Source organism: Gordonia sp. 852002-51296_SCH5728562-b, assembly GCF_001665475.1.
GTDB lineage: Bacteria > Actinomycetota > Actinomycetes > Mycobacteriales > Mycobacteriaceae > Gordonia > Gordonia sputi.
This window is the reverse complement of record NZ_LZMI01000132.1, coordinates 57,672-170,677: the sequence shown is the minus strand read 5'-3', so window position 1 is coordinate 170,677 and position 113,006 is coordinate 57,672. Positions and strand designations below refer to the sequence as shown.

The 113,006-nt window shown below is 64.4% G+C and carries 111 protein-coding genes and 1 other annotated feature (1 of these 112 only partly in view); of the genes, 42 read left to right on the top strand and 69 right to left on the bottom strand.

Annotation, left to right across the window (positions count from 1 at the left end; all coding sequences use genetic code 11):
* The first annotated feature begins 148 nt into the window (after positions 1-148).
* Together A5766_RS22710 and menE are read left to right on the top strand one after the other, a co-directional pair.
* Entirely contained in the window at positions 149-511 is a 363-nt protein-coding gene (locus A5766_RS22710) for a DUF3349 domain-containing protein (RefSeq protein ID WP_005208586.1), read from the top strand.
* 10 nt (positions 512-521) lie between these two features.
* Complete coding sequence (gene menE, locus A5766_RS22705) at positions 522-1,817, top strand: o-succinylbenzoate--CoA ligase (protein ID WP_231894786.1); 1,296 nt, start codon at positions 522-524, stop codon at positions 1,815-1,817.
* Here menE and A5766_RS22700 read toward each other — a convergent pair.
* The 3 genes from A5766_RS22700 to A5766_RS25395 all read right to left on the bottom strand — a co-directional run bounded on the left by A5766_RS22700 (position 1,810) and on the right by A5766_RS25395 (position 4,019).
* Complete coding sequence (locus A5766_RS22700; protein ID WP_082965616.1) at positions 1,810-3,372, bottom strand: alpha/beta hydrolase; 1,563 nt, start codon at positions 3,370-3,372, stop codon at positions 1,810-1,812. The two genes, menE and A5766_RS22700, sit on opposite strands and share 8 nt — an antisense overlap.
* 204 nt (positions 3,373-3,576) lie before the next feature.
* Entirely contained in the window at positions 3,577-3,879 is a 303-nt protein-coding gene (locus A5766_RS22695; protein WP_269449464.1) for an arsenate reductase/protein-tyrosine-phosphatase family protein, read from the bottom strand.
* Positions 3,852-4,019 (bottom strand): arsenate reductase/protein-tyrosine-phosphatase family protein, encoded by a 168-nt coding sequence (locus A5766_RS25395; protein WP_269449463.1) that lies wholly within the window; start codon positions 4,017-4,019, stop codon positions 3,852-3,854. The genes A5766_RS22695 and A5766_RS25395 overlap by 28 nt, the downstream gene beginning before the upstream one ends.
* 162 nt (positions 4,020-4,181) lie before the next feature.
* On the opposite strand from A5766_RS25395, the gene A5766_RS22690 reads away from it, so the two are divergent.
* Positions 4,182-4,550 (top strand): histone-like nucleoid-structuring protein Lsr2, encoded by a 369-nt coding sequence (locus A5766_RS22690; protein WP_064906553.1) that lies wholly within the window; start codon positions 4,182-4,184, stop codon positions 4,548-4,550.
* Between the two features lie 23 nt (positions 4,551-4,573).
* Here the strand turns inward: A5766_RS22690 and A5766_RS22685 are convergent, their stop codons facing one another.
* The 3 genes from A5766_RS22685 to A5766_RS22675 form a co-directional block, all read right to left on the bottom strand.
* Positions 4,574-4,993, bottom strand: coding sequence for a hypothetical protein (locus A5766_RS22685; RefSeq protein ID WP_064906584.1), 420 nt, complete (start codon positions 4,991-4,993; stop codon positions 4,574-4,576).
* 191 nt (positions 4,994-5,184) lie between these two features.
* Complete coding sequence (locus A5766_RS22680; protein ID WP_082965615.1) at positions 5,185-5,958, bottom strand: hypothetical protein; 774 nt, start codon at positions 5,956-5,958, stop codon at positions 5,185-5,187.
* A 145-nt stretch (positions 5,959-6,103) separates the two neighbouring features.
* Positions 6,104-6,637, bottom strand: a complete 534-nt coding sequence (locus A5766_RS22675) for a hypothetical protein (RefSeq protein WP_064906552.1) — start codon at positions 6,635-6,637, stop codon at positions 6,104-6,106.
* A 644-nt stretch (positions 6,638-7,281) separates the two neighbouring features.
* On the opposite strand from A5766_RS22675, the gene A5766_RS22665 reads away from it, so the two are divergent.
* Positions 7,282-7,668: a hypothetical protein gene (locus tag A5766_RS22665; protein ID WP_197501597.1), complete on the top strand. Its 387-nt coding sequence runs from the start codon at positions 7,282-7,284 to the stop codon at positions 7,666-7,668.
* Between the two features lie 45 nt (positions 7,669-7,713).
* Here the strand turns inward: A5766_RS22665 and A5766_RS22660 are convergent, their stop codons facing one another.
* Both A5766_RS22660 and A5766_RS24545 read right to left on the bottom strand, forming a co-directional pair.
* A complete protein-coding gene (locus A5766_RS22660; protein ID WP_064906545.1) occupies positions 7,714-8,280 on the bottom strand; it encodes a hypothetical protein in 567 nt (188 codons plus the stop codon).
* A 48-nt stretch (positions 8,281-8,328) separates the two neighbouring features.
* Complete coding sequence (locus A5766_RS24545) at positions 8,329-9,552, bottom strand: hypothetical protein (protein WP_156527556.1); 1,224 nt, start codon at positions 9,550-9,552, stop codon at positions 8,329-8,331.
* Positions 9,553-10,137: 585 nt separating this feature from the next.
* On the opposite strand from A5766_RS24545, the gene A5766_RS22655 reads away from it, so the two are divergent.
* The 7 genes from A5766_RS22655 to A5766_RS22615 all read left to right on the top strand — a co-directional run bounded on the left by A5766_RS22655 (position 10,138) and on the right by A5766_RS22615 (position 17,736).
* Entirely contained in the window at positions 10,138-11,562 is a 1,425-nt protein-coding gene (locus A5766_RS22655) for a hypothetical protein (protein ID WP_064906543.1), read from the top strand.
* A gap of 67 nt (positions 11,563-11,629) precedes the next feature.
* Entirely contained in the window at positions 11,630-13,378 is a 1,749-nt protein-coding gene (locus A5766_RS22650; protein WP_156527555.1) for a hypothetical protein, read from the top strand.
* Between the two features lie 202 nt (positions 13,379-13,580).
* Entirely contained in the window at positions 13,581-13,808 is a 228-nt protein-coding gene (locus A5766_RS22645; protein WP_197501594.1) for a TetR/AcrR family transcriptional regulator, read from the top strand.
* 49 nt (positions 13,809-13,857) lie between these two features.
* Positions 13,858-15,107, top strand: a protein-coding gene (locus tag A5766_RS22635; protein WP_156527554.1) for an IS3 family transposase whose coding sequence is annotated in 2 segments (ribosomal slippage) — positions 13,858-14,152 and positions 14,152-15,107 — 1,251 coding nt in all. Because the reading frame shifts where the segments join, the coding sequence is not laid out codon by codon here.
* Positions 14,142-14,273 (top strand) — a sequence feature (AL1L pseudoknot). Its footprint overlaps the gene before it by 132 nt.
* Positions 15,108-15,731: 624 nt before the next feature.
* The gene (locus A5766_RS25240) at positions 15,732-16,052 is read left to right on the top strand and encodes a hypothetical protein (RefSeq protein WP_231894784.1); all 321 of its coding nucleotides are present in this window, start codon (positions 15,732-15,734) and stop codon (positions 16,050-16,052) included.
* Between the two features lie 199 nt (positions 16,053-16,251).
* The gene (locus A5766_RS25235; RefSeq protein WP_231894783.1) at positions 16,252-16,554 is read left to right on the top strand and encodes a hypothetical protein; all 303 of its coding nucleotides are present in this window, start codon (positions 16,252-16,254) and stop codon (positions 16,552-16,554) included.
* Positions 16,555-16,668: 114 nt separating this feature from the next.
* Complete coding sequence (locus A5766_RS22615) at positions 16,669-17,736, top strand: FRG domain-containing protein (RefSeq protein ID WP_064906525.1); 1,068 nt, start codon at positions 16,669-16,671, stop codon at positions 17,734-17,736.
* Positions 17,737-17,748: 12 nt separating this feature from the next.
* On the opposite strand, the gene A5766_RS24540 is transcribed toward A5766_RS22615, so the two are convergent.
* Positions 17,749-17,907, bottom strand: coding sequence for a hypothetical protein (locus tag A5766_RS24540; RefSeq protein ID WP_156527553.1), 159 nt, complete (start codon positions 17,905-17,907; stop codon positions 17,749-17,751).
* Positions 17,908-18,076: 169 nt separating this feature from the next.
* Here A5766_RS24540 and A5766_RS22610 point away from each other — a divergent pair, with 169 nt between their 5' ends.
* From A5766_RS22610 to A5766_RS22585, 6 genes are all read left to right on the top strand, one after another.
* Complete coding sequence (locus tag A5766_RS22610) at positions 18,077-18,673, top strand: thymidine kinase (RefSeq protein ID WP_064906524.1); 597 nt, start codon at positions 18,077-18,079, stop codon at positions 18,671-18,673.
* A 300-nt stretch (positions 18,674-18,973) separates the two neighbouring features.
* A complete protein-coding gene (locus A5766_RS22605) occupies positions 18,974-19,630 on the top strand; it encodes a response regulator (protein WP_064906521.1) in 657 nt (218 codons plus the stop codon).
* Positions 19,597-20,802: an ATP-binding protein gene (locus tag A5766_RS22600; RefSeq protein ID WP_082965612.1), complete on the top strand. Its 1,206-nt coding sequence runs from the start codon at positions 19,597-19,599 to the stop codon at positions 20,800-20,802. The genes A5766_RS22605 and A5766_RS22600 overlap by 34 nt, the downstream gene beginning before the upstream one ends.
* A complete protein-coding gene (locus tag A5766_RS22595) occupies positions 20,784-21,815 on the top strand; it encodes a hypothetical protein (RefSeq protein WP_064906520.1) in 1,032 nt (343 codons plus the stop codon). The genes A5766_RS22600 and A5766_RS22595 overlap by 19 nt, the downstream gene beginning before the upstream one ends.
* A 110-nt stretch (positions 21,816-21,925) precedes the next feature.
* Positions 21,926-22,315, top strand: coding sequence for a DUF5313 domain-containing protein (locus A5766_RS22590; protein WP_064906518.1), 390 nt, complete (start codon positions 21,926-21,928; stop codon positions 22,313-22,315).
* A gap of 130 nt (positions 22,316-22,445) precedes the next feature.
* Positions 22,446-22,724: an acyl carrier protein gene (locus A5766_RS22585; protein ID WP_064906516.1), complete on the top strand. Its 279-nt coding sequence runs from the start codon at positions 22,446-22,448 to the stop codon at positions 22,722-22,724.
* Positions 22,725-22,748: 24 nt separating this feature from the next.
* On the opposite strand, the gene A5766_RS22580 is transcribed toward A5766_RS22585, so the two are convergent.
* The 6 genes from A5766_RS22580 to A5766_RS24535 form a co-directional block, all read right to left on the bottom strand.
* A complete protein-coding gene (locus tag A5766_RS22580) occupies positions 22,749-24,119 on the bottom strand; it encodes a sugar transferase (protein WP_269449465.1) in 1,371 nt (456 codons plus the stop codon).
* Between the two features lie 641 nt (positions 24,120-24,760).
* Positions 24,761-25,402: a DapH/DapD/GlmU-related protein gene (locus A5766_RS22575; RefSeq protein ID WP_082965610.1), complete on the bottom strand. Its 642-nt coding sequence runs from the start codon at positions 25,400-25,402 to the stop codon at positions 24,761-24,763.
* Positions 25,399-26,379, bottom strand: coding sequence for a GDP-L-fucose synthase family protein (locus A5766_RS22570; RefSeq protein WP_064906512.1), 981 nt, complete (start codon positions 26,377-26,379; stop codon positions 25,399-25,401). Before A5766_RS22570 ends, A5766_RS22575 begins: the two co-directional genes overlap by 4 nt.
* 5 nt (positions 26,380-26,384) lie before the next feature.
* Entirely contained in the window at positions 26,385-27,407 is a 1,023-nt protein-coding gene (gene gmd / locus A5766_RS22565; protein WP_064906510.1) for a GDP-mannose 4,6-dehydratase, read from the bottom strand.
* A 67-nt stretch (positions 27,408-27,474) separates the two neighbouring features.
* The gene (locus A5766_RS22560; RefSeq protein WP_064906508.1) at positions 27,475-28,758 is read right to left on the bottom strand and encodes a glycosyltransferase family 4 protein; all 1,284 of its coding nucleotides are present in this window, start codon (positions 28,756-28,758) and stop codon (positions 27,475-27,477) included.
* A 465-nt stretch (positions 28,759-29,223) separates the two neighbouring features.
* On the bottom strand, positions 29,224-29,394 hold the full coding sequence (locus A5766_RS24535; RefSeq protein WP_156527552.1) for a hypothetical protein: 171 nt from the start codon (positions 29,392-29,394) through the stop codon (positions 29,224-29,226).
* Between the two features lie 2 nt (positions 29,395-29,396).
* Between A5766_RS24535 and A5766_RS22555 the strand changes: the two genes are divergently transcribed.
* Complete coding sequence (locus A5766_RS22555) at positions 29,397-30,710, top strand: hypothetical protein (protein WP_064906506.1); 1,314 nt, start codon at positions 29,397-29,399, stop codon at positions 30,708-30,710.
* Between the two features lie 31 nt (positions 30,711-30,741).
* Here A5766_RS22555 and A5766_RS22550 read toward each other — a convergent pair whose 3' ends face one another.
* Both A5766_RS22550 and A5766_RS22545 read right to left on the bottom strand, forming a co-directional pair.
* Entirely contained in the window at positions 30,742-31,248 is a 507-nt protein-coding gene (locus tag A5766_RS22550; protein ID WP_231894782.1) for an excalibur calcium-binding domain-containing protein, read from the bottom strand.
* 214 nt (positions 31,249-31,462) lie between these two features.
* Positions 31,463-32,845: a DUF1731 domain-containing protein gene (locus tag A5766_RS22545; RefSeq protein WP_082933506.1), complete on the bottom strand. Its 1,383-nt coding sequence runs from the start codon at positions 32,843-32,845 to the stop codon at positions 31,463-31,465.
* 87 nt (positions 32,846-32,932) lie between these two features.
* Between A5766_RS22545 and A5766_RS22540 the strand changes: the two genes are divergently transcribed.
* Positions 32,933-35,167, top strand: a complete 2,235-nt coding sequence (locus tag A5766_RS22540; RefSeq protein ID WP_064861442.1) for a hypothetical protein — start codon at positions 32,933-32,935, stop codon at positions 35,165-35,167.
* On the opposite strand, the gene A5766_RS24170 is transcribed toward A5766_RS22540, so the two are convergent.
* The 3 genes from A5766_RS24170 to A5766_RS22530 are packed head-to-tail and all read right to left on the bottom strand — an operon-like array spanning position 35,095 to position 36,481.
* Positions 35,095-35,565 (bottom strand): hypothetical protein, encoded by a 471-nt coding sequence (locus A5766_RS24170; RefSeq protein ID WP_082933505.1) that lies wholly within the window; start codon positions 35,563-35,565, stop codon positions 35,095-35,097. The genes A5766_RS22540 and A5766_RS24170 overlap by 73 nt on opposite strands.
* Positions 35,553-35,750, bottom strand: coding sequence for a hypothetical protein (locus A5766_RS22535; RefSeq protein WP_064861441.1), 198 nt, complete (start codon positions 35,748-35,750; stop codon positions 35,553-35,555). The genes A5766_RS24170 and A5766_RS22535 overlap by 13 nt, the downstream gene beginning before the upstream one ends.
* The gene (locus tag A5766_RS22530) at positions 35,747-36,481 is read right to left on the bottom strand and encodes a hypothetical protein (RefSeq protein WP_442902988.1); all 735 of its coding nucleotides are present in this window, start codon (positions 36,479-36,481) and stop codon (positions 35,747-35,749) included. The genes A5766_RS22535 and A5766_RS22530 overlap by 4 nt, the downstream gene beginning before the upstream one ends.
* A 337-nt stretch (positions 36,482-36,818) precedes the next feature.
* On the opposite strand from A5766_RS22530, the gene A5766_RS24785 reads away from it, so the two are divergent.
* Together A5766_RS24785 and A5766_RS22525 are read left to right on the top strand one after the other, a co-directional pair.
* Positions 36,819-36,980, top strand: coding sequence for a hypothetical protein (locus A5766_RS24785; RefSeq protein WP_197501592.1), 162 nt, complete (start codon positions 36,819-36,821; stop codon positions 36,978-36,980).
* A gap of 13 nt (positions 36,981-36,993) precedes the next feature.
* Positions 36,994-37,863, top strand: a complete 870-nt coding sequence (locus A5766_RS22525) for a 1,4-dihydroxy-2-naphthoate polyprenyltransferase (RefSeq protein ID WP_064861440.1) — start codon at positions 36,994-36,996, stop codon at positions 37,861-37,863.
* A gap of 107 nt (positions 37,864-37,970) precedes the next feature.
* Here A5766_RS22525 and A5766_RS22520 read toward each other — a convergent pair whose 3' ends face one another.
* From A5766_RS22520 to A5766_RS22475, 10 genes are all read right to left on the bottom strand, one after another.
* Positions 37,971-38,948 (bottom strand): type IV toxin-antitoxin system AbiEi family antitoxin domain-containing protein, encoded by a 978-nt coding sequence (locus A5766_RS22520; RefSeq protein WP_064906504.1) that lies wholly within the window; start codon positions 38,946-38,948, stop codon positions 37,971-37,973.
* 187 nt (positions 38,949-39,135) lie between these two features.
* On the bottom strand, positions 39,136-40,047 hold the full coding sequence (locus tag A5766_RS22515) for a Clp protease N-terminal domain-containing protein (protein ID WP_064906498.1): 912 nt from the start codon (positions 40,045-40,047) through the stop codon (positions 39,136-39,138).
* A 22-nt stretch (positions 40,048-40,069) separates the two neighbouring features.
* A complete protein-coding gene (locus A5766_RS22510) occupies positions 40,070-40,300 on the bottom strand; it encodes a hypothetical protein (protein WP_005208515.1) in 231 nt (76 codons plus the stop codon).
* A 92-nt stretch (positions 40,301-40,392) separates the two neighbouring features.
* Complete coding sequence (locus A5766_RS22505) at positions 40,393-41,112, bottom strand: glycoside hydrolase family 16 protein (protein WP_231894781.1); 720 nt, start codon at positions 41,110-41,112, stop codon at positions 40,393-40,395.
* 195 nt (positions 41,113-41,307) lie between these two features.
* A complete protein-coding gene (locus A5766_RS22500; RefSeq protein ID WP_064906493.1) occupies positions 41,308-42,147 on the bottom strand; it encodes a glycoside hydrolase family 16 protein in 840 nt (279 codons plus the stop codon).
* Positions 42,148-42,235: 88 nt separating this feature from the next.
* On the bottom strand, positions 42,236-43,117 hold the full coding sequence (locus tag A5766_RS22495; RefSeq protein ID WP_082965609.1) for a glycoside hydrolase family 16 protein: 882 nt from the start codon (positions 43,115-43,117) through the stop codon (positions 42,236-42,238).
* A 3-nt stretch (positions 43,118-43,120) separates the two neighbouring features.
* Complete coding sequence (locus A5766_RS22490) at positions 43,121-43,387, bottom strand: hypothetical protein (protein WP_064906491.1); 267 nt, start codon at positions 43,385-43,387, stop codon at positions 43,121-43,123.
* Positions 43,388-43,425: 38 nt separating this feature from the next.
* Entirely contained in the window at positions 43,426-45,849 is a 2,424-nt protein-coding gene (locus A5766_RS22485) for a hypothetical protein (protein ID WP_064906490.1), read from the bottom strand.
* A complete protein-coding gene (locus A5766_RS22480) occupies positions 45,846-47,855 on the bottom strand; it encodes a glycosyltransferase (protein ID WP_442902987.1) in 2,010 nt (669 codons plus the stop codon). Before A5766_RS22480 ends, A5766_RS22485 begins: the two co-directional genes overlap by 4 nt.
* A gap of 47 nt (positions 47,856-47,902) precedes the next feature.
* Positions 47,903-49,141: a glycosyltransferase family 4 protein gene (locus tag A5766_RS22475; RefSeq protein ID WP_082965608.1), complete on the bottom strand. Its 1,239-nt coding sequence runs from the start codon at positions 49,139-49,141 to the stop codon at positions 47,903-47,905.
* Positions 49,142-49,317: 176 nt separating this feature from the next.
* Between A5766_RS22475 and A5766_RS22470 the strand changes: the two genes are divergently transcribed.
* The 4 genes from A5766_RS22470 to A5766_RS22455 all read left to right on the top strand — a co-directional run bounded on the left by A5766_RS22470 (position 49,318) and on the right by A5766_RS22455 (position 53,690).
* Complete coding sequence (locus tag A5766_RS22470; RefSeq protein ID WP_064906484.1) at positions 49,318-50,556, top strand: hypothetical protein; 1,239 nt, start codon at positions 49,318-49,320, stop codon at positions 50,554-50,556.
* 122 nt (positions 50,557-50,678) lie between these two features.
* On the top strand, positions 50,679-51,215 hold the full coding sequence (locus tag A5766_RS22465) for a DUF998 domain-containing protein (RefSeq protein WP_064906482.1): 537 nt from the start codon (positions 50,679-50,681) through the stop codon (positions 51,213-51,215).
* A gap of 298 nt (positions 51,216-51,513) precedes the next feature.
* Positions 51,514-52,383 (top strand): glycosyltransferase family 2 protein, encoded by an 870-nt coding sequence (locus A5766_RS22460; protein WP_082965606.1) that lies wholly within the window; start codon positions 51,514-51,516, stop codon positions 52,381-52,383.
* An 11-nt stretch (positions 52,384-52,394) separates the two neighbouring features.
* A complete protein-coding gene (locus A5766_RS22455; RefSeq protein WP_064906480.1) occupies positions 52,395-53,690 on the top strand; it encodes a hypothetical protein in 1,296 nt (431 codons plus the stop codon).
* A gap of 2 nt (positions 53,691-53,692) precedes the next feature.
* Here A5766_RS22455 and A5766_RS22450 read toward each other — a convergent pair whose 3' ends face one another.
* The 4 genes from A5766_RS22450 to A5766_RS22435 form a co-directional block, all read right to left on the bottom strand.
* On the bottom strand, positions 53,693-56,206 hold the full coding sequence (locus A5766_RS22450; RefSeq protein WP_064906478.1) for an ABC transporter permease: 2,514 nt from the start codon (positions 56,204-56,206) through the stop codon (positions 53,693-53,695).
* Between the two features lie 8 nt (positions 56,207-56,214).
* On the bottom strand, positions 56,215-56,910 hold the full coding sequence (locus A5766_RS22445) for an ABC transporter ATP-binding protein (RefSeq protein ID WP_231894779.1): 696 nt from the start codon (positions 56,908-56,910) through the stop codon (positions 56,215-56,217).
* 61 nt (positions 56,911-56,971) lie between these two features.
* Positions 56,972-57,346, bottom strand: a complete 375-nt coding sequence (locus tag A5766_RS22440; RefSeq protein WP_064906474.1) for a holo-ACP synthase — start codon at positions 57,344-57,346, stop codon at positions 56,972-56,974.
* On the bottom strand, positions 57,343-57,597 hold the full coding sequence (locus tag A5766_RS22435) for an acyl carrier protein (protein ID WP_082965605.1): 255 nt from the start codon (positions 57,595-57,597) through the stop codon (positions 57,343-57,345). Before A5766_RS22435 ends, A5766_RS22440 begins: the two co-directional genes overlap by 4 nt.
* 190 nt (positions 57,598-57,787) lie before the next feature.
* On the opposite strand from A5766_RS22435, the gene A5766_RS22430 reads away from it, so the two are divergent.
* The 3 genes from A5766_RS22430 to A5766_RS22420 are packed head-to-tail and all read left to right on the top strand — an operon-like array spanning position 57,788 to position 61,667.
* Positions 57,788-58,939: an acyl-CoA dehydrogenase family protein gene (locus A5766_RS22430; protein WP_064906472.1), complete on the top strand. Its 1,152-nt coding sequence runs from the start codon at positions 57,788-57,790 to the stop codon at positions 58,937-58,939.
* 5 nt (positions 58,940-58,944) lie between these two features.
* A complete protein-coding gene (locus A5766_RS22425; RefSeq protein ID WP_064906471.1) occupies positions 58,945-59,895 on the top strand; it encodes an amino acid--[acyl-carrier-protein] ligase in 951 nt (316 codons plus the stop codon).
* On the top strand, positions 59,892-61,667 hold the full coding sequence (locus A5766_RS22420; protein ID WP_064906470.1) for an alpha/beta hydrolase: 1,776 nt from the start codon (positions 59,892-59,894) through the stop codon (positions 61,665-61,667). The genes A5766_RS22425 and A5766_RS22420 overlap by 4 nt, the downstream gene beginning before the upstream one ends.
* Here the strand turns inward: A5766_RS22420 and A5766_RS22415 are convergent.
* Positions 61,640-62,791 (bottom strand): PLP-dependent cysteine synthase family protein, encoded by a 1,152-nt coding sequence (locus A5766_RS22415; RefSeq protein WP_064906566.1) that lies wholly within the window; start codon positions 62,789-62,791, stop codon positions 61,640-61,642. The two genes, A5766_RS22420 and A5766_RS22415, sit on opposite strands and share 28 nt — an antisense overlap.
* A gap of 29 nt (positions 62,792-62,820) precedes the next feature.
* Positions 62,821-63,213, bottom strand: a complete 393-nt coding sequence (locus tag A5766_RS22410) for a DUF4229 domain-containing protein (protein WP_082933650.1) — start codon at positions 63,211-63,213, stop codon at positions 62,821-62,823.
* Between the two features lie 165 nt (positions 63,214-63,378).
* On the opposite strand from A5766_RS22410, the gene A5766_RS22405 reads away from it, so the two are divergent.
* The 3 genes from A5766_RS22405 (at position 63,379) to A5766_RS22395 (ending at position 64,482) form a co-directional block, all read left to right on the top strand.
* Complete coding sequence (locus A5766_RS22405; RefSeq protein ID WP_005208496.1) at positions 63,379-63,600, top strand: BldC family transcriptional regulator; 222 nt, start codon at positions 63,379-63,381, stop codon at positions 63,598-63,600.
* 70 nt (positions 63,601-63,670) lie between these two features.
* A complete protein-coding gene (locus tag A5766_RS25230) occupies positions 63,671-63,874 on the top strand; it encodes a hypothetical protein (RefSeq protein ID WP_064862883.1) in 204 nt (67 codons plus the stop codon).
* Positions 63,875-64,014: 140 nt separating this feature from the next.
* Positions 64,015-64,482, top strand: coding sequence for a helix-turn-helix domain-containing protein (locus A5766_RS22395; RefSeq protein ID WP_064862882.1), 468 nt, complete (start codon positions 64,015-64,017; stop codon positions 64,480-64,482).
* Between the two features lie 39 nt (positions 64,483-64,521).
* On the opposite strand, the gene ccsB is transcribed toward A5766_RS22395, so the two are convergent.
* From ccsB to A5766_RS22350, 9 genes are all read right to left on the bottom strand, one after another.
* The gene (gene ccsB, locus A5766_RS22390) at positions 64,522-65,529 is read right to left on the bottom strand and encodes a c-type cytochrome biogenesis protein CcsB (RefSeq protein ID WP_064862881.1); all 1,008 of its coding nucleotides are present in this window, start codon (positions 65,527-65,529) and stop codon (positions 64,522-64,524) included.
* 66 nt (positions 65,530-65,595) lie between these two features.
* A complete protein-coding gene (resB, locus tag A5766_RS22385) occupies positions 65,596-67,257 on the bottom strand; it encodes a cytochrome c biogenesis protein ResB (protein WP_064862880.1) in 1,662 nt (553 codons plus the stop codon).
* A 12-nt stretch (positions 67,258-67,269) separates the two neighbouring features.
* Complete coding sequence (locus A5766_RS22380; protein ID WP_064862879.1) at positions 67,270-68,049, bottom strand: cytochrome c biogenesis CcdA family protein; 780 nt, start codon at positions 68,047-68,049, stop codon at positions 67,270-67,272.
* A 5-nt stretch (positions 68,050-68,054) separates the two neighbouring features.
* The gene (locus tag A5766_RS22375; RefSeq protein WP_064862878.1) at positions 68,055-68,660 is read right to left on the bottom strand and encodes a TlpA disulfide reductase family protein; all 606 of its coding nucleotides are present in this window, start codon (positions 68,658-68,660) and stop codon (positions 68,055-68,057) included.
* A 14-nt stretch (positions 68,661-68,674) separates the two neighbouring features.
* A complete protein-coding gene (locus A5766_RS22370; RefSeq protein ID WP_005208480.1) occupies positions 68,675-69,301 on the bottom strand; it encodes a histidine phosphatase family protein in 627 nt (208 codons plus the stop codon).
* Positions 69,301-70,635, bottom strand: coding sequence for a glutamate-1-semialdehyde 2,1-aminomutase (hemL, locus tag A5766_RS22365; RefSeq protein WP_005208478.1), 1,335 nt, complete (start codon positions 70,633-70,635; stop codon positions 69,301-69,303). The genes A5766_RS22370 and hemL overlap by 1 nt, the downstream gene beginning before the upstream one ends.
* 245 nt (positions 70,636-70,880) lie before the next feature.
* On the bottom strand, positions 70,881-71,816 hold the full coding sequence (locus A5766_RS22360; RefSeq protein WP_064906468.1) for a type IV toxin-antitoxin system AbiEi family antitoxin domain-containing protein: 936 nt from the start codon (positions 71,814-71,816) through the stop codon (positions 70,881-70,883).
* 116 nt (positions 71,817-71,932) lie between these two features.
* Positions 71,933-72,859 (bottom strand): SGNH/GDSL hydrolase family protein, encoded by a 927-nt coding sequence (locus tag A5766_RS22355; protein ID WP_064906466.1) that lies wholly within the window; start codon positions 72,857-72,859, stop codon positions 71,933-71,935.
* Positions 72,856-74,358, bottom strand: coding sequence for a PucR family transcriptional regulator (locus A5766_RS22350; protein WP_197501589.1), 1,503 nt, complete (start codon positions 74,356-74,358; stop codon positions 72,856-72,858). The genes A5766_RS22355 and A5766_RS22350 overlap by 4 nt, the downstream gene beginning before the upstream one ends.
* Before the next feature lie 104 nt (positions 74,359-74,462).
* On the opposite strand from A5766_RS22350, the gene gabT reads away from it, so the two are divergent.
* From gabT to A5766_RS22335, 3 genes are read left to right on the top strand one after another with little or no spacing between them, the layout of a single operon-like run.
* The gene (gabT, locus tag A5766_RS22345; RefSeq protein ID WP_064862873.1) at positions 74,463-75,842 is read left to right on the top strand and encodes a 4-aminobutyrate--2-oxoglutarate transaminase; all 1,380 of its coding nucleotides are present in this window, start codon (positions 74,463-74,465) and stop codon (positions 75,840-75,842) included.
* Between the two features lie 39 nt (positions 75,843-75,881).
* On the top strand, positions 75,882-77,852 hold the full coding sequence (locus tag A5766_RS22340; RefSeq protein WP_197501587.1) for a primary-amine oxidase: 1,971 nt from the start codon (positions 75,882-75,884) through the stop codon (positions 77,850-77,852).
* The gene (locus tag A5766_RS22335; RefSeq protein ID WP_064906462.1) at positions 77,830-79,296 is read left to right on the top strand and encodes an NAD-dependent succinate-semialdehyde dehydrogenase; all 1,467 of its coding nucleotides are present in this window, start codon (positions 77,830-77,832) and stop codon (positions 79,294-79,296) included. Before A5766_RS22340 ends, A5766_RS22335 begins: the two co-directional genes overlap by 23 nt.
* An 83-nt stretch (positions 79,297-79,379) precedes the next feature.
* Here the strand turns inward: A5766_RS22335 and A5766_RS22330 are convergent, their stop codons facing one another.
* Positions 79,380-80,276, bottom strand: a complete 897-nt coding sequence (locus A5766_RS22330) for an endonuclease domain-containing protein (protein ID WP_005204630.1) — start codon at positions 80,274-80,276, stop codon at positions 79,380-79,382.
* Between the two features lie 258 nt (positions 80,277-80,534).
* On the opposite strand from A5766_RS22330, the gene A5766_RS22325 reads away from it, so the two are divergent.
* Entirely contained in the window at positions 80,535-81,125 is a 591-nt protein-coding gene (locus tag A5766_RS22325; protein ID WP_005204632.1) for a YdcF family protein, read from the top strand.
* 84 nt (positions 81,126-81,209) lie between these two features.
* Here A5766_RS22325 and A5766_RS22320 read toward each other — a convergent pair whose 3' ends face one another.
* From A5766_RS22320 to A5766_RS22315, 3 genes are all read right to left on the bottom strand, one after another.
* Entirely contained in the window at positions 81,210-82,373 is a 1,164-nt protein-coding gene (locus A5766_RS22320; RefSeq protein WP_064906459.1) for an acyl-CoA dehydrogenase, read from the bottom strand.
* 119 nt (positions 82,374-82,492) lie between these two features.
* Positions 82,493-82,621, bottom strand: coding sequence for a hypothetical protein (locus tag A5766_RS25390; RefSeq protein ID WP_269449461.1), 129 nt, complete (start codon positions 82,619-82,621; stop codon positions 82,493-82,495).
* A gap of 48 nt (positions 82,622-82,669) precedes the next feature.
* Entirely contained in the window at positions 82,670-83,359 is a 690-nt protein-coding gene (locus tag A5766_RS22315) for a TetR/AcrR family transcriptional regulator (protein ID WP_039855107.1), read from the bottom strand.
* A gap of 254 nt (positions 83,360-83,613) precedes the next feature.
* Between A5766_RS22315 and A5766_RS22310 the strand changes: the two genes are divergently transcribed.
* From A5766_RS22310 to A5766_RS22295, 4 genes are all read left to right on the top strand, one after another.
* Positions 83,614-85,329, top strand: a complete 1,716-nt coding sequence (locus A5766_RS22310) for an FAD-dependent oxidoreductase (protein ID WP_005204635.1) — start codon at positions 83,614-83,616, stop codon at positions 85,327-85,329.
* A gap of 23 nt (positions 85,330-85,352) precedes the next feature.
* The gene (locus tag A5766_RS22305; RefSeq protein ID WP_005204636.1) at positions 85,353-85,805 is read left to right on the top strand and encodes a nuclear transport factor 2 family protein; all 453 of its coding nucleotides are present in this window, start codon (positions 85,353-85,355) and stop codon (positions 85,803-85,805) included.
* A 28-nt stretch (positions 85,806-85,833) separates the two neighbouring features.
* Positions 85,834-86,652 (top strand): mycofactocin-coupled SDR family oxidoreductase, encoded by an 819-nt coding sequence (locus tag A5766_RS22300; RefSeq protein WP_005204637.1) that lies wholly within the window; start codon positions 85,834-85,836, stop codon positions 86,650-86,652.
* A gap of 220 nt (positions 86,653-86,872) precedes the next feature.
* Positions 86,873-87,349 (top strand): hypothetical protein, encoded by a 477-nt coding sequence (locus A5766_RS22295; RefSeq protein WP_005204638.1) that lies wholly within the window; start codon positions 86,873-86,875, stop codon positions 87,347-87,349.
* Between the two features lie 13 nt (positions 87,350-87,362).
* On the opposite strand, the gene A5766_RS22290 is transcribed toward A5766_RS22295, so the two are convergent.
* Positions 87,363-89,048 carry an AMP-binding protein gene (locus A5766_RS22290; RefSeq protein WP_442902986.1) on the bottom strand — a complete coding sequence of 562 codons (1,686 nt, stop codon included), beginning with the start codon at positions 89,046-89,048 and terminating at the stop codon, positions 87,363-87,365.
* A 203-nt stretch (positions 89,049-89,251) separates the two neighbouring features.
* Between A5766_RS22290 and A5766_RS22285 the strand changes: the two genes are divergently transcribed.
* Positions 89,252-91,303: an acyl-CoA dehydrogenase family protein gene (locus A5766_RS22285; protein WP_064906565.1), complete on the top strand. Its 2,052-nt coding sequence runs from the start codon at positions 89,252-89,254 to the stop codon at positions 91,301-91,303.
* A 10-nt stretch (positions 91,304-91,313) separates the two neighbouring features.
* Here A5766_RS22285 and A5766_RS22280 read toward each other — a convergent pair whose 3' ends face one another.
* The 9 genes from A5766_RS22280 to A5766_RS22240 all read right to left on the bottom strand — a co-directional run bounded on the left by A5766_RS22280 (position 91,314) and on the right by A5766_RS22240 (position 100,570).
* The gene (locus A5766_RS22280) at positions 91,314-92,150 is read right to left on the bottom strand and encodes a hypothetical protein (protein ID WP_005204658.1); all 837 of its coding nucleotides are present in this window, start codon (positions 92,148-92,150) and stop codon (positions 91,314-91,316) included.
* A complete protein-coding gene (locus A5766_RS22275; protein WP_005204660.1) occupies positions 92,147-92,683 on the bottom strand; it encodes a hypothetical protein in 537 nt (178 codons plus the stop codon). The genes A5766_RS22280 and A5766_RS22275 overlap by 4 nt, the downstream gene beginning before the upstream one ends.
* 19 nt (positions 92,684-92,702) lie before the next feature.
* Positions 92,703-93,701 carry a hypothetical protein gene (locus A5766_RS22270; protein ID WP_005204662.1) on the bottom strand — a complete coding sequence of 333 codons (999 nt, stop codon included), beginning with the start codon at positions 93,699-93,701 and terminating at the stop codon, positions 92,703-92,705.
* 599 nt (positions 93,702-94,300) lie between these two features.
* Complete coding sequence (hemB, locus tag A5766_RS22265; protein ID WP_064906457.1) at positions 94,301-95,278, bottom strand: porphobilinogen synthase; 978 nt, start codon at positions 95,276-95,278, stop codon at positions 94,301-94,303.
* Between the two features lie 11 nt (positions 95,279-95,289).
* Positions 95,290-96,960, bottom strand: coding sequence for a uroporphyrinogen-III synthase (locus tag A5766_RS22260; protein WP_005204664.1), 1,671 nt, complete (start codon positions 96,958-96,960; stop codon positions 95,290-95,292).
* A 52-nt stretch (positions 96,961-97,012) separates the two neighbouring features.
* On the bottom strand, positions 97,013-97,939 hold the full coding sequence (gene hemC / locus A5766_RS22255) for a hydroxymethylbilane synthase (RefSeq protein ID WP_064863868.1): 927 nt from the start codon (positions 97,937-97,939) through the stop codon (positions 97,013-97,015).
* Entirely contained in the window at positions 97,936-99,330 is a 1,395-nt protein-coding gene (locus A5766_RS22250; protein WP_064863871.1) for a glutamyl-tRNA reductase, read from the bottom strand. Before A5766_RS22250 ends, hemC begins: the two co-directional genes overlap by 4 nt.
* 34 nt (positions 99,331-99,364) lie before the next feature.
* Positions 99,365-100,177, bottom strand: a complete 813-nt coding sequence (locus A5766_RS22245; protein ID WP_064906455.1) for a redox-sensing transcriptional repressor Rex — start codon at positions 100,175-100,177, stop codon at positions 99,365-99,367.
* Between the two features lie 135 nt (positions 100,178-100,312).
* Entirely contained in the window at positions 100,313-100,570 is a 258-nt protein-coding gene (locus A5766_RS22240; protein WP_005204670.1) for a glutaredoxin family protein, read from the bottom strand.
* Positions 100,571-100,851: 281 nt separating this feature from the next.
* Between A5766_RS22240 and A5766_RS22235 the strand changes: the two genes are divergently transcribed.
* Entirely contained in the window at positions 100,852-101,910 is a 1,059-nt protein-coding gene (locus tag A5766_RS22235) for an HAD family hydrolase (RefSeq protein WP_085941919.1), read from the top strand.
* A gap of 466 nt (positions 101,911-102,376) precedes the next feature.
* Here A5766_RS22235 and A5766_RS22230 read toward each other — a convergent pair whose 3' ends face one another.
* The 10 genes from A5766_RS22230 to A5766_RS22190 form a co-directional block, all read right to left on the bottom strand.
* Positions 102,377-103,540 carry a zinc-binding dehydrogenase gene (locus A5766_RS22230; protein ID WP_064906450.1) on the bottom strand — a complete coding sequence of 388 codons (1,164 nt, stop codon included), beginning with the start codon at positions 103,538-103,540 and terminating at the stop codon, positions 102,377-102,379.
* 102 nt (positions 103,541-103,642) lie between these two features.
* Positions 103,643-104,815, bottom strand: coding sequence for a lysophospholipid acyltransferase family protein (locus A5766_RS22225; protein ID WP_064906448.1), 1,173 nt, complete (start codon positions 104,813-104,815; stop codon positions 103,643-103,645).
* A gap of 213 nt (positions 104,816-105,028) precedes the next feature.
* On the bottom strand, positions 105,029-106,093 hold the full coding sequence (locus A5766_RS22220; protein ID WP_064863862.1) for an NAD-dependent epimerase/dehydratase family protein: 1,065 nt from the start codon (positions 106,091-106,093) through the stop codon (positions 105,029-105,031).
* Between the two features lie 122 nt (positions 106,094-106,215).
* Positions 106,216-106,317: a 30S ribosomal protein bS22 gene (locus A5766_RS24160; RefSeq protein WP_003402602.1), complete on the bottom strand. Its 102-nt coding sequence runs from the start codon at positions 106,315-106,317 to the stop codon at positions 106,216-106,218.
* Positions 106,318-106,559: 242 nt separating this feature from the next.
* The gene (locus A5766_RS22215; protein WP_005204681.1) at positions 106,560-106,790 is read right to left on the bottom strand and encodes a helix-turn-helix domain-containing protein; all 231 of its coding nucleotides are present in this window, start codon (positions 106,788-106,790) and stop codon (positions 106,560-106,562) included.
* A gap of 221 nt (positions 106,791-107,011) precedes the next feature.
* The gene (gene proC, locus A5766_RS22210) at positions 107,012-107,848 is read right to left on the bottom strand and encodes a pyrroline-5-carboxylate reductase (protein WP_064863861.1); all 837 of its coding nucleotides are present in this window, start codon (positions 107,846-107,848) and stop codon (positions 107,012-107,014) included.
* Positions 107,849-107,918: 70 nt separating this feature from the next.
* Positions 107,919-108,770 carry a thioesterase family protein gene (locus A5766_RS22205; RefSeq protein ID WP_064906446.1) on the bottom strand — a complete coding sequence of 284 codons (852 nt, stop codon included), beginning with the start codon at positions 108,768-108,770 and terminating at the stop codon, positions 107,919-107,921.
* Positions 108,767-109,663, bottom strand: coding sequence for a sugar phosphate isomerase/epimerase family protein (locus tag A5766_RS22200; protein WP_064863859.1), 897 nt, complete (start codon positions 109,661-109,663; stop codon positions 108,767-108,769). The genes A5766_RS22205 and A5766_RS22200 overlap by 4 nt, the downstream gene beginning before the upstream one ends.
* A gap of 7 nt (positions 109,664-109,670) precedes the next feature.
* Complete coding sequence (locus A5766_RS22195; RefSeq protein WP_064906444.1) at positions 109,671-111,353, bottom strand: hypothetical protein; 1,683 nt, start codon at positions 111,351-111,353, stop codon at positions 109,671-109,673.
* A gap of 27 nt (positions 111,354-111,380) precedes the next feature.
* Positions 111,381-112,406 (bottom strand): Ppx/GppA phosphatase family protein, encoded by a 1,026-nt coding sequence (locus A5766_RS22190; RefSeq protein ID WP_064906442.1) that lies wholly within the window; start codon positions 112,404-112,406, stop codon positions 111,381-111,383.
* A gap of 127 nt (positions 112,407-112,533) precedes the next feature.
* Here A5766_RS22190 and A5766_RS22185 point away from each other — a divergent pair, with 127 nt between their 5' ends.
* Positions 112,534-113,006 carry the 5' portion of a hypothetical protein gene (locus A5766_RS22185; RefSeq protein WP_372495563.1) on the top strand. The gene runs 352 nt beyond the window's last position, so only the first 473 of its 825 coding nucleotides appear in the window; the start codon lies at positions 112,534-112,536; its stop codon lies off the right edge, out of view.

The window sequence follows — 113,006 nt, the reverse complement described above, 5'->3', positions numbered from 1 at the left end:
GCCGCCCCCCCCCCCCCCCCCCCCCCCCCCCCCCCCCCCCCCCCCCCCCCCCCCACCCCCCACCCCCCCCCTGTCCCGGCCCCCCCCCCCCCCCCCCCCGCCCCGGACCGCTTAGAATCGCAGACCAGAACGCGTAAGGCGTCTGTGTGTGCGAGAGGGGGACGGCGTGGCCGATCGGCCGCAATTTCTGAAGAAGATCATCGACTGGTTGCGCGCCGGGTATCCCGACGGCGTACCCACCGATGACTACATCCCCCTCGTCGCACTCCTGCGTCGACAACTCAGTGAGGACGAAGTCGACGAGGTCTCTGGCGAGCTCATCCGCGAGTCGGCGCCGCCGCCCGAGCCGATCTCCAAGATCGACGCCGGGGTGAAGATCTCCAAGGTCACCCATGAGCTCCCCCACGAGGCCGACATCGAACGCGTCCGCACCTACCTCGAGTCACGCGGCTGGCCGTTCGACGACCACCCCCTCGACCCGCCACCGTCCGACGGCGCCGAGCCGGAGTAGTTTTGCTGCGGTGACCCGCATCCTGCGACCACTCCCCCTGCCTGCCGACTCGACGGTCCTCGACCTCCGCGACACCCTGCTCGCGATGGTCACTCCCCAACCGCCGCTCAGGCCCGCCTCGCTGGTCGAGCCCCAACCGCTGGTCGAGCCCCAACCGCTGGTCGAGCTTGTCGAGACCACGCCCCCCATTCCGCTGGTCGAGCCCCAACCGCTGGTCGAGCTTGTCGAGACCACCCCGGCCGCCCTGCCCACCCCGGCCGCCGACCCCGCGCACGCGGCGCGCCTCGCCGACGCCCTGGCCGCCGACGCCCCCATCGACGACGTCATCTCGCTCGTCATCTCCACCTCGGGCACCACCGGCACCCCCAAGGGCGCGCAACACACGCCCCACACCCTCACCGCGTCAGCGGCCGCGACGCACAAATACCTTGGCGGACCGGGCAATTGGCTCCTCGCGCTCGCCCCGCACCACATCGCCGGACTCCAGGTTCTCCTCCGCGCACTGGCTGCCGGGTTCACGCCAGGCGTCCTCGACGTCTCGTCCGGCTTCAATCCCGACGCCTTCGCCGACGCCCTCGACACCCTCGACGGTCCGCGCCGCTACACCTCGCTGGTTCCCACACAGCTCATCAAAGTCCTCGACTCCCCGCGTGCCACCGCAGCTCTCCGCAGCACCGACGCCCTCCTCGTCGGTGGCGCCGCAACCCCCGCCCCGCTCCTGCGCCGGGCACTCGACGCCGGCCTGCCCATCATCCGGACTTACGGCATGAGTGAGACCGGCGGCGGCTGCGTCTACGACGGCATCCCGCTCGAAGGCGTCACCATCACCATCCTCGACCCCTACCCCGAAGGCGTTGGGCGCGTGGCACTCTCGGGCCCGATGGTCGCGCACGGCTACCGTAATCTGCCCGAGCACCCCGCGTTCGCGACCCCCGGGACCTTCGTCACCGACGACCTCGGCCGCCTCGACGACGGCATCCTGAGCATCATCGGCCGCGCCGACGAAGCCATCACCACGGGCGGACTCACCGTGGTACCCCAGGTGGTCGAGGCCGTCATCCTCGATGACGACTCCGTGCGCGAGTGCGCCGTCGTCGGACTACCCGACGCCCGACTCGGCGAGAAGGTCGTGGCCTTCGTAGTTCCCTCCAACACAAGCACATTCGACGCCGAGCGCATCCGTGGCGCCGTCGTCGAACGACTCGATCGCTATGCCGCGCCCCGCGACGTCATCGAGATCGACAAACTCCCGCTGCGCGGGCCAGGCAAGGTCGACCGCCGCGCTCTGCGCGAGCGTTTCAGCTGACCTTGCGCGCTCCGGCATCAGCCGCGGATTCGCCACTCGTCGACCCTGCCCCGGGGTCCGCAGATGTGGCCGACGTGGATCTACTTGAAGGAGATGTGCCCACATCCGGTGTACCCGTCGGCGTTGTGGGTCCTGTTGTCGTGTCGGGTGTGGTCGGGTCGTCGGTGTGACCGGGGAGGTCGACAACCGGCGCCGCACCGTCAGAATGATGCGTAGGGCGTTCGTCGACGGGGCCCGTGGGACCCACGCTCGGTGGAGTCGAATCGGCGACCACCGGCTTGGTCGCCGAAGTCGACGTCGCGCCGTCGGTAGGCGACGTCGTGTCACCACCGGGTGCAACTACCGGAGCCTCCATCGAATCCGCTTGCACCGCAGTGAGAGTCGCCCCGGGAACACCCTCCGTGGCACGGACCTCCTGCACAGACGCGCCCGCAGACTTCCGACTCAACGCGGCAAGCGCATCCTCGATCGCCTGTGCGTCGCTGCCCGCACTGGCAGCCCACGCGTACCAGTTGTGAGTGCCGTTGCTGAAGTGGTAGTCGATCGGCAGCCCCTCGAGAACCGTCTGCACCTGCAGCAAGCGGGTCGAGATGAACGAGCCGGCCTCCAACCCTATGCCCAGCGCCAGTCCGGTCAGCGCGCCCGGCAAAAGCGCCGGAAGCTGCTCGGGCGTCTCCCTCCACGTCTTCTCGATCAGCGCCCAGGCCACCGAGAGCTCGTACTGCGTGGGAATGCCGTCTCCGGAGGAGATGATCACCGTCTGCCCGTTGGCCTGCGCCTCGGCGATGCGCTTGGCGACGTCGTTGTCGGCCCACGTGCTACCTGCCGTCAGCGGCAGCCCCCACATGGCCCACAGGCCGTTGTCGATGTTGGCGCGCGCTATCTGGATGAGCGGGATCGCCAACCACCCCAGTGGCGAATCCGTTTGGTAGTAGCCGGAGTACGAGCGGATCACCGAGAAGACCCCGGGATGATTCAGCCCGATGATCACCGCGGGCGCCCCGGACATCGAGACGCCGACGATGGCGTTGTCAGTGGTGCCGACGTCGAAGTTCTCCGCGAGGTACGCGGGCAATTCCTCACCGACGAAGGTGTCCCACTGCGGTGCAGTCTTACTGCCGGTCGGGGCCTGCTGCCAATTGGTCATCCACTGACCCGCGCCACCGGCAGGCATTACCAGGTTGTAGCTCGAATCGTACGAGCTCACCGCTCCCGCCTCGGGCAGCGACCACGTGCTGTACTCCGGATTCGATCCGAGTCCGTCCAGAAAATAGACGCCCTGCTCTTTGCTGCCCTCGGGGTTGTCCGACGGTCGCACCTGCACCACGACGTCCTGCCCCAGCGACGTCGAATAGAACGTGCACGTCTGGATGTGCTCGGCCTCTTCGTCGGGCGTGCGCCACACACATCCGTCGCGCAGTCGATCAGGGTCGACGGCCAGCGCGGGACCAGCAAGCCCGAGTCCGACCGACGCCGCAGTGCAGGCTGCCACGGCCGCCACGAGCGCGGCGCGTCGTCGACGACGAACACCGCTGAATTCTTTGTTGACCCGCACCCGAACTCCATCTCTCCCGACGCGAGTAATGAAACCACGCCGCGCACCCCGGTGTACGACCAGTGCGCAATTCGACGCCGCCCTCGCTACACGTCGTGTGTTTGGGCGCGTCGGGCCCACTCGACGACCGCAGCGACCTGCGGTGCGACCTCGCCGAATACCCGCTCGAAATCGGCTTTCGGCCGTCCCATCGGGTCGAGGATGTCAAGGTGTACGGAGTTGGTGTCGATACGGCCGCGACGCCATGATCGTCTCGATACCCGGCGCGGGGCCGGCTTCTCCCTGTGCGTCTCGGTTCAGGATCGAGACCAATTCGACGAATTCGATGAGCGTGAACATCCGCTTCCACCGCACCGGGAGCATTCGCTGACATGCTGCCCGATGTTCCCGGGTCATGCAGAGCACGAGATCGGCGGCCTGCAATACCCTGGGTTGGCGATATCGGGACTCGAAATCCGTTGCGTCAAAACCGTTCTCACTCAGCACCTCCACTGCATACGGATGCATCGATTGACCGTTGAGCGCTCCAACGCCAGCGCCCGATGCCCCCCCAGTCCGACACCATTCGTGGCGGCGATACCCCGGCAGATCCGCTCGGCCATCGGCGATCGGCAGATGTTGCCGGTACATACGAAAAGCGCGTCCATGCGATCACCCTATCGTCCACCCGAAAACGGCCCACTCCGAACGACGCACGGTGCCGAATATCCGATATCCACGTTGCTGAATTCCGCACAATAAACCGGTCGTCGCGCCGACATTCCGTGTCTGTCCCCCGTCTGACCCACAGCATCAGTTAACCTCGACGCATGGCAACCATCCGCTCAGTCGCATTTGTTGATGATCTGGACGGTCGGGAGATCGATCTCGACGACGTCCACTCCGTTTTGTGGTCATGGCTTGGCGTCGAGTACCAACTCGACATTTCCAGCGCGAATCTCGACAAGGTCGAAAACGGTCGCGTCACCGTCGCGAAACTCCTCGAGGCATCCACACGAGTCGGGGGTCGCAAGCAGTCGACGGCGCCTCGTGTGACCACAAAGAAGCCACCCAGCCCGACAAAGTCGGCGGCGTCGACGAGCGACATTCGGGAGTGGGCAATCGAAGAAGGGTACGAGGTCGGCCCCCGTGGCCGTCTGCCCAAGGAGATCGTCGAGGCGTACGAAGCCGCTCACTGACGCGCTTCGGCTCGGGGATCGGCTCAGATCCCCGAGCACGAACTTCCGAGATCCAACCGCCGACCGACGTCGGCTCCGCGCAACTTCCAGTGCGAATCCCCCTGCCGCGCGCCAAGAACAAAACGCCCTTCGACGACTGGGCTCCAATGGAAGATCGCGACGTGTCTATGCGGCACGACGTCGAAGGTGAATCGCAGAAGCTTTCCGTTGGCCAACCGCGTCGGTTGGCGCACAGAGAATGTCACGGGGTCGTCGTTCGTCACGCGCGCGGTGAGCGTATAAGTGCAGCCGGCGCCGTACTTTCCGGTGCCGCCCGGTTGCGCGATGGTCAAAGTACTCACCGCAGCATCCGCGTCTGCGGGGATCGCACCGATGGCCGTGCCGACGGTTATGGCCGCAGCCACCGCCGCCCGCCGAACCCGTGACTGTGCTTTGCGCGTCATCCACATCTCCCCGTGCGATCGACAGTGCGACGCGCTTCAGACTATCGATCACCTGAGACACACACCACCCGCTGGTTGAGCCCCTTATCCGCCGGTCGAGCCCCACCCGCCGGTCGAGCCCTTTCCCCCGCTGGTTGAGCCGGCCGCGAGCGCAGCGAGCAGCCGAGTCGAAACCACCCATCCCGACCCGCTCACACATCCCCGCGCGCCGACCACCCCGGGCTCGGCGTCATCGGAGCCCACGGCTGCTCCCCGCGCGCCGCGGCCCGCTTCGGCACCGCCGCAGGCACATTCGACGCGCACGCCTGCTGATCTGCAGTAGGGGTCGGGTACACCGCGGCGAAGTCATACCGCGACGCGTACCACCCACCAAAAACGTCAGCTCCAGGAGTCCGTTCCGAACCGCGCACCTTTACCGGCGGTGCGACGGCCTGCTGACGGAAGTCGATCTCGACGGGTCGCGGAGTATCGACCCGAGAATCCCACGCCGACGTTCCGCTCCCATCCCGAATCGAAGAATACCCGTAGCGGCACAACACGATTCGCGTCCCATAAGCACTATCCTCGCGACGCAGCGCTCTGAAGAACACAGTCCCCACCGACGGCTTGGCCTCCGACACCTTCGACGGATACACCGTGATCATCTGATCGATATTCGACGGCGCGGCGTCGGAAAATCCGGGATATCCCCAACTCGTCGACTGCGCCGCATTCGCGATCTCGAACGATTCGGCAAACGCGCGGACAAACGTCCCCTCGGGTGCCGAGAGATCGAGGACGTCGCTTGGTATCCACCGGAACGTGGTGTTGAAATCCGCAGGAATGTGGTCACTGGGAGCTGGCGGCGCCGAGACCGGGGTACCCGATTCGGTCTGTACCCCGCACCCGGCGATGCCGAACAGCAGGCAGAGGGCGGCCGACATTGTTGCGATCACTCCGCGATGCCTATGCGCCACGACGATCACCCCTTCGGCTACGGACCGGCCCTGGGTTGTCGGCTTAGTTGCAGGGTAGGCACCACGGCCGCGTCGCACGGCCAGTGCCGCGCGTCAGAAAGGCGAAGATAGTGCAACAGAATGGATAAGACGCCCCCCACCCGCCGGTCGAGCGTCACCCGCCGGTCGAGCTTGTCGAGACCCCCGCTGGTTGAGCCGGTTGCGAGCGAAGCGAGCAGGCGATTCGAAACCCCGACCGCGACAACCCAGACAAACCCCCACCGCGTGCTATGACCAGATCAACAACGGCAATTTCACGAAAACCCAGGCCGCAAGCGGTTTTCCGTGTTGACATGCGCGAGATGCTGTGACTGCGCCACACCCACCACGTGAGCAGCAGGCTCAACGTTCCGGCGGGCAGCGCCACCAGGAGAAAGCCTCGGGCGATGTTCAGTCGGAACATGAGGTCGAGCATCGCCAGCAGGCCGAACACCGACAGGCAGGCGGTGATGACGCGGCTGTACTCCTGCGGTCCCGACCCGACGATCCTCCGGTCCAGCGACTGTGACGCACGCAGCGCGAGTGGCCAACAGACAACCAGGCCGATCGACACGAAGATCGCCGGCAGCGCCCAACCGCCGTTCGGCCGCAGCGGGTCGTCGGACCCGAAGCGGAAGATCTGTGCGGCGAGCACGGCGATCGCTACCACCAGGGCATCGCTCCAGGTGACGCGCGTGACGTACGCGCTGACCCATGCTCAGGGCGACTCAGCTGACGCAGGCGTCGAGATAGTGAACGCGCTCTGGTCGCCACCGACGGCGAGTTCCCGTTCGGCAGTCATGACACGCCACCGAGTCGGAAGGTCGATAGCGACGCATGCTGCCCACCGCAGCCAGCATCGATCTCGGCGCAACGAAGGAACACGACCCTCTCCTTCTTCACGCGTGAGGTACTCACGACAGAACCAACCCCGACGGCGGAACGCATACGGACGGACGGTTTCGAACGCGTACGAGAAAGATTCACTATTTCGCATCATTACTACCGCTAACTATTGATAGTATGTGAACCTGGATTCAACGACTGTCACACCGCAACAACGCCGAGCGAGCATCGTCGACGCCGCCATCCGCATCCTGGATCGCGACGGCGCCGGCGCTCTCAACATGCGTTCTCTGGCCGAAGAGATGGACCTGCGGCCGATGGCGATCTGCCACTACGTGAGCGGTAAGCCCGAGTTGCTGTCGATGGTCATCGCGGAGGCGACGGGTCGAGTGAAGTGGCGCAAGCCGCGCAGTGGGAAGTCGCGCAAGCCGCGCAGTGGCCCCCGTGATCGGCTCCTGGCTCAGCTCAATGACACGTATGCGGGCCTGGGCTGCCATCTCCTGGCTACCCGAGCTACTGCACCAGGGAGCAAGCACAGGACCACCGCCCTTCGAGATGATCGACGCCTTCATCACCTCATGCAACGAGGTCGGCCTCACTGATGAGCAGGCGTACGACCTGTGGCGGGCGGTGTGGTCGCTCATCGGGTTCGAGTTGCAGTGGCATGAGGTCAACCGCGCCCACGACCAGAAGAAGCCCTGGATGGAGACTGTCGAGCCGAGCAGCATCGAAGATCAGTACCCGGCCCTGGCCCGGGTGCTACCGGTGTGGAACACCTACGCGGCCAAATACGACGTCCGGACTCACATCGCCGCGCTGGTGGACGGGACCATCGCGCGGTATTTGGGCGGGTGAGACCGCGGGGGCACGAGGAGCGGCCGAGGCGGCTGCAACGCTCAATCACTGCCAGAATAGGACCGGGACGTTGAGGAACGGGATCGAGACAGGCCGCGCCTTCATTCCTTGCGCGTCGTCCAAAGCCTGAGACGTCCATGCATAGAGATCCGCCACATTTGTCGACGTCCAATTGACCGACGTCGATGCTGGCGACACTGACCACGGCGGATCATCGGGATGGAAGAACGAGAAGTTCCTGCAGAGGATATAGGTCGAGTCCTTCGCATTCTGGGCCGCTATTCTCGCTTCAGACGGATGCTCTGGAACTGAAGCTGTGGCAGCCACCTTATCTTGGATTACATCGAATTGATCGACAGGCAGGACGTACATCCCACTTAACGACTCACGAAAACCTAGTACCGTATCGACGCAAGACTTTATTGCCTGCTGTTCGCGGTCACGCACGTCGATTTGATTAGGAATTATCACAGCACAAAACAACGCGACGACAGCCACTAGTTCTCGCACTAATCCTTTGCGGACGGCGGCGACCAACAGCCATGCTAGGGCAATATAGAATGCAAAATAGATGAAGTAGTTTAGCCAACCCATGCGCTCATTCAATTGCATCCGCCCTCACGCGCGTAGAACTCTGATCGAGGTCGTATTGTCTAGCTTTCACTTACAATCACTATTGTCCACGAATATCTGAGCACTTGCTTTGGACGCGACGAAGTCCTTGGAGTTGACCTGACCGGTAATTGGTATACTGCCCCGGCTGCACAATACTCCGGAAATATCTGACTTAATAATTGCCCTCACGCTTAGGGTGGCCTTCTTTCCAGGATCAATATCTCCCACCTGAACAGATCCTTTGTCGTCCGCATTGACCGCATACCACGGTTGATCATCCCGTTTCAATTGAACGGTACTCATATCAAGTACTACTGGAGATCCCTCATTGAACTGTGGAATCGTCAAGATGACCCCTCGAAGAGTTTGATGGCCGGAGTTCTCAACGCTAAGACCAACAGAAATTCTGGACTCTCCACGAGAGTAGGTAATCGAGTTCGAATATCTCGTATCTTGATCGTGCGCCACATACATTGTGTAGTAGTACGACATTTTTACAGCTTTGAAGGTGAAAATCACTGCTCCCCAGCAATCATCGCCTGACGGAAGGTTGCCATCTGAGTTTTTGCATCCAATATCCGCGCCCCTTGCCGATGTCAATTGCGTTGGATCGACCTCGTACGTGCGGCCCTTCCCTTGAATTGACACCCATGCGGACTCCATGGTGAGGAAGACCGCTGGATCACCGATGTTGGTAGTAAGCACGCCCTGAGACCCAACTTCGGCGGGCCGCGAATTTGCGGATGCGAGTCGTGCCACGATTGGAGTTCGCCGAAGCACGTGAGTCGGAAGCGAAATGGACATCCGTGTCTGCACGCTTTCATTCTCGCTTGAACCGTTGCGGAAGTATGCCACCCCCCGGTACTCTTTTCCTGGCCTCACCGTGACGATCCGCTTGTAATCTTGCGGCGAGTTACCCGAAATCTCCGCGATCGAGAGAAATTGCCGCTCGTCACCACCCAAAACACTACTGTTTCGGCTGTTTCGGTTGAACGCAACACTGGTCTTATCAGCATTCAAAACTCCGTCGTCAGCCTTTGGCCACCAGTCGACCTGAACATCGTCCAGACTTCTCTCGTAGGTAGCGGCGTCTTCGGAAAATGTCCCAAATACGCTACTTTGGCCTCTCTCGTCGGAACAGCCGAAGAGAGAGGCGCAACTTACGGCCAATATAACGAGGAGCGCCAGGATGTGCTGCGATTCTCCTCGAGATCTACGCGAGCGCACAGTTCGCAGATTCAGCCCCATCCATCGCCCTTCAGGATACATTTTGCATATTTTCCGTCACCCAGTCGCCAGCTGAGCGATAGCCTTGGTGATCTGCAGTCCGTGACGCGAGACAGCATAGGTCGATCGCAGTATCGCTATCCAGCATTTGAATGCGACACGACCTTTTGTGACTTTTTTGACAGTTTCCCAGACTCACTTCTCGATCTATCATCGATATGATAGGTGCCTAGCCTCGATCTTTCGTGGGGTAGTGGCCTTCCGTTGGGTGGGGCCCGGTCGGTGGTCTGAGGACCAAATCGCGGGCTGAGGCCGTGGAGGTATGAGCCGAAGCGTCTGTGGGCGTCGTGGTTCACGGCCCCGAGGGGTTGTTGAGCCGTCCTGACTGGTTGACGTTGACTGTCGACATGTTCACGGCTCGGATCTCGACCATGATGTCGCCGGCGAACACCCAGTCGATTGCCGGGCGATTCCGCTGATCCAGCCAACGCCTGGCTTCGAATTCTTGGCTGCGCACTGCTGGGCACACGCAGCGCAACGCGAAGCCTCCTCCGCGGTTTGTCAGTCTGCATCACATCTAGCTGGATAGGATCAGTTGTTCGTGCCTCAGCCTTCGAAGGAGCCCTCTTGCCCGATGTTCATCTGGACTCACTACGGCACGCGCTCGAGAACACCGTCGTCAACAACCTTGATGTCGCCGAAGCGTGTTTGGTCTATGCGACCCGCAGTTACGCGGATGGGCATACATTCAATACCGCCTCTCTGCGCAGTCTCGACGTATTCGCTGAGATCATCAAGCTGATTGGCGTGAACATCGTTTCGACCATCAGGGTTCCAGTGCTTGCTGAGCTCTCCGAAGTGATTGCCAAGTCATCTGACAGCCCGTTGGCTGCATGGCACGCGGCCAACGTCATCGCAATTGGCCTCGACGGCACGTTTGACGCCAACGAATTCAGCCCCGACGGCGCCGACATCTACGACCTCGTCGATATGTGCGCATTTCCTACCCACGCTCAGGGTTGCCTGTCACTTTATAGACCCCACGGCCTGTCCGAGAGTCCCAACCCGGAGCGGGTCGACCAGTGGAATCCTTCAACAGTGACGGGCCTGTCACTGTGGCGAAGTGAAAATACCCGCCCATTTCGCGTAACGCTCGACCGAACGCGCGGAAGGCATTTCGACATGGCTGTCGGAGAAAACGGACTGCGAATAGCCATACTGCAACCCAACAGGAACTTCAGCGAGATAAACATCGGGGATTGGTATATTACTGGAGGTACCCCCTTGTTCTTTGGTATACGACCAGCCCATCGTGCCAAACAGTATTCCGTTATCAGATCGGGCATCGAAAAAGCCTTCGCAGCGGGCGCTGGCATAGTCGTCCTACCTGAGTTGGTTTCTGATCGACATATCGTTCGGCGCCTCAGTACCTACTTGATCGGTAAGAACATCAAACTACGTGCACAGCTCAGGACATCGATGAATCATCACCCGTACTGTTCACAACTTCGCGTTGTCATATCAGGGAGCTATCACCATACTGACAACGACGGAAGGAACCGCAACTCGGTCAAGATTCACTTTTCGCACGGCCCTGATCGACCCGGCGATGGCTCACACAGCAAATCCGGCGTATTTCGGCTGCCTTTGGGTCCTATTGACTACACCGAAGACATCGAAGCCTCACATCAGATCACTCTCTATAGGGGGCGCGACTACAGTGTCGCGGTACTCATCTGCGCCGACCTATCGAACTTGACCGTCCAGGAAGTTCTGCGCCGAATTCAACCAACACTCCTCATAGTCTGCAACATGACCGGCAAGACGAGTGGCTTTGTGTCGATCGCGCATGGCTTGGTGGCAGCTGCGCAGACAACCACGGTATTCGCCAATAACCCGTCCCACTGGATTACAGGCGACCTTCACGAGCCGGGGGCGATAGTCGTCGTACCCGCGCGAGAGTTCGCCGAGCGAACCGTTCACCACACCTTCACCTCCCCGGCGGAGGTTGCTGTCTTCGACAGCGCGTCGAAACGTATTACAACCGTGTGATTTTCGTTGTACACAAGCGCGATCACGTTGCACGCGTGCATAGTACTTGACATGTACTATACGTGACATGACTGCAAACGACTCTACGTCACCCACACCTGCGACAGTCTTCGCCGAAGCACTACCTCGGCTACTCGCCCGCAGCGCTGATTCGAGAACAGCTTCCGCTCTCGGGCAAGCGATTTCGGACTTGATGGATGCACCCGAAACAGACCAAAAGAGCATTCAGGACGCCGTCGACACCTTAGAGTCCGCGCGCCGCTCCGCGAAGCGCGAGGGCACCCCCATTGCCTACGAGTGGGCCGTACCGATCACGACACTCATCGGACTGCTTCGGCAGCACCTGCACAGCCTGGCGTCGGCCGTGGCTAAACGGACGCCGTCGAGCACACCGCTACGCCAAAAGGTGCTCGCGGCGATCGACGCTGACATCAGTACCCCTACGTCCATCAGTGCCTTCGTTGGCTCACCGGTTACGGTTGTTTCCCGCACACTCCGTGAACTCACCGAATCCGGACGGTTGACGTGGGTCCCCGACGACAACGATAAGCGGGTTCGACGGTACACGCGAAGCGTCGAACTTGTTGATTCGATTCCCTCGGACGTTAAGACAATTGACGTCACACTGATCGACCGGCCCGCACTTCTGGTGCAATTTATCTACCAACAATCGAAGCTGAACATTCGCGAAACCACGCTGTTTGTCAATGACCTCGCATCGATTGGGAGCTCGCCAAAATCGGCACCCAGCGTTCGCGTCGACGCGCTGTGTTTGGCAAGCATGATCATCCGACGCACAGGCGGTAGCGCTGATGGCACGGAGTCGCTCGACCTGGCACAGAGCGCGCTCGAGCTTTCGCAAACAACTTTGGACGCGCGCTCGCTGGCGCGGGCATACTACGAGCGGGCGCGCGCTTCGCTGTTCGCTTATCCGTACGACACAGGTGCGGTATTAAACGATCTCGATCGCACAGATAAGGCAGCAACTTCCATCGAAGGACCCGAGCGCGATATCCGACATGGATGGTGCGCATACACCCGTGCCCTGATCCTTGACCGTCAAGGCGATGAAAGGGCAATTCAAAAGATAGCCGAAGCACGTGACTGCTTTGACAGCGCGGATGACACTTACGGAATTGCAGCTTCAGATGTGACAAAGATTCGCCTGCACTACCTCTTCAACGCGCCGAACTCACCCAACATCGCAACCAGCATGAGTTTTGCGATCAGCCACGGATACACTCGAGTGGCAGCCGAATGTTCCTTCTGGGCAGGAGAATTGATCGTCCACTCCGAACCGGTGCGAGCTCGCGAGCACTTCACGTACGCGCGCGATGCATTTACAGCAGTTGGCAGCGTCTCGTGGGGCGCGCTCGCGGCAGCGTCGATCATCACCACCGAACTAGATTGCGGAGCAAGGACCCTCGACACTGGCGCGGCCCGGCGATTGGCCGTTGAATTGAGCGCACTCGGCCAAACCTTTCTTCATGATTCGACGGATCAGTCGCTTCAACGCTCCTGGGCAGCTGCGGTGTTCCGCCGATACATCGGAGTATGTGAGCGATACGCAGGTGATTTTATCGCAGCACAAGAAGCCTTCGACGAATCCAGAAGGATCTATCGCAGCACTGCGAACACCGTGGGCGAACTCGCAGCGACAGCGGGCCTTCTGGCGGCGCGCCGTGAGAGCATTGCAGTAGAGGACTCGGATATAGCGAGCGCGAAAGCTCAAGTTCTCGCAGGGTCAGATCGCGCGCCCGACGAGTCGATCCTCGACGAGGTGGCAACGCCGTGCGGTGAGCTGAGCGCAGTCTGAATCGCGTACGCGCGCGAATCGTGGTGCGCCGAGCCACACCGTGTGGCCGCCAACCGTTCAATCCGACAACGAGGGCCGACGCCCGCCGGACACCACCCCTAGACCAGTTGTTCTATAAATAGACCGTACGGTCAGATGAGGGTTTAACCGAACGTTCGCCGATCAGGCTCGGCGAGAGCAGATCGTCGGGTGAGCGATCGAGTTGATTACCGAGGTGGGCTACCCGCAGGCGTCGTTGGCGAAGATCGGCGAGGGGGCGCAGATCGCGAAAAGTGCGCTGCTGTATCACTTCACCAACAAGGACGAGATTGTTGCCGCGGTGGTCGAGTCGGTGTTCACGGCGTCGGCGACAGTGATCATTCCGGCGGTGTCGGCCGCGACGACCGCGCGCGATCAATTGGCTGCATACATCAGCGCCAACGGCGGGTGAGCCGTCCTGGGTCTGGTGGAGACAGTGATCCCACCAGGAGAATGTCGATATGGCTGCACCACGCAAGTTCGATCAGGAGACCCGTGAGCGGGCGGTACGGATGTATCACGACCGTCTGAAGGAAGCGGGTGAGTCCAAATCCAGCGCCCGCAAGCACGTCGGCGGGCTACTCGACATCAACCCCGCAACGCTGCGCAACTGGATCGAGAAGGACGCGCCTATCGACTCGACAGAAGGCGCGAAGACGGTCGCTGAACATGAGGCAGAGATGCGTCGACTCCGGCGTGAAGTTGCCGAATTACGAAGAGCCAACGAGATTTTGAAGACCGCGTCCGCGTTTTTCGCAGCGGCGGAGGTCGACCGCCGACTCCGGTGATCGTCGACTACGTCGACGCACACAAGGACAGGTTTGGGGTCGACCCAATCTGCCGTGTGCTCACCGAGCACGGGATGGCGATTGCCCCGTCCACCTATTACGCACGCAAACAAGCAGGCCAGATACCCGAATCTGTGCTGGCAGAGGCCTACGACGCGCACGCTGTTCACCTGGTCTGGGAACGCAATCGCAGTGTCTACGGGGTCCGCACGATGTGGCGCGCGATGGATCGTGCCGGGTATCGGATGGGCCGTGACAAGGTAGGCCGTTTGATGGGCATCTGCGGTGCGGCCGGCGCGGTCCGCGGACACCACCGCACCACGACGACCAACCGCGATGATCGGGCACCTCGTTTCCCCGATCATGATGGGCGACAAAGGAATAGGTCCAATGCGCCCGACCGAGTATGGGTCGCAGATTTTACATATGTGTGGACGTTGGCGGGGTTCGTGTACGTCGCGTTCCTCGTCGATGTGTACTCGCGGCGCATTCTCGGCTGGCGGATGATGTCGACCAAGCACACACCGTTGGTGACCAGTGTCGTCGAGCAAGCCATGTCGACACCACGAACGGGCGTATTCGGTTTCACCACAACAGGATTGGTACATCACTCCGATGCGGGCAGTCAGTACACATCGTTGGCGTTCACTCAAGCATTGCGCGACGCCGAGATCACTGGATCGATCGGATCCGTCGGTGACGCCCTCGATAATGCCCTGATGGAATCGGCGATCGCGCTGTACAAGACCGAGTTGATCGACACCCACCCGATCGCCGGGTGCGGCGAGGTCGAACGCGAGACCGCCGCCTACGTGTCCTGGTTCAACGCAGAGCGTCTGCACTCGTCACTGGGCTACCAGACGCCGATCGACTACGAAACCAGCTACCGTGAGCGTGTCACCTCCGAAACGGAGGTGGCGTAGCCAAAGGTCTCCGCTCGACCCAGCATGGAAAAGACTTACAGACGATTCAACTTGACCCGCAGATCATCATCGAGCGATGCATCCGGTCGGGCGAGTTCACTACCACCGTCGACGCCGCACTGGTCAAAAATGCGCTGCGGGCCGCACTCGATGACGCAGTCAGCAACCTCGCCCGCGACGCCACCTACCCGTGGGCCGCTACGTCGAGGGCGTCGGCGAACTATTCCTCCACGCGTTGGGAGCATCTAAGTAGCCACCATTGTCGTTCTTGCCTTCGGTACCCGCGGCGACGTCGCCCCGCTGACAGGGCTCGCGACCCGGTTACGCGACAAACTCGGGGTGGATGTGGCGATCGCCGCCCAACAGCCCTACGAACAGCTGGTCGTCGACGCCGGGCTGGACTTCGCCAGTTGCCTGGCGATACCGAGCAGTCCACTCGCGACTCGACCTACGGCCAAGCGATGGTCGAAGGCGAGAAACTCCGGCCGCCGAAAGACGCGGCGGCGGGCATGCGCGACGACCTCGCCAGCGTCGGCGAAGCCATGGCGACCGCAGCAGCCGATGCCGATCTGCTGCTGCGCGAAGGGCCGATCGGGTCGCTGCTGGGCTGGCACGTTGCCCGCGTTGGGAACACGATCGTTCGGGCGATGGGGCAATCGCGCCGCCTGGACGATGACCGCCGCTGGGGAGAAGTTGTTCACCCCACTCATCGTCGAGCTGCGTGCGAATCTCGGGCTAGCGAAGCAATCACGTCGCGCCTACCAACGGCAGCGCGCTGATACGTGGCTGCAGTTGCACGGCATCAGCAGCCACGTCATCCCGCGCCCCGCGGACTGGCCCACCCATGCCCACCTCACCGGTTACTGGTGGCCCGCCGAGAGCGTCGACTACACCCCACCAGAGGCACTCGTCGAATTCCTCGACGACGGCCCAACACCGATCTAAGTCGGCTTGGCAGTACCGCGGCCACCCACGGCGACCGCCTCAGTCAACTCTTCGCCGACGCCCTCGCCAAGACAGGGCATCGCGGCATCATCCACCGCAGCTGGGCCAACCTGCACGCCAACGACAACCCGCACATCCTCACCATCGACGACGTTCCCCACAGCTGGCTCTTGCCGAAAACATCAGCCGCAGTGCACCATTGCGACGCAGGAACCACTGCGGCAACCCTGCGAGCGGCGACCCCCTCGATCGCGATCCCTGGAATCATGGACAACCCTTCTGGGCGCAGCGTCTGCACCGGCTCGGCGTCAGCCCGCCGCCGCTGCGTCGCACAACAGTGACCGCCGATGAGCTCGCCACCGCGATCACCAACGCGACCACCGACCCCGCCTACACCCATCACGCCCGCGATATCGGGGAGCAACTCCGCTCCGAAGACGGCGAACTCGCCGCCACCAGAATCGTCGGACGACTCCTCACCACCGGCGCGGCGCACCGATGAGCACGGACGTCTCACCCCGCTCTACCGATCCACCTTTGATCGCCTGTGTGACGGCCGAAGTCGGGTGTACCTGTGACAGGTCGCGGTCGGACCCTTCTGGCAGAGTCTGTCTGCATGAGCGAGAAGACGAATCCCGTAGCCGTACCCGAGTATTCCGCGTTCATCGAAGACTGGTTCAGCGCGAACGAGTTGAACGGCAAGTACGACTTCGACAAGAGCGAGGAGGGGCTCGACAAGTTCTGGGAGTGGATCACAGCGGGACCTCAGGTCGACGTGCCTGGTCCGAAAGGGCTGAGGGAGGCGACCAAGTACTTCCGAGGCCAGACCAAGTCCTGGCATGGGTTCACGTCGAGCCTCTACCGCGTGTGCAAAGCCGCAGTGGGCGACGAGCGGGTCCGTGAGTCACACCTAGCCGCCGCTGAGAACGCAGTCATCGCAGCGCTGCGCGAAGAAGGCATGGGCCGGCGGATGTCCGACGGTGAACTGCTCATGATCTGCCAGCACCATCTGGTGCCTACGAGGTTGATCGACGTGTCGACTAAGCCGCTCGAAGCGTTGTTCTTCGCGGTCGAGAAGGAAGACGGGACCGATGGGCGACTGTTCATCGTCACACCCCACACGACTAAGAGTGAACTCCCACAGGCCAAAGCCGAGATGCGCCTCGCCCGACCGCCGGTGGAGTCCGGGGCACCGAAATCGCCAGAGCCTTACCCTCTGCCATGGTCCGACGTGGTCAGAGGCAAGGACCAGTCGAAAGACAGTTGGTCGGTAACGGTGCGATTGGTGGACGAGCAACCACTTGACCCGCGGATGCGGGCACAGGCTGGCAAATTCCTGGTGGGCGGCGTGCACAGCGCCTACAGCGGGTTGAACATGCCTGGAATCAGCGCAGCGCAGCGCCCGGACATTAGCTCTCTGGCGATCAATTTCAAGCCGAGCCAGGGCCCGACAAAGCTGTCACAGGCGTGGGGTGCATCCGGGTGGTCGGTCCGAGTGCACGCGAGTTGGAAGCCCGAACTGCGGGATCGACTGTCCAGATTGAAGGACGAGCAAGGCATCGAGAACATCACGTTCGACGCGATGTACCCACCAGTCGACGAGATAGAGCGCCTTGGCAAGCATGTCGCGAAGCAAGGCGTCGGTCGCTGGATCGCTGAGAACAACGAGGACGACAGAGAGTGAGCACCACCAGCCTCAAAGGTTATAGAGGCTGGTTCGCTCGCCGGGACTGTTGCGCGACACGATGCCGTACAGGTCGTATGCGACAGTCCGGCCTGCGGATTTGCCGGCGCCGGACACACGCACCTTGAGAACTCCATATTCCTCCTGCAGGATGCCCCGATACGACGGCACGCATCGGCACGCGCGACCAATTGGTCGACCGCTGGCGCGTGTGCGCTATCGGGCATGCGCTATCGGGCATCCACCAGCGATGGTCTCGCACTTCTGCACATCTCGCCCCCGTGCAGCATCATGTGACGATCGTCGTCTGGAAGTTGTCAAGGGGGTCTGGAGGTTGCGGGTGAGTGAACCTGGCCGGCTCGTCTTCTACTACGGACCGATGGGCGCGGGTAAGACAACACTCGCGCTCCAAACGCACTTCAATCAGGGCCAACAGGGACGGGTCGGTCTGCTGATGACCAAGCGCGACCGCTCGGGCCAGTCGCTGGTCACCAGTCGAATCGGACTCGTCGCCGACGCCGTGCTCATCGACGACGCCACCGACGTTTTCGCGCTCGTCGAGGCGTACGCCAGTTCGCGAATCGACTACGTCGTCTGCGACGAGGCGCAGTTCCTGACCGTCGCGCAAGTCGATCAACTCGCGCGAATCGTCGACGAGCGTGGTCTAGACGTCTTCGCCTACGGCCTGCTCACCGACTTCAGATCACAACTGTTCGACGGCGCTGCACGTCTCGTCGAAATCTCTGACGAGATGCACCGACTCCAGGCCGTCGTGCTGTGTTGGTGTGGCAGAACGGCATTCATGAACGCCCGCATCGTCGACGGGGTCATGGTGCGCTCCGGCGAGGTGGTCGCCGTCGGCGATACGGCCGACGGGCCGATGCAATATCGGGCGCTGTGCCGGTTGCATCATATGGCGGGCGTGACGGGAAGTTGAGTGGCATGACTACCCATCAGCTGCCGAGTCCGCAGAAAGTCGCGTCCTGGCGGTTGTGCGGCTGTACGGTACGTGTCACCGGCCCAGGACGCGTCACTTTCTGCGGAGCTGCCGTCACATAGTGTGTTTCTGCAGTGCGATGACTTCGCCTTGGTTGCAACTCGCGGCATTACGCCGAGTGAGCATCAGATCCCGACGAGTGGACGCCTGTAGTCCGAACAGACGAAATCGACGCCGGCTACTACGTTCGCCATACTCATCACCTGCTGTATTGCCGGTTGCATCGGCCAAGATGTCTCCATGACGAACCCGCCGAACCGCGCGCGAGTCGGCGTCGTCGACGATCACGAGCAGATCGTGCGCGGCCTCCGCGCCACCTTCGCAGATCACGACGACCTCGAACTCGTCGCAGGCTCCGACACCGTCGCCGGACTGCTGGCTGTCACCGCCGAACTCGACCTCGTCCTCCTCGACCTCCGGCTCGACGACGGCACCACTCCGCTCACCAATATCGCCGCGCTCACCGAGGCCGGGATACCGGTTCTCGTCTACACCTCCGGCGACGAGCTCTACCTCGTTCGCCAGGCCGCAAGCGCGGGAGTGCTGGGAGTGATCCGCAAGAACGCCCGCGAAGCCGAACTCCTCGACGGCATCGCGCAGGCGCTCGACGGCAAGACCGTCGCGAGTATCGACTGGGCCGCCGCCATCGATTCCGATGACGAGTTCGTCGATCTGCCGCCACAGTTACGTCGTGTACTCGAGCTCTACGCGGCCGGTGAATCGACCGCCCGCGTCGCAGCAGAACTCCACCTCTCCACCGAGACCGTCGCCGACTACGTCAGCCGGATCCGCCTGCGTTATCAAGCCGTCGGCCGCCCCTCTCCCACCAAGACCGACCTGTACAAGCGAGCGATAGAGGACGGATGGCTACCGATTCCGCGACGTCTCCGGGGGTAAGCGACACATCGCGGGATGCCCTGGCGGGACGTCGAATCCTTCGACAGTTCACCCTCTTCGCGGCCGCAGGCTACCTGCTCTACGGCGTTCAGCTCGCGGTTCCGATCGCCGCAGCATCCACAATCGCCGCCCCTTGGTATACCCCGGTCGCGGTGCTGTTGACCTTCGGCACCGGACTGTCGATGGGTCCGCTCACGTGGCGCGCCGGTTACCGTCGGCTGCAGACCATCACTGGCATCAGCGCCATCGGCTACCTGATCTCACTGGCCCTCTGGTGGATCGCGTGGGACGGCGGCCAGATCCACACCGTGCAGGGGCTCTGGCTGTCGATGTTTCCGGGCCTCGCCGCCATCTGCGCTGCCCTCGCGTTCCGACCAGGCTGGGCGTTCGTGGTACTCGGAGTCGCGGTCACTGGGTCAGTCATCGCCGACCGGCTAGCCCGACACGCCGAGGTGATCGGATCGATCGTGGCCCAGATAGCCTGGGCCAATGCCTTTTCCATGGTTTTCGTGGTGGCCTCAATCATGGGCCGACGCACCGCCAGAATCCTCGACGACTCGCGGGCCGAAGCCTATTCGACCACCGCGGCTGCTGCCGCAGCACAAGCCCGTTCAGCGGAACGGGCACGCTTCGACGCACTTACCCACGACAGCGTCATGTCGACACTGCTACTGGCTGCGCGACGCGGGACGTCGTATGAGTTAATTCAGGACGCCCGAAATGCTTTGGCTGCCATCGACCGTGCAGGCTCCGATGAGATCGACGACGAGGTCGATGCGTCGCAAACCCTGAGCCGTATCCGCGCGGCGGTGACTCTTGTTGCGCCGCAACAGAGGATGTCCACCTCGATATTCGACGACACGGCACGCTACCCCACAGCGGTCACGACGGCGATCGCCGCGGCCGCCGCGGAAGCAGTCCGTAACTCCCAACGCCATGCCGGTCCCGACGCACACACGCGAGTCGATGCAACCTCCACCTCGGACGGTCTCAGCGTCTACATCTCCGACACCGGAACAGGATTCGACCCCAGTTCAGTACCGGCCTCACGTCTCGGCATCTCGGTGAGCATCGAAGGCAGAATGTCGAAGATCGACGGCGGTTTGGCGATAGTCGAATCGCAACACGGGCGCGGAACAACAGTGAGGCTCTCGTGGACACGCCCGAACTGACCGACGCGCGGCACCTCCTCGGCATGCGGGAACGTGGTGTGTGGCTGGTCGCAGGCACGTTCATCGGCGCCTGCTGGTTGGTTGCACTCACGTCGGGCGACACGGTGAACACCTTGTGGGGCCCGATCGCAGCGGCCGCTATCTACTCTGCCGCGACGATCGGTCTCATTGCGGTCGACGGTGATCCGCTCCCCATGACACCGACAGCGCTCCTCGCTGCAACGGGCCCGGTGTGCAGCTGGCTTGTTCTGTCGGTGTCGTCGGCGGCTGCGATAACCTCTGTCGCGGTTGCGATGAGCCACGGGGCGTCCGCGGTGATATACGCATTCGTGGTGGTGCGCGGACGACGAGTCGCGCCATGGCTTGGATTCTTCGCAACCATTGCCGTATTCGCCGTTTGGGGCGCCACGAGCGGCGCGGGGGCGATCTCCGCCGTCGTGCAGGTTGCTGCCGACACCGCCCCGCTGCTGATGGCGATGCTGTTCTCCTTCACATTGAACCCCACGGCGCGAGAGGTGTTTTCGCTACGCCAGCAGACGACGGTGCGCGTGGCTCAGCTCGCAGCGTCACGCGCGGCGGCCGACGAACGCACACGCCAGGTCAGACAACTCGCCTCACTCGCCCGACCGCTCCTCGAACTGATCGCCTCAGGAGCAGAACTCACGCCGGCACAACGACTCGACTGCGAGGTCCTCGAAGCCCACCTCCGCGACCGCCTTCGCGCACCACTGATGAGCAAACTCGAAATCGACGGCCCGGCATACGACGCTCGCCTCCGTGGCGTCGACGTCGTGCTCATCGACGACTCTTCCGAGGAGATCACCCAAGACGTCCGCGAGCAGATCAGCACACTGGCAACCAAGGTGCTCCGCGACGCCGAGGACGGCGAGGTGTTCGTCCGTATATCGCCGGCCAACCGCTCACGCGTCGCCTCCGTGCTGCACCGGCCGGTCGCCGGCCCCAGCACACGCATGGAAGTCGACGCCGAAGGCGGGGTGCGGGCGGCCGGATGAGGTCAGCTCAGGCGCGTTACACGTGCCGCAGCGCACCTGGACGACGTCTGGAACAGTCGTTCGCGTAGAATTCAGTAGCACGCGATTGAATTTCGAGAAGGGCGCAAATCATGGCAGAGACGTCGGCTCGCCCCAAGGGCTGGCAGTACATCCGCTACTGCTACGGCGCGGTGCTGCCGGACTCGATGCGCGACTGGGTCGCCAACGACCTCGCCGGCAAAGGCGCCCCGGTACGCATGGTGGTTCGCTGGGCGATCCCCTGCATCATCCTGATGCTCCCGATGCTCTTCGTTCCGGCCGACTGGGGCGTGCGGTTCATCATGTTCTCGCCGATCCCCATCGCGTACGTCTTCTTCTCGATCGCACTCAACGTCATCTATCGCAGGCATCGACTCTCACAGCACGGCCTGAATCCCGATCTGGTCAAGCGCAACGAACGCGTCCGCAACGCCGATCTGTACGACGAGTACCACCGGAAGTACCGAGGCAGCTCGCGATAGCAAGCGATCGCCCTGTCACTGCGAATTCACGAAGCCTCACCTAATTGCGGATTGCCCTTATGGCACAATTGCCAGGGACGGCAAACGCCGTGAATCGGTCACTGTTGTTAATGTCATCTGGTTATACGACATGCGACAGACGACATCAGGGGAGGGCAGCACCGTGGAAGAAAAGATTCGTGAAGTACTCGCAAGATGGGGAAAACTCGCGGTAGATGTGTCGACGATCGGAGTCGACGACGACCTATTCGATGCTGGTCTCTCCTCGCATGCGAGCGTGACCGTCATGGTCGGCCTTGAGGACGAGTTCGATGTCGAATTTCCCGACGAGGCACTCAAGAAAGCAACGTTTTCGAGCATTCGCAACTTGTCAGACACCGTGGACAAGTTGGTCAACGCGACTGCCTGACAGTATTCCCTGAGCGGCTATGCCTCAGTAGGCGCCTTCCATCTTCAAGACCGAAGAGACGGTCTTAGAGATAATCGCCAGATCGCCGACCATAGACCAGTTTTCGACGTACATGAGGTCGAGGCGGACCCTCTCTTCATCGCTGATGTCCGAACGTCCCGATACCTGCCAGAGGCCGGTGATACCTGGCCGGACAAGTACCCGACGCTCGACGAAGTTCGCGAACTCGGCCCCTTCTCCGTCGACCATCGGTCGCGGACCGACAAGACTCATGTCGCCTCTGAGCACGTTGAACAGCTGCGGCAGTTCGTCGATGCTGGTCTTGCGGATCACACGACCAACGCGGGTGATCCGTGGATCGTCTTCTGCCTTGAAGAAGGTGTTGTCGTCGAATCCCATCTCAGCGCGCACCGCAGCGAGTCGTGCCTCGGCATCGGGAACCATCGAACGGAACTTCCACATCTTGAACGGCCGACCGCCGACACCAATGCGCTTGGCGCCGTAGAAGATGGCTCCGTTGTCTCCACACTTGACCAGCAGCGCCACGCCCAACAGAACAGGCGCGAGAATCACCAGAGCCAGCGACGACACAACGATGTCGAACAGCCGCTTGTGCAGGTTCATCGCGCGGTTGTACGCGGGACCACCAATCTGCAGCAGCGACGTTCCGTTCAACTGCGACATGGCCATTCGCGACAATGCGACATCTCCGACGGCAGGCTCGACGGCGAGCGCCACACCTCGTTCGTGCAATGCCCAGGTGAGGTCTCTGAAGGCCCAGCTCTCCATTCCGGACGTATCCGCGAGGATAACCATGTCGGCGTCGATCGAATCGACAGCGCTCAGGACCGAACTCTCCGTCTCCTCGACGCCATCAGTGGGAAGCGGTAGCCAGTCGACGCCGCGCGCGGGCACCTGTGCGCATTCACGACTCGACCGGACCCATAGCGACGGACCGGCGAGGCGTCCGACGATGGAGATTCCCAAACCATCGGAATTGTGGAGGGCTTTCTCGATCGAATCGAATCGCTCGGGACGAGCGACGAGCAGCGCTCGCGCAACCCCTCGGCCGTCGCGCCAAGCATTCTTGAGGCGACGGACCGCGACCTGATGGACGACGAAGCTTCCGAGGACGCCCAACGCGAGCGTGATCAAGAGCATCGCGCGCGACATGTAGAAACCGGAAACCAACTGCAGAAGCGCAACGATGGCAAGGAAAATGGCTGCCGCAGAAAGGATTCTGCGATATTCAGTGGCACCGACACCAATCAGCATGGGATCGACTGTCTTCATCGCCCCCGCGATGGCGATCCACAGAAGGCCGACAGCACCGGCCAGGCCGACACTGAACGCCAACGAACTCACTGACGCTGCCGGTAGCCCGCCACGGATCACCGAACCAGCAAGGCTGGCTGCGATGATTACGGCGGCTTCGGCCCAACGCAAGCGCGCAGCGACTTGTGCCCGCTGATCATGCGCCAGCGGAGCACGAACCGTTTCCGAGCTCCTGATTCGTCGCCCGAGGCCGCCATGGCCTCGAGCAGCACGATAGGTCCCCCCCGTTAATATGCTCACACCATCAACTCTCGTCGTGAATGCAAATCAGTGATCGAGACTTCAGAGCGCCCCACCAGACGTACAAGACATGCGGTGTAACGGCAGTCGCGACCATCCCCCTGATCCCCTTGCATTGCCGACATTACCAGTGCAGTTCTCGTTGGTAAACCGATACTTCAAGTATTACTTGCCAACGAGGTCTGAATCACACCTAAAGCTTGTGTGGTCGACACTCCAGGGACGTCGCGACACCACAACAACCAGGCATAAGGCCCCCAAGGGCGACGCGAGATTAAGGCATCGCGCGGTTCGTTGGCACCTCACGCGATGTCATTCGTACGAGCTAACGACTGCCGCCATAAATCAGCGCAAAATGCGCGAGACATAACCGCACGTCAAACGCTCGGCATCTATATCTGGATTCAGACCGATGAACGCAGATCTCGCTACGACAGAAGCTTGCCGCGGCAAATACCTGCCTACATCGAGTTCTCAGGTTTTCCCGTCGGCGAATACACGTCGGACTGTGGCGATTTCACCAGACTTCCCGGCTCAAGGTCTTTGAACACGATCGCTCCGGCCGCGACCGTCGACCCGGCACCCACCGTGACTCCGCGCAACAGCATCGCCCTCGCCGCGATCCACACGGAATCGCCGAGAACAATCGGGGCATTGTCGAATTCCAATGTGCGCGAGCGTCGATCGTGACTTCCCGTGCAGATCAACGCCTCCTGAGAGAGGCAACAATTGGCGCCGATGGTCACAGGCTCGAGATTGAGGATCCACGCGCCCTCACCAACCCAGGTGTTGTCGCCGATCGACAGTTTCCACGGCCAGTGCACTCGCACGCCGTGTCGGATAAGAACGTTACGTCCGATCTCGGCTCCGAAGGCGCGCAGAATCAGCACCCGAATTTTCGCCGGACACCACCACGCCATCACGATGACCCGCGACACGGCAAACCACAGTGCTTGCACCGCGACGGGACGCCCCTTGTCGTAGCCGACACCCTGAAATCCCGCCAGATCGAAATCGTTGGCGGCGTATCTCGACCCAGTAGCGTCGTCGTGGGTACCGGGGTCTTGCGCAATGGGACGAGTGTTCGCCCCGGCCGCAGTCATCCCCGAACCGCCAGCTCGTCGGCTGCACAACGTTCGGCAAACCATTCCACCGTGTCGGTGATGCCGTCGGCGAGTGTGATCGAGCTGGTCCAGCCAGAATCGCGGAGTCGGCTCACATCAAGCAACTTGCGTGGAGTTCCGTCGGGCTTACTTGTGTCCCAGTGGGTTTCACCCTCGTAACCGACGATCTTCGCGACTGTCTCGGCGAGCTCTTTGATCGTGACGTCTTCACCGGCACCGACGTTGACCTGCTGCGGTCCGTCGTAGTTCGCGAGTAGGTGGATGCAGGCAGCAGCCATGTCGTCGACGTGGAGGAATTCACGCCGCGGCGACCCGCTCCCCCAGTTCGTCACGGAGGCGGCATTCGAGTCTCGTGCGGTCACGTAACGCCGGATCATCGCGGGCATCACATGACTCGTGGTTTCGGAGAAATTGTCGTTGGGGCCGTAGAGATTGGTCGGCATCGCCGAGATCCACGGAAGCCCGTACTGTCGTCGGACAGCCTGCACCTGAAGGATGCCCGCGATCTTCGCTATGGCATAGGCGTCATTGGTCGGTTCGAGCAAGCCGGTGAGCAACGAGTCCTCATGGATCGGCTGCGGCGCGAACTTCGGGTAGATGCACGACGATCCGAGAAACAGCAGCCGCGGAACCTGTTGTGCCACTGCGGCGTCGAGGACGTTCACCTGGATCTGCAAGTTCTCCGACAAGAAGTCCACCGGGTAGGTGTTGTTCGCCTGAATCCCACCCACCCGTGCAGCCGCGTCGATCACGACATCGGGCTTGGTTGCAGAGATGAAGTCGAACACCTTCGCGCGATCACGCAGATCGAGTTCCGAGCTGCGGGCACCGACGAGGTTGGAGAATCCCCGAGCCTCGAAGGCGCGCCACAGTGCTGACCCGACCATCCCGCGGTGTCCTGCGATATAGATCGTCGCTGAACGATCGAGCGGTCCGGGTGTGAAATCGGTTGCCATGCTTGTCAACTCCAGTCGGCCAGCGCGGGCGTGTCAATCCACGGCTTGCCCTCGCACTCCAATGCTGCCACATCAGCATCGACCATGATCCGCGCAAGTTCGGGCGCTGCGACCTTCGCTTTCCAGTCGAGCACCGACGCGGCACGCGAGGCGTCACCGATCAACGAGTCGACTTCGGTGGGGCGCAGGTAGCGCTCATCGAACTTGACGTGCGCTTCCCAGTCGAGACCGGCATGGTCGAACGCGGTCTGCAAGAACTCGCGGACCGTGCACGGAACACCAGTCGCAAGAACGTAATCCGCAGGTTCGGGTGCCTGCAGCATCCGCCACATACCCTCCACGTATTCGGGGGCGTAACCCCAGTCGCGGACGGCGTCGAGATTTCCCATGTAGAGATCGTTCTCGATGCCGGCTTTGATACGTGCGACGGCTCGCGTGATCTTCCTGGTGACGAACGTCTCGCCCCGTCGGGGCGACTCGTGATTGAAGAGAATGCCGTTGACCGCGAACATCCCGTAGGCCTCGCGGTAGTTCTTGGTGATCCAGTAGGAGTACACCTTGGCGGCACCGTACGGCGAACGCGGATAGAACGGCGTGTCCTCGTCCTGCGGCGGCGGAGTGGCACCGAACATCTCCGAACTCGAGGCCTGGTAGAACCGGCAGTGCACCCCGGACAGGCGTACCGCCTCGAGCAGCCGCACCGAACCGATTCCGGTGGTGTCGCCGGTGTGCTCGGGCTCATCGAAGCTGACACGCACATGCGACTGTGCAGCGAGGTTGTACACCTCGTCCGGCTCGATCGTCGAGAGCAGCGTGACCAGGCGTGCTCCGTCGCTGAGGTCTCCGTAGTGCAGGAACAACCGGGCGTTCGGATCGTGCGGATCGCTGTAGAGATGGTTGATGCGTGACGTGTTGAAGGTCGACGCACGGCGGATGAGTCCGTGGACTTCGTAGCCCTTCGAGAGAAGCAACTCGGCGAGGTAGGAGCCGTCCTGGCCCGTGATGCCGGTGATGAGTGCCCGTTTCATGATGTCAGCGGGTCCTTTCGTTCAGTGCTGTGATGGTGGTTCAGGAGACGTGCGCGAGATGAGCACGTCAGCTGTTGGCTATTTCTGATGCGAAGGTGCAGAAGGCTCGCTTCCCGCTTTCAGTACCGAACTCCGCATCGCCGAGTCGAGCGGCGCCCGCGAGCAATCGGCCGCGGACCGCCTCGTCGTCGACCGCCTGCCGTACGGCCGCTGCGAGAGCAGTCGGGTCGCCGGCAGAGATAATTGATGCCGCCTCATACGACTCGAGCAATCGTCCTGCTATCCCAGAGTCTTCGACCGCTGCGACGACGGGTCTGCCGGCGGTCACATACGACGTGAGCTTGCTGGGCAGCGACATCTCCACGACGCCTGGCAGCTCGTGCAGCAGAAGGACGTCTGCCGCGGCGAGAACCCGGGGATACGACTCGGCGTCGACCGGGTCGACAAACCGGATATTGCTTACCCCGCGTGCCTGTTCCCGTAGTCCGGCGCGTTCGTTTCCGTCGCCTACAAGCACGAATTCGATGGGCGCTCCCGGCATTCGGGAGATCTCACGCGCGGCGTCGACCACATGTGTCAAACCTTGCTTGCGACCGATGTTTCCGGTGTGCACCACCACGATCGCATCGTCGGGGAAATCCCAGTCGAGTGCGGCGCGCGCCTCGGTCGACGATTCCGACGACCTCGAGACGTGGGTGAACACAGGCAAATCCATGATTGCGGCGTCGTCGATTCCGCCGTTGGTCAGCGCGGATCGGAATCGCGGCGTGCACACACCGACCCGATCCATGGTTCGGTAGGTGTTGTACTCCGCTCTCGAGATGAGTTGCGAGGCCCGACCAACTGTTCCGCTTTGCGCCGCGGCGTTTCCGACGAGGTCGTGAACGAACACTCCCGCCGGACGCCCACGCTTCCCGACCCGGACGGCCGCGGCGGCGCCGAGCAGCGGACTGACCGCGATGACGATGTCGGCCGACGATGCGGCGACGAACGGCGCACTCAGCGCCGCGAAGCTGGACTCGAGTCGGAAACGTCCGCCAATACCCACGGTCGACGGAACGGAATGGCGAAGCCTGCGCACCGAGATCTCACCCGCTTCGCCTCGCGTCTCGCGCCAGAGAATCCCTCTGCGGTAACGCGGATCGTCAACACGCCACTGCGGGTAATGCGGCACGCCAGTGATGAGTTCGACGCGAGCTCCCGCCTGACTCAAAGTGTCGACGAGAAGCGTGTTGTACGGCGCACTGCCGGTTGTCTCCGGAGCGAAGTGGCATGCGACAACACAGACGGAGAGTCCGTCAAGCGACGAATTGTGAGTGTGGATCCCGGGCTGGGTCTGCGTACCGGTCATGAAGCTACCCGGACTGCACGACCCACCGGGCTCGCACACGTGACGACGGCACGACCGAACTCCGAGTGCCTGAGCACTGACTTATGTAGTTCCTTCGTGCTGCTCACAAGGCTGCGAACGGCATGAAGAGACGACGAGGCGCGTTGAAACACCTTCTTGGTTCCCCCCCAAGCGATATCGTGCGCTACACGAACTGTGTTTGTGCGGCAACGATCTGTGATTCGAGAACACAATGTATCAATTCGCCGACATTAACGCCATCGCGGCGCTTCGAATTGAGGGGCGACCTGGTAACACGACACGGCTCCCCACACCCCGGAGCGTGGCACAGGTGGGCGCAACCGAGCAGGTCAGCCCTCTGTTGTTCACGTGCCGGAAAGCCGCAAGCGCGGCAAAATGCGTCGCCCATCACAGTCGGCCAGTCGGTTTCAGAGAATCCGTGAAAGTGCGATATACGCCAGGAATTTACTTGCACGGCTGGAGTCGTGGGGTGTCGCCTGTCGCACGATCAGATGAAAAGCAGTCGTAGTGCGAGGTTTTCGCCGCAACCACCAGGTAGACACGCCTACTCTCGATCTCGTCGACTGCTTCGTCGTCGACTGCTTCGTCGTCGACGTCGAGGAGCCGATCGGCCATGCATGCCTGACAACCCGACCCCGCACTCGTCGCAGGGCCACCAACTCGACTGGAGTCCAGGAAACGCGTCCGAGGCCACACCGCCCGAGGCCACCCCGCCCGCGAACACCGCACCCCAGGCGCGCGAGGCAACCACCCGCGTCCATCTCGACAGCTCCGCCGCGGCTCCCCCCACGATCTCCCTGAAGAAAGGGTCGACGTCTGCTGCAGCACCGACGCTTCCGCCTGCCACGCCGGCCCCGACGACCTCGGGCTGGGAAGCCACCCAAGCAGCGCAGGCCGCGTCGGACGCCCGCTTCTATGTTCCACCTGCCACGCCGGTCGCCCCGTACCCGTCGCCGTATCAGCCTGCTGGCCGACCGCCGTCGAAGTCCTCATGGTGGTTGATCGGCGTCGGACTCGTCGTGGTGTTCGCACTCATTGTCGGAGGGGCGGTGTGGGCTGCCACCAAGGGCCCGCTCAAGGCGAACAACTCGTCGACAAGATCTGCCTCGGGCGCACAGAACCTCCCCGACACATTGACCAGGTGCGCACAGCCGTTGACGACCTCGTCGCCGCAGGCGTCGCTCACGAGTTCCGGTTTGGCCGTGACGTTCACGGCGTCAAGTCCCTGCTCCGGGGGTGATGTGCTGTCGGGATCGCAGGCCGCGGTTGCGGTTTCATCCTCCGCGGGTCCGGTCGCGAACGGCATCTTCGATTTCTCCAGCTCACCGATCGGTGTTCCGCCACAACCTGATTCGCGACAGATCACGCTCACCTATCCCACGGGCAGTTTCTACCAACTGCCCGACGCGAGCAGCGGTTCGAACCTCACGATCCAGGTCACCGACTCAGGCGCCGCAGGAACCTCGACACTCTCGTCCTCGCAGGCGACCGGTCCGGTGTCGGCCACGGCGTCGCAAGCAGGTCAGCCGACCGGCGTCGACGTGGATAGTGTTGCTGCACAATCACTTCGCACACAGGTCGACGCCGACCGCGCGAGGATCCTCTCGAGCAGCAACAATCAATGGGTTGCCCAGCTCAGTTCCAAACAGCCCGGGCTCGTCGCCGACGGCAAGACGTGGACCAACAAAGACATCCTCGACGAGTTCGCCGCCAACTATCAACGATTCTCGGGCGCACGCCTGCTGTGGAGTGACGACTGGTCCGTCTTCAGCTCGTCCGGTTGGTGGGTCACCATCACCGCTCAGACGTTCCCGAGTCCCCAGGCAGCCGTAGCGTGGTGTCAGCAACAGAACTTCGACCGCGACCACTGCCTGGGCAAGCTGATCAGCAACACCGCTCCACCCCAGGGCTCCACCGCTTACATCCGATGATCGACTCGCAGAGAGTCCGCTGAAAGACCAACTACTCGCAGGCAACCCCGTCGCCGTCGCGATCGAGGTTCGACGAGTAGCCCGGCTGGCCCGCATACAGCGGTGCGGCACCAGCGGCACGGGCCTGCTTGCAGCTCGAGTAATAGGCACCTCCACCTCCGGAATCCGAGTCGGTGGTCGGTACCGCGGCAGTCTGCGTTCGAGTCCCCGCCAGCCCGCGCGGAGTGTTGTCCGCGTCGTCGGCCACACCTGTGGTGGTCTCCGTGGTCCCGGTTGACGCTGTCGGCGTGGCGGTCACGGTGGTGGTGCGCCAGGAAGTCTCGGTCGACGCCGCGCTGGTTTCGGTCAGAGTCGTCGTCGAGGTCACCGTCGGAGCTGCCTGCGGGCTGTCGCCACCACCACCGATCGCTGCCCCGATACCGCAACTGGCCATCATGAGAAACAACGCTCCGACGCCTCCCCCGACAATCGCTTTGCGACTGATCTTCGACGACGACGAGCCCGAGGGCGTAGGCCCATAGGGATACTGTCCGGTCACGGGCACCACCTTGTACCGAAAAGCGAAGTATTGAGGAGCGAGGTATTCAGAAGCGAGCCCTCAGTGTGCACGTTATGCCCGCTTCCGAGGGTGCCGGGGGTCAGGTTCACCCGATCAGCCGACACCCACACCACGCAGAAAAGTACGCGCCAACAGGGCCTCGGCATGTACCGGTACATGCCGAGGCCCCAGACTCGTAGAAATCTGCGCGCCGCTACGCGCTCCGCCCGAGCAGATCCGCCAACGCGGCGTCGAGCTCGGGGAACCTGAACTCGAAGCCCGCCTCGGCGAGCACCTCCGACCGCGCGCGACGCCCGGTGAGTCCGAGCGCCGGATCAGTACGGAGAAAGACCGCACCCACCTTGAGCATCGGTGCAGGCGTGGGCGGTGCGGGCGGGCGGTGCAGTGCGTGCCGCAGTGACGCCATCAAGTCGACGTTGCGAACCGGATTCGGCGACGCCCCCACAACCACACCGTCGGGCACCTCGACGGCAGGATCGAGACCCAGCGCCGCGCGAGCGATGGCCAACCAGTCGTCGACGTGAATCCAGCTGAACCACTGCTTGCCCGATCCGACGCGTCCGCCGAGTCCCGCTCGCGTGATGTCGACGAGCCGCTTCATCGCCGCCGAACGTCCGTCGAGCACGATCGAGGTCCGCAGGATGGTCAGGTGTTCGGTGTTCGCACCGGTCACGGCCTCCTCCCACGGTTGGGCGACGCCGGTCATCTGCGGTAACCCAACCGGTAGCGGAGTCGACTCGACGCACCACTGCTCACCCGCATCGCTCCAGATCGCAGTGGTGCTCGCCTGCAGCCATCGCGCAACCGGAGCATGCAGCGTCTTCGACGCCTCCACCAACGCACGCGTGGCGTCGACGCGGCTGTCGCGCAGCGCCGCGATGTTGCGCTCAGTAGGCGGACAGTCGACGAGCTTGCCCGCGAGATTGACCACGGCAACGGGGCCGTCGACAGCCAGGGCATCAGCCCACGCACCCACACTCCGGCCATCCCAGACGAGTTGATCGAATGGCGGCGCGGGGTCGACGCTGCGCGTCAGGATCACCGCCCGGTGACCGCGGCAGCTCAGATCGGCGGCAAGATGTTGTCCGAGCGCACCGCTGCCGCCCGCGATGACAACGGTCAGCGCGTCGTCGACCTTCGGGGGCCCGGCAAGACGTGCCAGGCGGGCGAAGTCGGTACGCGCGGTCAGCTGTGGCACGCCCGACAGGATGAACCTGCTCACCGCCCCTACGGCAGCGGTGGTCGTCACGGTCTCGGTGACCACCGTCCCACCGTCGACGGGGACCAGCGTGAACTCGATGCGCGTGTCCGCAACCGGCTCCGGCTGCGTCAACGTCAGCACTCTTCCGTCGGCCACGCTGATGATGAAAGGCGGAGCCAACCGTCGATGAAGCGCTCCCACAACAGGATTCGCCTGTACGTAGTCACCGCGAACTCCGGCGCCGGGCGGACCGTCGAGTCTCACTTCGCGATACCCGCTGTGCCACTCGGGTAGTCGCGCCGGGTCTCCGATGACCGACCAGAGCGCCTCGGCGTCGAGCGCGATGAACTGCGAATGCGACCTCGTTGTGGACATACTTCGACGCTAAGCCCTCCGGAACCGGAAAGATCCTGTGTCGCTACTCACCCCGAGCGATGCGTGCGCGTGGAAGAATTCTGATCCATGGGCGACGGAGCGCAGAAACCGCTCGTGCTGCTGACACACGGGGTCAGCGGCACGCCGCCAGAACAGATCCTCGACAGTTCTCGTGTGGTCGAGGTTCCCGGCACCGACCGGGAGTCGATGACGGAGTCCGGTGCCAGCCCGTTTCGTGGCACGTTCACGACGTGCCCGCAGCAGCCGGCGCACCTGAGGCAACAGCAACGCCGCATCGCCTACCGCTGGGGCGATATGACCTCAGGCCTTGCCGTACAGGCGATTTGGGCGCTATTCGCCCCGTTCGCCCTCGTCAACGTCGCAGCGTGGATGTACCCGAAGATCCCGCCACACAACGCGGCCGCCAAGGCGTCGGTATGCGTCGCCCGGGCCGCGCTGCGTCTCCTCGGACTCGCGTTGACCGCGACCATGGTCGCGCAATTGGCGTTCCTCATCGACGCCGTCCTGTTCAGCCGGATCACCGATGACTTTTGGCACACGACCTGGGTGTTGGTAAGTCTGGCAGCACTGTTCGGCGTCGGCGCGTTCGTTGCGTTCTACGGCAACAACGACACTGATGTCCTCTCCCCGACTGACACCCCGACCGGCGGCGTGCCCCTGATCTCACAGGACTCCTTCGTGCGTCCGTCTGACGGCAGAGCAACATTGTTGATCACCACTCACGCAGTGGCCGGAATCCTCACCGCGGCACTCGTCGTGGGTGCCGACGCCCTACCAGGTGCGTGTCGCGCGCTCATAGTCGCCGTGCTGGTGATCGTCTCGGCTGCCACCGCCGTCTGTACCGATCCCCGCGCAACGTCGACGCCTGCGGAGTGGCTTCAGTTCTTCACAGGGTGGTGGGCAATGCTGTGGATCGCCGGTGCCGGCGTAGCCCTCGTCCTGACAGCCAGCCTTCTCGATCCCGCGCGCCCGGATGACACAGTCATCGCGTGGTTTTTCGGCGCCGACGCGCTCCTCGTGGCGGTGGCGATTGCGGCAACCTTTTGCTCTTTGGTGCTCCCACGCAACCGCTTTGAGAACACGCGCCGATTCTCACGGTGGTGGCGCGGCACCGGGCCGGCGGGTCCCTGGCTGCGCGGGCTACACGGGCCATTTGTGGCAGCCATCGGTGTCGTGTGGGGCGCGGGACTGGGAATGGGCCTCACCCGCGTCGTGGCGTTCCTCCTCGACCACTACGGTGGCGAACCCTCTGAGATCTACCTCCCCGACGTCTACACAGACACAGCGTGGATGTGGGGCGTCACCGTGGTCGTCTGCGGGCTGGGCGCCCTGGTATTTCTTGTCGGAATCGTCGTCGCGAATGGCAGGGAACGGTCGTTTCTGACTGTGCCACAACAACAATCGGTTGGACTTGATCCCCTTGAGCTCGCGCCGAGCACGAAGTTCGGAGTGAAGCTGAATTGGGCGGTCGCCACCGCGAAATTGACGATCCCGGCCTGCGTTCTGGTCGTCGCGGTGTGCGCGATGGCAGCGGGGCTCCTCGCACGAGGAGACCGGCTCTCCTTTCATCTCGGGATCGTCGACGGCAGCGGTCCGGTGCAGGGCATCGGGATCGTGGCGCTGGCACTCGTCGACCTGCTACTCCTACGCGCGATGTACAACGCGGCGCGCAGCCCACGCAAGAGTGGGCGATCACTCGGAGTGCTGTGGGATCTCGCGTCGTTCTGGCCGCGCGAAGCCCACCCGTTGGTCCCCCCTGCCTACGCGCCACGCGCCATCCGCGATCTCCAGCGCTTCCTCGCCAACGTCTGGGAGAAGGAGCCGTCCCGCACTGTGATCCTGGCGGCGCACAGCCAGGGGACGATGATCATGTACGCCCTCGCCCATCGGCTACCTATGGGGCAGCAGCGTCGGATTTCGCTGCTGACCTACGGTTCTCAGCTCGGCTGGGCCTACGGGCGGGCGTTTCCCGCAGCACTGAGCCATCTGACGCACCTGCGGTTGCGGCGCGAACTCGGCGGACGCTGGATCAACCTGGTCAGGTTCACCGACTACATCGGCGACGGCGTCGTCAGCCTCGCCCGAGGTCGGGTGCTGGAACCATACATCGGTGAATCAGGCGCCTCCATACGGTTGATCGACGGCAGGTACGTCGTCGACCAGGACCACAACTTGGCCGAGGTGTGGCTGCCCGATCCCTCGCCCTGGGACTATCCGCCCAACACAACTCACCAACATTCCGCGTACACGTCCGACTCGAGCTGGGATACGTGGATCACACAGCTCACAATTACCCAGTGACAGCGCACGCCATTCGACGACGCGACGCCCTGCGCCTGGCAACACTCGGCGGCGCAGCCCTGCTTGCGGCATGCTCGCCTGCTCCGCGCCCTGCACGTGGACCGACCCCACGACACACCTGGGGCGCATTCATCCCCGAGGTCCTCCCCGGTCGCGAACGCCGACGGGTCGGCACCCGACGACAAGGCAACGTGGATTCGACGCTTCTTCGGCATCGTCGAGTCCACCGACCGCCTCGACGGGGCGCTGTGGTTAGGGATGAACGGGATACGCGAGTGGAACGCCACGACGACGAGCACGGCGATGCCGCGCAGACCCGCGATGTCGTCGAAGAACTGTCGCTGGGGAGCTGCGGGGGCGGCAGGCGCGAGGATGTCGGTCAGTCTCACGTCGACCACGAGAGCATGATGTCGAAAACGCCCATCGCGAGCACCCCGATGAAAACGATCGCAAGCGTGTAGCCGATCACCTCGAACACAGTGACGCGGTTCCAATTGGCTTCGGCGGGGCGTCGTTCCGTCACCTCAGGGCGCTTGGGCGAGCGATACTCTGGGGCGTGCAGATCGAACTCGGGTTCGCTCATGCCGCGCGCTCCGTGACGTCGGGCGCCTCAGCAGTCGCAGCGTCAGCGTCGATCTCGTCGGAGAGCTTCGACGATTCACGCTGATGCGAGACGAGTATCTTGATGAACTCGGACAACAGCGGCACGGCCAGATGGGTGTAGGCCCCCACGAATCCGACGAGCATGAAGAAGTCCCAGAGCCCGTACTCCAGCACGTCACGAACCACGAGAACCCAGAACAGCGCAAGCGAACCGCCGAGCGCGACGACGCCGAGCAGACTGACCGACCGCGCGAGCGAATTGGTCTTGCCGACGACACTGGTTGGTACCCAACCCTTTTCGTGGCCCGTCAGCTTGTGCCAGATGGCAACCGTATGCGCGAAGCTGTACGCCATCTGGATGCGCAGAACCTCGAACCGCCATCTACTCCGCGACACCAGCGGGAAAAGCACCACGTACACCCACAGTCCCAACAGGAACGGGAGGAGCTGAGCCGGATGCACATCGGCCGGATAGAAGGCGGCCATCACGATGCCCGGAATGAGGAGCATGAAGACGTTCATGGCGGTCGTCAGGTAGTAGAACACACCCGCCAAGGCCGCGAGGCGCTGCCGTATCGTCGGGCGGACGGGAGCTGCGGCCAGCGCCGGATTCGGAAGGCGCGACAGCGAACCCATGCACCACCGGTACTGCTGGTTGAGGAATCCGGCGAGATCGGCGGAACACAGCCCGCGCGAGAGCACCACCGGCACGAGGGGTGGGCACCTGCGCGCGGTTCGGCGATCAGCAATGAGCCCGATCGCCCCGTCGCGACCAAGTACTGGAACACCTCCACCGAGGCGTACGGACCCATGACAGGCCTCGGCCAGGTAACGAACGGTCCGATCGGAGTTCTGGAACGGAAGTGCTGCCGGCAAGAACCCGGCTTACGCGCAGCAGAACCTCGGGCAGCTGATCCGCCCCGAGGTCACCCCCGACCTCATCCTGCTCAACTACGCGAGCACTCCCGATCAGAGCACACCGCTCGCGGCGCAGGTCCAGCCGCTGATCGACCAACTCACCAAGAAATATCCGAAGGCCAGGATCGCCGTGATCAAGCAGACGGTCGACGGCGCGTCGTCGGATCAGAGCGCCGGTTATGCCGCCGCCATGGACGCCGAGGGCATCCAGGTCATCGACGTCCACGGCACGTTCCCGTCTGACCAGTCGACGAAGTCTGTACTCACCGCGTTCGGACTGTCGAGCCAGTAGCTAGGGTTCTAGGGTGGCAACCCCAAAGCAGTGGATCGCCGGGGCGCGACCCCGCACACTCCCCAACGCGATCGCACCCGTCGTCGCCGGTGTCGGCGCAGGCCTGCACATCGGCGGCGTGAACTGGTGGAAGGCGGCGCTGGCCGCGGTCGTCGCGATTGCCTTCATCATCGGCGTGAACTTCTCCAACGACTACTCCGACGGCATCCGCGGCACCGACGACGAGCGCGTCGGCCCGATGCGGCTCGTCGGCTCGGGAGCCGCATCACCGGAGTCCGTCAAGCGCGCGGCGTTCCTCTGCTTCGGGATCGGGGCTGTGTGCGGTCTGGTGCTCGCCGCGACCACGGCCTGGTGGCTCGTGCTCGTCGGAGCGATCTGCATCGCGGGTGCGTGGTTCTACACCGGAGGGTCGAAGCCGTACGGCTACATCGGACTCGGCGAGGTCGCGGTGTTCGTCTTCTTCGGCCTCGTCGCGGTGTTGGGCACTGAATACGTCACCGTCGGGACCGTCGACTGGGTGGGACTGGCGTGCGCGGTCGGAGTCGGCTCGCTCTCGACGGCGGTGCTCGTGGTCAACAACCTGCGCGACATCCCCACCGACCGCGAGTCTGGCAAGAACACCCTGGCCGTGCGCATGGGCGACGCGGCAACCCGACGCTTCTACGGAGTACTGCTGCTGATTCCGCTCGTGATGAGCGTGGTGCTCGTGGCAGCCACCCCGTGGGCACTGCTCGGGCTGCTCGCCGCTCCCCTCCTGTGGAAGGCTTACCAGGCGGTCCGCGCGGGAGCTGTCGGCCCGGGGCTCATTCCCTCGCTCGGCGCCACCGGCATGGCCATGCTCGCGTGGGCCGTGCTCACGGCCGTCGGGTTGGCGGTCGGGTAGCGGGCGGGCGGGTCAGCTAACGGCCCGGGCCCGACCGGGGCGCAGAAAACTACAGCCCACGGGCGGCGCGCATGTACCGGTACAGGCGAGGCACCCCAGAGTGGTAACTATCTGCGCGAGCTGATCTGTTCGAAGAACTCATCGGACGTGAGGATCGTCGTCGAGCGCCGTCGCGGATTGAGGTGCACCCCGTTGTGGACGGCACCCATGATCGTCGCCTCGACGTGGGGCCACCGGTCGATGACATCGTCGTACGTGAACGGCATGTACACGTAGTTGCCCGCGGCCTGCACCTGGTTTCGACGACGGTCCTCTTGGAAGCTCTCCTTCTCGGAATGAAACGCATAACCGTCGACTTCGACGACGAGCCTGTCGCCGATCAGCATGTCGACATGCCCGACGCCCGGAATGTGCGCCTGCGTCGTGAGGCGTACACCCTTGCGGCGGATCCGAACCCGCGTGATCGACTCGATGCCCGACGCGGCCTTGGGGTCGCACTCGTCGAGCAGTCGTCTCACCGACTTCGGCGCACCGTCGAACGCCGAGCGGATCTGCTCGACGGTGGGCACGATGAGGCCGGACTCCATCTCGTCGTCGCCGGACTTGCCCGCGCCGCCAGAACTGCATGTGAGTGTGCCCGCAGCTTCGAGCGTGCCTGCGTCGTCACGGTATCGGCAGTGCAGCATCGAGTCGGTGACGACGATCGTCTGCTCGTCGGTGAGGCATCGCAGCGCGTGGCGCAGGGCGGTCACCGGCTCGTCGACGGCTGCGTCGACCCTCATGTGTCCGCCGTACTGGCGGCAGAATCGTCGAGGATGTCGACGATGCGCCGAGGCCGTCCCTCGTACGTGTAATGCCTTGACGCGCGGCGGAATCCAGAACCCGTGCAGCTTGAGCGCCGCCACGCACGTGAGGCAGCCGCCCGCGCGGACCGCCTCGACGACCAGCGGATCGGCACCATCGGCGGCCATCCAGCCGTGGCGCAGTCGCTGTAGTTGGCCCTCCTCGACGGCGCGTCGAACATCTCTCGGCGACATTCCGTCACGGAGCAGCGATGCCACCGGGTGCACACCGAAGTCGTCCATGGCAACACAGTGTGCACCCGATTCGGGCACGCGCGGAAAATCTCTCCACAGGGTCGCGGGCCTGCGCAGAAACCTACGGGTCAGGGGTGGTCCACCTGTACCGGTACAGGCGAACCACCCCTGAGGTGTAACTTTCTGCGCTCGTTGCGGCCCGAGAGATCAGACCCGAGAGATCAGACCCGAGAGATCAGACCTCTGCGTCGACCTCCGGCAGGCTCGCCAGCACGGCGGCCCTGAGATCCTCTGCACCCGTTGCAGATTCGACGACGGCGCGCGACGCCGGGTCGTTCACCTCGAGGATGCCCAGGAGTAGATACTCGGCGCGGAGCTGGTCGTTGCGCTCACGCGCGATCTCGACCGCGGCCCGGAAGGCGTCGCGCGTCTCCGCCGCGAAGCGTGGCCGGCCACCGCGACCGCGGGGACCGCGCCGTCCGCGCCCGGGCTCCCAGGGGCCCTCAGCGCCATACGGACCTCCAGCGCCGAACCGACCCTCGGGCCCGAAGGGGCCACCCTCGCCGAAGGGGCCACCGGGGAATCCCCCGTTGCCTCCGCGGCGCGGTCCGAATCCCTCGCGCGGGTCGAAGCCCGGCCCGAATCCCTCGCGAGGATCGAAGCCCGGCCCGAATCCGCGTCCGCGCCCCCTGCCGTGTCCACGACCATGCCCATGCCCGCGACCCCGGCCTCGCGGACCTCCCCCACGAGGACCACAGTCGCGGCCACGCGGACCGCGGCCACGCTCGGCCCAGCCTTCGGAGAGGTCGTCGCCGAAGCGATCCCGTACGGCGGCGCGCACATTGTCGAGGTCGATCCCGATGCTCTTGAGAGCCTCGCGATCCTCCTCGTAGCGGTCGGCCGCGCTCTGCTCGGCGGCCTTCTCGTCGTCTGCGTCGTTTTCTTCGTGGTATACCCGCACGACGTCACGCGCCGCGTCGAGCTTCAGACCTTGCTCACCGAGCAGCCCGAACAACGGCGAACGCGCGTTGCACAGCATGCCAAGGATGAGATGGTCGTTACCGAGCTGGTGATGTCCCAGGTCGGCGGCTTCTTGCGTGGCAAATGCCAGCATCATCTTGTCGTCTCTACTGAATCGACCAAACATGATGGTTCTCCTTTCGGCCCTCTCAGGCCTCACGTTGTGAATGCTTCTGGTGCACGGCCTGGCGGCTGATCTGCAGAATCTCTGCAATCGCCTGCCAGCTCCAGCCCTTGGATCGAGCGTTCGCAACCTGTACTTCCTCGAGCCGGTCGGCCAGGGTCCGCAGTGCGCGGACAGCGGCGAGGCCGATGGCCGGGTCGTCGCTCGCGGCGGCTCCGGCCAGATCTTGCTCTGGTGTCGTTGGTTCGTCGTGCATGATGTCAGGTTATGTTGACATCGTGACAATGTCAAGAATTATTGACAGCGCCCGCATTTTCGGGTGTCCGGGGGTGGGAGTTGGCCCCCTCACTAGGGCCGATACGACCGCGCCCAGTCGAAGAACATCTGGCCGCCGGCGGCGATGTTGCCGCCGAAGTTGTCGAGTTGAAGACACAAATGCATGGACCACGGTGGCAGCCTGGTCACGTTGGTGGTCCGCGCCCACTCATAGCCGTCGACATAGACGGCGATGTAAGACGACGTCCAATTCACCGCGAAGGCGTGCCATTGCGTGCCGTCGCCACTGATGCTGTGGGACTCCACTGAGTTGAACATCGAGTAGTGGAGGTTGTACTCCGCGCCCTGCCGCGTCGGGTCGGAGATCTCCATGAAGTCGACCTCGCCGCCCATCGGCCACACGTTGTTGTCCGGCCACAACAATGCGACAGCGTGATATCCCGGTGCCGCGACGGTTGACCGGACGCAGATCTCCCATCGCCCGTACTTCTGGCCACCGCCGCCCTCGGCCATGCCACCTGAGTTGCCGCTACTGTCACCGGTGATGGCGAGTTGGCCGTCGGACACGGTGATGGCCTTCGGGGTCCGCACGCCATTGCCATCGTGTCCGGCCGAGTTGTAGAGGACCCAGTTCGACAGCGAGGACACGCTCGAGAACTCGTCGTTCTTGTAGGGAGATCCCCACCCGTATGTCTGCGCGGCCGTTCGCGAGCATCTGCCGGGTTCGTTGACCGCTTTCGACGGCCCGGCTGCGGAAAATGCAATCAGCTGAGATCCGACGATCCCCGCCACCGCGATGATTGTCCATATTGCATTCTTACTGCGATGCACTCGCCGACCTCGTCGGATTGTTTCCATACGCAAGTTTAGGCAGAGCGCATCAATGAATGTGTCCTGAACTGCGGATTCATTACAACTCTTAAATGCAGGAAATCAAACTGAGGCCATCGTGAGACGATTCCGATGTGCCCTGTTCATGTGCGGTTATCAGATCACCCGCGGCGCCGACACGGTGGCCCAGTCGACGTCCATCTGCATGGCAGGAGGTGTACCTGCTCGCGGGCAGGGCGTAATGCCCCACTGCGCGTTCTGCTGGCAGGCACCCGATTCGATCTGCATCGCAAGCCACATCGGGATGGTTGGTGACACAAGCGCTCCCGACACAGTTGCCCACACCCTGCCGTTGATCAGGTATCGGACCTGGCCCGGCAACCACTCGACACCCACCCTGGTCCACTGAGAAAAGTTGCCGGTGACAGAGCGCATGATCTTCTGCTTGCTGCCGTCGACACCCCAGTAGTGCACGGCCGACGACGCGCTACGCCGTGTTCCGTCGTTGCTCTCGAGAAAATCGATCTCCGGCGGCCACACGTTCGCTGCCGGCCAGAGCAGAAGGTGGAAGCTGACCTCGTCGCTGGACTGCACGCGGAAGCGCACCTCCCACTTGCCGTAGAGCTGCGGACGCGTGATGTTCGCGACGCCGCCGGTCAACCACCGACCATTGCGCGCAGCGGCACGCAGATGCAGCATGCCTCCCGACACACCGACCATCGACGGCGACCATTGGCTTGCTGGATTTCCGCCGGGCGTGCCACTGTAGGCGCCCCAGTTGGGTCCGAGCCCACAGCGATTGAAGTCGTCGACAAACGTTCGGGTCCAGGGACCGCTGACGGGCGGCGCCGGTGTGGTTCCCGGCGCGGGCACAGCGCACAACGTCGGTGGTGGAGCGCCATGTGCCACTGCAGATCCCACGGTGACTCCCAGGACCGCACTGAGCGCAACCACCAGCGCCCCGACCACGATTCGACGTACCCCGCGACCACTCATGCTCAACCGCCTTGTGTTGTGTTCCGACCTTGTGTTGTGTTCCGACCTTGTGTTGTGTTCCGACCTTGTGTTGTGTTCCGAGACGTTGTCAGGTCCAGCTCGGTTTGTAGACGGACACCCAATCGACGTCCATGGCGAGCTCGGGCGGTGTACCCGCACGCGGGCATGGGGGCAGTCCCCACTGCGCATTACGTTGACACGCGGCGGACTCGATCTGCATGGCCAACCACATCGGGACCGCCGGAACGCGCGCATCGCGAATCATCTGCCACGGCTTTCCATTCAGTGACAGCCGAATGGCCCCCGGCCCCCATTCAACTGCGGCCACGTTCCACTGCGTGAAGTCGCCCGTGACGTCGTGCATGATCCGACCTTGCGTCCCATCTCGATTGCGATAGTGCAAGGCGGCCGACGACGTCCGTCGGGTTCCGTCGGTGCTCTCGAGGACATCGATCTCGGGCGGCCATGAATTGTCCTGGGGCCACAACAGGAGGTGAAAGCTGATCTCATCACTGGCCGGGATACGGAACCGCACAGCCCACCGACCGTAGGTTTGCGGTCTGGTGACGTTGGCGACGCCCCCGGTCAACCAGTGGCCGTTCTCCTGGCGGGCGCCGAGGTGCAGCATCCCGTTCGACACGGTCACCATCGACGTCGACCATTGACTCGACGGATTGCCTCCCGGCTTGCCCGCGTAGGCGCTCCAATCCGGCCCGAGGACACAGCGGTCGAAGTTGTCGGTCAACACCGGCTTCCACCCTGGCCACTCGGTGATGTCCTTGTCCGGGGCCGGGGTGTTGTCCGCATCCGAGGCGACGTTGCAGTTGTGGACGTCGGCAGGAACGATAGCCGAGTCCGACCGCTGCGGAATCACACTCACGACGATCGCCACCACGATGATGCACCCCGCGATGCCAAGCGACACGACCCACTTCGACCGCACGACGCGACCGATCGGGCGAGCAGCCATCTCCTAGCCCGCCTCGGTGGGGGCCAGCGCCTGCGAGAAGAGCCGGTAGGCCGTGAGAATCGCAGCACAGACCATGAGGACCACCAACACGACGGTGAGGACCCGTGCCGGTACGCCACGTCCGATCTTGCCCATCGGTCCCAGTTCCACCTCGCGTAGCACCGCGGCCGCGACGAGCAGCGCGGCACTCGCGCTGAAAGCGAACTGGCTGCCGTACATACGGATCCCATAGGGAAGCCGGCCGACGTTGTCGAGAATCCATTGCTGCATGTCAGTGCGCCTCCACCATCAGTTCAAAACCCGCGCCATCAGTTCAGTTCCACCGTCGGGTTATCCGCGTTGCGAAGGACGACGATCTCTGGGGTGTCGTAGACGATCTTGTACCGACCCGCGTCGATCAGCTGCTGCATCTGGGAGTCGATCCAATTCAGTGGATACCCATATTGGTACCGCAGAGCTGCATTGGTCTGTGGAACCGAGACGACGTAACCGGGGTTCTTCGAGATCGTGCACTCGGCAAGGGTGTCAAGGCATTTCAACGAGTCGACGGTGATCACCGACACTCCGCTGAACAGTCGGCCGGAGGCAAGCGTCGAGTTCGCCCACCACAACATCACCGTCGAATTCGTCGGGACCCTGTTCATGAGTTGCTGACTGACCCGCTCCTGCGTACGCGACGTGTACTCGATGGCGGTGTTGAGTCCGCGGTTGGCGACAAGCACCAGGGAGACAACGAGCACGCCGATGACCGCGGCGACCTGCACGACGCGCAGTCGACGCGTGATCGGCCCACGCGCGGGTTCTCCTGATGTCGCGGTACGACGCAACGGATGCACGCTGCCTTTCGACGCCCACGTGTACACCGCTGCGACGACCAACGCGCCGAGAGGAGCCAGCAGCGGTGCCGACAGGACGAACGCCCGGATGACCACCTCACCGCCGTAGCTCTGCACCAGCACCAAGCAAAACGGGATCATCGTCAAGAATCCGGCAGCAATCCAGATCCGATCCTTACGCAGGAGCAGCAGCCACCCCGCGAATCCGAAGCACGCGAACAAACCGGACGACAACAATCGCAGATACTGCATCTTGGTGTAATCGCGCGAGGTACCCAGTCGCCGCGACACTCCGCTGTCGGCATTGGCCACCTGTCCTACGTCGCCGAGAACCGAATGCAGATGGCCGTACCAGAATGTGCGCGCACCGAAGCTGAACCACGCGACGAAGAGCAGGATCGCGAGTACCCACAACATGCGGTACCGGGTCATACCGAACACCGAGAAGGCAAGTAGGACAGCAATTGCCGCCATTGGTGTCAACTGGTGTTCTACCACCAGCGCAGCGAGAGTGATCGCGAGAACCAGTTCCACACCTAGTTCCCAGACAGCACCGTGCCCCGGCACCCGACCGGGAGTTCGCCTGACCGTAGCGATCAGCCACGACGGAATCTCCTTGAGCAGAGCGGGAACCGACGGGATCGTGCGTAGCCCGCCGCGAATCGAGGCCGGGATCGAACGCAGACCGCCGGTCGGCTTGTTGGCGTGCAACCAGTGGGCCCACTCGGACGCGTGCGCGTGAAGCGCGGGGCTCGCAGTATCCGGCAGTGCGCGGCGCCCCAACTGCCACAACAGTACTGCGATCAACGAGAAGTAGATCAGGCTCGCGATCGACTGCGGCGAGTAGTAGTCCTGCTGATACCAGTTGAACAGCGCAGAGATGGTGACACCCATCATCGCCAGCCGTTTGCTCCGGGTGATCGCGACGCCGATCGCGAAAACCGGTGCGGCACAGACCAGACTGTTGACCACGGGCGCCCAGATGAGAAATGCATCCGTCGAGGGCAACTCGCCGGCGCGTACCAATTGTGCTGAGGCCGAGAAGAATCCGGCCCAACTGAATCTCGCATCCGACGGCGGCGGCAGGTGCCCGAGCCGATTGAGGATGTCGACGAAACCGCGGTGCGCATACGCCGTGGGAAACGACGCAGTGCCGGCGGCGATTGCGGTGTACATCGACGTCACGATCACGGTGACGACGAGGGTCAGGATCGCGAGTGTGATATCGAACCGGCTGGCGGTGTACACCGCGACAATCGTGACCGCCACGAGCAGAAGCGACACAAGGTAGAGCGGCCCGATGTGCGTGATGATGCCGGTGGGTCCGGCGGTCGCCGGATCGAATCTGCGGGCGGCACCGATGAAGAGAATCAGGGCCGCGATGAGCACCGCGATCCAAATGATCCGTGGCTGCCAGGTCTCGGCGCGCAATTCGAGCACGCGACCGTAGTCGCCTCGACGACGACACATATGGTAGGCGAACGCAGTGAGCGCGAGACCGACCAGGGCGATCACCGTCTCTGCGGCTTCCGGATGCCACGAGGGAAGGACGATCTGCGTTTGCGCGGTGAGGATCAACACCGAAACCGACAGTGGTGCAGCAATACTCACGTTCAGGGCGAACCCGGGCAGCCGGAACAGACTCGCGACAGCGATGCCCGGGATCGTGAAGGCGGCCGTCGCCATGATGATCGCCCGCAGCCAGGTGGGCAGCCCGGTGGAGACATCGAGCAGCGCGCTGATCGACAGGACGAGCACCAGTACACACACCACCGCAGAGACGGCAAGGGCCAGCGTGGTGCTGTGCACGCGGAGCGCAGGGTCTGCTCGCACATGGCGGGGTACTCGACGCTCGTCGCCGACGTCGGTATCTGCGATGTGGATCTGAGTGGTCATGCCGACTCCCCCGACAGCGCCACGGCCGACGCGGGCACTCGCGCGACCCGACGTCGACGCGCTTTCACCCGGCTCAGCCGCGACCGGGCATACATGACCGGACCATTCATGTATCCCGCGAGTTCGTAGAAGACGAGGCCGCGGTGCATCTCCTCGGGTTTCGCTTCGTTGCGCGCCGACCCGGGGTTGACGAGAAAGCCAAAGCCCGCGGGGACGATCGCGAGGATCCGCATCAGATATCCGCTCACGACGAGTTTGGTCAGAACCGATGACATCCCGACGCCGTACCCGTACATCTGGCTGCGTAGTTCTGTCGTGGTGCTGCGGTGCCGATGACCGACGAGAACGCCGGGCCGGTAGGCGACGACATATCCGGCGAGGAGCGCACGTCGGATCAGGTCGAGGTCTTCGCCACCCCTAGTCGGGGTGCCGGGGCCGAGCGTCTCATCGAATCGCCCGACCTTCGCGAGCACCTCGGCACGGAAGGCCATGTTGTTGCCGTTACCGACTTCGCCACAGGTCCACGGATAGAAGATCGACGGTTCGGCGCTGCGCCCCAGCTCGGAGTTCAGCGTCGGCTCCACGGGGTAGCTGTAGACGGCGGGCTCGAGTCCCTTGTCGAATATCTGCGCGTCTTCGAACCATCGCTGCTCGACCGTCGTCAGCTCGGTCGCGGTCACCCTGCCGGTAATGGCGCCAAGCCTGCCCGTGTCGTCTGAGGAGAAGTCTGTGACGAGCGCCTCGATCCACCCCTCGTCGGCGCGCGCGTCGTCGTCGGTGAAGGCGATAAGGCGTCCGGTTGCGGCAGCAATTCCCGCGTTACGCGCAACCGAGACACCCTTCACCGGTTCGACGACATAGGTGAGACGGTCGTCGGTGATCCCTCCGAGAATGCGCGGCAACGGCGACTCCACCAGTAGGGAGTTGTCGACAACGATCAGCTGGATGTTGGTATAGCTTTGCGCCAGCACTGATTCCACGGTGGCACGCAGACTTGCCCGACCAACCGTCGCGACCACAACAGAGACGAGCTCGCCGTGGGAGAACGCTTCGATAGCGGAATCGTCGTCGGATTGTGCGACGCGAGCAGGCGGAGTGGTCGACATGCCGCTGCGTGCAGACGCCATCCCCCACGCAGTCGCGAGCAGCCCGGCAATGATCATGACGGCACGATCGAGACCACTCATGTCGCCACGCAGAGCGGCCACGAGATTGGTGACGACTCCGCGCGGCAACGTGCGGGTCACGTATTTTCGTTCACTCTCGAGTCCCCGCGACGACCCGACCTGTTGCGACAACAGCGCCTTTGATCGGCCCTCATGCAGGCACCTCCGAAGGTAGTAGCGCCGTGTCTGCCGTGACCGGGTCACGGTGTGATCGACGGTGAAGCCGTCAACGCGCACGATGTCCGAATCGGGAATCCGGGCGCGGATCTCGATCCCCATCAGCGTCTCCTCACATCCGGCCGGCAGAGTGCCCACGCGGCCGAGATCCTCACTGAATCCACCAATGCGTTCGAGCGCACTTCTGCGCACTGCCATCGCCGCACCGATCGGGTTGCGAATACTCGTCCCGCCCTTGGGTAAACCGAGGTAGTCACAGCCGACCACCCACCGGAACTCCGCGGGAAACCACGACGGCGACACACCACCCTCCCAGTCGGGCCGTACCTCGCCACCGATCGCCTGGATACGCGGATCGTCGAAAGCACGGCGTGCACTGGCCAGGCCACCGACTTCGAGGAGCGAATCGTCGTCGAGGAAGACCACCACGTCGTTGCGCGCTTGCGCGACCCCGGAGTTCCGCGCTCCCGACAGTCCCTGTGCCGACGACGAATTTCCGATCACCTGCGCGCGATCACAGAACTCCCGCGTAAGTCGATCCAACAGATGTTGATTGTGGTCGACGACCAGGATCAGTTCGTCGCCGGTCTCGGCCTGCGCGAGCACCGCCTGGGCGAGCGCGGTGACCGACTCCAAGCGTTCCTCTGTATACGCACACACCACAACGCTGAGTGGACGGGTTATTTCCAGAGCCCTCGCGGAAGTGGAATTCACCTGCGACGTCCCCCTTCATCGTCTGCCATCACGGACCAGTACTGATCGCGCATTCTCTCCGCCCGGCGTCGAATGTCGAATTCGGCGACCATGTGATTACGGGCCGCGACAGACATTTTCATTACACCCGACGGGTCCGCGATCAGCTCATCGATCGCACCCGCGATAGCACCCGGCGCCGCCGTGGCGACGACATAGCCGGTTGTGCCGTCGAGAACGAATTCGGGCAATCCGCCAGAATCGCTCACCACCACGGGCACTCCGACTGATTGTGCCTCAGCCGCAACCAATCCGAAGGGTTCGTCAATCGACGGCGCGAGAAGCATATCCACCGATCTCAGAATGTTCACCACATCTTCACGTGGTGGCAAGAATAAATGCCTTTCGGGAAGTACCTCAGCGGCTTGCGCCCGCACCATGGTCGCGTACGAACCGTCGTCGACCGCAGGAGCTCCAAGAATAATGAGATGCACGTCTCGTCCGTAGCGGCGGTTGACGATCCCCACAGCCTCGATCGCGTGCTCGATTCCCTTGCCCGGATCGAGCCGGGCGATGACAGCCGCTATCCGCGCACTCGGATTTCCCTGTGTGAGTTCATTTCTCAACGCGGAGTCTCGGGGTCCGGGACTAAACAAATCCGTGTCGATCCCCTGGTGGATCGTCACTGCGTTCTGCTGTGCCGACTCGGCCAACTGGCCTCTCACCGCATTACTGACAGACACCGACACTGACGCCCTCGACGCCGCCTCGGTCAGAATGCGACGACCAGGGCCCGGCGGTACGATGTCATGAATCTCCATGACCACCGGCTTTTTGGTCAGCTTGCCCGCAATGACCGCGTCAAGATGCGTCAAGAGCCAGTTCGAATGGATCACGTCGAATCTTGCTGCCTCCTTGCAGATTCGACGAATCGACCGCACTGTTCTCAGACCCATTCGGGCCAACTCCCACGGCGATGTCCGATGACCACCAGGCCCAGTGATGCCCACACGTTCGGGAAGGTCGAGCGGCAGATACTGCAGACCCGAACCGGTCCACCACTTCTGCAGGTCAGAATCAGCCGGGCCGCCGAGAGTTATCCGGATATCGGAGCCTTCCAGCGCGTATGCAAGGTTGCGTAGACTCCTGTCCGTCCCGCCGGGAAATGCACTCAAAGTGACCGCAAGCACATTCAAGTCGACTCGGCGAATATCATCCATTCGCAGGCCAGTTGGACGCTGCGGTATCGTCGGCATGGGGGTAGGGTAACCGATTATTAGTAGGGCGTCAGACCATCAATCCCCATCTGTTGTGACTCGTTGACGACAATTGGGGGCGACGCCAGTCACTGTGATATGTGCAGATTTTCTCTCGCACACTTGCATCTCCAAACATTCTCTAGCCGCCGTCGAACGAAAACGAGGTAATACACGTGGTCCGTTCAACCGCCTCCAATCTCGACGTCGCGATGGCCGGCAAGTGGACCATCTCCGCCATTGGTCCGGTCGAGCACGGGGGCAAGGATCGCGTCCAACATGCCCTTCTCGCCCTCGGAACCTCCGGCGCACACGGACGAGTAGGACTGGTACCCGAAACGGGCACAAGGAGATGGCGATTCGACCCGACGCTGCTGTCGGACGCCGTTTTCGAGCTCGACCCCATCGATTCCGACGAGGTCGTCCCCACCATGCGCATTCTCGCGCGCAACCCCAGACCACACCAACCGATCTGGGTGGCACTCGCTGGTGACTGGATGTTCGTCTATCTCGATCACGGAGTCGGCGACGGATTCATGACCGTCAACCTCAGCGCCGCACTGTTCGGCGAGTCAGGCAAAGCCGCCCCGTGGCAGCGCGCAGCGACCGTCCGCCACCCGCTGATCATGGCACTGCTGGGTGGCTTCAAGGCCAACCCGAGGCTCCCACTCGACGTCGCATCCAAGCTGCGCACACGAGTCGTGAACCCCGTCAACCCCGAAATCCGTTCGTGGGAGCCATCCTTCGACGTGGCGTATGCCCGCGGCAATCCGATGAGCTTTGCCGAACTCATGCAGTGGCGCGACGAGAATGCGCCCGGAGTCTCGTCCGTCGCCTTGCAGACGGCTTTACGGGTTCGGGCGCTAAGCGATGTCGGACTCGACCCGAACCCCACCCTGAAACTGCTGGTCGACGGCCGTCGCTACCTTCCCGCAGGATCACTCGTGACATCGAATTTCGCCGCAGGTGTCGACCTCGACGTCGCCGACCCAGCCGATGCCGGGCAGCTCGCCGACTCCGTCAAGCGAGTGACCAAAAGCGGTAGCGCCGCTGTCACTCTCGCCGCAACGACGGCGACCATTCAGCTCGACCGCCTGCGTTCCCGAGAACCGCAGTCCGCCACGCAGGTGCCCCGCTCCCCGCGGCCCAACATCGCGATCACCGATCTCGGTCGGCCACGCATACTGGAGCAACTGCCTTGGAAGACCGACAGTTCGACGCCACCGACCTACATCGCACTGGTCAGTCCGGCAGACCCACAGGCCATCACTTTCGCGAGCGGTCGATTATTGGGCAGCGTGCAGGAGATGGCCTCGTTTCACGACAACGTCTTCGACCGCGACGCGGTACAACACGTCGTCGAGTCCGTGACGCACGAGCCCTTGAGACTGCTGAATTCCATGAGCGAGGGGTAGAGGACGTGGCATTGGAGGCCGGACCAAATATGGGCGCGCACAGCCGAGGGCCGAGCAGCCGCACGAACGGGGGAAACCTCCCCGATATCGCAACAGTCCTATGGATCGCGACGATCCAACTCGTGGCAGTCGAAGAGTTCGCATCGTCGCAATGGGCCGGTTATTCACGACTGACGCAATATGTGAGTGAACTCGGCGGTGCGGCGTCACCCACCCACACGCTCGTCAATGCGTCGATTGCGCTCGCCGCGGTGTGTCTCATCGGGGGAACCCTGATCTGGCTGCGGCTACGCGTTCTCGATCCGGTGATGGGTGCGGGGTTGTGCGCCTCGGGCTTCGGCATGCTGGTGCTCGCGTGGTTTCATCTAGACAGTTCGCCTCTGATCCACGGCCTTGCAGCGAACCTGGCCTTCGCGTTTGGTCCGATCACGACGTTGTACATTGCGGCGCACTCGTTAAAAGACCGCGCCAGAACGATTCTCAATTATCTGACGGTTGCGTTCGCACTGGCTGCGAGCGCGGCCTGGGTGGTCCACGCCACCAACATCGAGCCGGTCCGTGGCCTCACCCAGCGAGTGATGGAGTTGTTCTATCTGGCGGCACTGGTGTCGCTGGCGTTCGTCCTTCGACACCGCGCTCGGTCCGCAGACTCGAATTGAGCGAACGCTTGTCCACCCAGTGCTTCATTTTCGCCCTATTTCTCGCTATTGGTGTTCCAGCACACTATGTGCTGCACAGCACCAAGCCACGCTATGTGACTCGTATAACACGACCTGAATAGAATTCATCCAGAATTCAAAGTCAGCAGCAATTTAAAAATAGACGCAGTCCATCGCCTGTGCGAGGATCGAAATGACTCGAGATTCGAGTCCGCCATCGTCCTCACACCGTTTGTGACGACCTCCCACCGCTTGCCCGATCTAGTCGAGATATCCCTCGGCACAGGAGACGACTTTCATGGATCCTCAGTCACGCACACCGCAAGTTGGGTCCCTACAACCTCGCAACGTCGAGAATCCCCGTGTGACAGCGTTGATTCCGGCCATGAACGAGGCCAAGAACTTACCTTTCGTCGCGGCACGCATGCCGAGCGTCGTCGACGAGATCGTCTTCATCGACGGGGCGTCGGTCGACAACACAGTGGAGGTCGCGAGGCATTTGTGGCCCACGGCGACAATCCTGACCCAGACCCGTAAGGGCAAGGGAAATGCGTTGGCATGTGGTCTCGAGGCAGCGACCGGCGACATCATCGTGCTGATGGACGCCGACGGTTCGACCAATCCCGAGGAGATCGACGAATACGTCTCGGCGCTCCGCGCGGGTGCCGACTTCGCGAAGGGCTCACGGTTCATCCAGGGTGGGGGATCGTCGGACATCACCCGGTTGCGGGCAGCAGGCAACAAGGGTCTCAACGGCATCGTGAACATTTTGTTCCGCACCAGGTATACCGACCTTTGCTACGGATACAACGCGCTCTGGAGCGACGTACGTGAGATCCTTGCACTGCCCGACACGACAACCGAAAAAGCGCAGTGGGGCGATGGTTTCGAGATCGAGACACTCATCAATGTCCGCGTCGCGGCCGCTCGACTGCGCATCACCGAGGTGGCCAGCTTCGAGCAAGACCGTATCCACGGGACCAGCAATCTGAACGCGACGAGGGACGGCCTGAGGGTGCTCCGCACCATTTGCTCGGAATGGACCCGCCACCGCCGCATCGCCGGCACGTTCTCGCGTGCTGCGAAGCGGACTCGGACCACGCCCGGGCGTGGCGCAGGGAGTACCGAGGCTACCGCCACCGCTGTGCCTGGCTCGATTCTGCAGTAGCGCGCGTCATAGTGTCAGTTCGCGATGAGGGCGTCGCAGACGAGAATCTCGGCAACGAAAACGCCGGCGCCCGTCGTGAATTCACCCACAACGCCATCGCGGTTGCCGTCTCGGGTGCGGTCACTGGCGTGTTCGGCCTGTTGTTCTGGTTTGCCGCGGGTCGGTTGTTCCCGACGGAGTCAGTCGGTGCGGCTTCGGCGCTGATCAACACGACGACGATGGTCTCCACGGTATCGTCGGCCGCGCTTGGCGGGATGTACGAGCGATTCCTGGGCAACGCGCGGGGTGCGGCGCGCTCGTATGTCTTCGGCGGCCAGGTCATCACCGTGTCGATCTCGGTGTGTATCGCACTGATACTCGCGACCGTCAGCCCGCTGAACGTAGTGCTGACCACCAAGAGCGAGGTACTCGGCTACGCGGTGTTCCAGGCGACCATGTGCGTCTACGCCTTGCAGGATCACGTCGCAACCGGACTCGGGGTGGCCAGGTGGAGTGCGGTGAAGAACATCGCCCACTCCGTCTCGAAGCTGGTGATCCTCGTGGGAGTGGCCACTGCTGCAACGCCACTCGCGATCGTCGCGTCATGGTGGGCTCCAGCACTCGTCACCGGAGCTGCCCTCGGCGTAGTCACCGGGATACGTATGCGGCGGACGTCCGCAGAAGGCCTGGCACCGCTGTTGCCGCCGGTGCGCGAGCTGTGGTCGTTCTTCCTCGGATCGACCGGACTCGTGGTCGCGGGTACGGCCGTACCCCTCGCAATGCCTCTCATCGTCGTCGCACGCTTCGGACTCGAGCAGTCTGCGTACTTCGCGATCGCGTGGTCGTTGATCAGCGCGGCTGTGGTCGTCATGCACATGATGGTCGGCCCCTTTGTCGCAGCCGTCAGCACGAGTTCTCCGGAATCGTCTGTGCATCTGCTGCATCGCTTCGGGCTGATCCTGACGTCGCTGGCCGTGCTCGCCGGTCTCGGTCTCGGGCTGCTGGGACCGTTGATGCTTCGACTCGTCGGCTACGACTACTACGTTCACGGTCGCACCCTGATGTACTTCGCGGCGCTGACCGTACCGCTGGTTCTCATCCTGATCCTCTATCAGGCGTCGGCGCGGATACTGCGGCGGCTACGTTATGCCGTTGGCCTGGAGGCTATTTCGGCTGCGATCATCCTGATCGGTATCTGCGTCAGCCCCACCGACCGCGGATTGGGTGTGGTCGGCGTGTGGTTTCTGATAGCCCAGGGTGCGGTCGCCGCACTCGCGCTCACTCCCCTGCTACGGAACCTCTCCCGGCTCGCCGACGCTGCCGTGTAGGTTCACTCGTTCATGATCGCGGTGGTGATGTTCAACCGTGCCGCGCGGGCCGCGGGAACGAAAGCCCCGACGAGACACAGCACGATCGACACGGCGACGAACAGCAGCGTCGACGGTCGCGGTGAATACGTGATGTCCAGCGATGTCGTGGCGGAGAGGATCTTGTCGGCCAAGAAGTGCAGGCCGGTACCCATCACGAGCCCGGCGACCGTACCGACCACCGCTATCGCGCCGGCTTCGGCGACCACCATGCGGGAGATGAATCGACGCGACGCGCCCATCGCACGCAGCACACCGAGCTCACGGCGACGTTCGAGTACCGACAGCAACAGTGTGTTGAGCAACGCGATCGCCGCTGCCGCGGACACGATCCACTGGATCGCGACCGTGAAAGCACCCGCCTGTTGCGCCTGCTGCTGGGTGGCCGCCAACGCCTGCTCGCCCGTATAGAGGTACGCGGTTCCCGACCGCGGCAACGGATGTGAGTCGACGATGCGCTGCAACTGCTCTTGCACGGCAGTGCGGTCGGCACTCGGCTCGACGTCGATCTGCAGATAAGTGTCGCCGATCCGATTGAACCACTGCGCGAGAAGCGAATTCGACATTGCGGCGGCACCGGAATCGATGGAGACATAGTCGACGATGTCGCGGACGACGAGGGCGTGATATCCGGTCGGCGTCGCCAAGCGCAGCGTCGAACCGATGTCGGCGTCGAGAGACCGGGCGAGCACGCTCGACAAGATGATGCCCCGACCGTCGAGCACGTCGGAAAGCGCCTGCGGCGTCGTCTTTTTGGTAAACGGTGCCGTCGATCCCGGTTCGAGTCCCTGGACGAGAATCCTGGCCTCGCCGACGTTCACGTTGGCCCACTGCGCCCCGACCACCCGCGAGACTCCCGGTACCGCCCGTACCTCGTCGGCAATAGCACCGGGTAACGCTGCGCCCGAGGGGATTTCGTCACGCGACGTCGAGGAGATGTAGAAGTCGGGGTCACCCAGCCCGTCGAGCGAATGCGAAATCGACGCAACCAGATTGTCGAGTGCGCCCGACGTGCCCATTCCCACCGCGATCGCGACCGCAACGGTCATCAGGGTCGCCCAGGCACGTCGCGGTGCGCGTTCGGTGTTGACCGCAGCGAGTTGTCCCGGACCGCCGAATCGTCTCGCAACCGACACGACGAGCCGCACAAGTGGTCGGGTGAGCGCGAAGCAGACAAGCAACGCCCCAACGGCATACACCGCGCCTGCGACGATGGCCGGGCGGCCCGGAACGTCGACGGCGATGAACCACGACCCGATGAGCAGAGCCACACCGGCAACCGCTGCCAGCACGGTCAGCTGTCCGCGCTGCCGTCCGGCATCGGCGACCTGACCCGACACCATCGCCTCGACCGGCGACACCGCGAACACCGATCGCGCAGCAAGAGAGGTCGCGGCAACACACGCCAGCACACACGCGGCGACCGCGACGACCGGCGCGTAGGACGGCAGGTGATAGTCGACGACGATCGAGACCGAATCGCGCTTGGTCGTCGGCACACGCGAGATGGCCCACCGACCGGCGAGAATCCCGATCGGTACACCGATCAGGCCTCCGACATACCCGAAGACCGCCGACTCGGTGAGTAGGTCAGAGACCAGGTGAGATCGCTTGGCGCCCAACGCGCGGACCATCGCCAACGACGCCCTGCGCGACGCCACAGCCATATTCATGGTGTTGAACACGAGGAACGCGGCGATCACCAGGGAGATCAGAGACACGAGCAGCGTCGAATCACGGGTCACCGACCCCGCGACCTCAGCCTGCTTCGCGCGGAACCCCGGATCCACCACCACCGCACGCCCATCGACAACGCGACGCACCTCGTCGCCGAGCACGCCTACGTCGACGCCCGGCGCTGCGACGACGAGAATCGACGACACCTTGCCGCTCAGCCCGGTGAGCCGCTGGGCCAGGCCGAGATAGGCGAACATGAAGTCGCCGTTGTTGAGTCCCACAGCGTCGACGACCCGCACCACCCGAACGTCGGCTCCGTTGACCGAAAGTCGTTGACCCAGAGACAAACCCGTACCCGAACCGACGATGACGCCATCGTCGAGGTCGCCAGGGCTCAGCCCGGTGGCAGCGGCCTCCTGAACCCCGCCGGCAAGAGCGCGCGCCCGAAAGTCCGATCCCACCAGAGCAATTCGTCTGTCACCGACCACCGCGGTACCACGGATGACAGGAACCACCGACTTGGCGTCGGGGACCTGCGCACGGATGTCACCCGCGACCGACTCGTCGATTCCCGAGTCCGCGATCGACGCGACCTCGAGCTGGGCCGTGCCGTTGATCGCGGCGTCGAAGTCGCGAATCGATTCGCTCAGCGACCCGTACGTGCCCAACACCGCTATCAGCAGCGCCGACGAGACCGCGACCACGATGAGTGAGGTGACCACGCGCAGTCGGTGATCGCGCAGCTCGCGCAGGTTCAACACCCGCACCCGGGTGAGCGCGGCGAACAGCTTTGTCACCATTGGAGTCGTCACCCTCGCGCGTCCGCGGCCGCGACCCTGCCGTCCCGCACGACGATCGTGCGGTCGGCGACGTCGGCAGCGTGCGGATCGTGAGTCACCATGATCACCAGGCGATTCGGCGCATCGTGTGCAACCTCCGACAGCAGCTCGAGGACAGAGTCCCCGGTGTGCGAGTCGAGGTTGCCGGTCGGCTCGTCGGCGAGAAGGATCGACGGCTCCATCATCAGCGAGCGCGCGATCGCGACCCGCTGCATCTGTCCGCCTGACAACTCCGACGGTCGGTGATCGATACGGTTGCCGAGTCCGACGCGGTCGAGGAGTTCGACAGCACGTGGCTTGGCGCGTCGCAGCGACTTACTGTCGAGAAGTCTTGGTAGCGCAACGTTTTCCCACGCCGACATCGTCGGAACGAGGTTGAAGAACTGGAACACGAACCCGACGCGATGCCGACGGAAAGCCGACGCCGCGTTGTCGTCGAGCGTCGCGAGGTCGACGCCGTCGACCTCGATCGATCCCGACGTCGGGGTGTCGAGGGCTCCGATGATGTGCAGCAGTGTGCTCTTGCCCGCCCCTGACGCCCCGACGATGGACACGAACTGCCCACCGTCGAGCGTGAGGTTCACCCCGTCGAGCGCGCGAACCCGCTCGTCGCCGAGGCGATATTCCCTGACCAGGTCATCGGCTTGCACCACGCATTGCGCCACACGAACGATGGTAGGCGACGCGACGTGCGGTGCGTCACACCCCGAAGAGAGTGGCGGTGTGTCAGACCCCGACGTGAACGACGACGGTCGCCATGGCCTGTGTAGCCGTGTGCGACAGCGACAGCGACGGCTCGCGCCAGTTCTTGCGCGCGGCGAGAGCAGCCATGCTGCCTGAGAGACGAATGCCGGGCACCGGACCGTCCATGACGACCTCGATCTCGTGCAGCGGCGTCGCGGCGTCGGAGTCGACCAGGGTTTTTATGACCGACTCCTTTGCCGCGAAGCGCGCCGCGAGACGCTGTGCGCGCGTTGGCCCTTCGCATCTCGCGAGTTCGGAATCGGTGAAGACGCGCCGTAGGTAGCGATCACCGAAAGTGTCGATCGATGCGACGACATCAGCGACGTCGACCAGATCGCAGCCGACGACGACGCTCATACCCCGGCAGCGACGAGGTTGCTCAGCGCCGAGGCGAGGCTGTTGACGCTCGAGAAGGTCGACTTCTTGAGAATCTCCTCGGGAAACTCGACGTCGTACAGATCTTCGAGTCCCAACATGACGTTGACGGTCGCGTGTGATGTCAGGCCGACGGTGAACAGGTCGGTGTCGTCAGACACATCCGCTGCTGCTACACTCAACTTGCCGTACTTGTCCAGTATGCCCCGAATGTCGCTCTTGTTGATGTTCATGGTTCCCTCCCGTGTCGTACATGATTCCCCACCGATGATTAGTCTGCAAAACCCCACGTTGCAGATGTCACATCGTACTCGTATACTACAGGCGCATTGGAAAATGGACCACAGGGGGAAATACGGTCCGTGCATTTGGGGGATTTATCAGTCTGTGAATCCCACTCCGTTTTCGCATTTTGGGAGGAATGTGTTGACCACTGGAGAATTGGATTCTGCGTTGGATGCTTCGGCAGTCGTCGAGGTTGCCGCTGCTACTGCCGACGACGTCGATCGCAACGGACGCTTTCCACGCGAGGCCGTCGACGCATTGCGTCAGAGTGGACTCTTGTCGGCTTCCCTACCCGTCGAATTCGGCGGACGTGGCAGCTCGATCAGCGAACTTGCGAGAGTCACAAGAGAACTCGGAGCTGCGTGCAGCTCCACCGCGATGGTCTTTGCCATGCACCATTCCCAGGCACTGACACTTCGCTTTCATGCCGCAACGCCGGCGGCGGCCGATCTGGCCCGCGAAGTGGCGCGCACCGAAGCGCTTCTCGCCTCGGCGACCACCGAGATCACCACAGGTGGTGACGTGCGGTCGTCGACCTGCGCGGTGCAGACGGACGGCGATCGCGTCCATCTCGAAAAGAATGCACCAGTCATTTCCTACGGCGAGTATGCCGACTACATCTGCACCACTGCGCGCCGAAACAGCGACAGTCCGCCCGGAGACCAGGTGCTCGTCGTGTGTCCGCGTGCGGAGACGGCGCTCACCAAGACGTCGGAGTGGGACACTCTCGGCTTCCGTGGCACCTGCAGCCCGGGCTTCATGCTCGTGGCCGACACCAGCGTCGATCACGTAATTCCCGTCGACTACTCGATTATCTCCGCCCACACCATGCAGCCCTCGTCGCACACGTTGTGGGCGTCGGCGTGGCTCGGCATTGCCGACGCCGCAGTGGCCAAGGCACGCACCGAAGTTCGTGCCGCCGCGCGCAAGACGCCAGGCTCGACGCCGCCGCAGGCAAGCCGGTTTGCCGATCTTCTAGAATTGCATCAGCGATTCGAGAGTTCGGTTTCCGAGAGCATCGGTCGATATGAAGAGTTTCTTGCCGCCGGACACCTCGAACCGACCATCGGCTTCTCTGTCGCAATGAACAATCTCAAACTGACCGCGTCGACGGCCGTTGTCGACATCGTCGCGGGTGCACTCACAATCTGCGGCATCAATGGCTACCGCGAAAATCATCGCGCCTCGATGGGACGATTGCTTCGCGACTCATACGGACCAGCACTCATGGTTTCCAACGATCGGATCCGGGCGAACAATTCGCAACTGGTCCTTGCACTTCGGGGGTAATTCACATGACCGACCAACTCATCGCTGACCTCTCGGTCGCTCATCGGCAGTTCCGTGATCAGCTGATCAGAGCGGGTCATCTCATCCCGTCGGGTCTCGACGGCCTGTACGGACGTGGCCCCGAGTACGAGGCCGCCTTCTCCGGCATCGACCGCATCGTGTGGCAGGCGGGCGTCGATGCGCACGGCGCAGAGAACATTGCACGTTTCCGGTTTCCGCCGGTCTTCCCGCGTGAGGCGTACGAGAAGACCGACTACATCGCGTCGTTCCCGCAACTGACCGGAGCGATCTCGACGTTCACCGGCGGCTCGGCGGAACACCGTTCGCTGCTACTCGACCGAGAAGCTGGCCTGCCGTGGGACGGTCACCTCTCGTCCGCGGGCACCATGCTCGTCTCGGCCGCGTGCCACCCGCTGTACTCGACACTGCCAAACACGTTGCCAGAAGGCGGATCTCGCTACAACGTGCACGGCTACTGCTTCCGGCACGAGCCGTCCGAAGACCCGCTTCGCATGCAGGCCTTCCGCATGCAGGAATTCGTGTATGTCGGCGATCGGGAAGGCGCGATCGAACACCGCGCAACCTGGACGCGGGCGGCCCACGAGTTCTTCGTCAAACTCCAACTGCTCGCCGACGATGTTCCGGCCAACGACCCGTTCTTCGGCCGCACCGGCAAGATGCTCGCGTCGAATCAGCTCGAAGAGAACCTCAAAACAGAGCTTGTCGTGCGTCTGTACGGTGATCTCGACGACGGCACAGCTCTTCTGTCATGCAACAACCACCAGGACCATTTCGGCACCGGGTTCGGCATCTCCACCGCGGAGGGCCAGCCAGCCCACAGCGCGTGCGTCGGGTTCGGCATGGACCGAATTACATTGGCACTGTTCGCGATTCACGGAATTGACACCGCCGATTGGCCCGCACCCGTCCGTGCCGCGCTGGCGTTGGACAAGTGACCGGTATCGTTTCGACGCCGGCCTTCCTGACGGACGACGGCATCCCGCTCTTCACGGTACTGACCCTTCCCAGTGACGGGTCAGTCCGTGGGGCAGCCTTGATCTGCCCGCCGCTTGGCAAGGAGCACAACCACACTGCCCGCGGATTCAAACGACTGGCGGAGAAGTTGGCAGCGGAACGGATCGCAACGCTGCGGTTCAACTACGCGGGTACCGGTGAATCGTCGGGCTCGCAGACCGATCCCGACGCCGTCGACCACTGGGATACCAGCATCACCAGGTGCATGAACTACCTCAACGATCTGGGCTTTCCCTCGCCTGCAGTCGTCGCTCACCGGAGCGGGGCGCTACTCGCCACAAACAACAGCCGGGTCCGCACCACCTCGCGCGCACTCGCGCTGTGGGACCCGGTCGACCGCGGCCGGGTGTTCGTACGAACCCAACAAATGCTCTACGCAGCGATCTCCGAAGGACCTGAGGACGTGGCGGTCGAGCCTGAGCACCTCACTCAACTCGCAGGATTGTCGTTACACAAGCAAGCCGCTCGCACCCTGTCTCGGCTGACGATTGACCCGGAGTCGGTCGTCGAGGTGCACAACAGCAACATCCTCGCCCTCGTCCGCGACGACGACCTCGACGGATCCCTGGCGACCGCGGTGGAGAACGCCGGCGGAACCGTGAAGCCCATAGGCGATCAGGCTCCGTTCATCGACGCCATCGATCCGTGGTTCACCGACTATCCCGCCGAGATGCCGGGCGTGGCGCGTTGGCTCAGCGCACGGTTCGGCACGGGCACCACGACGATCTCGCCGGTGGCCACCACGAGCGCCGTCGTCGGCAACACGACCGACGGTCGGCCGGTACAGACACGACTCTGCACCACCGACGACGGTGTGATCATCTGGGACACAGCCATTCTCGGTAACCACGAGAGTGCAGATCGTGTACTCGTAAGCCATTCGATCGGCCACGACATCGGCAGTGGCCCCACTCGCTTCTATACCGAGATGGCTTTCGACGTAGCCGCACGTGGTGGCCGGATGGTCCGGTTCGACCGTCGAGGCGTCGGCGAGTCCGGCCAAACCGCACCTGAGGACACGTTCACCGGGCTGTTCACCACGCCCTACGTTCGTGACGGTCTGCAGATTCTGGACGAGGTCGACCTCTCGCACGCGAAGGTCGTGGCGCACGTCGGGGTATGCGCGGGAAGCTGGATGTCGGCGCACGCGGCGATCGAGACCGCGTCGAGGCTGCCCGGCGCGAGAAGCGTTGCGGTGGTAGTGAATCCCAATCGGTGGGATCTACGGCCCGCCCGTCCCGTCCCACATCTGTCGCGGTCGACGCCCGCATGGCATACACCCGCTTGGCATGCAAAGGTGGAGCACCAACGCCAACGCGTGATCGCCCGCTGCGCCCGCGATCTCATCGAGGTATCGGCGCGGGTCCGGCCGCGTCTCGCGCGCACAGCGCTCTCCCGAGTTCGCGGCTTCCAGATGCCGGATGTGTTCATCGACACCATACGGCGCCGCGGCGCGACGGTTCGTTTGGTTTTCGGACCTGGCGACCATGATCGGTTCACCCGACTCGACGGCTATCGCTCGCTTGCGCGGCGTCGGATCAATGTCGCGGTGGCAAGCAGCCAAACCGGCGATCATTCCGGATACCACACCGGTATTCGCGATGCGATGCGCCGCAGCTGCCTCGAAGCACTCGGGTTGACCGACGCGTCCGTCGTCGAAGCCGATCAGCCCGTCCACTCCCCCGTCCGGTAGAACTCGTCGAGGACTGCGGTCGGCGGTGCGAGGTCGAAGCCCTGCGCCGCGACCCAGTCGTCGTCGAAATAGGTTGTGGCGTAACGATCTCCGGAGTCGCACAGTAGCGAGACGACGCTGCCTGCCCGCCGCTGCGCGACCATCTCCGAGATGACCTGCGCGACACCCCACATGTTGGTTCCGGTCGATGCGCCAACACGACGCCCGAGGCGATCCGACAGGTGACGTGCAGCCGCGATCGACGCGGCATCGGGGACACCGATCATGCGGTCGATGACCTGCGACACGAACGACGGCTCGACGCGGGGCCGCCCGATCCCCTCGATCCGCGACCCGGTCTCCGAGCGCAGCGATCCGTCGCCGGTCTCATAGGCGGGTAGGAACACCGAGTTCTCCGGGTCGACGACCGCCAGCCACGTCGGATGTCTGCGGTAGCGCAGGTAGCGGCCGAGCGTCGCCGACGTTCCGCCCGTCCCCGCGCCCACCACGATCCACGTCGGCACCGGATGATCCTCGGTGGCCATCTGCGCGAAGATCGACTCCGCGATGTTGTTGTTCCCACGCCAGTCGGTTGCGCGTTCGGCCATCGTGAACTGGTCGATGAAATGTCCGCCGAGTTCGCTCTCGAGCCGCAGCGCCTCGTCGTACACATCCGACGCACGTTCGACGAAGTGGCAGCGACCACCCTCACGTTCGATCAGTGCGGTCTTGGCGGGCGATGTCCCCGACGTCATCACAGCGATGAACGGCACACCGATCAGATGCGCGAAGTACGCCTCGCTGACCGCCGTCGATCCCGACGACGCCTCGATCACCGTGGTGCCTTCGGTGATCCATCCGTTGCAGATCGCATAGAGGAACAGTGAGCGGGCCAGTCGATGCTTCAGCGAGCCCGTGGGATGGGTGCTCTCGTCCTTCAGATAGAGGTCGACGCCGACCTCGGTGCCCGGGGCACCGTTGCTTCCGTCGTCGATCCAGCGCGACCATCCCGGAAGTTCGCAGCGAAGCAGATGTGTATCGGCACTGCGCCGCGCATCGGCCTCGATCAGTCGCACGGCGTTGTCGGCCCAGCGTCGATCGGTGCGGTGGTCGACGGTTCGTGCCGGGTCGAGGGTGTCGCTCATCGGTTGTCGGGGTTCATTCACTGTCGCGTTCATTCGCTGTCGGCGTTGGTGTTCGGGGTTCGTTTGCCATCTGCGCCACGCAAGCGCGTCTGGAGGTCGTCGTGTTTACGACGGCGCTCCGCGTCGACCGCCGCAATCTGGGTATTGACGCGCACGCGCAGCTTCTTGAACAACACCATTCCCAACGGAAGTGCGATGAGAACACCGAACACCGCCGCTACCAACAGCGGCACGGCGACGCCCGCGAGCGCGCCGATTCCCATAATGATCGCGGCCACAACCACAACCAACAGCAGTCGCGCCACGGTGTAGAGAAGGATCGAGACGAGCAGCGTTCCCATGCCCACATGGCTCTGACCTGCGATGTCTGTGTTGTCTGGTTTGTGCGTACCCGCTCGAGTGGGGTCCTGCTTGTCGGTCACATGTTCAGGATACTTGGGTGCATAATCGGTGTTTGCAGGTCACGGGCACCTTTTGACTCTCTTTACCTCGTAATGACGGTTCGAGTACCTGGGCGTTTTGCGTGTATTCATGTGTCAGCGCGCAATCACCGCGCGTCTCGGAAGAGAAACCCAAAGGGGAGAACAATGACCGCACTCAACCCTGGTATCGCCACCGTCATCACCCCCGGCCTCGCGAGCCAGCACACCCTGACCCCCGGCCAGGTTGCCGCGATGTTCAATGTGAACCCCAAGACCGTCGCACGGTGGGCGAGCTCAGGCATCCTCGGGTCGATCCGTACCCCGGGCGGCCATCGTCGTTTCCGCGAGGAGGACGTCGTAGCCCTCCTCAACCGTCGCGTCGGATAGTCGTACTCGCCGGTAAGGGCTCACCGGTCTTCCACATCGGGACGCGTACCCTGATAGATGGGAGGTTGCCATGACGTTTCTATTGGCCATCGTCGGCTTGGCCGCGATCGGTTTTCTGTTGTGGCGTGCATTCGGGCCCGCACTGGCGGAACGCCATGACTCGACGGTGAGGCGGCCTGGGTCTCGCACCCACGGCCCTGTCGGTCCTGACGACGACGCGGATTTCCTTCGCGATCTCGATCGGCGCACACGGAGACCCAACGACGAACTGTGACGAATCGTGCATCGAGGATGCCCGACGTCGCTCCGCAGTGTGTGGGTACGATTACGATTCCGTAGCTGAGACCGCGCCAGAGGGACACCGTTATCGAGATCGCCGGCATCACAATCGACACGTCGAGCGAGTTCTGAAACATGACCACTCGCCCGGGCACGATTCCCGACGGCGACGACAGTTTCGCCGCCAAACTGGCCGAACTCTTCGAGCATTCTCGCGATGAAGACGGTCGACGGTACACAGGCAAACGGATCGCTGAGAAGGCCAACCAGCACGGCCACTCGTTGAGCGACGCCTATATCTCGCAGTTGCGCACGGGCAAGGCGCGCACGCCGTCGTTCAAGACCGTCGAGGCGATCGCGAGTGCCTTCGAGGTGAGCGTGACGTATTTCCTCTCGAATCCCTCCGAGGACCTCGATCGCGTGCAACGGCAGCGCGACTACGTCGAGATGCTCGCAACCACCGAGACGCACCTGTCCGGGGTCGATCTGGGCAGCCTTTGTCCCGACACCATCGACGTGATGATCGATCTGCTCAAAATGGTTCGCGCACAGGCGGCGTCAGAGCGCGGCGCCCGAACTCCCCACGGTCACGGTCCCGCGTAGGCGGGCGCTATGTCACGGTCCCGCGTAGGCGGGCTCGTGTCACAGCCCGGCGTAGGAGTGCAGGCCGGAAACCACCAAGTTGATGATGAACAGGTTGAACAGCAGCGCGACGAATCCGGCGACGTTGATCCATGCTGCGGTGCTGTTGCGCCAGCCGGCAGTCGCACGGGCGTGCAGGTATGCCGCGTAGATGATCCAGGCGATGAACGAGACGGTTTCCTTGGGGTCCCAGCCCCAGAAGCGGCCCCACGCCGACTCTGCCCAGATGGCGCCGAACACGATTCCGAGTCCGAAGAGCGGGAATCCGAACACGACGCATTTGTAGGCGAGACGGTCGAGCGCCTCGGCGGTGGGGATGTGGGCGACAAGTCGACGCAGTCCTCCGACCACGCCGCCGCCGGTCTCGGAGACTGTCTCCGACGACGCTCCCCACCGCATCTTGACCAGGTACAGGATGCTGGCGACACCGGACACGAGCAGCACGCCGGAGCTGATCGAGATGATCGAGACGTGGATGGCCAACCAGTACGACTTGAGCGCCGGGACCACGGGCGCGGCCTGCGTGTAGAGCCAGCGGCCGCCGATGAACATCAGCAGCGTGACCGGGAGCAGCACGAACGCGATCAGCGGGCGGTTGATCTGCTTACGCAGGATGACGAGCCCGGCGACCACGCAGGCGGCGCAGGTCAGTGAGATGAACTCGTACATGTTGCCCCAGGGGGCGCGGTCGGTCGCGATTCCGCGGGTGACGATCGACGCGATATGTGCGATGAGTCCCACGAACACGACCGGATAGGCCATGTTGCCGATCTTCTCCGACAGCGTGCGCGGAGCCGGGCCCTCGATCTTGCCGGGGGCGCGCTGCGTCGTCGAACCGCCTCCCGCTGTGACGAGTTCCTTTGTTGCGGTGAGCTTTCGAGAGCGCGCTCCCGCGAGGGCGGCGAGGAACATGAGCATCGCCAGGACGTAGATGGTGATCGCGGTACCGAACAGAAGGTCGGAGTAGCGCGCCATCGTCTCGTCGATCTGGTCTGTTCCGTTACCCATCGCTGGCCCTATCTCTACTGCTGCGGTCTGCTGGAAGCTACTGCGGTCTGCTGGAAGCGTCCGCGACTACAGATGTCGTGCTCGCCTGTTGTCGTCGGTGAGCAGGCCGCGTGCCTGCTCGTCGAAGCCCTCGCCCCAGCCGGCCTGGTCGGTGCGGGCCAGCCCGGCAATCTCTACTACCGTACGTCGTCGGTCGCCGTAGTCCGAGTCGGGCACCAAACGCGCCCAGATCCTGCGGCGTTTGACGATCAGCGACACCACCAGTCCGACCAGCATCACTATCGCCGACACCAACACCGAGACCTGCGCCGGGTCGTGCGAGACCTGGACGGAGATCCAACGCTTGTAGCCGTCGAAGCTGACCTTGGTGCCGTCGGGAAGGCTCGCACTCTCGCCGACCTTCAGGTTCGCCTGCGCCTCACGGTTGAGCCTGCCCTGATGGATCATGTCGGTGTCCAGCGAGTAGGCGTTCTGCGCTCGGCCGGTGTCGAGACCGGTGTCGCCACGGTAGATCCGGATCGCGACCTGTGGGTCGTTCGGCTCGGGCGACGAGGAGCTGAGCAGTGTGCCGTCGTAGCTCGCCGTCGGCGCGAAGAGTCCTTCGAGGGCGATCTGATTCTTGCGGCGAGTGTCCTCGTCGGGGTACAGGCCCGCCGGGGTGTCGAAGCGGGCAGCGCCCGACGACAGCATGGTCTGCATGACCTCGGGGATGAACAGCGCGGTCTGCGTGCGCTTCTCCCCGTTCGGGAAGGTCACGGTGAAGGTCGGCGCAAAGCCGTTGCCCAGCACGTAGACGCGGTCGCCCGCGACGCGCAGCGGATCATTGACGCGCACCGACCGCTCCTGCCACTGCGACGACGGTGTCCGCGGGTCGGTGGTGTAGCGGATCTTCGCGTCGTACATCGACGGCTGACCGTCAGGGAGGAAGGTCGCGGAGAAGTCGTCGACGCGGATGCAGAACGGTGAGAGGTTGGTGCCGTCCACCAGGGCGCCCGCACGGAATGAGTCGTAGACCGCCGTCGACGTGTTGCACAGTCCCTGCTCGCCGTCGGCGACGAGACTGCGCGTGCCCTCATAGCCATACACCTTGCCCACCGCGATCGACACGAGCAGCGCCAGCAGTGCGAAATGGAAGACCAGGTTACCGAATTCGCGCAGATATCCCTTTTCGGCCGATACCTCGACGCAGCCGTCCGGGTATGCCTTCGACGGTTCGCGCACGGTGATCTCGCGTCGCCAGCCACGCAGGTTGCCCGAGATGCGTTCGGCGAGTTCGGCAGGCTCACCGTCGACCGTCTCGGTGATGTGTCGCGGCATGCGCGACAGATTGCGCGGTGCGGCAACGGGTTTGGCGCGCAGACTCTTGGCGTGCTCGATGATGCGCGGGGTGAGACAGCCGACCAGCGAGATGAACAGCAGGACGTAGATGGCCGTGAACCACGCGCTCTTGAAGACGTCGAAGAGCTGGATCTTGTCCATCCATTCGCCGAGCCAGCCGTGGTCGGAGATGTACTGAAGTGTCTTCTGCTCGTTGAGTTCTCGCTGCGGCAGCAACGCACCGGGGATCGCGGCCAGTGCGAGCAGGAACAGCAGCACCAACGCGGTGCGCATCGACGTGAGGCTGCGCCAGAGGTTGCGCAGCGGCCACAGCACCCGACGCTTGACCCAGAGCGGACGCTGCGGGGTCTGCGGCGCGGGGGTGGACGGTCGGTCGATGGTCTGTGTCATGTTCGCCCGCCTCTATACCGGAAGTTCGGTGTCGGAGATGAAAGCGTCGCGGACCCACACGATGAACTGATCCCACCAGCCGGTGACGAGAGCCACTCCGACCGCGATCAGCATGATGCCGCCGAAGATCTGGATGAGTCGTGCGTGCGTGCGCAGCCAGCCGAGGCTGCGCAGCGCCCACGCGGACGAGAACGCGAGGATGACGAACGGAATGCCAAGGCCCGCGCAGTACGCGATGATCAGCGCCACGCCCTTGACCGCCGTCGCGCCCTGCGTCCCACTCGCGGTGGCGATGACCGCGGCAAGTGTCGGACCGAGGCACGGGGTCCAGCCGAGTGCGAAGACCGCGCCGAGCAGTGGCGCTCCGACGATGTTCGACACGTTGCGCGGCGCGAAGCGGAACTCGCGCTGCATCATCGGGACGAGCCCGATGAAGACGAGACCCATCACGATCGTCACCACCCCGCCAATGCGTTGCAGCACATCGTGATTGACGATCACGGTGCTCGTGATGCCGAGGACCGTTGCCGTCGCGGCAACAAAGACGACGGTGAAACCGAGGACGAAGAGGGCTGCGGCGATCGCCACCCGTGAGCGTCCGCGTTTGGGCGACTCGCCGACCGTCACCGCGGGCGCCTCCGCCCCGACGAGGCCTGCCAGGTACGAGAGGTAGCCGGGGACGAGTGGCACGACGCATGGGGATGCGAACGAGACGAGTCCGGCGATCACGCACGCGGCCATAGCCAGCAGCAGCGGACCGCTGGTGACCGTGTCGGCGAAGGTTTGTCCCATGCCGCTCACGGCTGCTTTCCGGAGTCTTCGGCGGCGACCTTCTTGACCATCGCGCCGAGTTCCTCCGCGCTTACGGTCCGCAGGTAGACCGCGGCCGGACGGTGCTGCCGGTCGAGGACGACGGTAGTCGGGACGACCGAGGTGGGGGTTGTCATCGAGGCGAGCGTCGCGCCGTCGAAGTCGTAGATCGAGGGGTACCCGACCTTGCGGTCGGCGACGAAGTCCTTGGCCGACTGCCGATCGTCGCGCAGGTTGATACCGACGAAGGCGACGCCGTTGTCCTTGTTCTGCTCATACACGGTCTCGAGGTCGTCGGCCTCCGCGCGACACGGTCCGCACCACGAACCCCACACGTTGATCACCGTGACCTTGCCTGCGAAGTCCTTGTCGACGTCGATCTGCTTGTCGGCCACGAGGTCGGGGCCGATGAGATCTGCGATCGGCTTGCGCTCGGACTCGGGGTAGGTGATCGACGTCTTCCCACCCGGCGACACGAATTGAAAGGTGTCGCCCTGTGCGACGGCGTCGTTGCCTCCGCTGCAGCCGCTGAGCAGCACGCCGAGCGTCATCAGCACGGCGAACAGGACTGCGGTGAAGGTCTTACTGCGCATGTGTCAGATCCGGCTCATGCCCCGGTCGCGAGCGGGTCGGAATGCCCGGCGGGTTCGGAGTAGATGATGTCGACGAGGGCGTCGTCGTCGTAGATGAGGCTGGTCAGCGAGGCCAGTGAGCATTGCCGACGACGGGGGTCGTGCCAGAGACGCTGACCTTCGAGGAAGCGTCGGAGGGTATAGACGGGAAGTTGGTGGCTGACGCAGACCGCCTCGTGGCCGCGGGCGGCGTCGCGCGCCTTGTTGGCGGCGGCGAGCATGCGATGCGCGAGCTGGATGTAGGGCTCTCCCCACGACGGGGTGAATGGGTCGCGCAGCTTGACCCAGTGTCGGGGCTTGCTCAGCGCGCCGTCGCCGACGGAGACCTTGAGGCCTTCGAAGACGTTGTCGGCCTCGATGAGTTGATCGTTGGTGAAGATCGGCAGTCCGTGCGCTGCGGCGATCGGGGTGGCGGTCTCCTGGGCCCGCTGCAGCGGGGAAGCGAAGACCGCGGTGATGTCGTGGTCGGCGAGCGTGCCCGCGACCTTCTCCGCCTGAGCGCGGCCGGTCGGCGAGAGGCGGAATCCGGGCAGGCGGCCGTAGAGGATGCCGTCCGGGTTGTGCACCTCTCCGTGGCGCATCATGTGGACGATCGTGTGCATCAGTCGGACTCCCCCGATTGCGTGGCGTGCGCTGCAGCGCGGGCTGCGGCCGGCAGCGCGTCAGCGATTCGACCAAAAGCATCCTCGTCCAGCGCCGCAGAGACAAACCAGGCTTCGAATGCGCTCGGCGGTGCGTACACGCCCGCGTCGAGCAGCGCGTGGAAGAAGGGTGCGAAACGCCAGGTCTCGGTGTTTTTGACGGCGGCGTAGTCGGTGATCGGCGTCGCGGGGTCGGAGGTGAAGAACACACTGAGCAGGTTGCCCGCCAGCTGCACCCGGTGACCGACGCCCGCGTCGGTGAGCGCCTCGGCGAACAGGGAGGCCAGGCGGTTGGCGTTGGCGTCGAGCGCGGTGTAGACGTCGGCGTCGGCGTTGCGGAGAGTCGCGAGTCCGGCGGCGACGGCGACCGGGTTACCGCTGAGCGTGCCCGCTTGGTAGACGGGCCCGGTGGGTGCGAGGTTCTCCATGATGTCGGTGCGACCGCCGAACGCCGCGGCGGGCAGTCCCCCGCTCATCACCTTGCCGAAGGTGTAGAGGTCGGCGGCAACACCCTCGAGGCCGTACCACCCGGCGGGGCTGACGCGGAAACCCGTCATGACCTCGTCGATGATGAAGAGCGCACCGTGGCGTCGGGTGAGATCGCGCAGGCCGGCGTTGAAGCCGTCGACAGGGGCGACAGCACCCATGTTGCCTGCCGCAGCTTCGGTGATCACGGCCGCGATCTCGTCGCCGTAGGTGGCGAACGCTTCGGCCACGGCGTCGAGATTGTTGTAGGGCAGGACGATGGTGTCGTGTGCCGACGCCCCGGTGACACCGGGCGTCGTGGGGAGGCCGAGCGTCGCGATTCCGGAGCCAGCGTCGGCGAGCAGCGCGTCGACGTGACCGTGGTAGCAGCCGGAGAACTTGATGATCTTCGAGCGTCCGGTGGCGCCGCGCGCGAGGCGGATCGCCGACATCGTCGCCTCGGTACCCGAATTGACCAGGCGAACACGCTCGACCGGGTCGACGCGGTCGATGATCTCTTCGGCGAGTTCGATTTCGCCCTCGGTCGGCGCACCGAAGGAAAGACCATGCGCTGCCGTCTTCTGCACTGCCTCCACAACTGCGGGATGCGCGTGCCCGAGGATCATCGGACCCCAGGACGAAACGAGATCGACGTAGTCGTTGCCATCGACGTCCGTCAGATGACAGCCCTTCGCCGAGGCGATGAAACGCGGAGTGCCGCCGACCGCCGAGAACGCGCGCACGGGCGAATTGACCCCACCGGGCGTCGCATCCTGGGCCCGACGGAACAATTCAGCGGAACGGGCTGCGACCTCAGCGGAACTCCTCACGGCCTACAGTGTTCCAAACCGCAACGATCGGCGACAATTCGCCCTGCTCAGGCCGCTTACGCACTCGGATCGCGGCGCGGATCGGGCGCGCGCGGCGCCCGAATCCGCTGCGGCTGCGGGCGCCGCGGCGCGGGTACTGCGTACACAATCCGGTCGCCAGCGCGAGGCCACGACAATAATTGTCGCGGCGTCCCGCTGACGTCACAGTTGTGTACGTACCCCTCCGCTGCGGACTGCGCGCATGTTCAGCATCCCGCGAAGTCGGGGTCGTCCCAGTAGCCGAGGGCGTGGTCGGTGCCGGAATCGGCCGCCTGGCGCGTCAGCTCGGGCGGCTCGGCCAGCGATTTGAGGTGATCGCGCCTGCGGATCATCGCGAGAAGCGTGTCGACCACTTCGTCCCACGTGAACATGAGCCGCTTGTACGAGATCCGCCACGGGATGTAGCCAAGGCGGTGAGCGGTCTCGTCTCTGACCCGGTCCTTCTCCCGTTGCTCCTGCGATTTGTCGTGGTAGGCGACGCTGTCGACTTCCACGATCAGCCGCTTACCGATCAAGAAGTCGACCCGGCCGATCCCGGGAATCTCCACCTGACTCTCGAACGCGATCCCCAGCGTGGTCAGGCGGAATCCGAAGATGGACTCGGCCCCGGAGTCGAGACAGTCAGCGCACCTGTCGAGGAGTCGCCTGATCCGGACGGGCATCGACGAGAACAGCGCCTGCAGGTCAGTGAACTCGAGAAGCCCCTGGTGCAGCACGGAATCGCACGCGGCGACGATTCCCTCTTCGTTGAGGCAGCGGACCGCGTACTGCAGAGCCGTGGCCACGTCATCGAGCGGGTAGACCTCCCGTGGCGCCCGTCCGTAGCGAGTGCACGCGTGGTGTGTGCCGGCAGATCCGCGCGCGGCGACTTTGCGACCGCGGACGTGGACGAGATCGCCGAGCGGGGCAACCCACACTCCGTGGAGGTCGAGCGCGCTGACACAGGTGCAGACTCCGCCCGCGCTCACCGCGGAAACAACCGTCGGGTCGGCGTACGAGGTGGCGTACCAGCCTCGACGCAGGAGGCGCAGGTCGCCCGCATCGACCAGCCGCCGTACCTGCGCCTGGCTGAAGTCGCGGCGAGTCAGTTCAGCCCAGGAGAAGACGCCGCGCCACTGGTCGTCGTGCTCGAGTCCGGTCACGGACCATAGCGTCTCGCGCCGATCGCGGTGTGTCGGCGGTGACGTCGCCGCCCGGGCGATGCTGTGGATGCGCGGCTGACTGTGGATAGTTGTGCACCGCCCGCCCGTCGGGTGGTTTACCGGCCCAACGCGGCGCCGACCTGGTCGGCGATGGCGCGCTGGCCGTCGACGTTGGGGTGCACCGTAATCGGAGCCGACGACCCGACCTGCGGTTCTATCCAGCGCACGCCCTCGGGCCGGCAGGCGTCGTGACCCTCGGAGACCGTCGACATGTCGACGAACGTCGCCCCGGTCTCGGTGGCTGCTCGCGCCACAGTCTCGTTGAGCGTTGCTTGCAGGTCGTGGATGTACGCGACGTCGCCCGCGGCAATGCGCATCGTCGGATAGCAGCCTGTCGTCGGAGGCAGAATCCACGGATATCCGACGACGAGCACGCGCGCTTTCGGGGCTCGGTCGGCAACGGCGCGCAGCGCTTTCACCAGTGCCGGATAGGTGTTGGTCCGCACCCTGCGCACGATGCTGTCGCCGTATCGGGCGCGGCATGGCGCACCGGTCGGGTCGTCGGCGGCCACCTCCCCGCAGTCGGCGATGGTGCCGGAGAAGATGTCACCGTCGTTGCCACCGATCATCAGCGTCACGATCCGCGTACCCTCCCCGAGCGCGTCGAGCTGCGGATCGACGCCAAAGTATTGTGCCGCAAAGAAATCCGACGTCGTCGCGCCCGCGCAACTGACATCGTCGAGGGCAAGCCCGCGTCGTTGGGCGAGCACGTGTGCGAAGTTCGACGACGACCGCTGGCACTGCAGCGGCGAATCCTCGACGAGCGGGCGCACTCCCGTTCCCGCGCTGTAGCTGTCGCCGAGGTTGGCGTAGGCAGCGCTGACGGTTGTTCCTGTGCTGCCGGTCGTTCCCGTCCCGGCGGACGTCCCCGCACTCGCGGTCGTCCCGGAACCTTGCGCCGGATTCGAGCCGCCGTCGGTGCATGCCGTCGCCAGCAGCAACGTCGCGAGGACGACGGGAAGCCAAGGGCGGCGGGCGCTCACGCGCTCTCGCTCAGCAGGGTCAGCAGCAGTTCGGCGCGGGTGCGAGCGTCGCCGAGGTCGACGGCGAGCATGTCCTCGACACGCTCGATACGGCCGCGCAGGGTGTGCCGATGCACGCCGAGTGCGCTCGCGGCGGCACCCCAGTTGCCATTGGCCTCGAGGTACGCGAGCAGACTTTGCTGCAGATGTCCGGCGTTCGCGGCGTCGTAGGCGACAAGCGGGGCGATGCGCTCGGCGTAGCTGTCGCGCAACACTTCTCGCACGGTGTCGCTCGCGAGTAGCGAGCGGAGGTCGTAGAGGTCGAGTAGTTGACCTGCCGCTGCCGACCGACACGAGAGGCGGGCCTGACGTACGGAGTCGGCGACGTCGTCGACCGGAACCGACGGCCCCAAGCCGCCACGCACGGCGCCCGTCGCACTGAGTATTCCGAGGAGCCCGGTGGCGAATTGGACGTGATCGTCGCCGCGGATCAGGCCGACGAGTTCGTTGTCGCACCGGTGCACGAACACCGGTCGCCACCGCCGCTCGAACTCGACGGCGAGGCGTCGAGCACCGTGCTGTGCGTCGTCGACACTCTCGAAACGGAACACCACCGCACGTACCCGACCCTCGGGATCGGCTGCCCGGAGCAGCATTTCGCGCGATCGCTCCCCGACGTGGCGGTCCATGGCGAGCGCGAGCACTTCGCCCTGGAGTTCGCCGACGTCGCGTCGAACCTCTTGCGGCTTGGCATATTCGATGACGAGCAGCGAGACGGCGTGGCCGATCAGCATGCGGCCGACGTCGTCGAGTGGACTCGACCCGATGACGCCGAGATGCCCGAAGGTCGTTGCCCCCGAACCGACTCGCGCGACGGTGAGCACCGAATCGTCGGTCACGCGGACGGCACCCGCCGATGCCGGGTCACGTACCACAATCGAGCGAAGCTGTTCGAGCTCAACGGAATTCGCCTTTCCCGGCGCCTCGGCAACCGGGGTGTGCCCGGCGTCGAACAAGATCACTCGCTGACCGACCGCATCGGCGAGCTCGCGCACGAGCCCCTTTGATCCCGATACCGTTGCCGCCCTGGTCATCCGAGGTTGCGCGCGCGTCGCTGACACCAGCCGTGCCGACCGTTGCGCGGCGATCTGATCGAGGACCGCCCGCGTGATCGCCGAGAACGGTATCGCGAGCGGAACCTCGAACAGCGGGAGACCGAACTCGTCGGCGGCTACGAGCATACCCGCGGGCACCTCGTCGAATCCGAGGCCGACACCGAATCCGATCGCGGCGGCACCGACGGCGTGGAGGCTGCGTACGAACTCGCGCTGCGCGACGTCGTCGTCGTCGTTCAGTCGCATACCGGTGGTCAGCAGCACCTCGCCGCCCTGCAACCAGTCGGCGGTGCTCACGAGTTCAGAGCTGACCGCACAGTCGAGCTCGCGGTCGAGGCCGTCGGCCCCGGCGCGCAGCGAGAGTTCGAGTCGACGCTGGGCCATCAGCCATCGAACGGTGGTCACCCACCCACCGTAACCGCCAACTGGACATTGTGGCAGTGCAACGTCAGATCGCTGTACAACTTGTCAGGTCCGCAGGTGGGGCCCGCAGGCGAACACTGGTGTCCATGACCACAGCAACCGACATCGTCTACCGGCTGCCCCAGGAGCGGAAGCTGGTCAGCGAACTGCCCGGCCCACGCTCGATGGAGATCGGGCAACGCCGACTGGGTGCCGTCGCCGCGGGCGTCGGCTCCAGCGTTCCCGTCTTCGCGGCCGACGCCGACGGCGGAGTGATCGTCGACGTCGACGGCAACTCGCTGATCGACCTCGGCTCCGGAATCGCCGTCACATCCGTCGGCGCGAGCAACTCCGCCGTGGCGGCGGCAGTCGCCGAGCAGGCCGCGCACTTCACGCACACCTGCTTCATGGTGACGCCGTACGAGGGCTACATTGCCGTCGCCGAGAAGCTCAACGAGATCACCCCCGGCGACTTCGAGAAGCGCACCGTGCTGTTCAATTCGGGCGCCGAGGCCGTCGAAAACGCGGTCAAGATCGCCCGGCTGTCGACGCGACGCAACGCGGTCATCGCGTTCGATCACGCCTACCACGGGCGCACCAACCTGACGATGGCGATGACGGCCAAGAGCATGCCGTACAAGCGCAACTTCGGGCCGTTCGCGCCCGAGGTGTACCGGATGCCGATGAGCTATCCGTACCGCGACGAACTCGGCAGCGACGGTGTGGCCGCGGCCAAACGCGCGATCTCGATGATCGAGAAGCAGGTCGGTGCCGAGACCACCGCCGCGATCGTCATCGAACCGATCCAGGGCGAGGGTGGATTCATCGTTCCCGCACCGGGATTCCTCTCGACGCTGGCCGAGTGGTGCACGATGCACCGCGTGCTGTTCGTCGCCGACGAGGTGCAAGCCGGATTCGCCCGTACCGGAACGTGGTTCGCGTGTGAGCAGGAGGGCGTCACGCCCGACCTCATCACGATGGCGAAGGGCATTGCCGGCGGAATGCCACTGTCCGCAGTCACCGGCCGCGCCGACATCATGGACACGGTGCACGGCGGCGGACTCGGCGGCACCTACGGCGGCAATCCCGTTGCGTGCGCCGCGGCGTTGGCCGCCATCGACCAGATGGAATCGCTCGACCTGTGTGGCCGGGCGCGACACATCGAGACAATCATCACCGAGACGCTCTCGGCCACCAAGGACGAACTCGACGGTGCAGGCCTGCCCGTGATCGGTGACATCCGCGGTCGCGGCGCGATGATCGCCGTCGAACTGGTCACGCCCGCCGAAGACGGATCCCCGACTCGTGAACCCAATCCCGACCTCACCGCCGCGGTGGCCAAGGCGGCTCTCGCCCAGGGTGTCGTCGCGTTGACCTGCGGCACCTACGGCAACGTGCTACGCCTGTTGCCACCGCTGGTCATCGGCGACGACCTGCTGCGCGATGGTCTGGCGGTGCTGTGCCAGGCACTCAAGGACAACGCCTGACCTGCCGAATCGTCAATTGCTCGACCACTAAGGAGAGTCGTGTCCCCGCATCCCCTGGATCAACCGCATCCCCTCGATCCGCTGACCGCCGACGAATTCCGTTCCGTCACAGCCCTACTCGGTAGCGAGCAGGGTGTCGGCGACGGCTGGCGCTATGCGTCGATCGAACTCGCGGAGCCGACGAAGACCGAACTCGCCGCATTCGACGCCGACGGCACGCTTCCGCCGCGTCGCGCGGTGGTGGTCTGTTTCAACAGTGGCGAGAACACGACCTACAAGTCGTTCGTGTCGATCTCGGGTGACAGCGTCGACTCGTTCGAACTGATTCCCGACGTCCAGGCGAACTTCACGGTCGACGAGTTCGAGGAGTGCGACCGCGTCCTGCGTGCTCACCCCGACGTCCAGGCGGCGTTGGCTCGACGCGGGATCACCGATCTGGACGGCGTTTTCATGGATACGTGGACCTACGGTGGCGCGGTCATCCCCGAGGAGTACCGCGGTCGACGCCTCGGCTGGTCGGACACCTGGGTGCGCAACAGTGAGGGCTCCAACCCGTATGCGAACCCGGTGTCGGGGCTGCACTGTGTGATCGACGTGAACACGATGGAACTACTGCGCATCGAGGACACCGGCGGTTTCGACCAGCCGGAGGTGATGGGCGAGTACGTTCCTCGCCATATCCCGCAACGCATTCGGGACACTTTCAACCGGCCTGAGCTCAAACCACTGGAGATCACCCAGCCCGACGGGCCGTCGTTCACGCTCGAAGGAAACAAGCTCACGTGGCAGAAGTGGTCGCTGCGTGTGGGTTTCAACTATCGCGAGGGCATGACCCTGCACACCGTCACCTACGACGACGGTGGACAGGTACGCAAGATCGCGCATCGTCTCTCGTTCGCGGAGATGGTCGTCCCCTATCGTGATCCGAGCGAGGATCATTACCGCCGAACGGCTTTCGATATCGGCGAGTGGGGCCTCGGCTTCATGACGACGTCGCTCGAGCTTGGTTGCGACTGTCTCGGCGAGATCCGATACCTCGACGCCACGCTGCACAACAGCGCCGGTGAGCCGTACACCATCACGAACGCGATCTGCATCCACGAGGAAGACAACGCCGTGCTGTGGAAGCACGTCGATCACGACGCAGGCGCAGAGGTGCGTCGTATGCGTCGGTTGACGGTGAGTTTCCATGTCACGGTTGCCAATTACGAGTACCTCGTCTACTGGCGCTTCTATCAGGACGGCAACATCGAATGCGAGGTACGGGCCACCGGCATCATGGTGACCACACCGATGCCGCCCGGCGTGACGTCGAATCCGCACGGCACGACGGTCGATAACCGCACGTACGCTCCGTTCCACCAGCATTTCCTCGTTGCGCGAATGGATCTCGACATCGACGGCTCCGACAACACGGTCTACGCCAGCGAGACTGTCGTCGAGCCGATGGGCCCCGACAATCCGCTCGGTCTCGGCCTGGTGCAACAGAATACGCCGCTGCTCACCGAGTCAGAGGGTATGCAGGACCCCAACTTCGCGACGCAGAAATCGTGGAAGATCGCCAATCCCAACAAGACAACGGCACTCGGCCTGAATCCCGCGTACAAGCTGGTTCCGACAGGCGCCTTCCCGGCGATGTTCGACCCGGCGTCGCCGATCTTCCAACGCGCGACCGTCATGGGACACACCCTCTGGGTGACCCCCAATCACCCGGACGAACGTTGGCCCGCAGGCGAGTTCGTCAATCAGTCGGAACGCGACACCGGACTCGGCGTGTGGACCAAGGCCAATCGGCCGATCGAGAACACCGACGTCGTGCTGTGGTACACGTTCGGAATCCATCACATCACCCGCCCAGAGGACTGGCCGGTGATGCCGGCCGACACCGTGTCGTTCTGGCTCAAGCCATTCGGCTTCTTCGACCGCAACCCCTCTCTCGACGTCGAGGCATCGCCCCCGACTCACTGTCATCACGAAGGGAACTCGCATGACCAGCACCCAGGTGCTTGACCCACAGGCCGTGCTCGACGGAATCCCGACCGGGCTCTGGATCGATGGCAAGGAGGTCGAGGCCAAGAGCGGCAAGACATTCGATGTCATCAACCCCGCCACCGAGGAGGCACTTACCACCGTTGCCGACGCCAGCGTCGACGACGCCGTACACGCACTCGACCGCGCCGTAGCCGTCGCCGACTCCTGGGCCGCAACGCCCGCCCGTGAACGCGGCGAGATCCTGCGTAGCGCTTTCGAATTGGTCGCCGACCGCGCCGATAGCCTGGCCATGCTCATGACGCTCGAGCTGGGTCGCGCACTGCCGGATAGCATTTCGGAGACCAAGTACGGCAACGAGTTCCTGCGCTGGTTCGCCGAAGAGGCCGTCCGGATCGACGGTCGCTGCACCCAGTCGCCGGCAGGCACCGGCCGAATCCTGGTGAGCCACGGACCAGTTGGCCCTTCGCTCGCGATCACGCCGTGGAACTTCCCACTGGCGATGGGCACGCGCAAGATCGGTCCGGCATTGGCTGCGGGCAACGTCATGCTGGTCAAGCCCGCGCACGAGACACCGCTGACCATGCTCGCGCTGGCGGAGATCTTCGCCGAAGCAGGACTGCCCGCGGGCGTGCTGTCGGTGCTGCCGACCACGGACGCGCGAGGCGTCGCGTCGGCCATCATCACCGACGATCGGATCCGCAAGATCAGCTTCACCGGTTCGACGCCGGTGGGTCGAAATCTGATGGCACAGGCCGCTGAGCGGGTGCAGCGGACGTCGATGGAGCTCGGCGGCAACGCACCATTCGTCGTATTCGACGACGCCGACGTCGACAAGGCTGTCGAGGGCGCGTTCCTCGCGAAGATGCGCAATGGCGGCGAGGCCTGCACCGCGGCGAACCGCTTTCTGGTGCAGTCCGGGGTTGCCGAAGAGTTCACCGACAAGCTGATCGAGAAGATGTCGGCGGTGCGACTCGGCCCCGGCTACGAGGAGGGCGTGACGCTCGGACCGCTCGTGACCGCGGCGCAGCGCGACAAGGTCGCCGCAGCGGTGGAAAGTGCTGTCGCACACGGTGGTCGGGTTCGCCTGGGCGGCAAGGCACCGGAGGGCAAGGGTTACTTCTACCCCGCGACCGTGATCGATCAGGTTGACGCGTACGCACCGGTCACCCGCGACGAGATCTTCGGACCCGTCGCGGTGATCAGCACCTTCGACTCCGAGGACGAGGCGATCGCCGCAGCCAACTCGACCGAGTACGGCCTGGCAGGCTACTTCTTCACCCGCGACCTCGACCGCAGCATGCGCGTCGCGTCGAAGCTCGACGTCGGGATGGTCGGCGTCAACCGTGGCGTCATCTCCGACGTCGCAGCACCTTTCGGCGGCGTGAAGCAGTCTGGCATCGGCCGCGAGGGCGGCTCCGAGGGCATCGAGGAGTACCTGACCGTCAAGTACGTCGCGCTCTGAGATCGACTGGGCGCCGGAGAGCGTCGAGTGGGCGCGCGAGCACGTCGACTGGGCGCCGGAGAGCGTCGAGTGGGCGCTCCGGCCTAGTCGAAGTACGCACCTCGCCGATGAAGCGCCTGCCTGATCGCAGCTAGGACGGCGTACGGGTTGTCGCGGAGCTTGGCCTTGTCGACGTAGATCATCAGCCATCCGTCGTCGAGCAGCCGTGCGCGGCGTTCGGCGTCGCGAACCTGTTGACCAGGCCGGGTGTGATGTTCGCCGTCGTATTCGATGCCGATCTTGAGTGCCTCGTATCCCATGTCGATGCGCGCGTAGACCTCGCCGGATCTGTCGCGTACCTCGATCTGGAGGTCAGGCGCCGGTAGTCCGCCCTCGAGAATGGTCAGGAGCAGCCATGCCTCGGTGGGCGACTCGATTCGGCGGTCGATCAGGGGTATCAGTCGCCGCAGCTGAACCACGTTGCGCCTCCCCTTCTGCGTGGCCGTGTACTTTTCCAGCGCGGCGACATCGAGGTTGGTCGCGCGCGCCAGTGCGTCGAGATATCCAAGCGCGCGTGACGCGAACCGAATGCGGCCGATGTCGAATGCCGTCCTGATCACGCTCGTGACCTTGATTCCGTCAATGGTCACGATGTCTGCGGGGTCGAGGTCGAGGCGGTGAGTAACGGACCCTTTCGCAGGTCGGCCGGAGCAACTCGTGCCGCGGATCAGCTCGATGGTGAAATCCTCGTCATACCAAACACTCCCGTGCATGATCAGTGCTGCCATGCCCGCGACCACGACGTCGCCCTGAGCCTGCTGAGCGACCGCGACGATGCGCTGACGGGCCGTCATCAACGTCGACTTGAGTATGTATCCGCTGCCGCGGAGTCGACGGAACGTCGAATCGAACTCAGTAGCGCTGATACCGGTGACACTGAGCGTTGCTTTGCGCTCGACGATCTCAGGCGAATCTACTTGTGATGCATCAAAAGGAGTCATGATGCTTGGACGCAGAGACCGCGCGATTTGATCCATCGAAGTTTTGCGCATTGAGGTCGACGCCCAGCTACGCCCACTCGACGCTCCCGAACGCACAGTCGGCACTACAGGACGCCCACTCGGCAATCTCGAGCGCCCACTCGGCACGACGAAACGCCCAGTCGACACGACCAACCGCAACGTTACATTCGTGAGAATTGTTGCTGAAGTGATCCCTGTGGCCTTTAGCGCGCACAACCTTCTCCGTACGATGGCCGCATGCGTCTACGAACAGATCTCCGACTGCGTAGCGCCGCGGTGCTGCTGGCCCTGACGACAGCTCTCGCGGGCGGCGTGGTCGCCGCGGCTCCTGCTCACGCCGACATCAACGCGGGCAGTGTCGATATCGGCAGCTCAGACTTGTTGAGCGCCAACAGCGTCTTCTTATGGCAGAGTCCGCCCACCCGCTACATCGTGGTGCTCGGCGCAAAGCAGGGAACGTTGGGGCAGCCACCCGCGGTCCTGCAGCAGCGCATGACCGTCGGCGCCCAGCTCGCGCGCACCCATCCGTTCAACCGCGTGATCGTGTCCGGCGGCGACACCTGGTGGCTACCGATCTCCGAAGCGCAGTTCATGAACATCGGCCTGATCCATCGCGGTGTCCCGATGTGGCAGATGGTGAACGAGTCGGCGTCGACCTCGACCGTCCAGAATGCCGAGTTCACTGTCCGCATGCTCAGGTCGTTGGGTGCCACGGGAGCGGTGATCGTCACCAACAACTTCCACATGCCGCGCGCCATGAAGAACTTCCGCGACGCCGCCAAAGCGCAGCACGCAAACCTGCTGTTTCAGCCCGCCTACGCAGGCTGAACCACACCGACACGACGACGCCCCGCTCGAGAGCTCGAGCGGGGCGTCGTCGTTGATTCTGTTGTAGCCGAGCGTGATTGGAGGTCAGCGCAGCAGCGCGCGGCTCATCACGACGCGCTGGATCTGGTTGGTGCCCTCGTAGATCTGCGTGATCTTGGCGTCGCGCATCATGCGCTCGACCGGGAAGTCACGTGTGTAGCCTGCGCCGCCGAACAGCTGCACGGCGTCGGTGGTGACCTGCATCGCGACGTCGGAAGCAAAGCACTTCGACGCCGAGCTGATGAAGCCGAGGTTTTTCTCACCACGCTCGGCGCGGGCGGCCGAGGTGTAGACCATGAGGCGAGCGGCCATGATGCTCATTGCCATATCGGCGATCATGAACTCGACGCCCTGGAACGTGCTGATCGGGCGGTCGAACTGGCGACGCTGCTTTGTGTATTCGATGGCCTGGTCGAGTGCACCCTGTGCGATTCCCACGGCCTGCGCGCCGATTGTCGGGCGGGTGTGGTCGAGGGTCTCGAGTGCCGTCTTGAAGCCGGTACCCGGCTCGCCGATGATGCGATCGGCGGGGATGGTGCAGTCTTCGAAATACAGCTCCGCGGTGGGCGAACCCTTGATGCCCAGCTTCTTCTCAAGCGGCCCGACCGTGAAACCCGGATCGTCCTTGTGCACCATGAATGCCGAGATTCCGTGAGCACCCATGTCGGGGTCAGTGACCGCCATGACGGTGTACCAGGTGGACTTGCCACCATTGGTGATCCAGCACTTGGTGCCGTTGATGACCCAGTTGTCGCCGTCCTTGCGCGCACGTGTCTTCATTGCCGCTGCATCAGAACCGGCCTCACGCTCCGACAGGGCGTACGACGCCATGTCTTCGCCGGAGGCAATGGAAGGCAGGACCTGCTGCTTGAGCTCTTCCGATCCGTTGAGGATCAGGCCCATCGTGCCGAGCTTGTTCACCGCCGGGATCAGCGAAGCAGAGGCGTCCACTCGGGCCACCTCTTCGATCACGATGCATGCGGCCACCGAGTCAGCGCCCTGGCCCTCGTACTGCTCAGGTACGTGAATCGCGTTGAACCCGGAGGCCGTCAGCGCCTTCAGCGCTTCTTCGGGGAATCGTGAGCGCTCATCGACGTCGGCCGCGTAGGGCTCAATCTCCTTGAGCGCGAGTGCCCGGATCGCTTCGCGCAGCGCGACATGCTCTTCTGGCAGCTGGAATAGATCGAAATCGGGGTTGGCATACCCCATGAGGGCCTCCTCATTCAGTCGACGATGACATGATTTTGGGATCATATTGCGTTCAATTGAACGCGACACTGAGTGTCATATTACTCGCCCCAGAGGCCCGTTGTCGACACTCGGTGCCATCATTCAGGCCCATTCGGTGCGATCGCCGCCGCTCCTTCGACGCGGTACATCGCCGTATCCGACGAGGTGAGCGCGGAAGCGAGCACGCCGGCGCTCGTCGACACCGACGGTTCCGGCCACTGCGTCACCATGCTCCGCACGACGCTCGCGCGCACTCCGTACCGCAGAGACGAGAGTCAGGTGGCGGACTCGGGGATCGTCGCGCCGATCTTTTCGCTGACCGCCCGTGAGATCTCCAGTGCCGACGTGCCCGCGGGAAAGGTGATCACAGCGATCTCGGGCCGCCCGGTGGCACCGAGGGCCATCCGGATGCGCGCCAAGTCGCGACGCAGTCGGCCAAGCGTCGCGTCCTCGTCGCCGCGGATCATCGAGCGCAGAAGGTAGTTGTGCGCCGACGTGATCGCCGCGGCGAACGCGACGATATCGACCGGCGACTCATCGGGCAGCCGACTACGCAGATGCTCCTCGAAAACCCGCTGGTACCGATAGGTCGTCACCAACTCACGCTCACGCAGCGTCGGCACCGTCGATACGACGTCCATGCGTCGAACAGCCAGGTCACGGGTCTTATGGAAGTGCGTGAACACAAGTTCGGCCGCTACGCACACCGCAGTCGGAGGGTCGACGTCGTCACTGTCGGCGAGTTGTGCGGCCACGTCGGTCAGCAATTCTTCGTGGTCGGCGAAGATCATGTCCTCTTTCGATCTGAACTGTCGAAAGAGGGTTCGTCGCGAGACACCGGCGGCAACAGCAATCTGATCGACCGTCGTCGACTCGTAGCCGTTCTCACTGAACAGGCGGATCGACGCCGCGACGACCTGGGTTCGGAGATCGCCCGATCCCCCCGCTATGTCACTCGGTGCCATGAACTCAGTATCGCTGGTGATCAACCTGTTGCGCCAACACGCAGCCGTGGCGGCACGTGCGAAAGGTGACTCGATCGTCGGATTCTTGACGCAGAAGTCAGTTTCCTAATTATTTTCGAATATCTATTGCGTTGCCGAAACTAAACCTGACGTCAGGTGATGCGCGTCACACCTTCGATCGGTAGCCAGCGCGACCGAGAAGCTCCCCTTCGAGCCACGCTGCGCACGACATCTCGCATATGAAAGTGACCCCCATGAGCAATCCTCAACCGAGCACTCGCGCGGCACTCCGCCAATCGGCCGCCCCCGCAACCACACCACCGAAACCCGATGCAGTCGCCGACGTCGTGGTCGTAGGCGGCGGAGGTGGCGGACTCCCCGCAGCACTGTTCAGTCGATGGCTCGGCGACGAGGTCATCCTGCTGGAGAAGGCCAATCAACTCGGCGGCACCGCACGCAAAGCCGCGTTCTGGTACTGGGTGCCCAACAATCGTCCGCTTCGGGAAGCCGGCCTGACCGACCGAGAAGAGGACTATCTGCGGTTCGTCGCCCGACTGTCTCGACCAACGATGTACGACGCCACCAAGCCGACACTCGGCGTACCACAGGAGGAGTACGACGCATATCGCGCCATCTACGAAAGTGCCTCCCCCGCAGCCGAATTGCTCAACTCACCCGGCGCACTACCCTACCGCCACGTCCCCGACGCGTACGACTACTGGTCGGAAATCGCCGAGAACAAGACCCCGCAAGGTCGAGTACTCATCCACGCCGATGCGAAAGAGTCGATGGCAGACGGAGGTGCACGCAGCATCGAGAGCATGACCGAGTCCGCAGTGCGAGACGGAGTCGACATCCGGCTCGGATTCCGAGTCCAACGCACCATCATCGAGGACGGAAGAGTTGTCGGAGTCCAGGCGACATCTGCTGCCGGCGAGACGATTTCGGTGCTGGCTCGCAAAGCCGTCATCTTCGCGACCGGCGGATTCACCCACGACGCCGAGCTACGCCGCAACTTCTTGTCGGCGCCGCTCTATCCCGGGTGCGCGGCGATCACCAACGAGGGCGATTTCGTGAGAATCGCCGCATTCGCCGGAGCGCAGACACGAAACATGAATTACGGGTGGATGTGTCCGATCTCGCTGGAACGCGCGGTGAACACCCCCTCATCGCTCATCGGAAGCTTCTGCGTCGCAGGTGATTCGACGCTGTTCGTGAACAAGTACGGCCAACGGACGATGAACGAGAAGCTGCAGTACAACGAACTCGCGCAAGAGTTCTTCACATGGGATGCGCAGCGCGCCGAATACCCGAACCTGGTCATGATTCAGATCTGGGACCAGCGCAGTCAGGACAACAGTGCCGACACAGAGTACGGCCGCCTCATTCCTCCACCCGGCGCCGACGATGCGCACGTCATTCGTGGGAATACGCTCTCCGAACTACGCGACAACATCGCAGAACGACTCGGCCGCTATCGCGACAAGACCGGCAATGCTGAACTCGCAGAGGACTTTCTGGTCAATCTTGAAAGCTCCATCGCGCGATTCAACACATTCGCACACACCGGCGTCGACGACGATTTCCATCGCGGAGAGAAGCCCGTCCAGCTCATGTTCAACGGCGCGGTCAAGGAAGAGCCGGCACGCACGAATCCGACGATGTGGCCGCTCTCCGACTCGGGGCCCTACTACGCGGCACTGCTCGTCGGCGGCACACTCGACACCAAGGGAGGTCCGAAGACGGACACCAATGGTCGTGTACTCGACGATAATTCGACGCCCATCCCGGGTTTGTACGGTGTGGGCAACTGCGTCGCCTCCGCATCCGCTCAGGCCTACTGGGCAGGCGGCGCGACACTCGACCCGATCATCGCCTTCGCCTATCGCGCCGCTCATGCAGCGCATTCCGAAGCCGCCCAACACAATCGCGACATCAACGCCGCCACCGATCACGTCGCTCACGCGTGATCACACCCTGAAAGGAAGAACCGATGACAATTTCAACCCAGACAATGACGAGAGAACAACGGAAGTCCGTCGCGATCGAGTACTTCAAGCGATTCGACAACGGCGGCGACGTACTCGGTTTGTTCGCCGACGACGCCACCGTGTACTTCCCCAAATGGGGTGTCACAGAAGGGAAAGAAGAGATCGCCCGGATGTTCGGCGACGTCGCTGGCCTCTTCGTCGAGATCCACCACTACCCCGAGTATCTCAAGTTCATCATCGAAGACGACATGGTCGTCGCAGAGGGAATCACCTCCGGAGTGACCTCCGACGGCACCGAGTGGCGCGCAGGTGTCACGCACGCGGGCCGGTGGACCGACGTGTTCGAGATCAGGGACCACCAGATCCAGCGCTGCTACATCTACCTCGACCCCGACTACGCCGGCGCCGACACCGCCCGCTACCCGTGGCTCGCAGACGCCGAAGCGATGGCGTGAACCGAGAGAAGAAGAGGAGGAGAACACGATGACTTCACTAGAGGGCAAGGTCGCGCTCATCACCGGCGCAGCGCGCGGTCAGGGCCGACAACACGCAATCACCCTCGCCGAGGCGGGCGCCGACATCGTCGCCATCGACCTGTGTGCGCAGATCCCGGCCATCCCGTATCCGATGGCGACAGCGTCGGATCTTGACGAGACGGTCGCGGCAGTCGAGGGGACCGGTCGGAAGATCGCCGCACGGGTCGGCGACGTGCGAGATCTCGAAGCGATGTCGGCGCTCGTCGACGACGCGCTGGTCCAGTTCGGCCATATCGACATCGTCTGCGCAAACGCGGGCGTGTACTCGTTCGGGCCGTTGTCGAGCCTGGAGATCGATCCGCAGCGGTGGTCCGATGTGGTCGGTACGAACCTCACCGGGGTGTTCAACACGGTCAAAGTGGCCGCGCCGTCGATGATCGAACGAGGCGAGGGCGGATCGATCGTCCTCACCAGTTCGACGGCAGGCATCAAAGGTCTCCGTTCGATGGCCGACTACACCGCGTCGAAGCACGGTGTTGTCGGGCTGATGAAGACGTTTGCCAACGAGCTTGCACCCCACAACATTCGGGTCAACTCCGTGCATCCGCCGGGAGTGCGAACCGACATGGTCGACAATCCGCAGCCCGCCGCGTGGTACGACGAAAACCCGGACATGGCCAACAATGTGAGCGGCAATCTGCTCCCGGTCGATCTCGTCGAAGCGCAGGACATCAGCAACGCGGTGCGCTTCCTGGCATCTGACGACGCGCGCTTCATCACCGGCGTGCAGCTACCCGTGGACGCAGGCTTCACCGAGAGGGCCTGACTCGGCGCGTCGACTGACTCCTCGCGCTCGGTCGGACGAACGACACCCGGGGCGACAACGGCGTCGACCCCGGGTGTTGTCGGCTACGGTTTCGACGACCATCCGCTAGTCCGAGGAGATCGCGTGACCGTTCCATCGTCGCCAGACCCCGACACACTGCCGCCCATCCCCCCGCTTCGACGCACCACCGCCACCGCCGATGGGCGTCGTACGGTGCCAGATGATCGCGGGCCCCGACATGTCGCAGCGGGCGGCGAAGTCTCTGGTGCTCGGTCTACGCCGTCAGGTTGTGGTCCAGGCGGCCATCATCGGCGGGTTCGGCGTGCTGCTCGTCGTCTTCGGTGCGGTCAGCGCGGCAAGCGGCGACTCATCGTCCTCGGTACTGATCTATGGCTGCGCGCTCCTCGTGCTCACGGCTGCACTGCCGTTCCTTGCCTACCGCCGGATCCGTGCCATGTGGGCGAGGTTCGCCCCCGCGGGAACACCGATGGCGAGCGAGTTGTCCCTTGACCGCCTCACGCTGACGGTGGGCCCGACGACGAACTCCGTGCATACGTCGGCGATCACGGGAGTCGCACACCTCGGGACGATGTTCGTGGTGAGGACACGTCAGTTCGCGACCCCTGCCATGATCTTTCCCGAAGAACTCGTGCCGCCCGCCGTCGGCGCCGACCTGCTCGCGCGCTACGCGATTTGACCAGCGGCACAGGTCATTTCGAGGACTGTTTACGCAACTCGAACTTGAGAACCTTGCCAGTCGACGTCCGCGGCAACTCGTCGGCGAAGACGATGTCGCGTGGAATCTTGTAGCCTGCCAGCAGAGTTCGCGCGTACTCGATCAACTCGTCGGAGCTCAGCGACCGCCCCTCCTTCAGGAGCACATACGCTCTGGCCCGCTCGCCCCACTTCTCGTCGGGAACGCCGACGACCGCGACGTCGAGTACTGCATCGTGGCTGACCAGAGCTTGTTCGACCTCGATTGTCGAGATGTTCTCGCCACCCGAGATGATGATGTCCTTGGCCCGATCGCGGAGCTGAATGTAGCCGTCCGGATGCATCACGCCGAGGTCGCCGGTGTGAAACCAGCCACCCTCGAACGCTTGTCGCGTCGCGTCGGGATCTTTGAAGTATCCGGCCATGATGTTGTTGCCGCGCAACACGATCTCACCGATCGTCGACCCATCCGCGGGAACGTCGACAAGTGGCACGACGCCGCGCTCGACGACTCGCGCCGGCTCCGCCTGCACCATTCCGACACCCTGCAGTGACAGCTTCGCCGCGCGGTCGGCGGGATCGAGATCGTCCCAGGACTCCTGGTACTCGCAGATCGTGTACGGCCCATAGCTTTCAGTGAGTCCATAGACGTGGACGACACTGATGTCGAGCGCGGCGAGAGCCGCGATCACCGTCGGCGACGGAGGTGCGCCCGCCGTGGTGATCCGGAGCGGTGCGTCCAGGCGGTGCGCGCGTGGCGATCCGGCGATCGTGATGAGAACCGTTGGCGCACCACACAGATTCGTGACACCGAGGTCGTCGATGGCGTCCCATACCGCGTCGGCTCGCACCAGGCGCAGACACACGTGCATCGCCGACGCCGCGGTGACCGCCCAGGGCGTGCACCATCCGTTGCAGTGAAACATCGGGAGAGTCCACAAATATCTTGTGCTACCGGTGAATTGGTTGTGGTGCATCTCGCCCAACGCGTTGAGGTAGGCGCCCCGATGCGTGTACATCACGCCCTTGGGTTTGCCCGTCGTCCCCGAGGTGTAGTTGATGCTGATGACGCGGTCCTCGTCGTCGACAGTCCACGGGAGCGGCGTCGAATCTAGTGTGTCGGCGGCCGCGAGAAAGTCAGCGTAAGAACGCAATCCGCCGATACCCGACGATTCGACGTCGGCGGGTGGTGGACCGAACTCGGGATCGGTGATCTCGACGTACGACGTCACGTCGGGCACCTCGTCGGCGATGGACGCGACGGTGTGGCGGAACTCGGCGTCGAAGAACAGGGTGGTGACGCCGGCGTGATTGAGGATGTGCACCAGTTCGGGGCCTGCCAGGCGCGAGTTGAGTGCGACAAGAACTCCGCCCGCGAGCGGCACCGCGAAGTGCGCGACGAGTAGTTCGGGCACGTTGGGTGCAAGGTAGGCGATCCGCTCGCCCGGGGAGATCGTCGACTCGAGCACCCGGGCGAGACGCTGCACCTCGTCGCCGAGTTCGGTGTAGGTCGCCGAGCGCGCACCGTAGCGGATGGCGGTGCGATCGCCGAACACCTCGACCGAGCGCTGCAAGAAGCGCAGCGGCGTCATTTCCGAGCGGTTTGCGGTCCCGCAGTCGATGCGGCCGAACTCGACGTCGAGTTGCGCGGTGACGGCGGCATCGGTTGTCTGTGACGACACGGTGTTCTCCCAGCTTGGCATCGATGACACGCGGGTGAGCCCCGCGACGTTGACGTGCTCCTACGATATGGACCACACTCGTGCGCGCGCCACCCCCGGAAGGAGGTGGCAAGCAGCTGCGGCCAGAGCGAATCGCGCGCCACATGGGGAGCTCGTTGCGGGTATCGCCCCCGGTGTCGGATCTGATCCGTAACGTGGAGCTCATGTCGACCCCAACCGAGAGTCCCTCGACGCCAGCAACCGACGACGATCCCAGCATCGACACGGCAGGCGCCGACTCCAGCGAACTGTCTGACGCCGAACGCGACCTGCTCGTCGACAACCTGCGCTACGTCCTCGACGGGCGCTGGCGGGCCACCCGTGATGAGGTTCGACGCCGCGCCAACCGCGCCGACCTCCTGCCCGATCCGTCGCGCACTCTCGAGCAGGCGCGGGCGCGCATCCTCGACGAGATGCGCGAACTGTCCGAGGAAGGATTCGCAGCGGCCGGCTTCGGCGCCGACCACGGCGGTACGGGCGACGTCGGGGCGTCGATCACCGCGATCGAGATGCTCGGCTACGCCGATCTGTCGCTGATGGTCAAGGCGGGCGTGCAGTGGGGACTATGGGGTGGAGCCGTCGAAAACCTCGGCACCGCAAGGCATCACGAGAAGTACGTTGCCGACACCATCAGCCTCGACCTCCTCGGCTGCTTCGCCATGACCGAGACCGGGCACGGCTCCAACGTGCAGGAACTCGAGACCACCGCCACCTACGACGCGACCACCAAGGAATTCGTGATCCACTCGCCGACGCCGTCGGCCCGTAAGGACTACATCGGCGGCGCCGCCGAGCACGCCCGCATGGCATCGGTCTTCGCGCAGTTGATCACCGCAGGTCCCGGCCAGGAGCCGGAAAGCTATGGCGTGCACTGCTTTGTGGTGCCGATTCGCGACGCGGACGGCAACGACCTGCCGGGTGTGACCACGAGCGACTGCGGCTACAAGGGCGGTCTGCCCGGCGTCGACAACGGACGCATCATGTTCGACGAGGTGCGCATCCCGAAGGACAACCTCCTCAACCGGTACGCCGACGTCGAGGACGACGGCACGTACTCGTCGCCGATCGACAACCCCAACAGACGCTTCTTCACCATGCTCGGCACGCTGATCCGCGGTCGGATCACGGTTGCGGCCACCGCGGGAGCCGCGTCGCGTAAGGCGTTGGCCATCGCAACGCGATATGGCTTGGTGCGCAGGCAATTCGACGCTCCGGGCGATGAGGAAGAGATCGTCATCCTCGACTACCTCGGCCATCAGCGAAAGCTGCTACCGCTGATCGCGAAGTCGTATGCCATCGCGTTCGCACAGAACGAGCTCACCGAAGAACTGCACGAGGTGCAGTCCGACACCCCGACCGAATCACCCGATGGGTCATCCGATGATTCCAAGGCGGGTCGCCAGCGCGAACTCGAAGCGAACGCCGCAGGACTCAAGGCGTACGCGACATGGCACGCGTCCCACGCGATCAATGTTGCTCGCGAAGCATGCGGCGGCGCAGGCTATCTCGACGAAAATCAGATCTCGATCATCCGCGGCGACATCGACGTCTTCACCACGTTCGAAGGCGACAACACCGTGCTCACCCAGCTCATCGCCAAGGAAGTGCTTTCGGCGTACGCCGACGACGTCCAGGGCCTCTCTGCTGGCGGTTGGGTGCGGTTCATCGCGTCGATGGCACGCGACGTCGTCGTCGAGAAGACCGCTGCGCGACAGGTTGTTCAGACACTCTTGGAGAGTTCGGACGAGGACACCGAGAAGTCCGCGCTGACCGACCGCGGTACTCAGCTACGACTGTTCCGCAACCGCGAGGACCATCTGGTGCGCACCTGCGCTCAGCGTCTGCGTCGAGCAACCAACGACGACAACGATGCGTTCGAGGTGTTCAACAACGCGCAGGACCACCTGCTCAAGGTCGGCCAGGCTCGCACCGAGCGAATCGTGTTGGAAGCCTTCGTCCAAGCCATCAACGACTGCGATTCGCGCGCCGCAGCGGAGGTACTCGGCAAGGTGTGCGACCTGTTCGTCTACTCCGCGCTCGAGGCCGACCTCGGCTGGTTCATGATGCACCGCCACATCTCCGTCGAGCGCGCCAAGGCGATTCGACGCGGCGTCAACGAACTCTGCCAAGACCTACGCCCTTACGCGGCGACGCTTGTCGACGCATTCGGCATCCCGGAGGAGCTCATGGGCGCGCCGATGATCGAGAACCACTGAGAGGTCGGGTCTAGTCGCTCGACCCCCGAGGGCGCACACCGAGCTGCACCGCAAGGTGTGCCTCGATGAGCTCCTGACGGAATCGTTCGACGTCGCGGGCCCACGCCTGGGCGAGTTTGCCGTCAAAGAGCTTCACGCCGACGCCCTTCCGACGTCGCGGAACCCCCGCGAGTTCTCCGAGCGCCGGAGCGCTCTCCCACTTCTCGTGTTCGGCGCCGTTGTTGGCGGGGTAGATCTTCTCGATGTCGGCGAGTGCCATCAGCAGCGTCCCCTGCTGCAACGTGGTCTCGGTCAGTTCGACTCCGACGTGTCGCCGCGCCGCGTACACCTGGACAATCGAGAACAGCGTGATGATTGCGCCGAGGACCGAGATCCACAACCAATGCACACGGCCGGGGCCGGCGATGTCCACCGCGAGCACGGCGCCTGCGAGCACAGGGCCGATCGCCACGACCCACCAGCTACCGCCCTCCTCGACGAACAACGTCTCGCCGCGGTCCTCCAGCTCCGGGATCGGGTGCGCTCGGTGGGCGGCGTCGGTGTCGGTCTCTTGCGCGGCCGCGTTGTCTTCCTCCGCATCGGCGGATTCTTCTGCTTCGGCGGATTCGTCGGCGCCATCGAAGTCTCCGGCGTCGTCGAGCGCTTCTGCGTCGTCGGATGCTTCGGCGCCGGCAGTTCCTCCCGCGTCAGCGGATTCGTCGGGGTTGTCGTCGAGCGTCTCGCCATCGGCGGGCGCGGTGCTGCCACCGACGCCACGGGCAGACTCGACGCCGCTGTCTGAGGACTCCGCGCTGCCGCTTGGGATTTCTGGGCTGCCACCGGCGGGATCGTCAGCGGCAGAGGTCACGCTATGTCCCGTTTCCGGTCCTGCTTGTTTCGCACAGATGCCGAGTTTTTGTCACCCGATCGCTTCTCGACGGGTCTCGTCTTGCCTCCCGGCCTGCTCTTCCCGTTCGCGGCGCGACCCTTGCCGCCCGCTTTGCCCTTGCCCGACGTCGACTTCTCCGGGCACTCGGGTGGGCTGCCCGCGTTGAACCAGGCGTCGGCCTCCGGGCGGTAGGCGAGCAACGATCCGAAGAGTCCGATGACCGCGGCGAGCAGGGTGAACGCGAGGGCGGGATAACCGAAGCTGAGGAACACCAGCATGATCACAACGACGAGCGTCAGCGCCGCCAACGATGAGCGCCAGCGAGCATCCCCGACGTAGGCCTTGCTGCCGAGCAGCACGTACGCCACACCGACGGCGATCACGATGATCCCGATTCCGATCGGAAGCAGCGTCGGGGCGTCGGCAAAGATGCCTGCCACGATGTAGCCGACACCGAGCAGTCCCAACAGAACGCCGGACGCGATCCAGCATCGGTACGCCCAGGTCACCATTTTCGGGCGTTTACTTGCGTCAGGAAGGGTCACTGCTTTGCTTTCTGTCTGTCGACGGCTCGCTGCGGGGCGTCGACTCGTTCTCGTGGCTGTGGAGACCCGCCTCGTCGGGTCGGTCCCCTTCTCCGGAAGCGTAGTCGCCACCGACTGTTCCCGACGGCGTGCCGACGGTATTCGGATCTTTCTGCAGCGATCCGGTCTGGGGTGTTGCTTTTTGGGGTGATGCCGACTCGCCGGTCGTCGGAGGCTGCCAGCCCCGGCGTCGCGCCTCGTCTTCCCACGACGTCGGCGAGCCCTGGGCGTAGGGGGCGTTGTCGGGGTACTGACCGCCGGCGGGAGGTTGCTGGTCGGGTGCCTGTCCGTAGGACTGCGGGTATGGCGTGTAAGGCGGTGGCGACTGCTGGTACGGCGGGGTCTGCGGGTACGGCGGGGCCTGCGGATACTGGGGCGGGTAGCCGGGAGGGGCGGGGTACCCGAACGGTGTGGGTTGCGGTCTGCGGTAGGCGGCCATCGCGCGGCAGTAGGCGTCGGACTCGCGTCTCAGGAGGAGGATGGTCGCACCGAGCGCGGCGATGCCGCCGATGATCAGCGGGATTCCGATCCACCAGGGATCGACACCTGCGATCAGCGAGAAGGCCATGTCGATGAGGACGAAGACTCCCATCGCGCCGAGCAGCACCCGCGCCCAGTTGTATCCCTTGCGCACAAACCAGACGAAGGTCAACGAGATCGCGGACAGCACAACCGCGGTGATCACCGTAATCGCGATCAGGAAGCCCGAGGACGTCATGAGATCTACCTCTGCGCGCGGGGTATCGGCGGGGAGGTCGGAGGCTCGCTGGTTCATCGTGTCGCGCAGGGTCGGATACTGCGCGACGGCCGTCACGATCCTGGCGATGACCACGACAATCCACAGCTCACACGCGATGGCCACGGAGTCGGGCAGCTTCGGGCGCTCGCGCTGCCCGTCTGCCTGCGCGGACGCGGGGTCGCGACGCGGATCGAGAAATTGCGACATAGCTCCAGCGTAGTGAACGCAGCTTGGTGCGCGATGAGGACCTGCGCCGCGCGACTACGTACACAACTTCGACGTCAGCGCGAGCCACGACAATAATTGTCGCGGCGGCCCGCTGGCGTCACGATTGTGTACGGACCTCGAGCCGCAACGAGTGCCGATCGCGGTACGAGGTGGTCGCGACTCGGGTCCTCGCTCCGCTCGGGCCCGCTCGACCAGCGGGAGTGGCCGTCCCGCCCGACCACGGAACCGCGAGTGGTCTCGACTCGGGTCCTCGCTGCGCTCGGGCCCGCTCGACCAGCGGGAGGGGCCGCCCCGCCCAACCACGGAACGGCGAGTGGTCTCACTCGGGACCTCGCTCCGCTCGGGCCCGCTCGACCAGCGGAAGGGGCCGCAACGAGTGCCGCTCGCGGTACGAGGTGGTCTCGACTCGGGTCCTCGCTGCGCTCGGGTCCGCTCGACCAGCGGAAGGGGCCGCCCCGCCCAACCACGGAGTTGCGAGTGGTCTCGACTCGGGTCCTCGCTCCGCTCGGGCCCGCTCGACCAACGGGAGAGGCAGCCTCGCTCGACCAGCGGGAGGGCCCGACCAGCGGTAAGGCGGCCTAGGCCAGCTTGGCGGCGACCTCGGTCGCCCAGTACGTCAGGATGATCGAGGCGCCTGCGCGTTTGATCGAGGTCAGCGACTCGAGGATGGCGGCGTCGCGGTCGATCCAGCCGCGCTCGGCGGCGGCGGTGATCATCGAGTACTCGCCCGAGATCTGGTAGGCCGCGACGGGAACGTCGGAGATCTCGGCGACGTCGCGGACGATGTCGAGGTAGCTCATGGCGGGCTTGACCATCACGATGTCGGCGCCCTCATCGAGGTCGAGGCGCACCTCACGAAGAGCCTCGGTGCGGTTGGCCGAATCCTGTTGGTAGGTGCGACGATCACCCTGCAGCGACGACCCGACAGCCTCGCGGAACGGGCCGTAGAACGCGGACGCGTACTTGGCCGAGTACGCGAGAATCCCTGTGTCGGTGAGGCCTTCGGCGTCGAGCGCGGCACGAATCTCGGCGACCTGACCGTCCATCATTCCCGACGGGCCCAGAAGGTGCGCACCGGCGCGGGCCTGCGCGAGTGACATCGACACGTAGCGTTCGAGTGTCGCGTCGTTGTCGACACGGCCGTCGTCGGAGAGCACCCCGCAGTGCCCGTGGTCGGTGAACTCGTCGAGACAGGTGTCGGCCATGAGCACGGTCGACTCGCCGAGATCGTCTGCGAGAACACGTAATCCGCGATTCAGGATGCCTTCGGGATCATCGGCGCCGGACCCTACGGCGTCCTTGTCCTCGGCCTCGGGAACACCGAAGAGCATCAACCCGCCGACGCCCGCACGCACGGCTTCGTCGGCCGCTTTGCGCAGCGAGTCGAGAGTGTGCTGCACGACGCCGGGCATCGATCCGATCGGACGCGGATCGTCGATGCCGTCGGCGACGAACATCGGCAGCACGAGATCGGCTGGGCGCAGCGCGTTTTGCGCCACCAGCCGACGCATCGCCGGCGTGGTGCGCAATCTGCGGGGTCGAATAACCGGTGTCATACGCCCCACCTCTACGACCGCGACCGCCGCGACTTCTTGCGCGGAGGGGGCAGTGCGCCCTCGGCCCGCAGGCGAGCGGCATGCTCGGCGAGGGCGTCGACCAGTTCGGTCACCGACGCCGACTCCGGCTGAACGTCGACGCGCAGTCCGAATTCGGTTGCGGTCTCGGCAGTCTTGGGGCCGATACACGCAACGATGGTGCGCGCGTGCGGCTTTCCGGCGATGCCGACCAGGTTGCGGACCGTCGAGCTCGAGGTGAAGCAGACGGCGTCGAATCCGCCGGTCTTGATCATCTCGCGCGTCTCGGCGGGCGGCGGAGCGGCTCGCACGGTGCGGTACGCGGTGACGTCGTCGATCTCCCAACCGCGATCACGCAGGCCCTCCGAGAGGGTCTCGGTGGCAATATCGGCGCGCGGCAACAGGATTCGGTCGACCGGGTCGAAGACGTCGTCATACGGCGGGAAGTCTTCGAGGAGTCCGAGGCTCGACTGCTCGCCGGACGGAACCAACTCGGGGTTGATGCCGAACGTGCGCACCTTCTCGGCAGTCGCCTCGCCGACGCAGGCGATCTTCACGCCGGAGAATGCGCGGGCGTCGAGTCCGAACTCGGCGAACTTCTCCCACACTGCACGCACCGCGTTGGTCGAGGTGAACACGACCCACTGGTAGCGACCGTCGACGAGCCCCTTGACGGCGCGCTCCATCTGCGCGGGGCTGCGGGGCGGCTCGACCGCGATGGTCGGGACTTCCTTGGGCACCGCGCCGTGGCTGACGAGGCGCTCACTCATGTCGCCCGCCTGGTCCTTGGTGCGGGGCACCAGCACGGTCCAGCCGTACAGTGCACGCGACTCCCACCAGGAGAGCTTGCCGCGCTGGCTGACCACCTTGCCGATGGTGAGGATCAGCGGTCCGCTCAGCGCGTTGCCCTGCTCGTTGAGCGTGGCCAGCGTCGCCTCGATGGTGCGCTGTGCGCAGGTGGTGCCGTTGATCGTGATCGCAACGGGTGTCTGAGGGGCGAGTCCGTGCTCGGTCAGTGCGCTGGCGGTCTCGGCCAGATGACCCGACGTCGCGTGCAGCACCAGCGGTCCCGGTGCCGCGGCGAGCGCAGCCCAGTCGACGCCTTCGGCGCGGACGTCGGCCTCGGTGTGGCTCGAACCCAGCGGCATGCCCGCGTAGCTCGGCACCACGGATGCCGCAGGCAGTCCTGGCAGCACCTCGAAGGCGACCGAGGTACGCGAGACGGCGTTGACCTCGGACAGCACCGAATCGGTCGTCAGCGGATCACCGGAGACGACGCGGACGACGTCGTCGCCCTCCTTGGCGGCGGCTACCAGCGTGCGCGCGACCTCTGCGGGATCGCCGAGTGCGGGATGGACGATCTGGTCCTGCTCCTCGACGATGTCTTCGGCGGGAGTCGACGTGTCGTCTGACTCGGTCTCGTCGGTGGCCTGGTCGGCCTTCTTCGTGTCGTTCTTGGTGCTCTTACGCGCGGATTCTGCGGGCTCCTGCCGATGGGCGGAGCCGATCATCGCCACGACGGCTGCTGGAACGTCGGGATCGATGAAGGCGGTGGTCGCGTTCGCGATCACTGTCCGCGCACGCACGGTCAGCAGGTCGGGATCGCCGGGACCCGATCCCACGAAGAGGATTCGACCCGGATTGGCCTTCTTCGTACGGCTCATGCGTTCGCACTCTCCTGCCCTCGTTGAGAGGGCTGCAGTTCTTCTCTGCTGCTCAGGAGTTGACGAGTTCGCCCGCTCCCAGATCCAGCAGTTCGGCGGCGAGGCCTCGTCCGAGTTGTTCGGCGTTGTCGACCGGACCCACCACCGAAGCGCGGATCACGTCGGATCCGTCCTCGGCCGCCACCGCCGCGCGTAGCGACAGTTCAGCGAAGATGCGCCCGTCCTCATCGATCGACTCGACCACTTCAGCTATCGCACCGACCGGCGCGGTACATCCGGCTTCGAGAGCCGCCAATACCGCACGCTCGGCGTCGACCGCCACGCGGGTGGCCTCGTCGTCCAACTCGGCGAGAATTCTCACCAGTTCGGCATCGTCGGAGCGGCACTCAACTGCCAGTGCACCCTGCGCCGGTGCTGGTAACAGCACCACAGGATCGAACGCTTCGGTGACCTCTTCGGCCCTGCCGATGCGGACGAGTCCGGCACGGGCGACAACGACTGCGTCGAGTTCGCCGCCGGCGACTTTGCCCAACCGAGAATCTAGGTTGCCTCTTAGGGGGCGGATTTCCAAACCGAGACCCAATGCTTTAAGCTGTGCGGCCCTTCGCGGGGAGGACGTGCCGATCGTCGCACCCGGAGGCAGCGCTCCGAGCACCAAGTTACCCCTGCTGACCAGCGCATCTCGTGGATCTTCCCTGGGTGGGACCGCCGCTATCCGCAGGCCTGGATCGGGTGCTGTCGGCAGATCTTTGTAGGAGTGGACGGCGACGTCGATCTCGCCCGCATGCAACGCGTTGCGAATGGCCGTCGTGAACACTCCGACGCCGATCTCGGCGACCGGAGCCGCCGACGCGTCGCCGGCCGTCTTGATGATGACCAGCTCCGCGGGGTGCCCGTTGGCGGTCAGAGCGTCGGCGATGGTCTGCGATTGGGTACGGGCGAGCAGCGAGCCGCGCGTACCGATGCGAATAGGGTTCAACGCTCTCCCTGATCGGCCGACTTCTCGCCGACGCCATGCTTGTCGCCCAGACCGCTCTCCGGTGCTGAGACGGCCTCGGCTGCGCCGGGCTTGAGCTCGAAGAGTTCGCGTAACGCCTCGGCGTAGTGGTCGCCGTTGGGCGTCGAAGCGAGTTGTTTGACCCGGACCGTGGGGGCATGCAGCAGTTTGTCGACGACGCGTCGAACCGTCTTGGCGACCTCATCGCGCTGAGCGCCCTCGAGGTCGGGCAGGCGGGTCTCGAGCCGGAGAATCTCTGCCTCGACGACGTCGGCTGCGCGTTGACGCAGAGCTGCGACGGTCGGCGTGACCTCTGCCTGACGCTGGAGGGTCAGGTAGTCGGCGAGCTCTCCGCCGACGATCGAGCGAGCCGCGGCCGTGTCGTCGTGAGCGGCCTGTGCCTCGGAATCGCCGCGCAGGCTCTCGATGTCGATGACGTGGACGCCGGGTAGGCGCGCGGCGGCGGGGTCGACGTTGCGGGGCAGCCCGAGGTCGCAGATGATCAGCGGCTGCACAGCGGTACGGGCGGCGAGTGCCGAATGCACCTCGCCGACGCCGACGACGGTCCCGATCGAGCCGGTACATGCGACAACGACGTCTGCGGACGCCATCACGGCAGGCAGGTCGTCGAATCCGACGCCGCGCACGGCGACACCGGGATGATTGGCCGCGATATTGCCTGCGAGGTGCTCTGCGTTGGCGACGGTCCGGTTGACCACGACGAGCTCGCGAACGCCCTCACGGGCCAGCTGGGCGGTCGCAAGACCCCCCATGGCGCCTGCGCCGATCACAACGGCCCTGCGCAGCGACTGCTCGGGATCGATCTCGGGCGCCGCCGTCTTCAGCAGATACTGGGCGCGATGCAGCGCGACCGACACGACCGACGCCCCCGCGCGGTCGATTCCGGTCTCGGAGTGCACCCGCTTGCCGACGCGCAACGCGTGCTGAGCGAGCTCGTGCAGGGTGCGGCCGGTGGTCTTGTTGGCGTCGGCGTCGAGGTAGGCGTTACGGATCTGACCGAGGATCTGCTGCTCGCCGACGACGATCGAGTCGAGGCCTGCGGCAACGGTGAACAGATGCTCGACGGCGGCCTCGGAGTAGCGGACGTAGGCGTGTCGGGTGAGGTCGTTGATGGAAAGCCCGGAATGATCGCCGAGCACGTCACCAACGGCTTCGAGTGCGGGGTGGAATGCGTCGACGACGGCGTAGATCTCCACGCGATTGCAGGTCGAGACGAGCATGGCCTCGGAGATCGCACGCGACGACAGCAGGTCGTCGACGAGCTTGGACCGGTCGTGGTCGGAGACCGCGAGTCGCTCCAGAACGTCGACGGGTGCGCTCCGATGGCTGATTCCGAACAGCAGAACACTCACCGCGTCACCGTCTCCATCGCAGATCTCGCATTGATCATCCCTGACCCACACTCCGTATGTCTGTTCTGGGGACGCCTCGTTCCGCGACGCCAACCCCTGGCAGTTGCTCAACGGCCAGCTCGGCGACGGGCCTCGTGGTCTCGAGCGGCACGTCCTCAGGCAGGTCGACATGGCCCTGCTGCCCGTCTTCCCCGACAGACAACAGGGTGCGTGACGCGTGGAACGTCAGCACCCGCAACTCCAAGGCTAGATCAACCTGTCTGACGACGACATCGGAGTCCGTGGACAACGTTGCGGCGGTCACGTTCAGCAGTTGCCGGATTCCCGCGGCGATCAACGCGTCGGCCGCGCGTTGTGCCTTGTCGGGACCGGTGGCGATCACGCCGATGTCCACCGCGCCGATCGTCGGATCGCTTGCAAGTGATGCCAGGCGCGCGCACGGGGAGACCACAACGTCGTCGACGACGGTCCCGACGATGTCCGGATCGTCGTCGAACATCGCGACGACCCGGAACGTCCGGTCGGTGGCTGTGTGCGCGACGAGCAGACGGCCGAGGGTGCCTGCGCCGACGAGCACGACGGTGTGGACGGTGTCGGTGTGCAGAGCGAGCGCGATGCGGGCGGTGAGGCGTCCGACGTCGTATCCGACGCCGCGGACGCCGTTGGCGCCGACGTGGGACAGGTCTTTGCGAAGCATGGCGGGATTGACTCCCGCTGCGGTCGCCAATTGGCCGCTGGAGGCGACCAGGATGCCCCGCTGACCCAACGAGCGCAGAACGTGGAGGTAGGTGGCCAGGCGGGTCACCGACGGCTCGGGGATGCGATCAGACGCCGACCCGATAGCCATTGCGCAAACTCACTTTCGACTGTCCCGACCGAGTCATCAGCGTAATACGCGGCCTTCGACGCACGGCACGCGACCCGCGGCGGGCGCTCAGGGTTTCGCGGGTGTCGAGGTCGGCGCTCAGGGTTCGCGGGACCTTCAGGGTTTGGCGGCGGCGAGGTCGGCGCGCAGCCGCGGCTCGTCGACTTCCCAGTAGCTGTGCTCTTCGCCGTCGAGCAGGACTACGGGCAGACGGTCGCCGTACTCGGCGCGAAGCTCGGCGTCGCCGGAGGTCGCGGCGACGTCGACGTCGACGATGTCGAACTCGACGGACAGCTCGCCGCAGATCCGATCGAGGTCGGCGCGGGCGGCCTCGCAGGCCGAGCAGCCGTCGCGAGTGAGCAGCGTGATGGACATCGAACGAACTCCTTCGACGTTGGTGCCAGGACAGTCTGACACCATGACTACTCTGTTGGTGAGCAGGCCTGAGCGAGGGCGGCATTCGTGAGTGGTTGTGCATTCGTGAGAGGTGGAGGGTGGGCGTGACCTCTGAGGGCGAGGAGCCGAACAACGAGGTTCCCGATTCCGGGTCCGAGGTGTCCGACGTCGGCGGCACTCCGTCGGAGAGCGCTAGGCCAGAGAGCACCAGGCCGGAGAGCACCACGCCAGACGACGCTCCGTCGGGCACCGCCGACGAGCTGGCGGTACGACCGGCACCCAGCGGCGAAGACTGGGAATCACACGCCGACGACGTCGACAGCTCCGGCGGCGACGATGACGACGAGATCCTTGCGGTAGAGGACGACGACGAATCCGGGCGTGTCACGACCTGGATCTCCGAACGGGCCACCGCGGCCACCGGACGCTTCCGGCAGACCGCGCAGGAACTGCGACAGGCCCTCGCGGGCGAGGCGTCGGCGCAGGCGGCAGTCGACTCGCTGCGCGCCCGCTCACCGAGCGAGTCCGACGTCGCCGTCGACCTCACCGCCGCGGCATTCTTCGACGTCGACAACACCCTGGTCCAGGGAGCGTCGATCGTGCACTTTGCACGCGGACTCGCTGCGCGCAAGTACTTCTCGTACTCCGACATCTTCGACTTCGCGTGGACGCAGGCCAAGTTCCGCATCACGGGCAAGGAGAACGCCCAAGACGTCGCGGAGGGTCGCGAAAAGGCGTTGTCGTTCATCGCGGGTCGCGAGACGGCCGAGCTCGCCAGACTCGGCGAGGAGATCTACGACGAGTACATCGCCGACAAGATCTGGCCTGGCACAAGGGCTTTGGCGCAGCGCCATCTCGACGCCGGCCAGCAGGTATGGCTCGTCACCGCGACTCCGGTGGAGCTGGCGCAGACCATCGCCGACCATCTGGGCCTCACCGGTGCACTCGGCACCGTCGCCGAGAGTGTCGACGGCAAGTTCACCGGTCGGCTCGTCGGCGACATCCTGCACGGCCCCGGCAAGGCACATGCCGTGCGCGCGTTGGCAATTCGCGAGGGGCTGAACCTCAAGCGGTGCACCGCGTACTCGGACTCACACAACGACGTCCCGATGCTGTCCCTGGTCGGGCGCGCCGTCGCGATCAACCCCGACGCCGACTTGCGCGACGTCGCGAAGGTGCGCGGCTGGGAGATGTACGACTTCCGCACCGCCCGCAAGGCCGCGAAGTACGGGGCGTCGACCGCCCTGGTCGTCGGGGCCGCCGGCGCCGCCGGCGCCGCCGGCGCGGGCGCCGTGAAGCTGTTGCGCAACAAGGGCTGACGCGGGGGGTCGGGTCGTCGGGCTTCGGACTTCGGGCTTCGGATTTCGGCGCGCGCTGGCGGAAAGTAGGGGAAGGATTCTTCCCCTGGAAACCTCCCGCAGGCCGGGTCGTCGAAAGTAGGGGAAAGAATCTTTCCGGCACTTCCTTACCCCTCCCCCGGAAGCTTCGCGGGGACGAGCACGAAACCCGAGGAAAGAACCCTTCCCCCAGAAACTTCGCGCCAGCAGCTCCCGAAACAGCCTGCCGGACCGTCGAAGCGACCGCCAAAAGTAGGGGAAAGAATCCTTCCGCCACTTCCTTACCCCTCCCCCGGAAACTTCGCGGGGACGAGGACGAAACCCGAGGAAAGAACCTTTCCCCTAGAAACCTCCGCCCGCCCGACAGCAGAAACTAGCGGAAGGACCCTTCCCCTAGAAACCTCCCGCGGGCCGGGCGGCCAAACCTCGAACCGCCGGCCCGCCGACCTCAGAGCGCCGCGACGGGGCTCGACGGGTCGATGAGCACCTTGGCGTGTTGCTCCGCGCCGCCGAGGATCTCGAAAACGTCTGCGACGGCGTCGAATCCGACGATGCCGGTGACCAGCGGCGTCACGTCGACCTTGCCGTCGGCGATGAGGTGCAGCGCGGTGCGGAACTCGGCGGGGTCGTAGTAGATCACGAAGCGCAGGTCGACCTCTTTGTTGATCGCCATCGCGGGCCGGAAGCGGTCGGACTCCATGCACACGCCGACCACGACGATGCGCGTCCGCAGCGGAACGCCCGACACGATGTTCTCGATCATTCCGGGTACGCCGACGCACTCGAAGACGACCGGCCCCTTCGGGGTGGCGCCGACCTTGTCGCCGAGTTCGATTGCCTTCCACCACGGCAGGCCGGGGACGCGGCGCAGGATGTGCATGGCGTCGAATGCGGTGCCGAGCAATTGGCCTGTGCGCGTGAGGTATTTGCCCTTCTTGGCGGCGATGTCCCACGGGGAGTCGACAGTCGGGTCGACGACGATGTCGGCGCCGCAACGTCGGGCAAGATCTCGACGCCCCGCCGACAGGTCGGAGGCTATGACGGTCTTGACGCCCTTGGCCTTGAGAACCAGGATCACCGACAGTCCGATCGGTCCGCAGCCCACGACGACGGCGACGTCGCGCTTGCTCACGCCACCGCGGTTGACGGCGTGCACGGCCACCGACAACGGTTCGGTCAGCGCGGCGTGATCGAGGGGCACACCGTCGGGCACGGGCATCGTCATGTCCTCGGAGACGACGACGTACTCGGCGTAGGCGCCGGGGGCGTCGGCGCTGAGTCCGACGAGGTGCTCGGTCTCGCCGTGCTTGATGATCGGCAGTGCCGCGACCAGCGTTCCCGTCGCCCACTTCTTGCGGCACTTGGGGCCGTACTCGGCGATCTCGCCGATGAATTCGTGTCCCATCACGACGTGATCGGTCGAGCGCATGAAGCGGTCGTAGCCGACCTCGGCGGTGACGTCGGCGGTGTCGTCGCTGTGCGTGCGGGCGTGCAGATCAGAGCCGCAGATCCCGGTGCGCCGTACTTTCAACAACACCTGACCTGGGCCTGGCTGCGGCGTCTCGATCTCGTCGACGCTCAGCTTGCCCTCGTGACACACCACTGCCCGCATCGGCTTCCTCTCATGCGATGTTCCAACATTCGTTGTAACGTTCTACCGCACGATACGCCGAAGCTGTGACGCGGCTCGCCCGGGCGGCAAGACCGGACACGGTCAGCCGAAGTACACGCTCCCCCGACGGCTGAGCATGCGAAAGAGTGTCTGCTGGATCTCTTCGCGCACATGGTCGGTGAGGTCGAAGACGACCATGGGGTCGTCGGCCGACGACTCGTCGTAGCCACCCGTCTCGATGGGACGCCCGAAGTGGATGTGCCACTTCGACGGCAGCGGCACCAGGCCGAGCGGCCCGAGCAGCGGGAACGTCGGCGTGATGGGCAGGTACGGCAGTCCGAGGATGCGGGCGATCGGTTTGAGGTCGGCGAGCATCGGGTAGATCTCCTCCGACCCGACGATCGACACCGGGATGATCGGGCTGGCGTTGCGCAGGGCCGTCGTGACGAAGCCGCCGCGGCCGAAGCGCGCAAGCTTGTACCGATCCTTGTAGAGCTTGCCGATGCCCTTGTAGCCCTCCGGCCACACCGCGGTGAGTTCGCCCGCCCGCAACAGGCGGTCGGCATCGTTGGTGCATGCGAGCGTCGCGCCGATACGGCGAGCCACCTCGCTGACCGCGGGTGTGTCAAAAGCCATGTCGGCGGCGAGGATTCGCAGATACCGACCGGTCGGGTGATTGTCATGCACGGCCAGACTGGTCATCAGCGCATCGATGGGCAACGCGCCCGCGTGGTTGGCGACGAGCAGTGCGCCACCCGTAAGCGGCAGGTTCTCCACGCCGGTCACCTCGACGCGGAACCACTTCTCGTACAACTGACGGATCGCTGGGAACCAGACCGACTCGGTGAAGTGCGGATCGAAGCCGAAGTCGTCGATCTCGTAGTCGCCGGTCATCCGCTCACGAATGAAACCTGCTGTGGCAGTAAGTGAATCAGCAACGGCACCACGGATACCACCGAGACTGAACAATGGGCTGCGCGCAGGCCCACGCTGCTCGACGCCGAGGGCGTCTGTCTCAAAGGCGACGTCGTCGTTGATGGGGGTGACCGCAGCGGGCGGGCGACCGAAGCCGTCGGTGTTGGGGTGACCGATGCTCGACGGTGCCGTTGCCTGCTGGCTCGGGTGGCGACCGCGGCCGCCGTCGCGCGTGACGCCGGGCTGATCGCGACGCGACGCTTCGATGCCTGCCCTGGGGTTGCCCGCGCCGGAGCTCGCGTACAACTGGATCACCTTTGCCGTGCGTGCATCACCAGAAGACGTCACGTGATTCGACAAGGCGTTCCACCCCCAACGGGTATGACGCAGAAGAACTGGAGGGGGTGCCCGATGTCGCTGCGTCGACGCACCGGGTCTGACGCCCGAGTTTACGGGTTCGTCCCTGATAGTGCACGTTGCGTCGACGTATTTGCATCGTCATTGATTGCGTCAAACTGCGGATTCAAATTGACGCCAAAAGCGGACACTCTGTGCGATTTAGGCGCCCATTTTTCAGGCGAGACGATGAGCCGCCGATACGACTTGTCGCTCCGCTTTTCGCCAGGTATCCGGCGCGATCACCGGACTCACTCCGCTGCGCTCGACGAAGTCGTCGAGCGTCTCCGACGTCGAGAAGCGCGGCGCGAATCCGAGTTCGGTGCGCATCCGCGTTGTGTCGAGAACCCTTCCGTACGTGAGGAATTCGGTCTGCGACGACCGCAGACGAGCTGAGCGAAGGTTCTGCATGACCCCGGTGATCGGAGCGAGCAGACCACTCACCACGGGTAGTTCGACGTGTCCGACGCGTCGAATGGCCTGCGTCAACGTCACCACCCCGTCGCCGGCGATGTTGAAAGTTCCCGGCCGCCCACGCAGCGTCACGTGTTCCATTGCTGCGAGCGCGTCCTCTTCATGCAGAAATTGCAGACGTGGTTGATAACCGATGACAGTCGGAACCACCGGGAGTGAAAGGTAAGAACTCATCCGCGTGTTGATCCGAGGACCGAGCATCGCCTGCAGTCGCATGGTCGTCACGTCGATGTCCTGGCGTCGTCGCGCAAGCCCGCGCACGTACCCCTCGACGTCGAGCATGTCGCGTCCGTAGCCGCGCCGCGGCTCACGCTTCGCGGGCGTCTCCTCGGTGAAATAGGCGGGGTCGCGGGGACTCGCACCGTAAACCATCGCGGTCGAACGCAGGATGAGCCGCTTGACCGACGGGCTTCGCTGACACGCACCGCAGACCTGCATGGCACCTAGGAGATTGAACTCCTTGATGGCCGCCGAGTGCGGAGCGGTCTCCATGATCGACGTCGCGGCGTGTACGACGGTGTCGACCTGGTAGTGCGAGATCGCCTTGGCGATCGCAGGCCTGCGGATGTCGAGGCGCAGGAACTCCGCACGCCCCATTCGTCGCATCAGGTCCTTGCGCGGCACCCTGGAGTCGACAGCGAGGACCCGCTCGACGTCGGGGTTGGCCGCAAGCGCGGCGACGAGATATCCACCGAGGAAGGTCGACGCCCCGGTGACCAGCACCGTGCGCGGAACCTGTTGGACGTCGGACTGAGAACCATCGGGCATGAAGGCAAGGCTAGCCCGACGAAAAAGAACCCGCACTCAGGCGGGTTCTTCGGCGCGCGGTCGAGGTGACCGCGAACGAGTCGGTGGAGCGAATCCGCGCCGGGTCTAATCGGCGCGAAGGCTCACTTACCGAGTTTGCGACGCTGCACGCGGGTACGACGCAGAAGCTTGCGGTGCTTCTTCTTCGACATGCGCTTGCGGCGCTTCTTGATCACTGAACCCATCGGGGCACTTCCTTACTCACACGGTCTCACGCGGTTTCACGGCACGCTGTCGTCGACACTCACACTTGGGTGGTGAGGCCTGCCCGCCGGAACCTTGCGGCGAGATCAGCTACGCGATCATCAACACTACCGGGCGAGGTCGCAAAGAGAAAAATCAGGTGACCTCTGGCAAACACCACAACTCCTGCCGACGACGAGCTGCAGCCGTTCGGCAGGAGTTGGCCTCGTGGTTCGCGGTCGGACTAACCCGCGTCGAAGTAGGACGTCTCCAGGTAGTCGTGCACGGCCTTGGCGTGCACGCGGAAGGAACGACCCACGCGCACCGCGGGAAGTTCCCCACTGTGGACGAGGCGATAAACGGTCATCTTCGAGACGCGCATCAGGGATGCGACCTCGGCCACGGTCAAGAACTGCGACCCTGAAGCCGCGTTGCTGACCGCACCTGACCTGTCACCAGGAGTCTCTGCTGCCATGAGTTACTCATACCTCCGGAGCACGCGTCGCGGCCGCCGGCTTCCCCTCCGGCGGACACCAGACACGCACGTGCTTAAAGCAGCTTAGCGTGGCAGATGTGAAAAAAGCGACGTAAGTGGCCTGGATTAGCCCGATTTCTGATCCCCGACCACAACATACTGGGGTTTTGGCCGGTAGAGGCCCCAAATATTGGGAGTCGACGCCGGGCGTGGTCGGTCGATCAGCCTCCCAAACCCTCAACGTCGGGTCGACGTCCTGCCCGTGCACTGGCCTGCGCACACGCCTCCGTCGCCCGATACATCGCTGCTCGCGCGCCGTTCTCCTCGAGCACACGGATAGCTGCCGCCGTGGTTCCGCCAGGCGATGTCACGGCTGCGCGCAGGTCTACCGGAGAGACCCCGGAGTCGCTCATCAAGATCCCCGACCCGCGGATGGTCTGCACTGCGAGCTCACTGGCCTGCGCGCGCGTGAGGCCGAGTGCGACGCCTGCGTCGATCATCGATTCGGCGAGGAGGAACACATAGGCGGGTCCCGAGCCGGAGATCGCGGTGACCGCATCCATCTGCTTCTCCGGAACGACGATGACCTTGCCGACGCTCTCGAGCAGTTCGACGACCGCGGTGAGCTGCTCGGGGTCGACGTGGCGCCCCGGCGAGACCGCCGACATCGCTTCGGAGACGAGCATCGGTGTGTTCGGCATGACCCGCACGACCGGTACGCCCGCGGGCAGCGCGTTCTCGTAGCGAGCGATCGGCACACCAGCTGCGAGGCTGATGGTGACGCGCTCGGATTCGCCGTCGTCGTCGACCCGCGCGAGTTGGCGCAGCACGGCGTCGACGATGTCGGGTTTCACCGCGATGAAGACGTACTGGGCACCCTCGACGGCGGTCGGCACGTCGGTGACCAGTACGCCGTACTCCTCGGAGAGTTCGCGGGCGCGTCCCTCGTTGGGCTCGGCCACGACCAGGTTCTTGGGCTGGTGACCCGCTGCGATGAGTCCGGCGAGTAGTGCCTCACCGATCTTGCCACCGCCGATGACGGCGATCCGTTCACTCACGTCGTGATGCCTTTCGTTCTCATCCGTGACATCTGCGGTCAGCGGGGTTCTGAAGTCAGCAGCGCCTGGGTCAGCTCTGCCGCTGCGGTATCAGCGCGAGCTGACGCGACTGTGCGACCACGGTGCCCGTCGAGTCCACCACGAGGTGGTCCTCCTCGAACATTCCGGGTCCGACCTCGGTACTCGACGCCGCGAAGCGCAGCCAGCCCGGCGCGGGATGTCGTCGGATGTAGGTGGTGAGCTGGACGGTCGGCGCCCAGCCGAATAGCGCGAGGTTCATCACCACCGGGGGCGAGATGTCGCAGACGAGCACCGCGAAATCGACGTCGGGCTCGGTGTTCTTGGGACGTGTCCACCCGCGGACGACCGGTTCACCGGTCTCGCCACGCGCGACGGGAAAACTCGTCGGATCGAGCACGAGGTCGAGTGCACCGCCGAGGTGCATGACCTCACCGACCGGCGAGCCGTCGATGGAGATGCCGCCGGGCTGCGGATCGACCGGCAGGTCGTCGAGCGCGGACGGCGCCGAGTGATGTGGCGTGCCGCTGTCGGGTCGCGCGAGGGTGACCGACGACGACACCATCAGTCGTCCGTTCTGCGCGAGGTCGACGGTCAGCAGCGTGACGGTGCGGCCGCGTTTGCGCAGAGTCACCGCGATATCGACGTCGGAGGGATCGGGTGCTGCGAGGTAGTCGCTGGCGATGGCGACGGGCACGAGGTCGGCTGCAGACGGCATCGACTCGTCTGACCCGACGAGCTCGTCGTACGCGTGCAGCGCCGCGCGGGCGACCAGCATCTGCATCGTTCCGCCGTGCACCTTGGGGCCGATCGTGAACGTCGGATCGATACTCGCGTGATAGTTCACATCGCCGGGGCCCTCGGTGGGATGCAGGGTCAACAGCCCGGCGATCTTGTCGCTCATTCGGTTTCGGTCTCCTGGATCGGTGCTGTGCGGACGGGATCGCGTCGAAGGTTGGTTCGCGCGAAGTCGAGGGCGCGTCCGAGGAGGGCTGCGCGTTCGGGTTTGGTGCGAGCGGATCCCGTGCTGACCTCGAGCACGACCGCCCCGCCGAAATCGCTCGCGGCGAGGCGTCGACACACCTCGACGCAGGGCTGCGACCCGTCTCCCGGAATCAGGTGCTCGTCGGTGGCCGCACCGCTGCCATCGGCGAGATGGAGGTGGCTCAGCGCCGGCCCCATGCGCTCGAACAGATCGACCGCGTCGACCCCTGCGGTCGCGGTGTGCGAGAGGTCGAGCGTGTAGTGCGCGTACCCGTCGTCGGTCGGGTCGGTGGACTTTCCGAACGCCGACGCCGCGCGTCCCGGCCCTCCCCCGCGTGCATTCAACCGTTGCGCCGAGCGCTTACCCGCGCCGAAGAGTCGGTCGGCGCGCATCGGGAACATGTTCTCCACTGCGACGTCGACACCGCTGTTCTCCTCGAGTTCTGTCACGAGGTCGTCGAATGCGGCGGTGTACGCCCGCTGCCAGCGGAAGGGCGGATGCACGACGACGGTCGGCGCTCCGAGATCCTCCGCCGCCGACACCGCACGCGCCAGCTTGGCCTGCGGATCGCGACCCCACACGCGCTGCGAGATGAGCAGGCACGGTGCGTGGATCGACAGCACCGGAACCTGATATCGCTCGGACAGGTACTCGACATGCGAGATGTCCTGACTGACGGCTTCGCCCCACACCATGAGTTCGACGCCGTCGAAACCCAGCTCGGCCGCGTACGCGAAGGCCGCCTCGGTGTTCTGCGGATAGACCGACGCCGTCGACAGCCCGATCGGGATGTCGGCTACAGGAGTGATCATCAGATCCTCACGTCGCGAGCAACACCAACGGACCGATGGTCACGATGAGCCCGACGCCCAGCGCCAACAGCGTGGTGAACAGATCGCGGGAGTGCCGCACGGCGTGCGTGAACGAGACGATGCCGAAGATCACCAGCACCGCGAGCACCAGCGCGAAGTAGACGTTCCAGCGCCAGAGTTCGGTGAATCCCCAGAACAATCCGACACCGACCGCCAACCCGAGGATCGCCTCACCGATGACCAACAGCCACGCCTTCGCGGGCGAGCGGTCGTCATCGGAGCCACCGGGCTTCTCGTCGGACTTCGCGGCCGCGGAGGTGGAGTCCTTGGCGGATCGGGAAACCTTGGACGCCGGGGTGCGGAGCGTTGCCGCCGCGCTGTCGGCTGTCTCCTCGTCCGCTGCTGTCTTGTCCGCTACTGATGCGGCCGTGTCTTCGTCGACTCCGGTGAAGTCGCTGCCCACGGTCTCGGGAGAGTCCGACTCGACCGCCTCGGCGGTACGGGTTTCCGCGACGTCGAACGCAGACGTCGCATCGCGGGTGGCCGAATCATGTTCGGCCGCATCGTGTTCGACTGTGTCGTGGTCGGCCGCATCGCGGTGGTCGTCGTCGGCATCCTCGCGGATGCTGTCGAACGACGAGTACCCGTACGAACGTTCGTCGTCGAGCGCGTCTGCGTCGTCGAATCCGCGGGCGGCCGGGGCCGCATCGCGTGCATCCTCGACGATCCCGATCACCGTGGTCTCCTCGACCACCGCGGCCGCAGCGGGCGTGCCGCTGAGGTGATCGTCGTCGGCGGGCGAATCAGACTCGACCGAATCAGCTGCGACCGAATCGGACTCGCGGGAGGCCTTGCGGCCGAACCACCCGCGCTTGCGCTTGGGCTTGTCGCCGGATCGTCGGTCGGAACGCTTCTTCGACGTCACGCGCTTCTCGTCGTCATCGTCGTACTCGGCGAAGGACCGGTATGCGTCGAAGTCGTCGTCGATGACGTCCGCGAATCGGCCGGTGCGGGTGGGCGGCGGCGAATCGAGTTCGACGACGTCGACGTCGTCGGCTTCGACGAGACGGACGCCGTCGTCGGTGTCGTTGTCGGCGTCGCCCACGATCGGAATGATGCCCGTGACGGCGTTGGCGTGCTCGTCATCGTTCGCCAGTCGCCCGTCGGGCGTGCTGCGTGATGCCCGCTCGGCGATGGCAGCTGAGCTGAAGTCGCGGGTCTGCGGAGGTGCGTCGTAGACGCCGCCGTCGAAGCCGGTCGAGGCGCCGGCCGGGTCGGCGGAGTCCTGCAGCGGTCGGCGGTCGGTTGCGCGCCGCGGGACCGGGCTGCTCGAGCGCGGGAAATGCGACGCGGAATCGGGCGAGTTCCAGACACTAGGGGTGTCGGACTTCGGTGCGCTGGACGTCGCGTCCTGAGTCGTGGGGGCCTGAATCTTCGGGGCCTGAGCCTTGGGGGTTTCGCTCTTCGGGGCGTCGGTGATCCTCGGGATCTCGCCCGTGAGCTCCGACACCGAGACGGCTCCGTCGCGCCCGGCGCGGCGCCTGCCCCGGTTTTCGGTGAGCCGCTTCGCGCGCTCCTCGTCGGCGATGGCGGCGTCGCGACGTGCGAGCAGTTCCGACACGGAGATGGGCCTCGACTCCGACGCCGAGTCGTCCGATCCGCCCGTGGGTGACCCCGGTTGCTTGGCCATCGAAATTCGCTCTCCTCCTCAGGCCGCCTAGCGCAGACCCTGGGTTGCCGGTGCCGAACCCGCCGACTGCGCCGTCCCTGTGCGGGTCGCTTCAGTGTGGGTCGTCCCGATCTGTTCTTGGTTGTCCGCCAGCTCGGTGTCGAGACGACGCAGGATGACGCCCTCGCGCAACGCCCACGGACAGATCTCCAGTGTATCGACCGACAGCGCCCGCATCGCCGCCTCCGCGACGAGCGCGCCCGCAACGAGTTGACCAGCACGGTCGGCGCTGACGCCCTCGAGTTCTGCGCGGTCGTCGCGGGTCATCCGCGAGATGAAGGCGATCAACTGGCGCAGCCCACTCGCGGTGAGCTGACGCTTGACCCGCAATCCGGCTCCCGACGGCGCCGCGCCGGTCAGCCGCGCGAGTGATCGGAACGTCTTCGACGTCGCCACCGCGATGTCGGGTTTGCCCGCCGCACGCAGTTCGCGCGCGGGGTCTCTGAGTTCGGCGTCGAGCCAGTCACGCAGCACGCCGATACGTCGACGGTCCGGCGGGTCGTCGGGCAGCCACTCGCGGGTCAACCTGCCCGCGCCCAGCGGCAGGCTCAACGCGACGTCGGGTTCTTCGTCGACGCCGTTGGAGATCTCCAGTGATCCGCCTCCGATGTCGAGCGCGAGGATGCGACCGGCACTCCAGCCGTACCAGCGCCGCACGGCCAGCGAGGTCAGCCGCGCCTCGTCGCGACCGCTCAACACGGTCACCCGTACACCGGTCTTGGCTTCGACGCGGTCGAGCACCTCGTCGGAGTTGGTTGCGTCGCGCACGGCAGACGTAGCGAACGCCATCGTCTGTTCGCACCCCGACGTCGCGGCAATGTGGGTGAATTCGTCGACCGAGTCGATCAACGATCGGGCACCGCGCTCGGTGAGCCTGCCCTTCTCGTCGATCTGTTCGGCGAGCCGCAGCACCGACTTGGTGGAACTCATCGGTGTCGGATGGCCGCCGCGATGGGCATCGACGACGAGCAGGTGGACAGTGTTACTGCCCACGTCGAGCACTCCTAAACGCACGAATACACGGTAGTGCGTCGACGATTCGCCAGGTTGCGTGGGTGGCGAAACACACGGGCGCGATCAGGCACCACGCGGCCGATACGACTACCGTGAACGCGTGCCAAGCCCCACCCCGTCCGCACGGATCTCACCGGCCCCCGAGGTACCACTCGACTTCGCGCGGGAATGGTATGAGTTCTTCGATCCCGCGGACCCAGAACACCTCATCAACGCCGACCTGACCTGGCTGTTGTCGCACTGGACGTGTGTCTTCGGAACCCCGGCCTGTCAGGGGATCATCGACGGCAGGCCCGACGACGGCTGCTGCAGCCACGGCGCCTACCTGACCGACAAGGACGACCGCAAGCACCTCGCGAAGAGCGTCGCCATGCTCACCCCTGACGACTGGCAGTTCTACGAGAAGGGTTCTGGCAAAGACCCTCTCGGCAAGCGCGGCTATCTCGAAGAGGGAGACCTCGACGACGAACCCGCACTCAAGACGCGAACGCACAAGGGCGCGTGCATCTTTCTCAATCGTCCCGGCTTCGACCGCGGCCCCGGATGTGCACTGCACGCGATGGCATTACGCAAGGGCATCGAGCCGTGGAGCGTGAAACC

Excerpts from the sequence above, each read along its gene's own strand:
- A5766_RS22695 (WP_269449464.1), bottom strand. The coding sequence starts at position 3,879 with ATGCATCCGTATGCAGTGGAGGTGCTGAGTGAGAACGGTTTTGACGCA.
- A5766_RS25395 (WP_269449463.1), bottom strand. The coding sequence starts at position 4,019 with ATGGACGCGCTTTTCGTATGTACCGGCAACATCTGCCGATCGCCGATG.
- A5766_RS22690 (WP_064906553.1), top strand. The coding sequence starts at position 4,182 with ATGGCAACCATCCGCTCAGTCGCATTTGTTGATGATCTGGACGGTCGG.
- A5766_RS22685 (WP_064906584.1), bottom strand. The coding sequence starts at position 4,993 with ATGACGCGCAAAGCACAGTCACGGGTTCGGCGGGCGGCGGTGGCTGCG.
- A5766_RS22665 (WP_197501597.1), top strand. The coding sequence starts at position 7,282 with ATGACACGTATGCGGGCCTGGGCTGCCATCTCCTGGCTACCCGAGCTA.
- A5766_RS22660 (WP_064906545.1), bottom strand. The coding sequence starts at position 8,280 with ATGCAATTGAATGAGCGCATGGGTTGGCTAAACTACTTCATCTATTTT.
- A5766_RS24545 (WP_156527556.1), bottom strand. The coding sequence starts at position 9,552 with ATGTATCCTGAAGGGCGATGGATGGGGCTGAATCTGCGAACTGTGCGC.
- A5766_RS22650 (WP_156527555.1), top strand. The coding sequence starts at position 11,630 with ATGACTGCAAACGACTCTACGTCACCCACACCTGCGACAGTCTTCGCC.
- A5766_RS22615 (WP_064906525.1), top strand. The coding sequence starts at position 16,669 with ATGAGCGAGAAGACGAATCCCGTAGCCGTACCCGAGTATTCCGCGTTC.
- A5766_RS22605 (WP_064906521.1), top strand. The coding sequence starts at position 18,974 with ATGACGAACCCGCCGAACCGCGCGCGAGTCGGCGTCGTCGACGATCAC.
- A5766_RS22600 (WP_082965612.1), top strand. The coding sequence starts at position 19,597 with ATGGCTACCGATTCCGCGACGTCTCCGGGGGTAAGCGACACATCGCGG.
- A5766_RS22590 (WP_064906518.1), top strand. The coding sequence starts at position 21,926 with ATGGCAGAGACGTCGGCTCGCCCCAAGGGCTGGCAGTACATCCGCTAC.
- A5766_RS22585 (WP_064906516.1), top strand. The coding sequence starts at position 22,446 with ATGCGACAGACGACATCAGGGGAGGGCAGCACCGTGGAAGAAAAGATT.
- A5766_RS22575 (WP_082965610.1), bottom strand. The coding sequence starts at position 25,402 with ATGACTGCGGCCGGGGCGAACACTCGTCCCATTGCGCAAGACCCCGGT.
- A5766_RS22570 (WP_064906512.1), bottom strand. The coding sequence starts at position 26,379 with ATGGCAACCGATTTCACACCCGGACCGCTCGATCGTTCAGCGACGATC.
- gmd (WP_064906510.1), bottom strand. The coding sequence starts at position 27,407 with ATGAAACGGGCACTCATCACCGGCATCACGGGCCAGGACGGCTCCTAC.
- A5766_RS22560 (WP_064906508.1), bottom strand. The coding sequence starts at position 28,758 with ATGACCGGTACGCAGACCCAGCCCGGGATCCACACTCACAATTCGTCG.
- A5766_RS24535 (WP_156527552.1), bottom strand. The coding sequence starts at position 29,394 with ATGGCCGATCGGCTCCTCGACGTCGACGACGAAGCAGTCGACGACGAA.
- A5766_RS22555 (WP_064906506.1), top strand. The coding sequence starts at position 29,397 with ATGCCTGACAACCCGACCCCGCACTCGTCGCAGGGCCACCAACTCGAC.
- A5766_RS22545 (WP_082933506.1), bottom strand. The coding sequence starts at position 32,845 with ATGTCCACAACGAGGTCGCATTCGCAGTTCATCGCGCTCGACGCCGAG.
- A5766_RS22540 (WP_064861442.1), top strand. The coding sequence starts at position 32,933 with ATGGGCGACGGAGCGCAGAAACCGCTCGTGCTGCTGACACACGGGGTC.
- A5766_RS22535 (WP_064861441.1), bottom strand. The coding sequence starts at position 35,750 with ATGAGCGAACCCGAGTTCGATCTGCACGCCCCAGAGTATCGCTCGCCC.
- A5766_RS22520 (WP_064906504.1), bottom strand. The coding sequence starts at position 38,948 with ATGGACGACTTCGGTGTGCACCCGGTGGCATCGCTGCTCCGTGACGGA.
- A5766_RS22515 (WP_064906498.1), bottom strand. The coding sequence starts at position 40,047 with ATGTTTGGTCGATTCAGTAGAGACGACAAGATGATGCTGGCATTTGCC.
- A5766_RS22510 (WP_005208515.1), bottom strand. The coding sequence starts at position 40,300 with ATGCACGACGAACCAACGACACCAGAGCAAGATCTGGCCGGAGCCGCC.
- A5766_RS22500 (WP_064906493.1), bottom strand. The coding sequence starts at position 42,147 with ATGAGTGGTCGCGGGGTACGTCGAATCGTGGTCGGGGCGCTGGTGGTT.
- A5766_RS22495 (WP_082965609.1), bottom strand. The coding sequence starts at position 43,117 with ATGGCTGCTCGCCCGATCGGTCGCGTCGTGCGGTCGAAGTGGGTCGTG.
- A5766_RS22490 (WP_064906491.1), bottom strand. The coding sequence starts at position 43,387 with ATGCAGCAATGGATTCTCGACAACGTCGGCCGGCTTCCCTATGGGATC.
- A5766_RS22485 (WP_064906490.1), bottom strand. The coding sequence starts at position 45,849 with ATGACCACTCAGATCCACATCGCAGATACCGACGTCGGCGACGAGCGT.
- A5766_RS22475 (WP_082965608.1), bottom strand. The coding sequence starts at position 49,141 with ATGCCGACGATACCGCAGCGTCCAACTGGCCTGCGAATGGATGATATT.
- A5766_RS22460 (WP_082965606.1), top strand. The coding sequence starts at position 51,514 with ATGGATCCTCAGTCACGCACACCGCAAGTTGGGTCCCTACAACCTCGC.
- A5766_RS22450 (WP_064906478.1), bottom strand. The coding sequence starts at position 56,206 with ATGGTGACAAAGCTGTTCGCCGCGCTCACCCGGGTGCGGGTGTTGAAC.
- A5766_RS22440 (WP_064906474.1), bottom strand. The coding sequence starts at position 57,346 with ATGAGCGTCGTCGTCGGCTGCGATCTGGTCGACGTCGCTGATGTCGTC.
- A5766_RS22435 (WP_082965605.1), bottom strand. The coding sequence starts at position 57,597 with ATGAACATCAACAAGAGCGACATTCGGGGCATACTGGACAAGTACGGC.
- A5766_RS22425 (WP_064906471.1), top strand. The coding sequence starts at position 58,945 with ATGACCGACCAACTCATCGCTGACCTCTCGGTCGCTCATCGGCAGTTC.
- A5766_RS22415 (WP_064906566.1), bottom strand. The coding sequence starts at position 62,791 with ATGAGCGACACCCTCGACCCGGCACGAACCGTCGACCACCGCACCGAT.
- A5766_RS22405 (WP_005208496.1), top strand. The coding sequence starts at position 63,379 with ATGACCGCACTCAACCCTGGTATCGCCACCGTCATCACCCCCGGCCTC.
- A5766_RS25230 (WP_064862883.1), top strand. The coding sequence starts at position 63,671 with ATGACGTTTCTATTGGCCATCGTCGGCTTGGCCGCGATCGGTTTTCTG.
- A5766_RS22395 (WP_064862882.1), top strand. The coding sequence starts at position 64,015 with ATGACCACTCGCCCGGGCACGATTCCCGACGGCGACGACAGTTTCGCC.
- ccsB (WP_064862881.1), bottom strand. The coding sequence starts at position 65,529 with ATGGGTAACGGAACAGACCAGATCGACGAGACGATGGCGCGCTACTCC.
- resB (WP_064862880.1), bottom strand. The coding sequence starts at position 67,257 with ATGACACAGACCATCGACCGACCGTCCACCCCCGCGCCGCAGACCCCG.
- A5766_RS22380 (WP_064862879.1), bottom strand. The coding sequence starts at position 68,049 with ATGGGACAAACCTTCGCCGACACGGTCACCAGCGGTCCGCTGCTGCTG.
- A5766_RS22375 (WP_064862878.1), bottom strand. The coding sequence starts at position 68,660 with ATGCGCAGTAAGACCTTCACCGCAGTCCTGTTCGCCGTGCTGATGACG.
- A5766_RS22370 (WP_005208480.1), bottom strand. The coding sequence starts at position 69,301 with ATGCACACGATCGTCCACATGATGCGCCACGGAGAGGTGCACAACCCG.
- gabT (WP_064862873.1), top strand. The coding sequence starts at position 74,463 with ATGACCACAGCAACCGACATCGTCTACCGGCTGCCCCAGGAGCGGAAG.
- A5766_RS22335 (WP_064906462.1), top strand. The coding sequence starts at position 77,830 with ATGACCAGCACCCAGGTGCTTGACCCACAGGCCGTGCTCGACGGAATC.
- A5766_RS22330 (WP_005204630.1), bottom strand. The coding sequence starts at position 80,276 with ATGACTCCTTTTGATGCATCACAAGTAGATTCGCCTGAGATCGTCGAG.
- A5766_RS22325 (WP_005204632.1), top strand. The coding sequence starts at position 80,535 with ATGCGTCTACGAACAGATCTCCGACTGCGTAGCGCCGCGGTGCTGCTG.
- A5766_RS22320 (WP_064906459.1), bottom strand. The coding sequence starts at position 82,373 with ATGGGGTATGCCAACCCCGATTTCGATCTATTCCAGCTGCCAGAAGAG.
- A5766_RS22315 (WP_039855107.1), bottom strand. The coding sequence starts at position 83,359 with ATGGCACCGAGTGACATAGCGGGGGGATCGGGCGATCTCCGAACCCAG.
- A5766_RS22310 (WP_005204635.1), top strand. The coding sequence starts at position 83,614 with ATGAGCAATCCTCAACCGAGCACTCGCGCGGCACTCCGCCAATCGGCC.
- A5766_RS22305 (WP_005204636.1), top strand. The coding sequence starts at position 85,353 with ATGACAATTTCAACCCAGACAATGACGAGAGAACAACGGAAGTCCGTC.
- A5766_RS22300 (WP_005204637.1), top strand. The coding sequence starts at position 85,834 with ATGACTTCACTAGAGGGCAAGGTCGCGCTCATCACCGGCGCAGCGCGC.
- A5766_RS22295 (WP_005204638.1), top strand. The coding sequence starts at position 86,873 with ATGATCGCGGGCCCCGACATGTCGCAGCGGGCGGCGAAGTCTCTGGTG.
- A5766_RS22285 (WP_064906565.1), top strand. The coding sequence starts at position 89,252 with ATGTCGACCCCAACCGAGAGTCCCTCGACGCCAGCAACCGACGACGAT.
- A5766_RS22275 (WP_005204660.1), bottom strand. The coding sequence starts at position 92,683 with ATGGTGACCTGGGCGTACCGATGCTGGATCGCGTCCGGCGTTCTGTTG.
- A5766_RS22270 (WP_005204662.1), bottom strand. The coding sequence starts at position 93,701 with ATGTCGCAATTTCTCGATCCGCGTCGCGACCCCGCGTCCGCGCAGGCA.
- hemB (WP_064906457.1), bottom strand. The coding sequence starts at position 95,278 with ATGACACCGGTTATTCGACCCCGCAGATTGCGCACCACGCCGGCGATG.
- A5766_RS22260 (WP_005204664.1), bottom strand. The coding sequence starts at position 96,960 with ATGAGCCGTACGAAGAAGGCCAATCCGGGTCGAATCCTCTTCGTGGGA.
- A5766_RS22245 (WP_064906455.1), bottom strand. The coding sequence starts at position 100,177 with ATGGCTATCGGGTCGGCGTCTGATCGCATCCCCGAGCCGTCGGTGACC.
- A5766_RS22240 (WP_005204670.1), bottom strand. The coding sequence starts at position 100,570 with ATGTCCATCACGCTGCTCACTCGCGACGGCTGCTCGGCCTGCGAGGCC.
- A5766_RS22230 (WP_064906450.1), bottom strand. The coding sequence starts at position 103,540 with ATGCGGGCAGTGGTGTGTCACGAGGGCAAGCTGAGCGTCGACGAGATC.
- A5766_RS22220 (WP_064863862.1), bottom strand. The coding sequence starts at position 106,093 with ATGCCCGATGGTTCTCAGTCCGACGTCCAACAGGTTCCGCGCACGGTG.
- A5766_RS24160 (WP_003402602.1), bottom strand. The coding sequence starts at position 106,317 with ATGGGTTCAGTGATCAAGAAGCGCCGCAAGCGCATGTCGAAGAAGAAG.
- A5766_RS22215 (WP_005204681.1), bottom strand. The coding sequence starts at position 106,790 with ATGGCAGCAGAGACTCCTGGTGACAGGTCAGGTGCGGTCAGCAACGCG.
- A5766_RS22205 (WP_064906446.1), bottom strand. The coding sequence starts at position 108,770 with ATGAGCGACAAGATCGCCGGGCTGTTGACCCTGCATCCCACCGAGGGC.
- A5766_RS22200 (WP_064863859.1), bottom strand. The coding sequence starts at position 109,663 with ATGATCACTCCTGTAGCCGACATCCCGATCGGGCTGTCGACGGCGTCG.
- A5766_RS22195 (WP_064906444.1), bottom strand. The coding sequence starts at position 111,353 with ATGGCCAAGCAACCGGGGTCACCCACGGGCGGATCGGACGACTCGGCG.